This is a genomic window from Paenibacillus sp. OK003 (assembly GCF_900109515.1).
Lineage (GTDB): Bacteria > Bacillota > Bacilli > Paenibacillales > Paenibacillaceae > Paenibacillus > Paenibacillus marchantiae.
The window spans coordinates 115,343-230,685 of sequence record NZ_FOBD01000006.1; the positions used below are offsets into that span (position 1 = coordinate 115,343).

The following is a 115,343-nucleotide window of genomic DNA, read 5'->3' on the forward strand; positions in this document are numbered from 1 at the left end:
CAGTGCCGGATGCTCAGTGAAGAAAGGTACAAGACGCTGCTCCTCTGTGATCATGTTTGAAGCCGTATACCCAAGCACGATAGCTCCAACATAAATGATCCAAGGGAAATGGTTAATTAATTTGATAAATAACGTACTGCCCCACACGATAATAGGCACACTGATCAACAATCCGAGTATAACAAGTACCAAGTGCTGCTGTGCTGCACCAGCAACGGCGATGACGTTATCCAGTCCCATGGCAGCGTCTGCGATGACAATCGTTCGCACGGCTACCCAGAGAGAACTGCCGGCCTTGATATCTGAATGCTCTTCCCCTTGATCTGCCAACAACTTGTAAGCTATCCAGATCAGGAGTAATCCACCAACAAGGAGTAGCCATGGCACTTTAAGCAGCCAGAGCACAATCACGGTGGCTACAATGCGAATCAAAAGTGCGCCGCCTGTTCCGTAAAGAATCGCCCTTTTCTGCACAGAAGGGTGCAAATTTCGAGCCGCGAGACCAATCACGATGGCATTATCGCCAGCCAGGATTAGATCAATAAATACAACGTTCAACAACGCCAGCCAAAAAGCGGGGCTAAACAGCTCCATACGATGTCACTCCTTCTATATATCCAAACCTGAGAAAGCTTGTTCAACGTTTAAGAATAGCATGGACAACTTTGACATACAAGTTAGAGTGGGGGGATGAGAAGCATGGATACGCTGTGGCTGTTGACCGAAATATTAATGATTAATCTGGTTCTGAGTGGAGATAATGCGGTGGTTATTGCCCTCGCAAGCAAGGATTTGCCCGCGAGACAGCGCAAGCAGGCGGTCTGGTGGGGGGCTTTCGGCGCGGTTGTTTTGCGTTGTTTGTTAACCTTTGCAGCCGTACTGCTGTTGGGCATTCCTTTTATTCAGGCGGCTGGTGGTCTGCTGTTGCTCTGGATTGCCGTCAAGCTGCTGCTTCAGAATGAAGATGAAGTACATATTCGTAAAGCGTCCACGACCTGGAAAGCGATCCAAACGATTTTGATTGCTGACTTTGTCATGAGTCTGGATAACGTTCTCGCGATTGCTGCGCTGGCGGATGGGGACTTGGCGCTCACGGTCATCGGGATTGCCATAAGTATTCCGATTGTGGTGTGGGGCAGCGGATTAATTGTCGGTTTGTTGAAGCGGTTTCCGATTCTGGTATTTGCCGGTTCAGGTATTCTGGCCTTCACAGCAGGTGAGATGGTGATGAATGATCCGAAGCTGGGACAGTGGCTCGGTGGATTGGCAGCTGAGGCACATACACTGCTGCCTGTAGCTATGGCTTGTCTTGTAATTGCGATTGGAGGAGCGCACAAGTTTGTTCGTCGAAACGTGTAAGTTGATTTGAGCAAATGGAAATGTGAATTTTCTGGCGAACTGCCCGTAAAGGGCAGTTTTTTGCTGTATTTATTTGTTCAGAAGAAATGGGCGAACTTGAATAAGTCATAGACCGATCATTTTAGGGTAATACAGGATAATGGAGAGAGGCGAAGTACGACATAAAGTGTAGTTTTTTGCATACACATCGGCTACACTAGAAGAAGGCTGGGAACAGTCAGTCATCATGGTGTGCTTATAGTTTATCTTACGGGGTACATAGCCAAATGTTATTAAGAGGTGATTGTAGATGAGGATGAGAAATGAAAAAGCAATCGGAGTATTTATTTTTGTTGCAGGTTTAATCATTTTACTCGGCAAACTTGGTGTGTTTGGCTTTATTGGACGGCACTTCTGGCCTTTGCTCATCTTGCTGCCTGGTATTGCTCTTCATGCATTATATTATGCAAGGCTCACGCCATCATGGTCACTCGTTCCAGCAGGAATATTAACCGTCTATGGTCTGTTGTTCGGAATCACGAATACATGGGGCAGCGGATTGATGAGCAACCTGTGGCCTGCATTTTTGCTGGGGATTGCTGTTGGTTTGCTTGAATATGCACTGGCTGATCATCGAAGACCCGCAATGGTACTTCCGGTGGCATTGGGCGTTGGCATCCTTTCAATTATTTTATTCGGATTTACACTGCTTCACACCGGTATTATCTATGTGCTGGCGGTAATTTTGATTGTAGGCGGGATGTGGTTGCTGTTTGGCCGAGGACGCCAAGGGAGAGGCTGGTAACATTCCCAGTGGTCTTTCAAGCGAAATATCTTGATTTTTACCTATGATCAACTATAATATAAGGGATATAGGCATGCGTCGGGATATCACCGACGCTTATTTTGGGTGAGTAACCTGCGAATTTGCGGGAAGTTTAGTAGATAAGAATTGAAATTGGAAAGGATATGGATACAAACCATGCATTCAAGAGAACACATTCGCAATATTGCGATTATTGCCCACGTCGACCACGGGAAAACAACGCTCGTCGACAAGTTGCTCCAGCAATCCGGTACTTTCCGTGATCACGAAACGGTACAGGAGCGCGCAATGGACTCCAACGATTTGGAGCGTGAACGCGGTATTACGATTCTGGCCAAAAACACAGCTATTACCTATAAAGATTACTTGATTAACATTGTGGATACACCAGGACACGCCGACTTTGGTGGTGAAGTGGAACGTATCATGAAAATGGTTGACGGCGTTTTGCTCGTTGTTGATGCTTACGAAGGATGTATGCCGCAAACGAAATTCGTACTTCGTAAAGCTTTGGAGCACAACCTGACACCAATCGTTGTTGTAAACAAAATTGACCGTCCAGCGGCTCGTCCGACTGAGGTTATTGATGAAGTACTGGACCTGTTCATTGAACTGGGTGCCAACGATCAACAACTTGAATTCCCTGTTGTATATGCTTCCGCATTGAACGGAACATCCAGCATGGATAATGATCCTGCAAAACAGGATGACAACATGATGGCAATTTACAATACCATCGTTAGTCATATCCCACACCCTACCGAAAATGTTGAAGAACCACTTCAATTCCTCGTTACTTTGATGGACTACAATGAATACCTTGGCCGTATTGCCATTGGTCGTGTTAACCGCGGTGTGATCCGTCAAGGACAATCGGTAACGGTTATTATGCGTGATGGTAAGAGCAAAACTGCACGTATCGAGAAACTGTTCGGTTTCCAGGGTCTCAAACGTATTGAGACGGAAGAAGCAGGAGCAGGTGACATCGTTGCGATTGCAGGAATCAAGGACATCAACATTGGTGAAACCATCGCTGATCCGAACAACCCAGAAGCACTTCCAGTTTTGAAAATTGATGAGCCTACACTGCAAATGACGTTCCTTGTGAACAACAGTCCATTCGCAGGTCGTGAAGGTAAATGGGTAACTTCCCGTAAACTTCGTGAGCGTTTGTTCAAAGAATTGGAAACTGACGTATCCCTTCGTGTTGACGAAACGGATAGCCCGGATGCATTTGTCGTTTCTGGACGTGGTGAGCTTCACTTAGGTATCCTGATTGAAAATATGCGTCGTGAAGGATATGAGCTTCAAGTATCCAAACCGGAAGTTATCGTTAAAGAAGTTGACGGTAAGAAAATGGAACCTCTAGAGCGCTTGTTGATTGATATCCCTGAAGAAAGCATGGGTTCCGTAATGGAGAGCCTGGGCGCACGTAAAGCAGAGATGGTTAATATGGTCAACACAGGTAGTGGTCAAGTTCGTCTGGAGTTCCTGATTCCAGCACGTGGTTTGATCGGATATAGCACCAACTTCCTGACATTGACTCGTGGTTATGGTGTAATGAACCATGCATTTGACAGCTACGCTCCAGTAGTATCCGGTCAAGTAGGTGGACGTCACCAAGGCGTGCTGATCTCAACTGAAACTGGTACATCTACGTTCTATGGCATGATGGGCGTTGAGGATCGCGGTACGCTCTTCTTGGAGCCGGGTACTGAAATCTACGAAGGTATGATTGTTGGTGAACATACACGTGACAATGATATCGTTGTTAACATCTGCAAAGAAAAACAACTGACTAACGTTCGTTCTTCTGGTAAAGATGATACGGTTAAAATTAAAACTCCGATTATCTTCTCGTTGGAACAGGCGCTTGAATATCTGAATGAAGATGAATATTGTGAGATTACACCAAAATCTATTCGTCTCCGTAAGAAAATCCTGAACAAATCCGAGCGTGAGCGTGCAGAAAAACAACGCAAAATGGCTACAAAATAACACCTAACTACAACTAAAATAAATGATATAAGTTAACGTTTGATGGAACACATATACACCATCGACGTTGATTACAACCCGCTAAAGTAGTGGAGGATTCGGAATCGATTCTGTAGGAGCGAAGCGTTCGCCTGAAAGCTTTCTGAAAGAAAGCTACATCGGAAGCATACGCTTATCCCCGGATTTTACCATTGAGAAATGGATCAAAAAAATCTGGGGATAACAGCGACCGAAAGAACGATCCGAATCCGAAACGGTCACATGCAGAGTTTTGTAATTTATGTTGTTGGTGTGGTTCCATCAACCAGTTAACTTATATCTAGCATGAACACGAAAGGAGCTGGCTGTGCATGCAAGCATGGTTCGCATCAAACCCGATCGTAGCCTACATCGTCATCTTTGTATTGATTACTTACGTATATAACAAGGTGTTTCGGGTACGTCAGAAATTGCCACTTGGTAAGGAAATCGTTCTCTATATATTGATGGCGATGGGCACATTCATGCTTCTTGTTTTTCAAATCGACAAGTTGCCAATTATTCAATGTTTGCTGGTGGCTGTTGGTTTGATGCTGTTAGTGAGAGTGCGCTATTTTATTGAAGGTCGTCAAAAGAAAAAAGCGGAAGCTGCCGCTCGAAACTCATAAATTCTGTATAGTATAGACCATCCGTTTTCCTTAGGGAAAGCGGTTGTCTTATATATAGGCCAAAACAGATGTGATAAAGGTGTTGAAGATATGAACTCGAATTCGAACGGACTGCCTCCACGGAGACAGGCACCGACTCAATCCGGCGCTTCTGGATCGAAGAACGGCAAAGGCAAGCAACCAAAGAAGAAGAAAAAGATGCGAACCTTTGGCAGACTGATTTTAAGTTTATTGGTTATTGCAATTGTGGTAGGCTGCGGATATCTCTATTGGGTATACAATCAGGTAGCTGATACGGGCATTGACAAGCCAGTACCGGCTGGAATGTCAGCGAAAACCAAACCCATTACGATGTTGCTGCTAGGTACGGATAACCGTCCCGAAACAGGTACGTATCTCTCGGATGTGGTTATGGTAGCTTCTCTGAATCCGGAGACCAAGACGGCAACCATTGTATCTTTACCTCGAGATACCCGTATTCAGTTGGATGGTTATAAGGCGAATAAATTGAATTCTTATTATCCTAAGTTTAAAGCCCAAGAAAAAACCTCTGGCAAAAATGCAGAGGATCAAATGAAAGAAATGATGGGCAAATATCTGGATGTGGATATCAATTATACGACAGTACTGAATTTTCAAGCGTTCCGGGATGCGGTTAATGCTGTAGGTGGCGTGGATGTGACCGTGGATAAAAACATGTGTTACAAAGATACGGCCGATGGCACGGATATTAACCTGGTGGCTGGTGCACAGCATTTGGATGGCAAAGAAGCACTTGATTTTGTCCGTTATCGTAAATCGAACTGTAAGCCGAAGACAGATGAATCCAACGACTTTGACCGAAATAAACGTCAGAACCAGGTGTTGAATTCCATGTTGGACCAGTTGAAATCACTGGGAGGCATCACGAAGATTGGTAAAGTGATTGGTGCTGTTGACGACAACATGACAACAGATGTAGAATCGGAGCAAATGAAGAACTTTATTTCGACCTATTGGAATATTTCCAAAACGGATGTGCACTACACACCTGTAACCGGAGAGTGGAGAAGTCCATATGTATATATCAACGAAACTGAATTGGCTAATGCTAAACAGGCGTTGCAGGATACACTTTCAGGCAAAGTAACAGCATCTCCAACAGCCGAGTAACATTCATTCTTTTGGGATTGGAAGCACGTTTGATGGTATGCTATAATATCCTCAACAACAATTCAAGAATTGCATAAAGAAGATTAGGGGGCTGGTTGGATGTCCGAAGCCGTCACACAATTGACTGAATCTCTTTTACAGCAATTCAAGAACGAAACTTTTGTGCTCTTGAGCACCGTGGACATTGAATCTGGAGGTCCGACATCAACAGCAATCTCCTGGATTTATGCGGAGAATGCTTCTACTCTTCGTGTGGCGATTGATCATCGTTCACGTCTCGTGAACAATATGATCGAGAATCCGGCTATTACCGTCACCATTTTTGGAGAAGAGATGGTGTATGCGGTGAACGGACGTGCTTCCGTACGACAAAATCCGTTACAGGATGTTCCGTTTAATATGTGCTGTTTCGACATTTCCATCGAAGCGGTAAGGAATGCCCTTTTTTATGGAGCCCAGCTGTCTTCTGTGCCTCAATTTGTCAAAATATATGATCAGCGTGCTGCTGAGAAATTAGATGAGCAGGTTTTTACTGCAATGAAAAAAGCCTAGTGAGAGATCACTGGGCTTTTTGTTGTCTTTTGTCAGAAGAATGCAGCTGCTGCATTTGTTGTTCACGTCCTACATGTTCATCCGGATTTTGACGGACTTTGACATCTTTGGGGAGTTGGGGAATGATTCGGCCCACCATGTCAGCGAGTTCTGAAGCAAAACCGGATATGGGATGACCTTGACGAATATGCTCACCAATTTCCTTAATGCGTTCGGTGACATCAGCATCTGCGGTAACAATGGAATCCACACCTTCTGGATCTTTGCGAAGGGCTTCAGCCACTGAGTATTTAATTGTACCTACTCGTGCGCGTTCCAGTTCACCATCAACATCAATGCCAACTACGGCAGTATTGCCAAGAATGACACAGTTGGCATCTTTGACACCTTCCACTTGCTTGGCAAGTGTTTTGAGGTGGGTGACCCTTTTATCGTTTGGCATCCGAGCCGCCTTGGTGTTGTCCGTGACGTTTTTCTCATGAACCTCACCCGTATTTTCGGTCAGATGGTCTACAGCTGAAGGGTGCAACCGATCTTCTTGAGTATTGAGCATGTGAGATCCTTTACGTTGATCTTGCTGAGTTGTAACATTTCCTCCGTAACCTTTGGCATGCTGACCTTGCTGCTGCGAGGCATTACGTGTAGAACTGTTGCAGCCTGTAAGTATAAAGATCAGAAGCAGCGTGCAAACCCAATATTTCATAAATGTTCATCCTTTCCTGGAGTTTTTCAGAATGGTTGACAATTATTTTGTCCTAGTCGAATACATTTATGTATGGGAGCATGATTGTCCATGCCGCTGCTGAAAGATCACACTTATCCATGCCTTTAACGACGCCGCTTTGGAGGGGATTGAATGAAAAAGATTTTTGTATTGGATACGAACGTGCTGCTGCATGACCCCAATGCCATATTTGCCTTTGAGGAACATGAGGTAATCATTCCCGCGGTTGTATTGGAGGAGATCGACTCCAAAAAAAGAAATGCCGATGAAATTGGCCGTAATGCCCGAAATGTATCGAGACTTCTTGACGGGTTGCGTGAACTGGGACATCTGCACAGTGGCGTCCCTTTGGCTAATGGAGGCAATCTGAAAGTGGAATTGAATCACCGCAGTTTTGTGAAAGTACAGGAAATGTTTGGTGAAGTGTCCAACGATAATCGGATTTTGGCCGTCGCGCTGAATTATCAGATTGAGGAAAATGAGAAAGAGGTTGTCGAGCGACAGGTGGTTCTGGTCAGCAAGGATGTGCTTGTTCGTATCAAAGCGGATGTACTCGGTCTTTTCACACAGGATTACTTATCAGATCGCACGGCAGGTCTCAGTGAATTATATCCAGGCTACACTGCCCTCAAGGTTCATCCTTCGGTCATTGATGAGTTTTACACATATCGCTTTCTACCGATCAAACCGTTACAGTTGTCTTATTCGCTTTACCCGAATGAATTTGTAATTCTCAAGGATGAGATGGGAACCAATAAATCGGCTTTGCTCAAAGTAAACACAGAGGGAACGAAGCTGGAACCCCTTTTCCTGAGTAATGATAATGTATGGGGCATCAGTGCACGTAACGCGCAACAGCGTATGGCCCTAGAACTGCTTCTGAATGATGACATTCCACTTGTCACGATTACAGGAAAGGCGGGTACGGGGAAAACCTTATTGGCGCTTGCTGCGGGTTTGCTGAAAGTGGAGGATGATCATAAGTACAAAAAACTGCTGATCGCCCGTCCGGTTGTGCCGATGGGGAAAGATATCGGTTATCTCCCTGGAGAGAAAGAAGAGAAACTGAGACCATGGATGCAGCCGATTTATGATAACTTGGAATTTTTGTTTGATACCAAAAAAGCAGGCGACATTGATAAAATTTTGATGGGTCTTGGCAGTATTCAGGTTGAGGCACTCACGTATATTCGGGGTAGGTCTATACCAGGACAGTTTATTATTATCGATGAAGCGCAGAACCTGTCTCGACATGAAGTGAAGACCATTGTATCGAGGGTAGGCGAAGGCAGTAAAATTATTTTGATGGGTGACCCTGAGCAAATAGACCACCCTTATCTGGATTCAGCAAGTAATGGTTTGACGTATATTGTGGAGCGATTCAAGCAAGAGGGAATCAGCGGACACATTATGCTGGAAAAAGGAGAACGTTCCAAGTTGGCTCAGCTTGCAGCGGATTTATTGTAAGGTAACGGTATTTATTTCCCGGAAAATGTTTCTAGTGAACCGGCTCTTGGAGCCGGTTTTTTGCTGAAAAAATAAAAATCAGTTATTGCACAGAACTCGCTATGCTCGAAGTATGCAAAATATCGGAAAACTGTTTTTTGGCAGGATAGGACAAGAGCACTACTTATTTGTTACAATGAATGTTGCAGGAAAAAATTAGGGGCGAGGAGGAGGAGTTAATGAAGCGTGGACATCAGGTTGTTTTGTTCGCAGTACTGCTGCTTTCGTTAACGATTCTGTCTCCCAGCTTTGATTTTAGAGGTTCACAGCTTAATCAGGAACGAGACACGGAAAAAGATGCATTTCCCAACACGTCATCGCGCAGCGAGGACCAACATGCCCCGCTAGAGATTGTAGTCTCGATGACTGAGGCCGACTTTAAGTTGTTTAAAAGAATGGCTAATGAAGTAGCGACTTCTCAACATGTGGAAATCAGTCTTCGGAATTTGGAGCCGGATACATATAAGCGAGTGCTTGATAATAAATTTTCGGTAGGGGAGAGCGGCGATATTATTCTTCTGGATAGTGCGGAAGTTCAATATCATGCCAAAAAAGGACATCTGTATCCGTTAAACGGTACAACGCTGTCCAAGTCGTTAGGAGGAACGGTGGTTGGCTTGCGGGAAATGACAGAGTGGAATGGTTACCAATGGGGGATGCCGTTTGATCTTGACGCCTATGTACTCGCAGCTCGCTCCCCATTCCTGGACGAAGCCGGTTTGGCAGGTTTACCCGAAAATAAGGAGCAGTGGGTCAAACTTGTACAACAAGCAACGGAAGACGGAACGGATTTATTAAGTCTAAATTTGAATGATCTGCACGCTGTAAGTGCGTGGTTGAATCAGTTTGAGCCAGGCATGGCCCCCGACAAAATTAAGAAAGCGCAAACTTCTTCGCAAACGGAGGCGTACCATCATACCATACAGTTGCTGGATCTGATCCAGTCGCATATTACGGTCGAATCGATAAATCCGACGATTTCTGCTTCTGGTGAACAAACGGAGGCTCCTATGGTAGTAACGTTGCTGTCTCGTTTGTTGAGCGTAAATCAAGGTGTAGCAGGTAAACAGGATTCATCGGAGAAAATAGCTTTCAGTGCGCTGGAACCTCTAAGATCAAGAAGTCTTGTTATCGCAGCTGGCTCACTTGAGGCGGAAGAGGCCAGCCGCTGGATTGAAGGAATGACTACTTCTTCTGTGCAGTCGGAGTGGTACCAACAGGCTAACTATTTACCAGCAAAGCAACAGGAACTAGATCTTGAGTCACAGAAACTACTAACGAGATATGATACGACGGATGTAAAATCCTGGTTTCCAGCAGAATCTTCACAGGCTGTAATGACGGATGGCCTTATCCTAACTTCTGCCTTCCAAAAGAAGATTCAACAACTTCTCGCGGGAGAGATCACGGCTAATCAGTACGTCAAAAGCATTATCGCCTTGCAAAGCTCGTCAGAATGAAATGGCGAGCTTTACTTCAAGTATGCCTTCACTTGTGGATACCTCTGTGGCTTTGACAAACGACAGAATTTTCTGTGGGTAAAATCCGAGATCGAATTCTCGTTCCAGCATACGACGTGTGGTATCAGGCAGTTCTAACTGATTAAACACAAGTTTATCTACATGAAATCGAATTGAATTCTGCGGTTCATTTTCGACCGTATAATGGCCTTCAATGCTTAATTGCAACTGATCACGCTGCCCGGAAGCAGTGATTCGATCTTTGTCGAACTGAAATGCGAAGTCTTCAAAGATCGGATTCTGTGATCGAAGAAACGTATTCAGCTCATCTTGTCCAATTCGAATGGTGTACGATGTTCCGGTAGTGGAGATTCCTCCGTTTTGTTCTTGGATAAACTGTGGCAGGTTCTGCATAGCTGATGCCAAAGCTTTAAAATATCGCTTGACCTCGTATATGCCAATGTTTTCCCAATAGATGGTCAACTCATCCATCAATTTCTGCATGGCTGCAGCATCCCCGCTGGCAGCTACTTTTCCGTCCACTTCTTTCTGCAATGCAAGTACCCGTTCACGTTGATTTTGAAGATTGTTTTTGAGTTCAGACAGTTCTGCAGAGGTCTGATTAATCTGGGCAGACGTTTGCTGCATGGTGCGATATCGATCCTGATACTTGTCCAGTACAGCCTGATCCCTGCCAATAATAATCTGATAGTAATCGTATAGAATGAACAGGTCCTTAAAGGATCTTGCCCCCAGTACCGTCATCAGGAGACTATCACGCTCCCCGGTATAGTAGGATCTTACAACTGCACCCGCTCGGTCTTGCTGAGTATGTATCTGGTCTTCCTGTTCCTGAAGCTGAATGGATAACGTCTGACGCTGTTCGTCCAGCTGTTTTTGTTTGGCTGCAATACGTTCGATTTCATGATCGATTTCGACGATGGATAGGCTTTGTTGCAGTATTTCGCGTGTTTCCTCAGATGAAGGTTCTCCGTAGGCATAAGTCCAAGGTATCTGGATCAAAAATATAATACATACGATGAAGCCAGGAATGCCGTATCGACGTTTCACCTATCATTCTCCTTTCCATATCTACATATGATGCGAACAGGCTTATCTCTTCCAGACAATATATGAAATAGATACGTGAAATATCCGTAGTGGTTACATAACACAAAGAATAGTCATTTAATCTGAAAACGACAAAAAAGCAACCCGACATTAGCCGGATCGCTTTGATGCTGCTGGCGGATTAGAGCGGCAAATCCATTTGGAATACGGTCCAGTAGCTGAACCCTGTGAATGTTACGATCATATAACCCCAGAAGAGCAATATGTACGTACGTTCGGTAAATTTCAAATATCCCAAAATGACAAAAAACGCAGTCTGCAGGAAAAAAAGCAAAGCCATTTCGACCAGGTCTCCCGCAAAAGCCATCAGGCCAATCGCTAGCGTGAAGAACCCGAGTACCCGAAACATGCGCGCCACGGTAAGTCCTCCTCTCCTATGTACGATCATAGATTGTCTACACAACATTATACCGGGAAAGGAAAAAGGTGTAAACAAAATTGGATATGAAAGCGAATTCTTTTTTTGGCCTAAAAGAGTTAAAGTATGGTTTGTTTTGCATATGTAACGTATGAGTACTCATAAATGTGGAAATACATTTTAGTATGAAATCAATTCTATGAACTCTATGAGAGGCATAAGAATGAATGAAGCAGCTTTTATACCTAATTCACATACCGGGAAATCGGTTATGGGGACGGTTATTTTAGGATGTTGTTAGGAGGGTATTATAGCATGACTGCAGTGAGACAGGATGCTTGGAGTACAGAGGACGATTTGATTTTGGCTGAGGTTACGTTGCGTCATATTCGGGAAGGAAGTACACAACTGGCTGCTTTTGAAGAGGTTGGCGAAAAAATAGGCAGAACTTCTGCCGCTTGCGGTTTTCGCTGGAACAGCTGTGTACGTAAGAAGTATGAGTCTGCTATTAGCAATGCTAAGGCTCAACGACAAAAACGGAGTTATCTCCGCAAACAACCGGCTTTGCTTGGACCACAAGTAGCAGCTTTGTCCACCCTGGATACAGAAGAAAATCTGTACAAGGCGGATGGTATTTCGGAAGACTCTCTATCCATTGATGCAGTTATACGATTCTTGCGGCAATGGAAGGGAACTGTGCAGGAAAACGGTCGCCAGCTCAAGATGCTGGAGAAAGAGCTTCGTGAAAAAGAGGATGAACTTCATGAACTGCGTTGCGAGAATGATCGTCTTTCTAAGGAAGTGAATGAAGTTCAGACTGATTATCGTGTTGTAAACGACGATTACAAAGCACTGATTCAGATTATGGATCGTGCTCGCAGACTCGCATTTCTGACAGAAGAAGAAGAGGAACTCAAAACGAGATTCAAAATGGATGCCAACGGGAATCTGGAACGAATTGAATAAAAGCAAATTGTATCTGATGATCAGCATTAGATTAGGGCCCGTCACACCTCCGTTACATAACGGCGGGTATGATGGGTTTTTTGTTTACTGTTTTTGTTCTATTATAGATAAAAGCAACTATTGGAGCAGAGGTAGGGATGCAGCATGATCATTGACGTTGTAGGATCAGGGTCACTGGGTCTTTTGTATGGAGGTAAGCTTCAGGACGCAGGCAACAAGGTTCGATTTTGGACCAAAACGGCTGAACAGGCGAAGAAACTGAGTTTAAAAGGATTTAAGGTCATCGAACAGGAGAAAACCATCCAGATTACACCTGATCATATCCAGGTCAAGCCGATTACGGAGTTAACCGGAGTGTGGGAACACTCACCTGGAGATTGGCTACTATTAATGGTGAAACAGACAGCGATACATGATGTTATACGTGAAATTGGTTCATTGAAGACGCGAGTGCTCAACATCGCATGTTTCCAAAATGGGGTTGGGCATCTGGATCATGTGCAATCCAATATGCCCCATTCCAATATATACAGCGTCATAACCACAGAAGGGGCGAAACGTCAGCAAGATGGAGTCATCCGTGCAGGTATAGGAGAGACCTGGTTGGGCAAAAGTGCAGAAGTACGTATCTCATCTCTAACGCCAATGGATCAAAATGAACCCATTCGTTTACAGGGACTTTTGCAGCAGGCAGGATTTGGCTGTACAGTGTCGAATGAAATCGATAAGCTAATTTATAGGAAGTTGTTAATCAATGCTGTCATTAACCCGCTTACCGCGATATGGCGTATCCCTAACGGTGAGTTAATTACAAAGGAAGAGCGAATCATGTTTATGCGTCAGCTGTACGATGAGGCATTGGCGGTATACCAAGCAAGCGGAATACTTCTTGATGTGGATGTGTGGGAACAAATCCTCTCCGTCTGTCGTTCCACAGCCTCAAATACATCTTCCATGCTGTCGGATGTTCTGCATGGACAACAAACGGAGGTGCAATCCATTAACGGGCAAATCGTAAGCATGGCGTGTCGGTGTGGCCTGTCCGCTCCGATGCATGAAGTACTGCTTCATCTGATTGAAGGTATGCAACCGGAAGGAGTGAGTTAATGGGATTTTTTATTGTGCTGAGCATACTGCCGTTCTTTCCATTTTTTCTTGTGTATTGGATCATGTTTGGATGGAAAAAAGATAAGCGTGTGGCGCTGCGCTCCGCAATGGATGTAACAACCTTATTCCTTATATTCTCTGTATCGGCGTTATTCAACTTAACATTTGATTCGAATTTTGGATTTTATTTAACACTAATACTCATACTAATAGCGCTTGGATTCATCGGAGGTGCACAAAATCGGCTCAAAGGTAAGGTCGATAGGGGGAGAATGTTCCGGGCCGTTTGGCGCATGGCTTTTGTCATCATGAGTTTTGGGTATGTTTTGTTTACTATATTTGGATTATTTAGATACTTCATGAAACAGATGTGAGGATACATAACGCAAAAGGGCTAAAAAATGTGTCGATTTTGTCGAAAACTGAAAAAAACATTACTTTCTGAAAAAGTAATGTAGATTTTTTTGACCGGTGGTTGTATAATCTATAAACATATACCACATCAATTTAGGGGGAAAGTGTTAGATGAAAAGGAAAAGTCTATTAGTCCTTTTGACGCTGATTTTGGCGTTCGGTACCGTACTTGCAGCGTGCGGATCCAAAAACGAAGGCACAGGTAACACCGATACTGGTTCTGCAACCGAAGGAAATGGTCTTGCTAAAGATCAAGTCCTGAAAATTAACCTGTCAGCTGAACCTCCTACGTTAGACCCGGCTCAAGCAAAAGACAGCCAAACCAACACTGTACTGAAATTCTTGTATGAAGGTCTTGTGCGTATCGACGCTGATGGTAAAGAAGCTCCAGGCGTTGCTAAAGACTGGACAATCTCCGAAGATGGTTTGAAATATGTTTTCAACCTGAACCCGGACGCTAAATGGAGCAACGGTGATGCAATCACTGCCGAAGACTTTGTACGTTCTTGGGAACGCGCTTTGAAACCGGAAACAGCTTCTCCATATGCTTACCAATTGTACTACATCAAAGGTGCTGAGGGTTACAACCTGAGCAAAGACGAAACATATAAAGGTACTAAAATCACAGACTTCTCTCAAGTAGGTGTTAAAGCTACTGATGAGCACACGCTGGAAGTAACGTTGGAGAACCCAACACCTTACTTCTTGGGTCTGACAGCATTCTACACGTACTACCCAGTACACAAGTCTGCTGACACGAATGACAAATTCTTCACAGACTACAAAAACATGATCGTTAACGGACCATTTACAATGGATCAATACGCTAAAGGTCAAAAAATCGTCGTGAAGAAAAATGAAAGCTACCATGCAGCTTCTGACATTAAATTGTCTGAAATTAATATGTCCCTGACAAACAGCAGTGCTTCCGAACTGCAAGCTTACAAGTCTGGACAATTGGATTACACAGGCGCACCTAACGGTGAAATTCCTTCCGACCAAATTCCTTCTGTAAAAGCGGAATTGCCGGACGAGTTTAAAGCTACTGGTATTGCAAGTACGTACTACTACCAGTTCAACGTTAATGAAGCTCCATTTAACAACGTTAAAATCCGTAAAGCTTTTGCAATGGCTATCGAACGTCAATTGATTGTTGACAAAGTAACACAAGGTGGACAAATTCCAGCTTTCGGCTTTGTACCTCCAGGTATCCGCGGTGAAAACGGCGAATTCCGTGATGAGCACAAAGATGACTACTTCACTGAAAACGTAGAAGAAGCTAAAAAATTGCTTGCTGAAGGTATGAAAGAAGAAGGCTACACAACATTGCCAGCAGTAACATTGATCTATAACACTAGTGATGGTCACGCGAAAATCGCTCTTGCTGTTGCTGATATGTGGAAGAAAAACCTTGGTGTTGACGTGAAAACGGAAAACCAAGAGTGGGGCGTATTCCTTGAGAACCGTCAAAACCAAAACTTCCAAGTAGCACGTGCAGGCTGGTCTGCCGACTATAACGATCCGTACAACTTCTTGGAAATGTGGACAACAGGTAACACAAACAACGATGCTAAATTTAGCAACGAACAGTTTGACAAAGATGTTAAAGAAACTGTGAAATCGGCTGATCCTGCTACACGTATGGCTGCTTTTGCTGATGCAGAGAAAGTCCTGATTCAAGATGAAATGGCAGTAATGCCGATCTATTACTACACTAACGTATCTTTGACTAAGCCTTACCTGAAAGGCGTACAACTTGATTTCAGTGGAGCGATTGACTTCACTCGTGCATATCTGGAAGAGAAATAAGTTGTTCTGAAGTCTATATGATTACTTCGGGATATATATGTGGAATTCCATATATATCCCGATTTTTTTGTATGTGTACCGATTTTCCTTATAATTCTTGAAATTTCCGATAAATGGATTGGACATTATTCATGTCTAATTCTACAATCGATTTGTATACAAAATATTGTTTGTGGAGGTGTGCAAGGGTTGGTTAAGTACGTGCTGAAAAAACTGCTATTTATGCTGCTATCGCTTTTCATACTCGCATCAGCAACCTTCTTCCTGATGAAGGCCATTCCGGGTGACCCTTTTACATCCGAGAAAAAAGTATCACCTGAAATCCGGGCACTTTTGGAAGTGAAGTATGGTTTGGACAAACCGATGTATGAACAATACCTGAAGTATATGGGTGGAATCATTCAGGGTGATTTCGGGGTTTCTATGAAATACCTGAATCAAGATGTAACGGGTATGATCACTCAAACGTTTACAGCATCGCTGAAGCTGGGAATCTTTGCGATTATTATCTCAATTGTTGTGGGTGTCTTGTTGGGGCTTATTGCCGCAGTGTACCATCGCAAGTTGATTGATGATATTACGATGATTCTGGCTGTTATCGGGATTGCTGTACCGAGTTTCTTGCTCGCATCGCTGGTGCAATATGTTTTTGCATTCAAACTCGGCTGGTTTAACGTTATGGGCTTCGATGGCCCACTCGACTATGTGCTTCCGGTTGCCGCATTGTCGGCATCTCCAATTGCCTTTATTGCACGTTTGACGCGTTCAAGCATGTTGGAAGTGTTGCATGCAGACTACATCAAGACAGCCAAAGCCAAAGGTTTGAAATGGCCTGCTATCATGTTTAAACATGTTTTACGGAACGGTATTCTGCCAGTCGTTACTTATGTTGGTCCGATGACAGCAAATATTATCACAGGTTCCGTTGTTATTGAGCAAATCTTTAACATTGGTGGAATTGGTAAAGTATTCGTAGAGAGTATTACGAATCGTGATTATACGATGATCATGGGGATTACAATCTTCTATGGTATTCTCTTGATGCTTGCACGTTTCCTGACAGATATTGCTTACGTGTTGATTGATCCTAGAATTAAGCTAGAAAGCCGGAAGGGGGCATAACGTTGTCTGGCAAGAATAACAACAATAATGAAACGGCGAACACAGGCCTGGATAGTCAGGCAGCGTTGAAATCGCAAGAGAGTGTATCGCTATTCAAAGACGCTATGTACAGACTTGCAACCAACAAGGCCGCTATGATTAGTTTGGCTGTTCTAGTCCTTGTTGTCATTTTCTCTATGATTGGTCCAACTTCGTTGTTCTCAAGCTATAATTATTATTCCAATGATTTGTTGAATGCCAATGCTGCACCAAGTGCTGAACACTGGTTCGGAACAGATGAACTGGGTCGTGATGTATGGGTAAGAACCTGGGTAGGTGCACGTGTGTCTCTTACTGTAGGTTTGGCTGCTGCTTTGATTGACCTTGTCATCGGGGTGATTTATGGAGCCATTATGGGCTTCTACGGTGGACGTGTTGACGGCATCATGAACAAGTTCTCCGAGATCTTGTACTCCCTGCCATACATGCTCGTTGTTATCCTGTTGCTGGTTGTATTGGAGCCAAGTCTGACAACGATTATCATTGCACTCACCATTACAGGCTGGATCAGTATGTCCTGGATTGTGCGTGGTGAGATTATGCAACTCAAAAACAGAGACTTTATCCTTGCTGCTCGTTCCATGGGCGCAAGCACTGGACGTCAACTCTTCCGTCATTTGTTGCCAAATGCTGTCGGACCCATTCTCGTTACATTGACGTTGTCTATCCCAAATGCCATCTTTGCAGAAGCATTTTTGAGCTTCCTTGGTTTGGGTGTATCTGCACCTAAATCCTCTCTTGGATCTATGATCAATGATGCACTTACAGGCTGGACGCTGTATCCTTGGCGGATGTGGTTCCCTGCAGGTTTGATGGTTATGACAATGCTCGCATTTAACTTGCTTGGTGACGGTTTGCGCGACGCGCTTGATCCGAAATTACGTAAATAGAAATAGGAGGTGGGATTATGGAGCCGATTTTAACAGTCAAAGACCTGAGTGTGTCATTTACGACGCGTTCTGGTGAGTTTGACGCCGTTAAAAATGTGAGTTTTGAACTTGGCAAAGGAGAGACGCTGGGGATCGTAGGTGAATCCGGTAGTGGTAAGAGTGTTACTGCCCAAACCATCATGAAATTGATTCCCTCCCCGCCTTCGAAGGTCAAAAGCGGAGAAATTACTTTTCACGGGCAAGACCTGCTGAATAAGACAGATAAACAGATGGAAGCCATCCGTGGTAAAGATATCGGTATGATCTTCCAGGATCCAATGACTTCTTTGAATCCAACCATCAAAATTGGTAAGCAAATTACCGAGGTACTGCGCAAGCATCAGAATATGTCCAAAAAAGAAGCTGAAAAAAGCGCATTGGAAATGCTCGAACTTGTAGGCATCAAAAATGCGGAATCGCGTATGAACCATTATCCACACCAATTTTCCGGTGGTATGCGCCAGCGTGCTATGATTGCGATTGCCTTGGCATGTCGTCCATCCCTTCTGATTGCGGATGAGCCAACAACTGCACTCGACGTAACGATTCAGGCACAAATCTTGGATGTTATGAAAGAAATGCAGCAAAAGCTTGGAACTTCGATCATGCTTATCACGCATGACCTTGGCGTAGTCGCAGGAATGTGTGATCGTGTTGTCGTTATGAAGGAAGGCGAAGTTGTTGAAACAGGAACAACTGCTGAAATTTTCAGTAATCCTCAACATCCATACACGATTAAGTTGCTGAATGCTCTTCCTCGTCTGGACGAGCCTAAAAAAGAAAAACCTACTCCAGTTGGTATTATCAAAGGTGCCAACAAGCCGCTGGTTCAAGTGAAGAACCTGAAACAATACTTCAATTTGGGCAAAGGGAACATTCTCAAAGCGGTTAATGATGTTAGCTTTGATATTTTTGAAGGCGAAACACTTGGAGTTGTAGGGGAGTCTGGCTGTGGTAAATCCACAACTGGCCGTACAATTCTGCGCCTTTATGAGCCAACAGGCGGAAATGTTAACTTTAATGGAACGGATATCTACAAGCTGTCCCCGCGCAAAATGAAAGAAATGCGTAAAGATATGCAAATGATTTTCCAAGATCCTTATGCTTCCTTGAACCCACGTTTCAACGTTATGGATATCATCGGTGAATCCCTTGATATTCATGGTCTGGCGTCAACTCGAACAGAGCGGAAGAGACGTGTTGAAGAATTGCTTGATCTTGTAGGTTTGAATCCTAGCCATGCACTCCGTTATCCACATGAATTCTCAGGTGGTCAAAGACAACGGATCGGGATTGCCCGTGCATTGGCCGTAGACCCTAAATTCATCATCTGTGATGAGCCATTGTCAGCATTGGACGTGTCCATCCAGGCTCAGGTCGTTAATTTGCTTGAAGAACTTCAGCAACGCCTCGGCTTGACATACCTGTTCATTGCGCATGACTTGTCCATGGTTAAACATATCAGTGACCGTGTAGCTGTTATGTATATGGGTAAAGTGGTGGAGTTGGCAGAAAGTGAAGAACTTTATGCGAATCCGATTCATCCATACACCAAAACATTGCTGTCAGCGATCCCTGTACCTGATCCGGAAGTAGAGGCGAACAAACGTCGCATTTTGCTGCCGGAAGAACAAGCACTTAAGAATGGATCGGGTGGTCCTGCAAATGATCCATACAACCTGCAGAATGCTCAATTGATTGAGGTATCCAAAGGTCACTGGGTTGCAGAGCCTTACGTATAAAAAGTACAATTTTCATTTGGACTTATCCATGAATATCAAACCGCCGACTTTGTTCGGCGGTTTTTTATTTTTTGATGCACTTTCTTTTGACGAAAAGGGCTCTCATTCGGTACAATCAAGAAAGGCTCTTTGAAGCAGAATAGGAGGCAGACCTCATGAAAGGTATTACCGAGGCACTCCGCAGCGGAACGCGACTTGCAGAAGACTATGTCTGTTCAAGGGATGCTGCGCGTGGCCTTTACGAGTATGACATTCGCTGGGAATCGGGGCTTCATACGCGTGCCGAGTGGCTTGACCAATCGGAGAACACACGTATTCCTCGTCAACGTCTGGCAGAGTATCTACGTATATATAATAAACGTGTGAACGATCATGGTGCAGTCCATGAATCCATCACACGTCTCGCGGAACAAGATGCTTTGGTTGTTACGGGAGGGCAGCAAAGCGGCCTGCTTACAGGTCCGTTGTTTGTCATTTACAAAGCAGCAAGTGTAGTTGCAGCTGCGCGGGAAGCGGAGAACAGGCTACAGCGGCCGGTCGTTCCCGTTTTTTGGATTGCAGGTGAAGACCATGACTGGGATGAAGTCAACCACACATACTTGCCTGACGCCAGCGGGGACTTGACGAAAATCAAGTTACAAGGGCGGTTTGCTGGCAGGGATTCCGTGAGTAATGTTCATGTGGAAACGGAACAATGGATAACCGTGTTAGAGCAGGTGGAGCATCTGTTACCAGATACGGTGCACAAACCAGGGTTAATGAAGCTGGTTACAGAGATCCATCAGTCGAGTTCAAACCTGAGTGATGCGTTTGCACGGTTAATCTCAGCGTTGTTTGGCAGCAGTGGACTTATTCTGATGGATGCTGCAGATCCAGACTTGCGCAGACTTGAACAGCCTGTATTTGAACGCTTGATTCGTGAAAATGGGACATTACGCCAAGCTTATGCACAAGGTGCCTCCGTATTGGAACATGCGGGATATGCCATGCCTGCTGAAGTCGCTGAAGATGGGGCCAATCTGTTTTACATACATGAAGGAGCACGGTTGCTTCTGATGTTGAAAGACGGCTTGTACGGCGACCGTAAAGGTCTGGTTTCATTTACAGAAGAGCGACTGCTTCAGGAACTGGCTGAACATCCCGAGTGTTTTAGCAATAATGTATTGACTCGGCCATTAATGCAGGATTCCATTTTACCCGTAGCGGCTGTTATCTTGGGTCAAGGTGAGATCGCATATTGGGGATTGACGCGTGAAGCGTTTGGCCGGTTCGGGTTGCAGATGCCCATTTTGCTTCCACGTCTGTCCTTCACCATTATGGAAGATGTTCATCACAAACATATGAAGCAGTACGGTCTTTCTTTCCAGGACGTTCAATATCATATGGAAGAAAAGAAGGAACAATGGCTGGCACAGCAGGAGACCTTCCAGGTCGATGAACAGTTCGAGCGCGTTCAGCAAGAATTTGCCGATCTATATCGTCCATTGCTTGATCAGATTGCAGAGATCCATCCTGGACTCGACCGAATTGGAGATACCAATGTAGGCAAGATCAACGAACAGATTCAATATCTGCAAAAGCAAACCCACAAAGCCATCAAAGATAAACACAATGTGGGTCTAAGGCACTGGAACGGGATGCAAAACTCACTCTTTCCCATGAACAAACCGCAGGAACGAGTACATAACGTACTCTTTTATCTGAACCGTTATGGAACGGAGTGGATTGGACAACTGATTGAAAGTCAGAACGAATTCCGTGGACAACACCAAGTGATCACATTGTAGTGACCTTTTATAATAGAAGGAATAGATAATCGAGGAGGATGAGGAATGACTACCCCTGCATTGCAAAATAGTATCGTTAAGGATATGGGACTCGCTTCGGAAGGTCATCTGAAAATTGACTGGGTAGAAGCACATATGCCGGTGTTGAACCGCATTCGTCGCCAATTTGAACAGGATCTTCCGTTTAAAGGCTTGAAAGTAGCCATTTGCCTTCACCTTGAGGCCAAAACAGCTTACCTGGCAAAAGTCATACAAGCTGGTGGCGCAGAAGTGACGATTACACACAGCAACCCATTGTCAACGCAGGACGATGTTTGTGCTGCTCTGGTGGAAGACGGCGTTACGGTGTATGCCAAACATAATCCTGACCCTGTAGAGTTCAAGGAACTGCAACTCCGCGCACTTGAAGTAAAACCTGATCTGATTATTGATGATGGTGGAGATTTTGCCACTATAATTGCATCTGAACGTCCTGATCTCGCTGCCACGATTCGTGGCGGAGCAGAGGAAACGACAACGGGCATCATTCGTCTGAAAGCTTTGGCGAAAGAAGGACAATTGCGTTTCCCAATGGTTGCAGTCAATGACGCTTATTGCAAATACTTGTTTGATAACCGTTACGGTACAGGTCAGTCTGCATTCGATGGGATCATCCGTACAACTAATTTGGTCATTGCAGGAAAGAACGTAGTTGTAGCGGGTTACGGATGGTGTGGTAAAGGTGTGGCAATGCGTGCCAAAGGCCTCGGAGCAAATGTTATTGTAACGGAAATTGATCCTATTAAAGCCGTAGAAGCACATATGGACGGATTCCGTGTCATGACGATGGTGGAAGCTGCAAAATTGGGTGATTTCTTCATTGCTGTTACGGGAAATAAAGATGTGATCACTGGAGAGCATTACGACGTGATGAAGGATGGAGCAATCCTTAGCAACGCGGGTCACTTTGACGTGGAAGTAAACAAACCTGAACTGGCTAAACGTTCCGATTCGATTCGTACCGTACGCCGCAACATTGAAGAATATCGCTTCAAAGATGGCCGTAAGATGTATTTGCTGGCTGAAGGACGTCTCGTAAACCTGGGTGCAGCCGATGGACACCCTGCTGAGATTATGGATACAACGTTTGCATTGCAAGCGCTGGGTCTGCGTTATGTGAGCGAGAACTATGCGGAACTAGGTAAAACCGTTGTTAATGTACCTTATGATATTGACCAACAGGTTGCCAGCTACAAACTGGAAAGCTTGAATATTGCCATCGACTCCTTGTCGGCTGAGCAGGAAAAATATCTGGATAGCTGGAAATTCTAAAAGGCATCCATTAATTACAAGCTGATTAAGTGCTTCAAAGGGTTTAAAATGGTTTATTAATGATATGGCTCATATGCGGGTGTACGTGCGATTGCCCGTAAACGGGAAACGTCTTTGATCCTGAGTGACAGGATCAAAGACGTTTTTTTGCGGTTGTGAAATTAAAAAAAGTAAAGCCCGTAAGAAGGGTTTTGATTTTTTTGTGCGAATCTATTATGCTTAGGTGGTGGAAAGTGGGGCAAAGTGGGAGAAACGGGTGAGGAGTGAGTGGGCCAATGTTTATGGGGGAGTTCCAACATAGCATTGATGACAAGGGTCGGGTTATTATTCCGGCTAAATTCCGCGAATCTCTGGGACCGTCTTTCGTTGTCACACGGGGTTTGGACCAGTGTCTTTTCGTGTACCCCATGGAGGAGTGGGGGGTCATGGAACAGAAGCTCAAAGCACTGCCATTGATGAAATCCGATGCACGTGCGTTTACACGGTTTTTTTTCTCGGGTGCCACCGAATGTGAATTGGACAAACAGGGCAGGGTAAATTTGCCGGGCAATCTTAGAGAGTATGCCAAGCTGGACAAGGATTGCGTTGTTCTTGGCGTGTCGAACCGGGTGGAGATTTGGAGCAAAGGCATATGGGAGAGTTATTTCAATCAATCCGAAGAAGCATTCAACGACATTGCCGAAAAGCTGGTCGATTTTAATTTTGATCTATAAAGTCAGGAGGGGTGCAGGTTGTTTCACCACATAACCGTACTCAAAGAAGAGGCAACAGAGGGATTAAACATCAAGCAGGACGGTATATACGTGGACTGCACTTTAGGCGGTGGCGGACATAGCTCCGTGATTGCATCCAAGCTCGGTCCAGGGGGACGTCTGATCGCACTGGATCAGGATGATTGGGCTTTGGATAACGCGCGTGGAAAATTGGCTCCATATGGAGAGCGGATTACATTGGTGAAAACCAATTTCCGTGATCTCGAACAGGTACTGAAAGAACTGGATCTACCGATGAAAGATGGCGTGCCACAGGTAGATGGTATTTTGTACGATTTAGGGGTATCATCGCCGCAATTCGACGAAGGAGAACGTGGATTTAGCTACAATCACGATGCTCCGTTGGATATGCGTATGGATCAGGACGCATCCCTTACCGCCAAAGAGATTGTTAACGAATGGCCGGAAGAGGAGATTGCCCGCATTTTGTATCGCTATGGTGAAGAGAAATTCTCTAGACGAATTGCTCGTGTCATTGTTGAAAAAAGAAAGCAGTCCACCATTGAGACTACTGGCGAACTGGTGGAATTGATCAAAGAAGGGATTCCGGCGGCGGCTCGTCGTACCGGAGGACATCCTGCAAAACGCAGCTTCCAGGCATTGCGAATTGCGGTTAATGATGAGCTGGGCGCGTTCGAAGAAGCGTTACATCAGGCCGTTCGGTGCTTGGCACCAGGCGGACGTGTATCTGTTATTACTTTTCACTCACTTGAGGACCGAATTTGCAAACAGATTTTTAGCAGTTATCTGGAGAAATGTACATGCCCTCCCGATTTTCCGTTGTGTGTTTGCGGCGGTAAGGGTACCATGCGTTTAGTGAACAGAAAGCCGCTGATTCCAACGGAAACGGAACTGGCCGAAAACTCCCGTGCTCGTTCAGCGAAGCTGCGCGTAGCCGAGAAACTGTAAATCAAGAGCGGAGGAGGAGCCTTTGTATGGCATATACACGTGGTAATCTGGCAGTGAAAGAAAAAGCGTCCCAAGAACGTGTGACCCATCAGCGGTACAAGGAAACCACCAAAGTGGTGACCCGTCGTACCGGTCTTCCGGCACGTGAGAAATTTTTGTATCTGATTACTGTGGTTGCAGTCATTGTTGTGGGTGGTGTAATGATGTCGCGTTACGCTCACATCTATGAGCTGAATAAACAGGCACAGACGACGTTGTCTGATGTAAGAGAAGCAGAGAAAACGATTGCAGATCTGCAAGTGGAAAAAGAAAAACTGAACAATCTGGTCATCGAGAATGCTCGCAAACTTGGTTATGTTGAGGCTTCTGGTAAGGATGTTATTTTTGTGCCTCGCTCAACAAGTACAACGAACTCGACAGGTACTGAATCGTCCTCGGATACAGCAAATAAGTAGAACATTTTGGTTCAATCCATACAAAGTGCTGAAGCAAAAGAGGTGTACCGATGGTAAAAAGAATAAAGATGCGCACGCTGCTTATAGGGGGATGTATTACCCTCTTTTTTCTTGTATTAATAACCCGTATCTTTTTTATTCAGGTTGTTAATGGCGGTATTTGGCAGGAGCGAGCAGCGGGTTTGGTCGAACGTGAACAAACCATCAAGGCTAGTCGTGGGACAATCACAGACCGCAATGGTAACATCTTGGCGACGGATGCACCTGCTTACACGGTGTCTGTAAACCCAGAGATGATTAACAAGCTTGGAATTGAAGATGTGGTTATTGACAAATTATCTAGTTTATTGGGTAAAAGCGAAAGTGAAATGCGCGCACTAGTAACAGCGAAAAAGGAAGATGGGACATTCTTTCAACAACGTGAAGTGCGCAGTGAAGGGTATAAAATTAGCCCTGAACTGGCTGCTAAGGTAGACGAATTTCGCGAAAAACTGCAGGATGATTACAAGGCTAAAAACGCGATTGTCATGACACAGGAGTCGAAGCGATATTATCCGGAAGAAACGCTCGCCTCTCACCTGCTGGGATACATGAGCCGTGATGGCAAGGCTGTTAACGGACTTGAGGTCTCGTATGATGAACAGCTTACAGGTACAGATGGTTATCTGAACTATCAGAAGGACGCCAAAGGGTACAAGCTGCCTGACTCCCAGGACAACTATCTACCACCGCAGAATGGAAGCAATTTGAAGCTGACGATTGATGATACAATTCAGTACTACATCGAAGATGCAATGAAAGAAGCGGTAGCCCAGTACAATCCACTGAGCATGACTGTCATTGCAGCAGATCCTAACACGATGGAAATCTTAGGAATGGCCAATTGGCCAACCTTTAATCCTAATACGTATGGGGAAACGCCGGATCAGAAAAATTTTATTAATCATGCGATACAATCCATCTATGAACCAGGGTCTACTTTTAAAATTGTTACTTTGGCGGGTGCGGTTGAAGAGAAGCTGTTTGATCCGAATGCTACATTTGAATCCAAGCGGATCTATATTGGTGGCTATCCAATCAGTGATAACGGTCATGCCTATGGCCGAATTTCCTACTTGGAAGGTGTCAAACGTTCAAGTAACATTGCGTTTGTTAATTTGGGCTATAACATGCTTGGCGGTGAACGTTTGCGTCATTACATAGACCAGTTCGGTTTTGGTAAAAAGACGGGCATTGATCTGCCGAGTGAATCAGCTTCACCAATCAAGCCGCTGGTTTATAAATCGGAAATTGCCACAGCAGCATATGGCCATGGTCTTGTACAGGTAACGCCAATCCAGCAGGTAGCAGCCATTTCAGCCATTGCCAACGGCGGCAAACTCATGGAACCGCATCTGGTAAAGGAAATTATTAACCCGAATGACGGTACAACAGAAGTAATCAAGCCGAAGGTCGTTCGTCAGGTCATTTCCAAGGAGTCTTCCAAACTGGTGAGCGGGTATCTGGAACAGGTTGTAGCCGACCAAACGATTGGTACAGGGCGCAATGCGTATATAGAAGGATATCGTGTGGCAGGTAAAACGGGTACAGCAAGAAAAGTTGTGAACGGGACATACAGCAAATCCAAAGACGTCGTTTCGTTTATCGGATTTGCACCTGTAAATAATCCTAAAATCGCGATGCTGATTGTGATTGACCAGCCTGATGGTTCCAATATTGGCGGAGGTACTGCAGCTGCTCCGGTATTCAAGAAAATTGTGAGCCAGACTCTTCAGTACATGGGAGTTCCCAAAGATACAGTAAAGACCACTGACAAAAAGTCAAAAACAACGCCGATCGTTCAAGCTAAAGCTCCTGATCTGTCAGGTAAGACAGCTAAACAGGCTAGAAGCCAACTTTTGAACGCAGGCATTGCCTATGAGACGCTTGGTCAGGGTGAAAATGTCATTCGCCAATATCCTGTGGCGGGTGCAGCCATGAATCCTGGCCAAAGAATCTACCTGTTGACCGAAGAGAGCAGCAAGATGAAGATCCCTGATCTGTCTGGCGAATCTCTACGAGATGCACTTGAAGTGCTCTCCCTCATGAAAGTGGGCGTGACCGTTAAAGGTGAAGGATATGTGGTGAAGCAAACGGAGCAGGTGGCAGGCGAACAGAGAACGGTTGAGCTTGTGCTGCAGACGGCCAAAGCGGCAGTTACCGGTATAGCAGATGAAGCTCCCGAGTCTTCTGATCCAGCATTAGGGGACGAGCCTAACAATCAGGGAGCAGCTGATGGCACGGGGAACACCGAAGAAACGGGCAAAATGGATACTACAAATCCACCTTCAAATGAGACAAAATCGTCTGCCAACACATCGGACGAGGGTTCGCTTCCATAGAGATCACTGACAGCTTGTTCTAACCCCCGGTTGTCCTGAATATTCATGAATGGAACACAATCATGATTTTGGGACGAGTGGGGGGATCTTTTCGTGAAGGGATCAAGCGTAAATCTGCGGCGCAGGCTGTTATGGAGTTTAATGATTTTAGTTCTGTTATTCTCAGCCTTGGTGATGAGGCTTGCTTATGTACAGTTAGGGAAAGGACCGGAACTATCTGCGAAAGCGGAAGAGTCTTGGCGGCGGAATATTCCTTATTCAGCCAAACGGGGAGAGATCCTGGATCGAAATGGAACCTCTCTCGCCTACAATATAACCACACCAACCATTATGGCGATTCCTGCTCAGGTCAAGGAAGCGGAGACGACAGCAAGAGCACTGGCTCCTTTGCTGGGGATGACCGAAGAGAAAGTGCTGGCAACCATCAAGAAAAGAGAACTAATTGTACGACTACAACCCGGTGGCCGCAAAATTACGATGGAGAAAGCTCAGCACATCCGTGATTTGAAGCTTCCGGGTATCGTTGTTGCTGAGGATAATAAACGCTTTTATCCTTATGATGATCTGGCAGCTCATATTCTTGGTTTCACGGGCATTGATAATCAAGGCTTAACGGGTGTAGAGAAAAAGTATGATGATAAGCTGAACGGTTTGAATGGCAGTGTGTCCTACTTGTCCGATGCGGCCGGAAGGCTTATGCCGGGCTCATCTGAGAAGTATGTGGAACCGAAGGATGGTCTGAACCTGAAGCTGACTATTGATAAATCGATTCAGTCCATCATGGAACGCGAGCTGGATCAGGCTATGGTCAAGTTCCAGGCCAACTCGGCGCTTGCCATTGCAATGAACCCTAAGACGGGTGAAATCCTTGGCATGGCCAGTAGACCCGGATACGAACCAGCTGATTATCAGCAATATCCGGCCGATGTATACAACCGGAATTTACCGATCTGGATGACGTATGAACCTGGTTCAACGTTTAAAATTATTACGCTCGCAGCAGCACTTGAAGAGAAAAAAGTAAACCTGACGCAGGATCAGTTCTATGATCCCGGATTTGTTGAAGTTGGTGGCGCTCGCCTGCGTTGCTGGAAAAAGGGCGGCCATGGAAGTCAGACCTTCCTCCAAGTTGTGGAGAACTCCTGCAACCCTGGATTTGTTGCACTGGGTCAGAGGCTGGGCAAAGAATCATTATTCTCCTATATTAAAGACTTTGGATTCGGCACCAAAACAGGCATCGATCTAAGTGGTGAGGCCAGCGGAATTTTGTTTAAACTGTCACGGGTCGGACCTGTGGAGCTTGCGACCACTGCTTTTGGTCAAGGGGTATCCGTTACACCGATTCAGCAAGTAGCGGCTGTGTCAGCAGCTATTAATGGTGGTAAACTATACAAGCCATATGTTACAAAGGCTTGGGTTCATCCCAAAACGGGTGAAGTGATGGAAGAGGCCAAGCCGGAACTGGTTCGTCAAGTCATCTCGGAAGATACGTCCAAGCAAGTGCGTGAAGCACTAGAGAGTGTCGTTGCCAAGGGTACGGGACGTCCGGCGTTTATTGATGGTTACCGGGTTGGCGGCAAAACGGGTACAGCCCAGAAGGTAATCAATGGACGTTATTCTTCTACTGAGCATATTGTATCCTTTATCGGTTTTGCTCCGGCGGATGATCCGCAGATTGTTGTGTATACGGCGGTGGATAACCCGAAAGGGATTCAGTTCGGCGGCGTGGTTGCCGCACCGATCGTACAGAACATTCTGGAGGATGCGTTGCATTATATGAATGTTCCGGTTCGGAAGGATCAGGTAGCCAAAGAATACAAGTATGGAGAGACCAAAATCGTGACGGTTCCCGATCTGACAGGAGCAACGGTCGAAGACCTGTATGAAGATCTGAATATGAACTTTATGCTGGCCAAATCCGGCAGTGGGAAATATGTCATTAACCAGGCTCCAAAGCCAGGAGCACGGGTTGATCAGGGTTCTACCATACGCATCTATATGGGTGATGTTCTGAATGATATTCATGATCACACCAAGGAGGAAGGACAAGAGCCCTGATGGGGCTCTTGATCTCCACCGCAACAAAATGCACTGAGTTGCGTTTCATTAATTGGCTGTGTTGACGATATTAATGATTACAGAGAACTGTTGAAATTGAAGTAAACTTGGAAAAAGTGAGGTTATTCATGTGCTTTTAAAACAATTTTCATCAATGCTGACAACCGCCCGTATCATTGGCGAACCAAATACAGAATGTCAAAACCTACAGACAGATTCTCGCCAGGTACGACCGGGAGATCTGTTTATCTGTCTTCCAGGACATACCGTTGACGGACATGACTATGCTGAGAAGGCTGTAAATGCTGGAGCTGTTGCACTGGTTGTGGAACGAGAGCTGGATCTGCCTGTTCCGCAGCTGCTCGTAAAAGACAGCCGTTTCGCTATGGCAGTACTGGCTGATTCCTTTTTTGACTCACCAAGCCGCAAGATGAATATGATTGGTGTAACGGGAACCAACGGAAAAACAACGACTACTTATTTAATAGAAAAAATCATGAGTGACTTTGGTCAAAAAACAGGATTAATCGGGACCATTCAAATGCGCTATGACGGACGCACGTATCCGATGTCAGGTACTACACCGGAAGCACTTGATCTACAGCGCAGTCTGAATGACATGGTCCAAGCGGGCACGGACTGTTGTGTTATGGAAGTTTCCTCCCACGCTTTGGAGCAAGGTCGGGTGAAGGGAACGGAATTCCGTACGGCTGTATTTACCAATTTGACGCAGGATCATCTGGATTACCATCATTCCATGGAAGAATATCGCGGAGCCAAAGGGCTGTTTTTTGCACGGTTGGGTAACGGATATAACACAGATGCTTCCAAGCGCAAATTTGCAGTGATCAACGCAGATGATCCCGCTGCAGCCTATTTTATATCTGTAACGGCAGCTGAAGTCATTACATACGGCATGGAGAAAAATGCGGATGTACGCGCATCCCAAATTTCAATTACCTCGCAAGGTACTTCTTTCCATGTAGATACATTCAGAGGCAGCACCGATATTCGTTTACGCATGGTAGGAAAATTCAATGTGTACAACGCAATGGCTGCCATCGCAGCTGCTCTGGTTGAAGGCATTCCGCTGGAGGAGATCAAACGTAGCTTGGAGACGGTACCCGGCGTAGATGGACGTGTTGAGGCTGTTGACGAAGGGCAATCGTTTGCTGTCATTGTTGACTACGCTCATACTCCAGATGGCCTGGAGAACGTATTGCGGACGGTGAAGGAGTTTGCTGAAGGACGTGTAATCTGCGTATTTGGATGTGGTGGTGACCGAGATCGCACGAAGCGGCCCCTAATGGGCAAAATTGCAGCGAAGTATAGCGATATCGTATTTGTTACTTCCGATAATCCGCGGACAGAAGATCCCGATCTGATTCTCAAGGATATTGAACAAGGTTTGATTGAAGATGCCATTCAACCTGATCGTTATACGATGATTGTGGATCGGCGCCAGGCGATTCATGAAGCTATTGAAATGGCAAGCCCTGCCGATGTAGTATTGATTGCGGGTAAGGGGCATGAGACCTATCAAATTATCGGTACTACCAAGACGGACTTTGACGATCGGATCATAGCGAAAGAAGCGATAAGGGGCAAATCCAATTGATAAAAAGAACATTGGCACAATTGGCCGAGATGTGTGGAGGAACACTAACTGACGTTGCTGCTTATGGTGATGTTGTTGTCGAAGGTGTATTTACAGATTCGCGTAAGCCCGTGCAAGGCAGTCTCTTTATCCCGCTTGTTGGCGAAAGGTTTGACGGACATGAATTTGTGCAAACCTGTGTAGAGAAGGGCGCTGCCGGAGCATTATGGCAAAAGGATCATGGAGCTGCACCTCAAGGTGCTGTGATTATTGTGGAGGATACCCTGGTTGCATTGCAGGAGCTTGCGTCCTCCTATTTAAGAGAAAACAAGGCCTCCGTTGTAGGCATTACAGGCAGCAATGGAAAGACAACAACAAAGGACATTGTGGATGCTATTCTGTCTACCACGTTCAAAGTGCATAAGACCCAAGGCAACTTCAATAACCATATTGGTTTGCCGCTTACTGTACTTAGCATGGAACCGGACACTGAGATCGTAATTCTGGAGATGGGCATGAGCGGCCGAGGGGAGATTGAAGAATTATCTTTAATTGCCCAGCCGGATGTCGCGATCATCACGAATATTGGTGAATCCCATCTACTTCAACTGGGATCTCGATTGGAGATTGCTCGGGCAAAAGTTGAAATTGCTGCTGGCATGAAACCAGGTGGATTGCTGATCTACAACGGAGACGAACCGTTGATTGAGCAGGTTCTGGCAGAGCCGGCGACTAAGCTGCCTGAAGGACTTCAGCGGTATACATTTGGCTTGCAAACAGATAACGATGATTATCCTACCGGAATGATGAATGCACAGAGTGGGGTCGCGTTTACAACCAAGCAGTCTGGAGAGGGTGCTCTTACACTGCCATTATTGGGAACACATAATGTGGTCAACTCTCTTGCTGCATTAGCGGTTGCCCGTCATTTTGGAGTGGCTGCTGAACAGATTGCAGCAGGACTGTCACGTCTGAAATTAACCGGCATGCGCATCGAGATAATTCATGGTGTCAGTGGTTTGACCATGCTGAATGATGCGTACAACGCTAGTCCAACCTCCATGAAAGCCGCTGTGGACGTGCTGGAGGGCCTCAAGGGGTATCGGATCAAAGTAGCCGTGCTCGGTGATATGCTAGAACTGGGGCCTCAGGAGCATGAGCTCCATCGGGGAATCGGTGAATATATCACACCCGACAAAATGAATATGGTGCTGGCTTATGGCCCTTTATCTGCGAGTATCGCAGAAGGAGCAAGACAAAACATGCCAGCGGAAGCCGTACACACTTTTGAAAGCAAGGAAGAATTGACCCGATATCTACTGGAGAATCTCCATTCCAGAGATGTTGTCTTGTTTAAGGCCTCCCGCGGCATGAAGCTGGAGGAAGTGGTCGAAGCGCTAAAAATAGCTCCATTACAGAATAGAGTAGACTAGAGGGGTGAACCCATGGATTTTCAGGTATTACTGTTAACAATCGGTGTTTCATTTATTTTGGCGGTGATTGCTGCACCGCTCTTGATTCCGTTGCTGCGTCGAATGAAGTTCGGACAGCAGGTTCGGGAAGATGGGCCACAGAGCCATCTGAAAAAAAGCGGAACACCTACAATGGGCGGAGTAGTTATTTTACTCGCGTTTACATTGGCCTTTTTGAAATTTTCAGCGGTCAAAAATACGGACTTTTACGTCCTGCTGGTGGCTACACTGGGCTTCGGTCTGATCGGTTTTCTGGATGATTACATCAAGATTGTATTCAAACGTTCACTGGGGCTGACGGCTAAACAAAAGATGATTGGTCAGTTGTTCTTCAGTGCCGTGATGTGCTACTTGCTGATCCAAAATGGCCACAGCACAGCCATATCAATTCCAGGTACATCAGTATCCTTCGACTGGACGGGATGGTTTTACTATCCGTTTGTCGTATTCATGATGCTTGCCATCACAAATGCAGTTAACTTTACCGATGGTCTGGACGGCTTGCTGTCCGGCGTGAGCGCCATTGCATTTGGGGCATTTGCCATTGTGGCGATGCAGGCAACATCCATGCCAGCAGCAGTATGTGCGGCGGCGATGATTGGTGCGGTACTTGGATTCCTGGTATATAACGCACATCCGGCCAAGGTGTTTATGGGAGATACAGGCTCACTCGGCATTGGTGGTGCGATTGGTGCCGTCGCGATTGTGACGAAGACAGAACTTCTTTTTGTCATCATTGGCGGTATTTTCGTCATCGAAATCCTGTCTGTCATTATTCAAGTGGTATCATTCAAAACTCGTGGCAAACGCGTATTCAAAATGAGCCCGATTCATCATCATTTTGAACTGAGTGGCTGGTCGGAATGGCGAGTTGTCATTACTTTTTGGGCGTTAGGTGCCATTTTGGCCGCTCTTGGACTTTATCTCAACAAGGGGTTGTAAACAATGAATCATCCTGAATCATATCGTGGGCAACAAGTGGTCGTGCTTGGACTGGCCAAGAGCGGCGTGCAGGTCGCCAAAGTGCTGGATCGTGCCGGCGCAATCGTTACAGTTAATGATAAAAAAGAGAGAGAACAGTGTCCCGAAGCATCCGAATTGGAGGCTTTGGGAATTTCTGTTGTATGCGGGGGACATCCGGACGATCTGATTCATCCTGATGTGAAGCTTGTAGTCAAAAATCCGGGCATTCCTTATCAGGCGCCTCCTGTGCAACAGGCACTTGCCTTAGGCATAGAAGTGGTGACTGAGGTGGAGGTAGCTTACCATCTATGCGCTGCGCCTATGATCGGGATCACTGGCTCTAACGGGAAAACGACCACAACAACGTGGGTAGGCAACATGTTGGAGCTTGCCGGTTTGAAACCTATCGTTGCCGGTAATATTGGAACGCCTTTGTGTGAGGCGGCAGAGCAGGCTTCTGCGGATAACTGGATGGTGGTGGAGCTTAGCAGTTTCCAACTGAAAGGCACATCCGATTTCCGTCCGCGCATTGCCAGCTTGCTAAACGTGGCGGAGACTCATTTGGATTACCATGGGGATATGGATGATTATGTGGCTTCCAAAGCCAAATTGTTCTCCAACCAGCAACCGGATGATATAGCTATCCTGAACTGGGATGATCCGGTATGCCGTGGACTGGTTCCTTATATCAAAGCAAAACTGCTCCCATTCTCGCTGACAGAGAAGCTTGAAGCAGGGGTATATGCCGATCCTCCATACGTGGATGGGGAAGAGGATGATGTGAAGCGCCAGGTGATCTATGCAGACGGTGAGGGCAACCATCATGTCATTATTGATGTGGAAGACATCGGAATACCAGGACGATTTAATGTGGGAAATGCCTTGGCAGCAGTAGCTATTGCTGTATCCGCTGGAGCCGATCCATCTGTGCTTGCTGCCCCTCTAGCTGACTTCAAGGGGGTTGAACACCGTCTTGAGTATGTACTTGAACATAATGGAGCTAACTATTACAACAATTCCAAAGCGACTAACTCCAAAGCAACCGTAATGGCTTTGAACTCATTCAAGGAACCGGTTGTGCTCATTGCCGGCGGACTGGATCGTGGATCAGACATGATGGAATTGCTGCCATTGTTCCAGGAGCGGGTAAAAGCTGTGGTTGCTCTTGGAGAGACACGGGAGAAAATTGCCAAGGTCGCGGAACTGGCTGGATTAAAGCAAATTAAGGTCGTCGATAATGAGGAGGACGCTGCCCGGACGTTAACCGCTGCCGTGCAGGAAGCCTCACAGTTTGCAGCTCCAGGTGATGTGGTCTTGTTATCACCGGCGTGTGCAAGCTGGGACATGTTTGCTTCCTATGAAGAGCGGGGACGCATTTTTAAAGAGGCGGCGCATAACTTGTAAGTAGGGGGGTGGAAAAGCCCCTACTTCCATGCAAGGGGTGGCCTCCTGATGAAACAGACGCGACCGGCGCCGGATTTCTGGCTCCTAATTTGTATTCTGGCATTGCTTGCCATCGGCATTATTATGGTATACAGTGCGGGCTCGGTGCTTGCTTTTCATGACTACGGTGATTCATTTTACTTTGTCAAAAGACAGTTGCTGTTCGCCGGACTTGGACTTGCTGCCATGTTTGTTACGGCAAATGTGGACTACCGGGTCTGGAGAAAGTATGCCAAGCCTATATTGATTGCCTGTTTTATCATGCTGATTGCGGTGCTGATTCCTGGCATCGGAGTAGTTCGCGGAGGGGCACGAAGCTGGTTGGGCATTGGCTCATTCGGCATACAGCCCTCAGAATTCATGAAACTGGGTATGATCCTGTTTCTGGCTCACTGGTTAAGCAAAGAACCCGGCAAAATCAAAACGTTCACGACGGGGCTTCTGCCACCGCTCGGTTTGATCGGTTTGGCCTTTGGCATTATTATGCTTCAGCCCGATTTGGGGACAGGCACGGTTATGATGGGTGCTTCAATGCTCATTATTTTCACAGCAGGAGCACGGATGAAACATCTATCACTGCTTGCTCTCGGCGGTATAGCAGGGTTTGCCGGACTGATTGCGGCAGCTCCTTACAGATTGCAGCGAATAACGGCTTTTTTGGACCCGTGGTCTGATCCACTTGGTGCCGGATATCAGATTATTCAATCTTTATATGCGATCGGCCCTGGAGGACTTGCGGGCTTGGGGCTGGGTATGAGTCGACAAAAATACAGCTACGTACCCGAGCCACAAACAGATTTTATTTTTTCCATTTTGGCAGAAGAGCTAGGCTTCATTGGTGGAATGATTGTATTATTGCTGTTTCTGGTCCTGGTGTGGAGAGGGATGCGCGTAGCGATGACGGTACCGGATGCTTTTGGCAGCCTTCTGGCCGTAGGCATTGTGGGTATGGTGGCTGTGCAGGTCATTATCAACATTGGTGTCGTGATCGGGCTTATGCCGGTTACGGGGATTACACTCCCACTTATCAGCTATGGCGGTTCATCTCTGACCTTGATGTTGACAGCGTTAGGCATATTATTGAACTTATCCCGTTATGCGAGGTGAATGTACGATGCGAGTCGTTCTAAGCGGCGGCGGTACCGGTGGGCATATTTATCCGGCTGTTGCTATAGCAAGGCAATGTGAGGCGGAGAATCCCGACTCGACATTTTTATATATCGGTGGTACCCGTGGACTCGAAAGCAAACTGGTGCCACAAGAAAATATTCCGTTTCAATCGATTGACATTACAGGTTTTCGCCGGAAATTGTCCTTTGACAACGTGAAGACTGTGATGAGATTTCTGCAAGGTGTACGCAAAGCCAAGAAAATGCTCAAGGAATTCAAACCCGATGTTGTCATCGGTACGGGGGGCTATGTGTGTGGGCCTGTTGTGTATGCAGCAGCCAAACTTGGTATTCCAAGTGTTATTCATGAGCAGAATGCCATTCCCGGATTAACGAACAAGTTCCTTACCCGGTATGTAGATACGGTAGCTGTTAGTTTTGAAGGTTCGGAGAAAGCATTCTCTGGAGCCAAAAGGGTTGTGTATACTGGCAATCCAAGGGCTACAACGGTAGCCCAAGCTAGCCGCGATCGTGGGTTTGCGACACTGGGTGTACCCATGGACAGCCGAGTTGTTCTGGTGGTCGGTGGTAGCCGTGGTGCAAAAGCCATTAATAAAGCCATGGTGGATATGGCACCGATGCTGGCCAAGCTTGAAGATGTGCACGTGGTCTACGTGACAGGTGATTCTTATTTTGATGAAACGCGTGAAGCGATCCGCAGTTCTCTTGGAACGATGCCAAATCATCTGCATGTGCTGCCCTACGTGCACAACATGCCCGAGGTACTTGCATGCACGTCGCTGATCGTGAATCGTGCAGGGGCATCATTCCTTGCCGAGATTACATCTCTCGGTATTCCATCCATCCTGATTCCGTCACCTAACGTGACGAATAATCATCAGGAGGCAAATGCTCGTACACTTGAGGGTGGCGGTGCATCGCTTACGATGCTGGAGAAGGATCTGACAGGCCAGGCGTTATATAAAGCGATTGCTGGAATTATGAATGACGAAGCGGCGCGCAAAAGGATGGCACAAGCCTCCCGGAAACTGGGGAAACCTGATGCAGCCGAGGTGCTTGTGAGCGAGATTCGGCGTCTTGCTGTAGGGCGTTAAAGTGCGTTTTGGGCGATTGTCACACACACGGCGGGACTGACATAAGATACCCTATAAATCGTGACAATCGTTCCATGGCGCCGCAACACGGCCTGCAGCAACGAAAACTGCCGTGCTCATCGGTTTTGAAGTAAAGGAGGATGTTAATATGCAGCAGTGGATATCGTTACTATCCCAGAACAATGTCGGCAAAGTTCTTGAAAACGAGCCGCTAGCCAAATACACCACATGGAAGATCGGCGGTCCTGCAGATGCGCTGGTCATACCGGAAAACAAGGAGCAGATGGTCAATCTCATCCAATTGCTGCACAAGCATCAGATCCCATGGATGCAGCTTGGACGGGGTTCAAACATGCTGGTCGCTGACAAGGGAATACGCGGAGTTGTCGTGAAACCGGGAGAAGGCTTTGATTATGCCGAGTTTCACGAGGGCGGGGTAACCGCCGGAGCAGCACATTCCTTTGTTAAACTCAGCGTTGTTGCTGCAAAGAAAGAGTGGACCGGTTTGGAATTTGGCAGCGGCATCCCCGGAACGGTCGGCGGAGCCGTATATATGAACGCGGGTGCTCATGGATCGGATGTGTCACGGATATTTCAATCCGCTGAGATTGTACTGGAGACAGGGGAATTGGTACGTTACAGCAAGGAGGACATGGAATTTGCCTATCGCCACTCTGTTCTGCATGACCGGAGAGGCATCGTGCTGGAAGCTACATTTGCACTCCAGCAGGGAGAACGCAAAGTCATTTCGGAATCGATGGCGGCTTATAAAGACCGTAGACGCCGTACACAGCCACTGCAGATGGCGTGTGCTGGCAGCGTGTTCCGGAATCCACCTGGTGATCATGCCGCCCGCCTGATTGAAGCAGCGGGGTTAAAGGGTATGACACAGGGGGGTGCACAGGTATCCACCATGCATGCCAATTTCATTGTCAATACAGGCCAAGCAACAGCAGAGGACGTTATCACCCTAATGCAGCAGATTCAGAACACTATATCATCTCAAAACGGTATTAACCTGGTACCGGAAGTCTTCGTAGTGGGTGAACGGTAAACCCCGGAGGTGATACATTGGACAAATTGGTGATTGAAGGCGGGAAACCCCTCTCAGGATCCATACGCATCCATGGAGCAAAAAATGCCGCTTTACCGATCATGGCCGCAAGTTTGTTGGCAGACGGAGAAGTTACGCTGCATAACGTTCCACACTTGCTGGACATTGAAGTGATGCTGTATATCCTGGAACGACTTGGATGCACGTGTCGGCATGAACAGGGAACAGTGACGATTGATACGTCGTCCATCCGGTCATATGATGTGCCTGAGGATCTCATGAAGCAGATGCGTTCTTCCATTTTTTTGATGGGTCCATTGCTGGCTAAGTTTGGGCAAGTATCCGTGTACCAGCCAGGTGGCTGTGCCATTGGGGAACGTAAAATTGATCTTCACCTTCGGGGCCTGGAGGCGCTCGGAGCTTCGATTGAAGAACTGGATCAGCAGATCATATGCCGCGGGCGCAAGCTGGTGGGTACAGACATTCATCTGGACTTCCCAAGTGTAGGAGCCACAGAAAATATTATGATGGCTGCCGTTACGGCTGAAGGTACAACTACAATATTTAATGCAGCCAGAGAACCAGAAATACAGGATCTGCAACATTTTTTGAATGCAATGGGTGCACGAATTATCGGTGCTGGAACGGACACGATTACTATTAATGGTGTGGAGAAACTCAAGCCTTGCTCGTACGAAATTATACCTGATCGGATCGTTGCAGGAACGGTGATGATTGCAGCCGCAGCAACGAGAGGGAATGTAACGCTTACACACTGCAATCCGGCCCATCTTACTTCCCTTATACATGTGTTGAAGCGTACTGGTGTTCAAATCACAGTCTGCAATGATATAATGACGGTGAGCTGTATGAGCCGTCCCAAATCAGTAGACCGCATTGTGACTTCTCCGTATCCTTCATTTCCAACAGACCTGCAGTCGCAAATTATGGTGCTGCTCAGTCTGGCAGACGGTTTTAGTGTGATGAAGGAAACGGTATTCGAGGGTCGGTTCAAACATGTGGATGAGCTGAATGTCATGGGAGCCGATATTTCGGTAGACCTGAATGCAGCATTTATCCGTGGCGTTCCCCGTTTGTATGGGGCTACAGTGGAAGCAACCGATCTGCGTGCAGGTGCAGCACTAGTCATTGCTGGCCTTGCTGCCCAGGGAAAAACGGTTGTGGAGCAAGTGCATCATATTGATAGAGGGTACGATCGTATCGAGAAGCTCTTTCAGAGTCTTGGAGCTTCGGTTGAGCGACAGTCCCCCGTTTCGAAGCAGCTGGATTTTGCCAATTAACGTCCTTTGAGTCCCCTTCTTAAGGGAAGGGGGCCGGAGGCTTTGTGGAGCGCGACCTATGCCTAAAAGTCAAATTCCGGTTCTGAAGAAGAATCGGCCCAAACGAAACACAAGCCGTAAAATTGTTTTAATTCTCTTACTCCTTTTTATTGTATTACTTGCTGTACTTTTTTTTCGTTCTTCGATGAGTCGGATTTCGGCAATTGAGATTACGGGTAATGTATACACAACGACTTCAGAACTGCTGGAGAAAAGCGGTCTGAAGGAAGGCGAACAGTTTTTTGGGACAACCTCGGCTGAGGTGATTGAGCGACTGAAAACGATCAAGGCTATATCGACCGTAACTGTGGATAAACAATTCCCTGGGACTATTCTTATCAAGGTTCAGGAATATCCAACGGTTGCGTATGAACTTGGTTCTGACGGTACGCTAAAAGCCATACTGGCAAGCGGGACAAGCTTAACGGTTCCTGCCACCATTGGGGTAGCCGTAGAGAAACCGATTTTGACCCAGTGGAAGGCGGATGACCCGCTCAAGGCCAAGCTCAGTGAAGCGTTGGCCAAGATCCCGAATGAACTAACAACGGATATATCAGAGATTATTCCGAATCCTACACCATCATTCCCAGATCAGATTCGGATGTATACCAAGTCACAGTTTGAAGTGATTACAACCGTTTCTCTATTGTCCGATAAGGTAGAGTATCTCAACCAGGTCATTGAGACGGAACGGCCAGGGAAAATCACGATGCTGGAGGCCGACACGTACGTACCTTTCATTCCGGATAACCCGGAAGAAGATGCTGAACCAGGAGCAACTCCCTGATTTTCGCCTTTATTCGGTTGAGCTGTATTCAAAACCAGGCGGGATCGGGGTTTAGCCCCTTTTATCCAGTGAAAGTTGTTCTTTCTGAGACGAAGAAAAAATGATACACTTGAACTTATGGCACCTGAGTTGCCTCCTTCTTTTTTCTTCAAGGTTTTATGTCTCTCAACCAGATCTTGGCACCCAAAAAAATTGTAGAAAAAAGAGGGAAAGCCTAAAGTGTGTTGAATATGTTTTAAGAGTGTTTAAACCCGAACGTATTTTACTATTTGGAGTCAGGAGGTGCCACAGACTTGAGCAACAATGACATCATTGTTAGTTTGGACATCGGTACATCCAAAATTCGCGCTATTATTGGGGAAATGAATAATGGAACCTTTAATATTATTGGAGTTGGATCTGCCGACTCGGAGGGAATTCGCAAAGGTGTAATCGTAGATATCGATCAGACGGTGCAATCGATCCGCAATGCAGTGGATCATGCAGAACGTATGGTGGGTATTCAAATATCCGAAGTATATGTTGGAATCTCGGGAAATCATATCGGACTGATGAGCAGTCACGGCGTCGTGGCAGTGTCTAACGAGGATCGTGAAATCGGAGAAGAAGACATGGAGCGGGTGTTGAAAGCAGCCGAAGTGATTGCGGTTCCACCGGAACGGGAAATTATTGATGTTGTAGCCAAGCAGTACGTTGTTGATGGCTTGGAGGGCATACAGGACCCCCGCGGTATGATTGGTGTTCGTCTGGAAGTAGAGGCGACCATCATTACGGGTGCAAAAACCGCGATACATAATCTTTTGCGCTGCGTGGAAAAAGCGGGTCTCAAAGTAAGTGATTTGGTACTTATGTCACTTGGAGCAGGTCAGTTGGCATTGTCCAAGGATGAAAAAACGATGGGTTCCGTGCTTGTTGATATTGGAGCAGGGGCTACTACCATTGCCATCTTTGAAGAAGACAGTCTCGTTGCAACTTCAACGCTGCCTATCGGCGGGGAGTTCGTAACGAATGACATTGCCTATGGTCTGCGTACATTAACAGATCAAGCCGAAAAGGTGAAACTGAAATATGGCTGCGCATGGCTGGATGATGCTGCTGCGGATGTCATGTTCAAAGTAACACGGATCGGCAGCAACGTAGACAAGGAATTCTCTCAAGAGGATCTGGCGGCTATTATTGAACCGAGGGTTCAGGAAATATTCCAGATGATTTCTCAAGAAGTGAAGCGTCTTGGTTACAATGATCTTCCTGGAGGTTATATACTAACGGGAGGTACGGTCTCTATGCCGGGTGTTCTGCAGGTAGCTCAGCATGAGCTTGCTGCTTCGGTACGAGTTGCGGTGCCGGATTATATCGGTGTGCGTGACCCTGGCTTCACGAGCGGAGTCGGCATTTTGCACAGTGTAATCCGCAGTTTGCGTATTCGTCCCTCGATCAACAACGGCGGTGGAAATAACAACAACAATAATAACAAAAAACCGACCAACCGTCCTAAGCCGAATGCGGCCCAGGAATCGGAGCAAAAACCAGGTCTGTTCGAACGGCTGAAAAATATGTTCAGCGAATTTATATAACAGGTTGAATCCATTTCATACAATTCTTGAAGCCGTTTGAATGCGCTGGTTCTAAAATAAACGCTTTCGTTCGTCGATATATGAAATTGATTCGGTTCAATCAAAAATTGGACGGGCCATCCATGCACATTGAGGGGGAGATGGAATAATATGTTGGAATTTGATTTCGAGATGGAGAGCTTGGCTCAAATTAAAGTCATCGGTGTAGGCGGCGGCGGAAGCAATGCAGTCAACCGTATGATCGAAAACGGTGTACAAGGTGTAGAATTTATTACGGTAAATACGGACGCTCAGGCGTTGCACCTCGCGAAATCCGAGCATAAATTGCAAATCGGTGATAAATTAACCCGTGGTCTTGGCGCTGGCGCCAACCCGGATGTAGGTAAAAAAGCAGCGGAAGAATCCCGCGACTTGATCATGAACACCTTGAAAGGTGCAGACATGGTATTTGTTACAGCGGGTATGGGCGGCGGTACGGGTACAGGTGCGGCTCCGGTTATTGCCGAAATCGCCAAAGAGTGCGGCGCACTTACCGTGGGTGTTGTAACACGCCCGTTCACATTTGAAGGACGTAAACGTTCCAGCCATGCAGAGCAAGGTATTGAAGCTCTCAAGGAAAAAGTGGACACGCTGATCGTCATTCCAAATGATCGTTTGCTTGAGATTGTAGACAAAAAGACCCCAATGCTTGAAGCGTTTCGTCAAGCAGATAATGTATTGCGTCAAGCGGTACAAGGTATCTCTGACTTGATCGCTGTACCGGGTCTGATCAACCTTGACTTTGCAGACGTCAAAACGATCATGCACGAGCGTGGATCTGCGCTGATGGGTATCGGTGAATCGACTGGCGAGAACCGTGCAGCTGAAGCAGCTCGTAAAGCCATCATGAGTCCTTTGCTGGAAACGTCCATCGAAGGTGCACGTGGTGTCATCATGAACATTACGGGTGGCATTAACCTGTCCCTGTATGAAGTCAATGAAGCAGCTGAGATTGTTACTTCAGCTTCCGATCCGGAAGTGAACATGATCTTTGGTGCCATCATTGATGAGGATCTGAAAGAGGAGATCAAGGTTACAGTTATCGCGACCGGATTTGAGGACAAGCCTGCTTCGCCTCCACCTGGACGCAAACCTGCTCCAGCAAGTGAGCCTGCGGATAACCGTTCGCCGAACCTGCGTCCTTTCGGAAATCAGCCGAGCAATGATCAGCTGGATATTCCGACATTTTTGCGCAATCGTTCACGCAATAATAACAACGATTAATACTCCAATAGATTTCAATGAAGACCCGGTACTCCTGATAGGAGTAACCGGGTCTTTTTGTTTTTTATTATCCTATCACATCGTATTGAACAAATTCTGAACAACGGGTTTGAGCAATTCCGACAAAAAAAGTTGGAACGATCCCCCCATGATTAGACAGACTTTGAAAAGTGAGCTCCTTATACTTGTGAATATGCTCATGAATATCGGGATAACGTTATTTCGATATGTTGCGCGCAGGCAGGTGAAGAATGTGGTTGTATATGTGGATCTTATTTTTTTGACGAACCTGTGTATTGACGGTGCACTCATCGGACTGACGGCCTGGATGCGAAAAACGAAGCTGGTCTGGTGGAGATGGTTGCTGTCCGCGATCGTGGGTGCGCTGTACGTAGTCATGATGTTTGTACCGGAGTTTGATTTTATGTTCACCTTTTTGATCAAGTTTGGATTGTCTCTGGTGATGCTGAGTATTGCATTTGGGTTTAAGGGTCTTCAGGCATTTATGAGGACCTTGGGTACCTTCTATGTAATCAATTTTGTCGCCGCAGGGGGAATTCTGGGTGTGCACTACATGCTGCAAAGCTCTGGGGAATTGTTCAACGGCATTTGGTTTACGGCATCAGGTGGAATGTCTTTTGATTTGAAAATTGCCTTTTGGTTCACGTTTGTCGTCTTTTTTGCCGTGCTTTTTCTATTCAAAGCCGTGCAGAGCTCGAAACGAAAAACAGACCGAATGACAACGTACTTGGGTAAAGTGGAGGTTTTTATTGATGATGTGACTATTTCTTGTACAGGCCTTCTGGATACAGGAAATCAACTCACAGACCCTCTTTCACGTATGCCCGTCATGGTAATGGAGGTATCGTTATGGCAAGACATGCTGCCTGCTGCATGGAAGGGCAGGTTGAAGGATGAGGCGCCGGACAACCTTATCATGGAGCTCGATCAGGAGGATTTCCACTGGCAGGATCGTTTAAGGCTTGTACCCTATCGAGGCATTAACAAAGGAACTGCGTTTATGCTGGCGATGAAGCCAGACCGGGTGAAGGTAACGATGGATGAGATGTGTTATGAGACGACAAAGGTATTAATAGGGTTGGACGGGGGCGTACTGTCATCCGATGGAAAATACCAGGCCGTGATTCACCCTGAGCTTGTGCAAGACGCTGCTTCTGCGCAGTCTACGGCTATCTCTGCGGGAGCAACAGAAAAGCCGCTGAATGTGGTATAGGAGGAACGTACATGCTTGTAAAATGGAAACTGGTGGCGCAGCTGCAGTACTATCGTTTATTATTTCTGCTTGGTTTGAAAAGTGAAGAGATTTATTATATCGGAGGCAGTGAGGCGCTACCGCCCCCATTAACACGTGAAGAAGAAGAATTTTTGTTGCAAAAGTTGTCTTCAGGGGATTCCGCTATCCGTGCCATGCTGATTGAACGGAACCTGCGACTGGTGGTATACATCGCACGCAAATTCGAAAATACAGGTATCAATATCGAGGATTTGGTCTCCATCGGTGCGATCGGGTTGATTAAAGCCGTTAATACATTTGACCCGGAAAAGAAAATTAAACTGGCAACCTATGCTTCCCGTTGTATCGAAAATGAAATTTTGATGTACCTGAGACGTAACAGTAAAATTCGTACAGAAGTTTCTTTTGATGAACCACTCAATATTGATTGGGATGGAAATGAACTATTATTATCCGATGTACTCGGTACAGAGAACGATACAATCTATCGGAATATCGAAGAACAGGTAGACCGGAAGCTTTTGCATAAAGCATTGGAAAAATTAACCGAGCGTGAGCGAATGATTATGGAGCTTCGTTTTGGCTTGACGGATGGGGAGGAAAAGACACAAAAAGATGTCGCTGATCTGCTTGGAATCTCCCAATCCTATATCTCTCGTCTCGAAAAAAGAATCATTAAAAGACTCCGCAAGGAGTTCAACAAGATGGTCTGAACAGGAGCATTTTTCATAATGGGTATTAATGGCAAGGATGCCAAGTGCGAATAAAATAGCCTGCCCCGGAGATAATGTACATTAATGTTTCTCCTTGGGAGGTAAGTCACGATGACCCGAAATAAAGTCGAGATTTGTGGCGTGGACACCGCAAAATTGCCTGTCCTCACCAACATAGAAATGCGGGAATTGTTTCATTCCCTACAGCAACACCATGATCGCTCAGCAAGAGAGAAATTAGTGAATGGCAACCTGCGCCTGGTGCTCAGTGTCATTCAGCGCTTTAACAATCGGGGAGAGTTTGTCGATGATCTGTTCCAGGTTGGATGTATCGGCCTGATGAAAGCCATTGATAATTTTGATTTATCCCAGAATGTCAAATTTTCAACCTACGCGGTGCCGATGATTATCGGTGAAATCCGTCGATACCTGCGCGATAATAATCCCATTCGGGTATCTCGCTCCTTGCGGGACATTGCTTATAAAGCACTTCAGGTGCGTGACAGCCTGACGAATAAAAATTCCCGTGAACCGACGATATTCGAAATTTCTGAGGTACTGAATGTACCGAAGGAAGATGTGGTTTTTGCATTGGATGCCATTCAGGACCCGGTTTCGCTATTCGAACCGATCTATCATGATGGTGGAGATCCGATCTATGTGATGGATCAGATCAGTGATGACAAAAACAAGGATGTGTCCTGGATTGAGGAAATTGCATTGCGTGAAGCGATGCACCGTCTCGGTCAAAGGGAAAAAATGATTCTGTCCATGCGATTTTTCGAAGGGAAAACCCAGATGGAAGTGGCTGATGAAATTGGCATTTCCCAGGCGCAGGTATCCCGTCTGGAGAAATCAGCGATACAACAAATGCAGAAACATGTGAAGTCGTAACAAGGGGTTAGCGAGAAGGCGATCAAAGGAAGAAATATTCCTATGATCGTCTTTTTGCTTTTTGGATTTCGACATCAGAAGAATTATGAATCGTTCTTGAATCGTTCCATTGTGTTTCCTTCGAAAAAGAGGACATTTTTCGCGTATGAAACATATATTGTATAGAAGCGGAGAATGGGCAGAAGCGGATTAATCGGGGGGCGGGAACAAATGAAAGTGAACACAGGTGAACCGGTCGGTAGCGGGATGAAAATTTCAGATTTTCAAACCAAAGATGTGATTAACATTACGGATGGCAAACGTCTGGGTCAGATTAGCGATTTGGAGCTGGATCTGAAGCAGGGACGAATTGAAGCGATTGTTGTGCCAGGTTACAGCCGTTTTATGGGGCTATTCGGCGGGGGAACGGATCTAATCATCCCTTGGAGAAACATTGTGAAGATCGGTTCGGATGTCATTTTGGTTAAAATGGATGAAATAAAGGAAAATAACTATGATGAGCGTGACCGTGAAGCCCGCTTGTATGACGAGCAGAACGGCCGGGTGGACCGGGTGGAACGTATTGAACGGTTGAATCGGAACCAGCGTCGAACGATATAACCGAGACAGAACGGGGTTCATTTGGTACACTGGAAGTTGTGAGGTGAGAAGATGGAACCGTTTATTTTGGATAAGGAAATACGGTCGGGAAGCCAGAACTCAAATTGGGGTCCTGACCCGTTGTTATTATATGTGGAGCCGTGGAAATTGCAGTTTAAGCATATGAAAGCCGGTTTTACGACAAGGCAGGGTGGTGTTGGAAGCACACCTTACGCCAGTCTAAACTGTGCCTATCATGTGGGTGATGATCCGGCTAACGTGCTGAGTAATCGCAAACTTGTGGCTGAAAAGCTGGGTTTCCCTTTGGAATCCTGGACTTGTGGAGAACAGGTACATGGTAAACATGTCGCTGTAATCACTGCTGAAGAGCGGGGTAAAGGTTTGCTGGATCGACAGTCTGCATTACAGGATACGGATGGTTTGGTCACCAATGTGCCTGGTGTGCTGCTGACTTCCTTTTATGCAGATTGTGTACCCCTTTATTTCTATGACCCCGTACAACAAGCGGTGGGGCTTGCTCATGCCGGATGGAAAGGTACTGTTGCCGGTATAGCCGAATCGATGGTCGAAAAGATGGAGCAGGAATACGGAAGTCGCAGACAGGATATCCATGCTGCAATAGGTCCCTCCATTGGGGATTGCTGTTATGAAGTGGATGAAGCGGTTATGCAGCATGTACGGGTTTGGTTGGACCACTCCTCGGGTAATGATGAATACAAGAACTCTGCATCTAATCAAGTATATCGGCCTGCCACAAATGGCAAAACGATGTTAAACTTGAAAGAATGCAATCGACACATTATGATGAAAGCAGGAATATTGCCGGATCATATCGAATGTACAACTTGGTGTACAAGCTGCAATCCCGAGCTATTTTTCTCGTATCGTAAAGAAAATGGCATTACCGGGAGAATGGCGAGCTGGATTGGGCTGGAAGAGAGGTGACCCTCTGTGTCATTGGAGGAGCGTATACAACTGGTAAATCAGAAGATCGAAGCCGCGTGTCAGCGCAGTGGCCGTCAACGTGAAGATGTGAATGTGATTGCTGTCACGAAATACGTCTCACTTGAAACAACGGGAGCTGTGCTGGACCACGGTCTTGAGCATATTGGCGAAAACCGCTGGCAGGATGCACAAGCAAAATGGGAAGCATTCGGTCAGCAGGGAACCTGGCATTTTATCGGTCATTTACAGACGAATAAGGTGAAGGACGTCATCGGTAAATTCCGTTACATACATTCACTGGATCGTTTGTCCCTGGCCAAGGAGTTGGATAAAAAGGCGGCGTCTCTTGGCATCCAGGTGGAAACACTATTGCAGGTGAATATTTCGGGTGAAGAAAGCAAGTATGGCTTGCAGCCTGAACAGGCGAGTTCCTTTTTGCGTGAAATCAGTTCGTTCAACAACCTGAAGGTCATCGGCCTGATGACCATGGCACCCCATGAGGAAGATCCGGAGCTTACACGTCCCGTATTTCGCGGACTGCGTGAGCTTAGAGACCATTTGAATGGACAAGCTTTGACAGCGGAGCCATTGACCGAGTTGTCGATGGGCATGTCCAATGATTTTGAAGTGGCGATTGAAGAAGGGGCAACCTGGGTTCGGCTTGGATCGATTCTCGTAGGAAAAGAGGAGGGTTCGCAATGGGCGTAATGAATAAGTTTATGAATTTCCTCGGGCTTCAGGAAGAGGAAGAGATTGTGGAACGTGAGCGTATGGCGGCACAAGAGGAACATGATCCTGATCAGCAGGAAGCTGAAACCTCAAGTCTAGACAAACGTAGAAACCAAAGGGGTAATAATGTGGTGAGCATTCATTCCCAGAAAAATGTTAAAGTCGTCCTTTATGAACCGCGTTCTTATGACGAAGCACAAGAGATTGCTGACCATCTGCGCTCCCATCGTACAGTTGTAGTTAACCTGCAGCGGGTGCGTCAGGATCAAGCACTTCGCGTCATTGATTTCTTGAGTGGCACAGTGTATGCACTGGGAGGCGGTATTTCAAAAATTGGCGGCAACATTTTTCTCTGTACGCCAGATACGGTTGAAATTCAAGGATCAATTACGGAAATACTGGCTGACAGCGAGCAAGATTATAACAGAATGAGGTGAGCCACTTTTGTATCAGATTGAAAGCGTGTTGTACACGTTATACCAGATTTACTTTTACATGGTCATTGTCTACATATTGATGTCATGGCTTCCCAACGCACGGGAGAGCTTCATCGGTGAATGGCTAGGTAAGTTTGTAGAACCATATTTAAGACCTTTCCGCCGATTTATTCCGCCTTTGTTCGGTGTGTTGGATATTTCACCGATTGTGGCGTTGATCGTTCTTCAACTCGCGCTTAATGGGCTGATCTCCATCCTCCGATACTTTGTATATTAAGGTAGGGTGAACATAGATGAGCGGTGAAATTTACGAGCATTTTAGTCATGACGAGCGGGATTTTGTGGATAAAGCTTCAGACTGGGTTGAACGTGCAGGTAAGTATCATGACATGAAGCTAACTGACTTTCTTGATCCCAGACAGGCCTTTATTTTACAAACGCTTGTGAACCGTCGAGATGATGTACAGATTCGTCTGGATGGTGGTTATGAAACAGCTGAACGTAAGCGTGCGCTGATTGCACCGGATTATCGATATCTGGACGATGAAGATATGGGTATGCAGGTGATGAGCATTACGTCTGACGATCAGAAAATCAAAGAGCTGGAGCATGGGGACTATATGGGTGCCCTGCTCGGGCTTGGCATGAAACGTGGCAAGATCGGTGATATTCAAGTGCTGGAGGACGGGTGCCATACTGTGGTGGCGTCGGAAACCGGCGCTTTTTTATCGCTTCAACTGAATCAGGTGCACCGGGTACATGTGTTTACGGAGTTGTTGGCACTGGATCAGCTGAAATGGTCCGAGAGCAAACTGGAGACGATGGACATTACCGTGGCTTCCCTGCGTTTGGATGGCATCTGTGCAGATGTGTATCGGCTTAGCCGCAGTAAAGTTCTCGTTCCGATCAAGGCTGGCCGCTGTCGGGTGAATTGGAAAGTGGAGGAAGATCCGTCCAAAGCGCTAAAAGCGGGAGATGTGGTATCCATTCAAGGATTTGGTCGATTCAAGGTGATGGAACAGGATGGGTTGACCAAAAAGGGACGCTGCCGCGTAAAAATCGGCAAATTTGCCTAAGAGTGTTGCAGGAAAACCCGCTTTCTTGTCGAAATGTTTAAGGTAAAGGTGCAAAAAACATTCGGTGTTTCCGATATACATTAAAGTGCAAAGGTTGATAGGACCGCCAAAGGATCAGAGTCTGATCCTGCATTCCGTGTTAGTGCCAGGATTAGGCATCACATATACGGCCCCTTGGGTGGAACCCATATGCTGCAAACCTTCTCAGTCCGGGAAGGAACTTTTACAGGAGGTGGACAGCATGCCATTAACGCCGCTGGACATACACAACAAGGAATTTTCCCGACGTTTGCGCGGGTATGACGAGGATGAGGTCAATGAATTCCTGGATCAAGTCATCAAAGATTACGAAGGCGTCATTCGCGAAAACAAAGAGCTGAGCAATCAGTTGCTGTCCGTTCAGGAGAAGCTTGATCATTTTGCAACGATTGAAGAGACGCTGAGCAAAACGATCATCATTGCGCAGGAAGCTGCGGATGATGTGAAGAACAATGCGAAAAAAGAAGCACAGTTGATCGTGAAGGAAGCCGAGAAAAATGCGGACCGGATCGTAAACGAATCTTTGTCTAAATCACGCAAAATTGCTTTGGAAGTAGAAGAGCTGAAAAAGCAGGCGTCTATCTATCGTGCTCGTTTCCGTACACTTGTGGAAGCACAGCTTGAATTGTTGACTCAGGATGGTTGGGAAGCGCTGGAGAGCCGGGAGCAGGAAGTCCGTGACCGTGAGCGGGAAATGAAGGAAATTTATTAGTCTATCCGCCTGGTTGACTTTTGCCTGTAAAGAGGCTATAACTATATTCATAATGAATAGTGATTCCATGACGGGTTCAGTACGTTATGATCTCATCCCTCAGAGAGTTGGCGTTTGGTGCAAGCCAATGGATGAGTTATAGCCGAATATCTCCCCGGAGAAGTGACGCTGAAGCGGTGAAGGATTGGCCGTGTGTAAGCGAAACCGTGAGCCGAACGTTATATCGGCACCCTGCTGTAGTTAAGCGGGGCATAAGCGCTGTTGATGACAGAGCATACCCAATTTATATTGGATGTGGTTTGTGATGAACAGAATTAGGGTGGTAACGCGAGCACAACCTCGTCCCTTTCCAGGGATGAGGTTTTTTTGTGTCCAAAAAAAGTAGCGAACGTGCATGAGGCCCGAAGGTGCCTCAAGGAGAGAGCCAGCCTGCCGGAGGAGCGAAGCGTCCGGCACCGGGGTTTCGCCAAGGCGAACGCCCATGAGGCCCGAAGGTGCCTCAGGGAGAGAGCCAACCGCCGGAGGAGCGAAGTGTCCGGCACCGAGGTTTCGCCAAGGCGAACGCCCATGAGGCCCGAAGGTGCCTCAGGGAGAGAGCCAACCGCCGGAGGAGCGAAGTGTCCGGCACCGAGGTTTCGCCAAGGCGAACGCCCATGAGGCCCGAAGGTGCCTCAGGGAGAGAGCCAACCGCCGGAGGAGCGAAGTGTCCGGCACCGGGGTTTCGCCAAGGCGAACGCCCATGAGGCCCGAAGGTGCCTCAAGAAGAGAGCCAGCCGCCGGAAGAGCGAAGCGTCCGGCAACTCCCTTCTCGCGGTAAGGCCCTGCGGCGTTCCCGAAGGGGACAGCCGCATGAGGGCCGACTCCACCATACACACCCTCGCCAACGCCGCCGCAGTTCCCGCACAAGACAACCCTTTCCGGGTGTCCAGAGGGCGGAGCGCCTATGGGGTCCCCCTTGGTAAGGGGGATTTAGGGGGATTGAAACGCTTTTTGTGGACGGTCCACAACTATATCTCGAAAGGAAGATTATCATGCAACGAGTTGACGTCAAAGAGAAAGCACGTGCCAGAGAACTACGTGTGTTAAACAAATGGAAAACCGAGAATACATTCAAAAGATCCATCGAAAATCGGGAAGGCAAGCCGAATTTCGTATTTTACGAGGGACCGCCTACAGCCAACGGTAAACCGCATATCGGTCACGTACTGGGACGGGTAATCAAGGATTTCGTGGGACGTTATAACACGATGAAGGGTTACCGCGTCGTTCGTAAAGCAGGCTGGGATACACACGGTCTGCCTGTAGAACTGGGTGTTCAGAAAAAGCTGGGCATCTCCCACAAGTGGGAAATCGAAGATTATGGTGTGGAGAAATTCATTAACGAATGTAAAGCGAGCGTGTTCGAATACGAACAACAATGGCGCGATCTGACCGAAGGTATCGGCTACTGGACCGACATGAATAATCCGTATATCACACTCGACAACAATTACATCGAAAGTGTGTGGAACATTCTGGCGACGATTCATGAAAAAGGTCTGCTGTATCGCGGTCACCGCGTGAGTCCTTACTGTCCGTCTTGTCAGACTACACTTAGCTCCCATGAGGTAGCGCAAGGGTATAAAGACGTGAAAGACCTCAGTGCTACAGCCAAATTTAAGCTGAATGACAGCGGCGAATTCGTGCTTGCCTGGACGACGACCCCTTGGACATTGCCTTCACACGTTGCGCTTGCCGTGAACCCGGATATGGACTACTCCCGTGTTCGTCAGGACAACGAAGTGTACATCATGGCGACTAATCTTGTTGAGAAAGTCATGAAGGACGCCAAAGGTGAATATGAAGTCATCGGTGCCCTGAAAGGTTCTGACTTGGTTGGCAAGACGTATGATCCTCCGTTTAATTACGTACAGGCTGAGAAAGCAAACATCATCCTGGGTGCAGGTTTTGTAACCGATGCAAGTGGTACAGGGATTGTACACATGGCACCAGCACATGGTGAAGATGACTATCGTGTATGTCGTGAGCATGGCATCAGCTTTGTGAACATGGTGGACCTGGAAGGTAAGTTTGTGCCGCAGGTAACTGATTTTGCCGGACGTTTTGTTAAGGACTGCGATATTGATATCGTAAGATACTTGTCGGAAAAAGGACGTTTGTTCAGCAAAGAAAAATATGAGCACAGCTATCCGTTCTGCTGGCGTTGTGATACACCACTTCTGTACTATGCAATGGACAGCTGGTTTATCCAAACGACAGCAATCAAGGATCAGCTGATCGCCAATAACAGTGAAGTGGACTGGTACCCAGGCCACGTCCGTGATGGACGATTCGGGAAGTTCCTTGAAGATCTTGTGGACTGGAATATCAGCCGTGAGCGTTACTGGGGAACACCGTTGAACATCTGGGTATGTGAAGAGACAGGTGAACAATTCGCTCCGCATAGCATCGCTGAACTGCGTGCCCGTGCCATTGGCGACGTACCTGAGAATCTGGAGCTCCATAAGCCGTATGTAGATGACGTCAAAATCATGAGCTCTTGTGGCAAATATGAAATGAAACGTACACCGGAAGTGATCGATGTCTGGTTCGACAGCGGCTCCATGCCGTTTGCCCAGCAGCACTATCCATTTGAAAATAAAGAAATATTCGAACAGCAATATCCGGCAGACATGATCTGTGAAGGAATTGACCAGACACGTGGCTGGTTCTACAGCCTACTGGCCGTGTCTACACTTTTGACAGGCAAAGCGCCTTACAAAGCGGTTATGGCCACAGGCCACGTCCTTGATGAGAACGGACAGAAGATGTCCAAATCCAAAGGCAACGTTATCGATCCTTGGGAAGTTATCGAAGAATACGGTACAGATGCATTCCGCTGGGCTTTGCTGTCTGACAGCGCACCGTGGAACAGCAAACGTTTCTCCAAAGGCATCGTGGGCGAAGCGAAATCCAAAATGGTGGATACGCTGGTCAACACCCATGCATTCCTGACGCTGTATGCTACGATTGATGGATTTGACCCACAAGAGCATCCGTTCAAGTTGTCTTCACACAACCTGGACCGCTGGATTTTGTCAAGACTGAACAGTCTGATTCTCGTTGTAGAAAAAGCGTTGGCTGTTAATGACTATCTGAACTCTTCCAAAGCCATTGAAGTGTTTGTAGATGAGCTTAGTAACTGGTACATCCGTCGTTCCCGTGACCGTTTCTGGGGTAGCGGATTGACAGAGGACAAACTGGATGCTTACCGTACACTTACCGAGGTGCTGGTGACTACTGCCAAGCTCGTGGCTCCATTCACGCCAATGCTTGCAGAAGATATCTATCTGAACCTGACTACTGGTGAGAGTGTGCATATGGATGATTATCCGGTTGCCAATGAAACGCTGATTGACTTGAATCTGGAGCAGGATATGGAGACAGCACGCCGAATCGTTGAACTTGCTCGTAACGTTCGTAACGAAACAGGCATCAAGACACGTCAACCGTTGTCCGAACTGATCGTTTCCCTGGATAAAGGCTTCGATCTGGCAAGTTATGAAGAGATCATCAAGGATGAGATCAATGTCAAAACGATTCGTACCGAGCATGATGATGCCGATTTCGTTGATTTCACTTTGAAATTGAACCTGAAAGTGGCGGGTAAAAAATACGGTAAAAACGTAGGCTTCCTGCAGAATTTCTTCAAGGGAATGTCAGCAGATGAGACGCGTAAAGTGGTGACAGAAGATGTTCTGAACATCGTTTCTCCGGAAGGCGAAGAGCTGCAAGTGACGGGTGAAGAACTGTTGGTGGAGAAACAAGCCAAATCCGGTTTTGCCTCGGCATCCGGCTATAGTCTGACAGTAGCTCTCAATACGGAGATCACAGCAGAACTCGAACAGGAAGGCTGGGTTCGTGAAGTCATTCGTGCAGTTCAAGATACACGGAAGAAGCTGGATCTGCCGATTGAGAAAAGAGTACGTTTGACGCTGGATGTGGACGCTGCTTTACAAGAAGCGATAAAGGCTTTCGATCATGTACTGCGTGAGAATGTGCTCGTTACCGAAGTTACTTTCGGAACGAATGATTCGATGCAACGCATTGAAGCTGGAGGCAAAGCCATCGGTGTTTATATCGAGGGGTAACACAATAATTCTCACGTAAGGTGTTCCTTGAGGAAGGATTGCTTTGTCAGACTTTAACGAGGACAGAGTAACTCTATTTCAAATAGGACAGTATATAGAGACAGACATGCCAACGAGCCTCAGATGCAGGAGAACATTCCTGCGTCCTGGCTCGTTTGGTTTTTCAGCAAATGGGCAATGATTTCTATTGTGCAGACATTCTATATACATCAAAGGAACTGAGTAAATTATGAACGAACAGGATACCCAATCCCCATCTAATTCAGAATCCACCACGCATTCCAAGAATGCGGAGGACAAGATTGAAGAACTTCACAAGCTCACTAACCGGCTCGCGAATGAACTCGAACGTTCACGAATCGCACAGTATACGGAATTGTTGAACCGGCCGTGGAAGCTGATCGGACTTAATCTGTTGTCTGGCGCCGCAAGAGGCGTGGGAATCGCCATCGGTTTTACTTTTTTTGCAGCAACGATCATTTACGTGTTACAAGTGCTTGGTGCGCTTAATCTGCCCATCGTGGGTGATTACATCGCAGATATTGTACGGATTGTGCAACGACAACTGGAATTGAACACTTATTAGGTAACTATGAGCTTAATATGAGTCGTCTGACTCGACATCCGGTTCTAACAGACCATCACCTTCACGGTTCTCCAGATACTGGCGATATTGCCGATTACGTACGATGGACACGTCATGGCCGTAGATATCGGTTGCGACAAAGCTCTCATATGCCTCAACGCAGCCCTCCACTTCGTCAGTGGCTTCAATCGCCATAACATCATAACTGTCGATGTCGCGTCCCTCAGCCATAGCCGGAGTATTGGAGGTGCCCCAACTTTCAACAATCTGCCATGCATCTTCGCCGTCGAAGCCGTTCTGGTCGTCACGTTCATCCAGGCTTGTGCGGCCAAAGGCAGGAGCGAGGAATTCTTCCTCGACAGGACGATTTTCGGAGACAACGGTTTCCGGTTGATGTTTTTTGCAGTATTTGGTGTAAGGAACAGCTTGCATGCGTTCATAGGGGATAGGTTGCTGACACACGGCGCAAGTTCCATAATGACCTTCTTCGATGGAATGCAGGGCAGAATCGATGCGCTCCAGTTGAAATTCATCATGCTCCAGCAGAGAAATATCCTTTTCGCGCTCATACATCTCGGTAGCTACATCACCTGGATGGTTGTCAATCGGTGATAATTCACCTGTTTGAAGCTTCATGGAATCACCAAGACCATAATGTTCGTTTTGCTCCAGTCTATGTTCAATGTCACGCTTTTCGGTTATCAGTTGGGAACGTAACGATTGCAGTTGTTTAGCAGTGAAATGTGACATCATTTTCCCCTTTCTGTTCCGTATGGACTCCGGATTTTAACTCTGTTGTAGGATGTACCATTTCGTGCAGAATTACAGAAGGGAAATGTTATCGTTTTTGCCATCCGGGCTGGGGCTAACCGCGTCGTGGACGATTTCCAAACAGCTGTGCTACAATGAACAAGTCTGGCGTAAAGCCTGGTATCGTTTGGAAAAGACAAGAACGGAGTGACAAACAAACGTGGTGTATTATATCCTCGCTTTTATCGTATTTTTAGTCGATCAGGGAACGAAGTTCCTAATTGCAACCCGGATGGAACTTAGAGATGAAATTCCGGTGATTGGCAATTTCTTTGTCATCACATCACATCGTAACTCAGGTGCAGCTTTTGGTATTTTGCAGGATCAACGCTGGTTCTTTATTGTAGTTACACTGGTTGTCGTGGTGGCTTTGGTTTGGTATTTGCAAAAGGTAAAAGATACTCCGCACAAATTGCTGCCCGTGGCGCTTAGTTTGGTGCTTGGGGGAGCCATTGGTAACTTCCTGGATCGGGCTTTGACCGGAGAAGTGGTCGATTTTATCCAGCTTAATTTTGGTAGCTATACGTTTCCCATTTTCAACATAGCCGACTCGGCGATCTGTATCGGTGTGGTACTGATTATTGTAGAAACGTTGCTTGAAGGACGGCGCGAGAAAGCAGCCGCAAAGGTCGAAGGGAATGAACATCATGAGTAAAACGCAAAATGAAGAACAGAATAACGGAGATACGTCAACGCATGACGATGAACTCTTGAATGGCAATGATCGTATGGAATGGACGGTTGCCGCTGAACATAAAAAAGAACGAATTGACAAATATATTACAGAATCCATGGATAACGTATCGCGCTCCCAAGTTCAATTGTGGATCGGAGACGGATTCGTAACGGTGAACGGAGTTAAAGTCAAAGCTAACACCAAATTATCTGAAGGTGATCTGATAGAGCTTCTGATCCCTGAGCCGACGACTGTGGAGATTATTGCTGAAGATATTCCGCTTGAAGTGGTGTATGAAGATAGTGATTTGATCGTTATTAACAAACAGCGTGGCCTTGTTGTACATCCAGCACCAGGGCATACGTCAGGAACACTTGTTAATGCACTGATGTATCACTGTAAAGATCTCTCAGGCATTAACGGCGAGCTGCGTCCCGGTATTGTGCATCGGATTGATAAGGACACATCAGGTCTAATTATGGCTGCCAAAAATGATCGTGCTCACGCCTCGCTGGCTGCTCAGCTCAAAGAGCATAGTGTGAATAGACGATATATTGCACTCGTTCATGGGCATCTTAGCCATGATCAGGGTACGATTGATGCACCCATTGGTCGAGATACCAATGATCGCAAAATGTACACCGTTACAGAGCGTAACAGTAAACATGCGGTTACGCATTTCACCGTCACGGAGCGCATCAATGACTACACGTTGTTGGAACTGAAATTGGAGACAGGGCGTACCCACCAGATTCGTGTTCACATGAAGTTCATTGGTCATCCGCTTGTTGGAGATCCGACGTATGGTCGTAACAAAGGAATCAAAATGCAGGGACAAGCCCTGCATGCTGCGATTCTCGGTTTTGTACATCCAACGACCGGAGAATACCTTGAATTTACAGCTCCGCTTCCGCAGGATATGGAAGATGTTCTAGCCTCACTGCGTAGCCGCTGACAGCTCGAGAAAGTACAAATGTTCGGATAATTTGTCCATGGTTTTGAACGCGCAAATGCTTCATATTAAAGTGTAGAAATTTGCGTCAAATGAGGAGATGAACAAAATCATGAGTATCGATAAATATCAGGAAACGTACATTCAGACTAATTTTGCCGACCGTATTGGCGGCTCCAACTATGGTAAAGACACCAACATCTATAAATTCGAGAAAATCAAACGTGCCAAAGCTTCGGCTAAAAAAGATTTTCCCAATGTAGAATTGATTGACCTCGGCGTAGGTGAACCAGACGAGATGGCAGATGCAGGCATCGTAGCTGCATTGGCGGAGCAAGCCTCCAAACCTGAAAACCGTGGATACGCGGATAACGGTATTCCTGAATTCAAGGAAGCGGCAGCTGCTTACCTGAAAAATGTATTTAATGTTGAAGGTATCGATGCATCAACTGAAATTGTGCATTCCATCGGTTCCAAGCCAGCTTTGGCGATGATGCCTTCTTGCTTCATCAATCCAGGTGATGTAACGATTATGACGGTGCCAGGGTATCCGGTTATGGGTACACACACCAAATACCTGGGTGGTGAAGTGTTCAACATTCAATTGACCAAGGAGAACAACTTCCTGCCAGATCTGTCGGCTATTCCGGAAGATATCGCGAAACGTGCAAAGTTGCTCTATCTGAACTACCCGAATAACCCAACGGGCGCGAGTGCTACCGTGGAGTTCTTTACGGAAGTGGTTGAATGGGCGAAAAAATACAGCGTAGTCGTTGTACATGATGCTCCATACGCAGCATTGACTTATGACGGCAAAAAACCGTTCAGCTTCCTGTCTGTACCTGGTGCGAAGGATGTGGGCGTGGAATTACACTCCCTGTCCAAGTCCTACAACATGACAGGCTGGAGAATTGGTTTTGTTGCAGGTAACCCGCTTGTTGTCAAAGCATTCAGCGACGTGAAAGACAACAATGACTCTGGTCAGTTCATCGCGATCCAAAAGGCTGCTGCTTATGGATTGAACCACCCGGAAATCACGGAAAAAATCGCCGAGAAATATTCCCGTCGTCACGACCTGCTGGTAGCTGCACTGAACGAGCTGGGCTTCCAGGCTGAGAAACCTAAAGGTTCCTTCTTCCTTTATGTTGAAGCTCCAAAAGGTATTGTCGGAGGCCGCCGCTTTGAATCAGGCGAAGACTTCTCCCAGTTCCTGATCCGTGAGAAACTGATCTCTTCGGTGCCTTGGGATGATGCAGGTAACTTTGTTCGTTTCTCCGTTACCTTTGAAGCTAAAGGGGAAGAAGAAGAGAAACGTGTTATCGCTGAAATTAAACGCCGCCTGAGCGACGTGCAATTCGAATTTTAATTAATTCACATAATCATAATGATGTAAAGTAAAGAAAGAAGAGACCGGAAACGGTCTCTTTTTTTATGCAAAAAAATATAATTTCTCCCTGTAATACCTTTACAAAATTATACAAGCAACATATGATTAGATCTTTACGTTATTTATTTAAGTCAGAAGTTGCTTTTGAAGGGAGTTATGGAAATTGTTATCATCACGTACCAATACCGTGTCCACACCTGCTGCAGGGACAGGCAATACCGTTTCAGGCTTGCTTAAACTATTGAGACCAAAACAATGGACCAAAAATTTGCTGTTGTTTGCCGCGCTGCTTTTTTCTTTTGAGGAGATTCGGACGGAGACCATTCTATCGACTTTGCTAGGTTTTATTTTATTTAGCCTTGTTGCAGGCTGCGTTTATATTTTAAACGATTATGTAGATCGCGACAGAGATCGTCAGCATCCAGTGAAGATGTTCCGTCCCCTTGCTTCTGGACAGGTCAACCCGGCTCACGCCTTGTTGTTCGGAATTCTGTTATTAATTCTTTCCGTTGGGACAGCCTTCGTGATGAACCCATTATTCGGAGTATTATGTATTGTTTATTTCCTATTGAATGTGTCGTACTCATTTGTACTCAAACATCTCGTTATTTTGGATATGATGACCATTGCGGCCGGATTTGTGCTTCGTGCGATTGCAGGCGGTGTCCTGATCCATGTGCCATTTACGCCGTGGTTCCTCATCTGTACGATGCTGCTGTCCCTGTTTCTGGCTATCGGCAAACGGAGGAATGAACTCACCCTGCTTGAGGGAAATACCGGTTCACACCGTAAAGTATTGGATAACTACTCGATAACGTTATTGGATCAGTTCAATACCATTGTCACAACGGCGACCATTATTAGCTATTCGCTCTTTACGTTCACATCCGATCGTACCATTCATTTAATGTGGACGATTCCTTTGGTCATATACGGCATGTTCCGTTATCTGTATCTGATTCATATGAAGAACCAAGGTGGTTCCCCAGATCGAGTTCTATTTGAGGACAAGCCCATCTTGATCACGGTCATTTTGTATGTCATAAGTGTTATTTCGATTTTTGCTATTTTTGAATAAAAGTTTGAGTCTGGAAGGTAGAGGGGATCTGGGTGAAAAGCACGAAAATCGCCATCTTTGATATTGATAAAACGATTATACGCAGAGATTCCATGTTTCAGTTTGTACATTACGGCGTTCGCCGTTACCCATGGCAGGTATGGAGATTGCCTGTAATTGCATTTCATACCGCGCTGTTCAAGGCAGGTCTGATGACGGTTGAGCGTGTCAAACGTTCCTATTTCAAAAGCATTGAACGCATGTCCGAAAATGATCTGGAGCATTTTTTTGATACAAGATTGCGTACGGCCATTTTTGCGGAGGCAAGTGTAGAGATGCAGCACCGTAAGGAAGCAGGCTATCATGTATTGCTGGTGACCGCATCTCCGCATGCTTATATGAAATATTTTAAAAACTTTCCCTGGGTGGATCATGTCATTGGTACCGATCTGGTTCGTCACTCGAATGGCTATACCTGTAGGATTGATGGCAGCAATTGCAAAGGGGATGAGAAGGTTCGCCGAATTCAAGCCTATCTGGATGAGAAAAAGATGGTGATTGATTATGATCAATCCTGCTCCTACTCCGACTCCTTATCCGATCTTCCAGTGATGCAGTTGGTGAGTCAGCGATACTTTATTAACAAGCGCGTGCCAGAGATGGAGGCATTGTCGTGGGGGAAATAAAAGGGCGCCATACAGGCAAGCTGTTGATGCTGTTCTCCGCTTTTCTTACAGCGACGGGCCAACTGTTCTGGAAGTGGGGTTTGACCGAGTGGATCTATCTGGGCATCGGCTTTCTCTGTTATGGACTGGGTGCCATTTTGATGATCAAGGCGTTTGCTTTGGAAAAGCTGTCTGTGGCCTATCCTTTGATGTGTGCCAGCTATGTGTTTGCGCTGATCTATGGATACTTTTTGCTAGGAGAAGAAATTACGGTGCAGAAGCTGGCCGCTGTTGTGCTGCTTGGAATCGGGGTGACGTTGACCAGTGTTAATCGATAGCTGGATGATTGCTGTATTAATTGCAATGACCCTGTGTGGAGCGATGGGGGGAGCGGGTTTGAAAGCCTACGCCACCAGCCGCAAAAAGCTGCATGTTCTAATGGGGCTAGGATTCTATGGTACAGGTGCGCTGCTGAACATTGTATTGTTGAAATTTCTTCCCTTAACGGTTGTGCTGCCTGCCAATGCGCTAACGTATGTGTGGACGCTCATTATAGCACGGTTTGCCTTTAAGGAAGCAGTGGGTCCTTTGCGCTGGATCGGTGTCGCTTGTATTATGGGCGGGTTGTGTTTTTTGGTTTTCTAGAATAATGAAACTGGATGTGAACGCATGAAATTTTTGGACTACATATTGTATAATCGCAGAACCAATTGGACGGCATTTGGCCTGTTTGCGGGTTTTGCTCTTTTTTACGGTCTCATCAATGGACCTTACGTGACGTACATTGCGAATCACGCAGAGCTTCTTGGGTCATACACGCCATTTAATACGACGCAGTTTCCACTTAATTTATTTAACTTCGACCCTTCCATGTATTATGGGGACAACAGTTCTTCAGTGATTCATCCGTTAATTTCATTCCTGGCGGTTACGCTTGAAGCAGGGGCTCAACTGCTGGGCGGGAATTGGTTCTTTCTAGTCCTGCAATCACTCGTGAATGCAGGTTCGGTTGTGCTGGTATTTCTGTTTTTGAATCAAAAAGATAAACAAATCACCACACCGTTACTTTTCGCTTTATTGTTCGGTTTCAGCTCTTATCTGATGTTTACCGCGTTGATTCCGGATTCGTATCCGTATGTGCAGTTTGTTATCCTGTTCTCTGTGCTGTATATGCAATACACCCGTGAACGCAAAGATGTCCGTTACATCCCGAATGCGCTGCTGGCATCCATCAACTTCGGACTGACGTCAACCAACATTGTGCCATTTGCGGCCGCCATGTTTTTCAATTTGCGTACGTGGCGTAACAAGTCTGGTTGGAAAAAGTATATCGGGATTATGGCACTGGCCGTTGCCTTCATCGTAGTATTCACAGGAATCCAATACATCGCGTTTGGCGGTCGCAGTTGGGTCAGCAACTGGCTGCTTGGCATTCAAAATGGGGGAACAAGCTATGCCACTCCATTCCAGTTCGCAGCTCATTGGAAAGCGCTAAGCCTGCTAACGATTAATCCGATGCTGTCACCGAAAGTGCATTTGCTGGACCCGGGCATGGTCGCGTTTGTAACGGATCTGTCTCGTTCCAATCCGATTTATGTTCAGCTCACGGGTATTTTTATCCTGTTGCTTGCGCTCACTGGGTTTATCAAAGGCATCCGTGAACGGGAAGTGTGGACTCTTGTGCCATACATTCTGTTTGCCTTTTTACTTCATATCGTTGTTGGTTTCGGGCTGGCGGTATTTCAATACGATATGTACCTGTATGCAGGACACTATCTGTTTGCGTTTTTCCTCCTCGGTGGGGGCTTCGTCATCAGTCTTCGTCCGGGGATGGGAAAAAAAGTGCTAATAGGCTTGATCATGCTATGTATTCTCGTCACCGCAGGCAATAACATCTATCGTCATGTGGAAACATTAACAACCATCAAGCAGTCCTATGATCAGCTGGAACAGGAACGTACAGTGAACTAATCAGACATATTAATTATTCTATAATGAGACAAGGCCATTGGATTAACAGTCCAATGGCCTTGTCTTGTTTGGCATGATTTCATACGATTTAAGCAATAATTTTGGTCTTCTTGGCATTCTCGGCTGAACGCTTGGTGAGACTGCTGAGTGGACGTTTCAAAGCGAGAGCAACGATAAGACTCAGCGCGATGAACATGCACAACCACAGAATATCCTTAATGGCAGTCGACCACAGGATGCCCCCGACCGACTCACGCAGCAGACTGATCGCATACGTGAAAGGCATGAACGGATTCAATGCCTGGAAAAAGGGCGATGTCATGCTGATCGGAAACGTACCGCCGGAGCTGGAGAACTGGAACACCATGAAGATGATCGCGATCCCTTTTCCGATATTCCCAAAAACGGATAGCAGGGTGTACGTTATGGTAACAAATACGGCACTCACCAGCATGGCAAACAAGACAAACCACACTTTATCTGCGACATAGGTGCCGAGGATCAAAATATCTCCCAGGCTGACACAGACCGCTTGAAGCAATCCGATAGTCAGAAAAGTGGCCAGACGACCAAGATATAACTCGTATCCCCGGAACCTGCCTTCTGGATTCTCAGCTTCGGCTCGAAGCAGAGAAATCAGTAGCGTTGAGCCGACCCACAATGACAGCACGCCATAAAATGGTGACATGGCCGATCCGTAATTCGGAATCGGGTAAAGCTGCTGTTCCTTGATTTGCACCGGACTTGCAAGGAAAGCACTCTCTTCTTCAATGTCGCCGCGCAAAATCTTGGCGAGTTCGGCAAACTGGTTATTGCCTTCGACTTCCCTCAGTTTGTCGGCAGCCTTGCTGATGGCACTTTCCAATGCTGGCAGTTCATCACGTACTAGCGAGGCAACACGATGTACACCTTGTTCTACCTCCGGTAACTGGTTCTGCACAAAATCGGATGCCTTGCCTATTTGTTTCTCGGCATTGGGCAGATCGTTCCGAACAAAATTAGCCGCTTCATTCAGCTTGGTCCCCAGCTTGGGCAGATCGTTTCGAATTAATGAAGATGCGGTGTTCAAAGCTTGGATGAAGCCTTCACTTTTATTCGCGAGTGTCTCTGATATCTCATGGATCTTAGATTGTATTTGAGGCAGTTCGCTCTGGATTTTGGTCAATTCAATCTGCCCAAACGTAATCCCTTCTTTGGCTGATGCAAGAATATCCGCAATTCGATCCCTTGCTCCCTGTAATGTATCTGCTGAAGTGGAAAGGATAGACCTCAGCTTATCCGCACCAGCCGCAAGAGCCGGCGATATTTCGCTCTCGTAGGTGTTCATGATATTGCCAATGCCGCTGCTAATGTCCTTGGACAGAGCATTTAACTGGGCGATGACGTCTGCGGGCGGAGTTGTATTACGACGCAGAGCATCACTGATAATCCCTGTCAGGCGGATTTGCAGCTGAAGTTTATCTGAAATGGTGTTCAGCTGCGTAATTTTATTAGCAAGTGGATGGCTTGGAAGTAAGTTGTCGATTTTGCCCAGTAGTTCTGCCATGCTGTCGACGAGTCTTACTGCAATCCCCAAACGGGCAGCGATCCTGTCCAGATCTTCTGCTGTCGGCAGGTTATTAAGATCTGTATTCTGCAATTGCCCAAATACGTCTGATGCAGCGTTTGATATTTGCTGCACCAGCAGCAGGTTTTGCCGAATCACCGGGTCTATAGCCTGAAATGCTTCTTCACTGGAATCCACAAACTGATTCAAGCCTTGAGCCAGCTCAATCCCGTTACCAGCGATTAGGGATACTTTGTCCAGATCTTGCTCTGCCGCCGTTACGATAGAGAGGGCCTTGTCGGTTTTATCCAGGGCCGTTTGGATGACACCAGATACCTGACCAAAGTTTGCATCCACTTCCTGAATACGTTCTACGGCTTTTTGAATATCGGGAATTCGTCCCTGAATAGCCAACACCTCGGAAGCCGCATCATTAATTTGTGGCCAATACTCCTGCACCTTGAGCACATACTGTGCGGCTTCATTGATTTCGGGCAGTTTTTTTTCGATCTCGACGATCTTTTGAGCATCTTTTACGATATCAGGCATGGCTTTTTCCACTTCCAGTACCTTTTGACCTGCAGCCTGTATCGCCGGAAGATTTTTCTCCAGCGTGAAAATGCCATTCTCCATCTTGCGCAAGGTTGGAAGCTGGGCATTGATCTCAACTCCGGCTTCCTTCAATTTGGTTAGCACAGCCTGACTGACGGCCTCAGTGAAATTTTCATTAATTTGTGTTGTTATCGCAGATACACCGGAGCCTGTTATTTTTGGAGCAATGGCATTAACCTTCTCATTAACGGTATAGATTACCTCTGGGCGCTCCAGCTTCCCGTCAACGATGCCTGTTATTTTGGATGAAAAGTCCCCTGGAATGAGCAGGCTTGCATAATATTCTCCTGTTTGCACACCACGATCAGCCTCAGCCTGGCTTACAAAAGTCCATCCCAGCTTTTTGTTCTGTTTCAGGCTGGACACCAGTTCGTCTCCAATATTAACGTTAGTTCCTGCAACAGTCGCACCCTTGTCCTCGGTTGTTACCGCGATTTTGATCCCCTGGGTGTTACTGTACGGGTCCCATACGGATTTCACGTTGACCCAGTCATACACCCCGGGAAGTAAAATAATAGCCACAATTAGAAATATACCTGTGGGAACCTTCAGAATATGTAACCAGTCTGTTTTGTAAACTTGCCAAATGTGACGCATAACTTCCTCCTAAATGTAAATAAATGTAGGTCTTATCTTATTTCTATGTCGCGTATTTGTAAATCCTTATGTATATCGGCTTTATTAGAGCATCAAATGAATTGTTTCACGTTTATAAACTTTACCCATTTCACTGGGTACTAATGCAGAGCCTTCATGTATTTCGTGTTTCTGGACGTTGAACTCTAAAATTAGACTCTGTCCCAACGTTGATTATAGTCAAAGGGTTATTTTGGCTGTAAGATTCTCCACATTTGCCTATGGATAAATATGCAGAATTATTGTATAATTATGAGTAACGAATGAAATGTGATGTGTTTGGATGTTTTTCAGCCGAACTGCTGATTCTAAGGGGAATACAGTAGAGGAATTTCGCCTGTGATGTTGAGGTGTTGACAGAGGGTTGTCTTTCTGTCATAATTCATGAAGACAAACGGACATATTGAGTACAGAACCCTGTGAGGTCCTGCAATATGAACGACATGAATAGCACCTTTAAATCAGTCCCGTGAGACTGGCAAGGTAACGTGAACGATACATCGTTTTTTGCTGCGGCAAATCAAGCGATGCATCCCGAGAGTAAACTTTCTTCAGAGCGGTCTGAAGTTCGGAGACTCCTTGCCAATGAACACGGCAAGGAGTCTTTTTTGTTCTCCTCGTCACGGGGCCATGATCTGAAAGGTAAATCCTGAGGAGGCTGAACGCATGAGCACAGAGACACATGTCATTATGGATGAAACCGCGATCCGCCGCGCATTAACACGGATTGCCCATGAGATTTTGGAAAAAAACAAAGGTATTGAGGGCTGTGTACTGATCGGTATTCGAACACGGGGTGTATACCTCGCAGAACGGATCGCCGCCAAGATTGAAGAAATCGAAGGTACACCGATCCCTTGGGGAGAGCTCGATGTGACCCCTTATCGCGATGATCGCTTGGATGAGAACAAAGCGAATCGCAAGGAACTGTTGACGATGACACCTGAATCACTTTCAATTCATAACAAAAAAGTGATTTTGTTCGATGATGTGCTCTATACGGGACGGACGATTCGCGCAGCGATGGATGCCCTGATGGATTGTGGAAGACCACAGAACATTCAGCTGGCGGTTCTCGCAGATCGCGGACACCGGGAACTTCCGATTCGACCTGATTTTATCGGCAAAAATGTGCCGACTTCCAAATCAGAGGAAATCGAGGTTGCACTGATAGAAACGGACGGACAGGACGAAGTCAAGATCATTCAGAACCGGGGGGAACAGGCATGATGATTACACAACCAGCATTGAAGGACCGGAGCTTGCTTGGCCTTAAGGACCTTAGCCGCGATGAGATCGACTCCATTCTGAACAGAGCAGCACACTGGGAAGCGCAGAAGGAGAAACTGGTTCCTGTACTGGAATCCCACTTCGTAGCCAACATGTTCTTCGAGAACAGCACGCGTACTCGCTTCTCATTTGAGATGGCAGAAAAACGTCTGGGTGCACAAGTACTGAACTTCACGGCGGCTGCATCAAGCGTGGAGAAGGGTGAATCCATCTATGATACGGTACGCACACTGGAGTCCATGGGCATTGACGCAGGAGTGATCCGGTTGAAACCTTCGGGTGTTCTGCAACAACTGGCTCAGAAAGTGAATGTACCACTGGTGAATGCCGGAGACGGGAATAACGAGCACCCTACCCAGGCGCTGCTGGATCTCTACACAATGCGGAAGGCTTTCGGTGAGCTGAAAGGTTTGCGTGTGTCGATCATCGGAGACATCCTGCATAGCCGGGTAGCTCGCTCCAATCTGTGGGCACTGCAAAAGTTTGGTGCGGATGTGCACTTCTGCGCACCGCCAACGATGCAGGCACCGGAGCTCGCAGAACACGCGCCTTATGTAGGTCTGGAAGAAGCACTCGATGCGGATGTAGTCATGATGCTCCGAGTTCAACTGGAACGTCATAAACATGGCCTGATTACTTCGGCTGAGGATTATCGCGAACACTACGGATTGACGGAAGAACGGGCATCACGCCTGAAACCAAGCACAATCATTATGCACCCTGCTCCTGTGAACCGAAATGTCGAGGTAGATGACGCGGTAGTGGAGAGCGCAGCATCGCGGATCTTCCCGCAGATGGCAAACGGTGTTCCAATCCGCATGGCGGTCATGGAACGTGCGATGAAACTGTAACAGGGTCTGGCTGTGGGTCATAGGCTGACGGGACGGAAGTTCTTATAGAGCAATGTGAGGGTACACGATAAAGAAAATCATCCGGCATGCCTGGCAAGTCGGACAGAACCGAAGCGGAGGGCAATTATGCTACAGATTATAAAGAACGCGAACATCTTGAATCAACAAGGGGAACTTGAACGGAAAACAATCATTATAGATGAAGGGAAAATTCAAAAGATCGCTGGAGTGGAAGACGAAGCGGTACTGAAAGCAGAGCAATCAGCGTATAGCGTAACCGATGCTTCAGGTAAACTGGTCATTCCCGGTTTGATTGATATGCACGTGCATCTGCGTGAACCTGGATTCGAGCATAAAGAGACAATCGAGACGGGTGCGCGTTCGGCAGCACAAGGCGGTTTTACAACGATTGCATGTATGCCGAACACAAGACCAGTAACCGACAGCGTGGATGTCGTTAAGCTGGTTTTGGATAAAGCCAAAGAAGCCAACCTGGTAAAAGTACTGCCTTATGCAGCTATTACGAAGAACGAGCTTGGACGTGAACTTACGGATTTCGCCGCATTAAAAGAAGCGGGTGCGATTGGATTCACGGATGATGGCGTGGGTGTACAAAACGCTCAAATGATGAAGGATGCCATGAGTCTCGCAGCAAGTATGGATATGCCAGTCATCGCTCACTGCGAAGACGACTCATTGGTAGTCGGCGGATATGTGACAGAAGGCGAGTTTTCGAAGCGTCACGGTATCAAAGGTATCCCAAATGAATCCGAGGCCATCCACGTAGGCCGGGATATCCTGCTTGCAGAAGCAACGGGAGTTCACTACCATGTCTGCCACGTAAGTACGGAGCAGTCGGTTCGCCTTATTCGCCTGGCGAAGTCCATCGGTATTAAAGTAACTGCTGAGGTATGTCCGCACCATCTGGTATTGTCGGATGAAGATATTCCGGGCATGGATGCCAACTGGAAAATGAACCCGCCCCTTCGCTCACCACGCGACGTGCAAGCTTGTATCGAAGGTTTGCTGGACGGAACGCTGGACATGATCGTTACGGATCACGCGCCGCATAGCGAAGAAGAGAAAGCAAAAGGTATGGAGCTGGCACCGTTCGGTATCGTTGGATTCGAGACGGCTTTCCCGCTGTTGTACACGAAGTTTGTGGAAACAGGGCTTTGGAGCCTGGACTTCCTCGTGAAACGCATGACATCTGATCCGGCAAGGGTATTCCGACTGGATACTGGCAAGCTGGAAGAGGGAGCACCAGCGGATATCACGATGATTGACCTGAACGAGGAAAAAGCGGTTGATCCTTTAACGTTCGCAACCAAAGGAAGAAACACACCATTCACAGGCTGGAAGCTAAAAGGATGGCCGGTACAGACATGGGTGGACGGCAAAAGCGTGTGGAATAACACGGTACAACAGTAAATCAGTAACTTATTAGATCAATAAATCAATAAGCTTTTCCTCTTTAATTCTTTTAAAACAACAAGGCTTTATAACTCTAAATCTACAACCTATACACCAATAACATCTTTACAACTAACTCAAGGCAGACCATGCCGAGAGTCAAACATACGAAACAAAGAAAAGTTGAATAATGCTTTTGAACATGGACACCAACGTAACTGTGGAGTGGGCAGAAAGAACCCGAAGAAGCAAAGCGTTCGCCTTTATCACCGGATTACTCCATTTGAAGAATGGGATCAAAGTAATCCGGAGATAACAGCGATCAAAGGGTTTTCTGCCCACGGAGCCGCACCAAACGTAACGTCCCCCATGTTCAACTCAAAGTATTCAACGTTGATAAACACAGAGGAGTGAAATGGGATGCAGGCACAGGCAAGATTATTGTTGGAAGACGGCACACTGTTCACCGGGAAAGCATTCGGTGCTGAAGGTGAAACAACAGGTGAGGTCGTTTTTAATACGGGAATTACAGGCTATCAAGAGGTGCTTTCGGATCCTTCTTATTGCGGTCAAATCGTAACCATGACGTACCCACTGATTGGTAACTACGGCATTACGCGTGACGACTTCGAGTCGATTCGTCCATTCGTACATGGTTTTGTGGTACGTCGTCATGAGCCGACACCAAGTAACTGGCGTGCAGAATACAGCGTAGACGATTTGCTTAAAGAGTATGGCATCGTAGGAATCAGCGAGATTGATACACGGATGCTGACTCGCCGGATTCGTCACCACGGCACAATGAAAGGAATTCTCACAACAGGATCGAAACCTGTGGAAGAGTTGCTGGAGATGATGGGAGACACCAGCATCGCTGAGCTGCGTAACCAGGTTCCTATGACTTCTACTCAACATGTATACAACAGCCCGGGAACGGCTGAACGCATTGTATTGGTTGACTACGGTGCAAAAACAGGGATTTTGCGTGAACTCAGCAAACGTAACTGTGACGTTGTCGTAGTTCCGCATGATGTAACAGCGGACGAAATCCGCCGCATGAACCCGGATGGCATCCAGCTGTCCAACGGCCCTGGGGACCCGAAAGACGTTCCTCACGCGGTTAAAATGATCAGTGAACTGCTCGGCGAATATCCGATCTTCGGAATCTGCCTGGGGCACCAACTGTTCGCACTTGCGGCAGGAGCCGATACAGAGAAACTCAAGTTTGGACACCGCGGCGGAAACCACCCGGTTAAAGAACTGGAGAGCGGACGTTGCTTCATCACATCCCAGAACCACGGTTACACCGTAAACGAAGAATCCGTGAAAAATACGGAGCTTGAAGTGACACATATCAACAATAATGATAAGACCATTGAAGGTCTGAAACATAAAACATTCCCGGCGTTTTCCGTTCAGTATCACCCGGAAGCAGCGCCAGGACCATATGATAACAGCTATCTGTTTGACCGCTTCATCGAGATGATTCGGGAGCACAAGATTACTCACCCGCAACAGCCGCGTCAAGCCGTATTGGCAGCCGCAGTGAAAGGAGCACAATAACATGCCGATTAACAAAGATCTCAAAAAAATCCTGGTGATTGGTTCAGGTCCAATCGTCATCGGTCAAGCGGCCGAGTTCGACTATGCCGGTACACAAGCATGCCAGGCACTGAAAGAAGAAGGCGTGGAAGTTGTACTCATCAACAGCAACCCGGCTACGATTATGACGGATACCAACATGGCTGATAAAGTGTACATTGAACCGATTACACTGGATTTTGTAACGCAAATCATTCGTCAGGAACGTCCAGACGGTTTGCTGCCAACCCTTGGCGGTCAAACGGGTCTGAACATGGCTGTGGAACTGGCACGTGCTGGCGTCCTTGAGCGTGAGAATGTCAAACTACTCGGAACACAGCTCACATCCATTGAGAAAGCGGAAGATCGTGATTTGTTCCGTGATCTGATGCGTGAACTGGAACAGCCTGTACCCGAGAGTGTAATCGTAACAACACTTGAGGAATCACTTGATTTTGCGAATGAGATTGGTTATCCAATCATCGTCCGTCCAGCCTACACGCTTGGTGGAACAGGCGGCGGAATCTGTGCGAACGAAGAAGAACTGCGCGAAACCGTAGCAGCAGGAATTCGTTACAGCCCGATCGGGCAATGTCTGGTGGAGAAAAGCATTGCTGGCATGAAAGAAGTCGAGTATGAGGTTATGCGTGACAAGAACGATAACTGTATCGTAGTCTGCAACATGGAAAACTTTGACCCGGTAGGTGTTCATACAGGTGACAGTATCGTTGTGGCGCCAAGCCAGACGCTGTCTGACCGTGAATATCAAATGCTGCGCTCAGCTTCCCTGAAAATCATCCGTGCCCTCAACATCGAAGGTGGATGTAACGTACAGTTTGCGCTTGATCCGCACAGCTTCCAATACTATGTTATCGAAGTTAACCCACGGGTAAGCCGTTCTTCGGCACTAGCTTCCAAAGCAACGGGCTATCCAATTGCTAAGATGGCTGCCAAAATTGCCATGGGTTACACACTGGACGAAATCGTGAATCCGGTAACGGGCCAAACATATGCATGCTTTGAGCCAACACTGGACTATATCGTGAGCAAAATCCCACGCTGGCCGTTTGACAAGTTTATCTCAGCGAACCGCAAACTGGGTACACAGATGAAAGCGACAGGCGAAGTTATGGCGATTGGCCGTACATTCGAAGAGTCAATTCATAAAGCTGTTCGTTCCCTGGAAATCGGCGTACACCGTCTGTATCTGAAAGATGCCGAAACCCTGGATGAAGCAACGCTGAACGAGCGTCTGGTCAAAGCCGACGATGAGCGTATCTTCCTGATCGCTGAAGCATTCCGCAGAGGGTATACATTGCAACAGCTTCAAGATCTGACGAAGATTGACTGGTGGTTCCTGGATAAACTCGAAGGGCTGATCAGCTTCGAAGATCGCATTCGTGAGGAATCCGAATTGTCCTCCGAAACCTTGTATCAAGCGAAGCGTCTTGGCTTCACAGACCGTGCCATTGCTGAGCTGCGGGCTGAAGGTCAACCAGGAGGTACGCTGACGAAAGAAGCTGAAATCAGAGCACGTCGTGAAGAGGAAAACCTTCGCCCAGTCTACAAAATGGTAGATACATGTGCAGCTGAGTTTGAAGCAACAACGCCATATTACTACTCTACTTACGAAACTGAGAATGAAGTCATTCCTTCAGATAAGAAAAAAGTAGTTGTACTGGGTTCCGGTCCAATCCGGATCGGTCAAGGGATTGAGTTTGACTACTCCACAGTACACGCGGTATGGGCTCTACAAAAAGCAGGCTATGAAGCAGTTATCATCAATAACAACCCGGAGACGGTGTCTACGGACTTTAATACATCGGATCGCTTGTACTTTGAACCCCTGTTCTTCGAAGATGTAATGAACGTTATCGAACAGGAACAGCCTGTAGGTGTTATCGTACAGTTTGGTGGTCAAACAGCAATCAACCTGGCAGCACCACTGCGTGCCGCTGGTGTAACGATTCTCGGAACAGATCTGGAAAACATTGATGAGGCAGAGGATCGCAAGAAGTTCGAGCGTTTGCTCTCTCGTCTGGAAATTGCACAACCCAAAGGCAAAACAGTCATTTCGGTAGATGATGCGGTTGAAACGGCTCAAAGTCTGGGCTACCCTGTCTTGGTTCGTCCTTCCTATGTACTTGGCGGTCGTGCGATGGAGATTGTATACTCCGATGCAGAATTGCTGACATATATGGAGCAGGCGGTTAAAATCAATCCGGAGCATCCGGTCCTGATCGACCGTTACATGATGGGTAAAGAGGTTGAAGTTGACGCAATCTGTGATGGTGAAACGGTATTGATTCCGGGTATCATGGAGCATATCGAGCGCGCAGGGGTTCACTCCGGCGACTCCATTGCGGTTTATCCGCCACAGCACCTGTCCCAGGATCTCAAAGAGAAAATTGTAGAGATTACAATCAAGATTGCAAAAGAACTGAAAACAATCGGTTTGGTTAACATCCAGTTTGTTATCCATGAGGGTCAAGTGTACATCATTGAGGTGAACCCGCGTTCATCCCGTACAGTTCCTTTCCTGAGCAAAGTAACCAACATTCCGATGGCGAACCTGGCAACACAAGCCATTCTGGGCGTGAAGCTGAAAGACCTCGGTTATGTTGATGGTTTGTGGCCAGAGTCGGATCATGTGTCCGTAAAAGTTCCGGTCTTCTCCTTCGCGAAGCTGCGTCGTGTGGAACCAACACTTGGACCTGAGATGAAATCCACAGGTGAGGTTATGGGGCGTGACCCGAATTACGCTAAAGCGTTGTTCAAAGGTCTTATCGGTGCAGGCATGAAGATCCCGGCCACCGGAGCAATCGTGGTAACGGTAGCCGACAAAGACAAAGAGGAAGCTGTTCCACTGCTTGAAGGCTTCTATAGACTGGGATACAAAATCATGGCTACCGGAGGCACGGCAGCTGCGCTTGAAGCAGCGAACATTCCTGTGACGACGGTGAACAAATTAAGTGAAGGTTCGCCGAACATTCTCGATATGATTCGCAGCGGCGAAGCAAACTTTGTGTTCAACACGCTGACCAAAGGCAAAACACCGCAGCGTGATGGATTCCGTATTCGTCGTGAGGCGGTAGAGAACGGCATTGTATGTATGACTTCACTGGATACGATCCGTGCCCTGTTGATCATGCTGCAAACGATCAACTTCTCCTCTGAGGCTATGCCAGCTCTTGTAAAATAAATAAGACGATTTGTCACTGATCAAGGACATCAGTCAGCCTTCGGGCTGGCGGGATGTCCTTTATATCGGGCAAAAACGGAAAAATCACGCTTTTGGAAGGAGCGCTGGAATATGAATCACCCGAATTTCAACGAAATGGCTGGCCGTCTGATGGTGGCACTCGATTATCCTGGAGCCGAGCAAGCACAGGAATTGGTACAAGCCCTCGAAGGTATTCCCTGTTATCTGAAGGTGGGCATGCAGCTCTTTTACGCCGCTGGCCCGGAGTTCATTCGTGAGCTGAAGTCGAAGGGGTACTCGGTATTCCTTGATGTGAAGATGCATGATATTCCAAACACGGTCCGTGGGGGTGCTGAAAGCATAACCCGTCTGGGAGTGGATATGTTCAATGTGCATGCAGCTGGAGGTACAAGCATGATGCGTGCCGCCCGTGAAGGTGCAGAGGCGGCTCTGGCTGCTGATCCTTCTCTTCGCAGACCTGAGATTATTGCGGTTACCCAGCTGACCAGTACCAGCCAGGAAACGATGAATACCGAGATCGGCATCCAGGGCAGCGTTGAGGCAGCAGTAGTCCGTTATGCAGGACTGGCCCATGAGGCAGGTCTCGATGGCGTCGTTGCTTCCCCGCTGGAAGTACCGGCGATCCGCGCAGCCTGTGGCAGTGATTTTCACACGGTCACACCAGGCATTCGTCCAGCGGGAAGTGGTCTCGGAGACCAGACTCGTGTCCTGACGCCGGGTGAAGCCATTGCCAGAGGCAGCCATTATATTGTTGTGGGCAGACCAATTACAGGCGCTCCCAATCCACGTGAAGCGGCAGAAACCATTTTGAAGGAGATGTTGAACGCATGATCGAACTTACTGAGATTCCTAACCATATTGCTTCCCAACTGTTGAAAATAAAAGCGGTGGCGCTGCGTCCGCAGCAGCCATTTACCTGGACATCCGGCATCAAATCACCAATCTATTGTGATAACCGTCTAACGATGTCTTATCCTGAGATTCGTAACGACATCGCTGAAGCCTTTGCTGCGATCATTCGTGATCAATACCCCGATGCAGAGGTCATCGCAGGTACAGCAACCGCGGGTATCCCGCATGCTGCCTGGGTGGCGCAAAAGCTGAATCTGCCGATGGCATACATTCGTGATAAAGCCAAAGGACATGGCAAAGAGAACCTGATTGAAGGACTGATCACTGAGGGGCAGAAGGTTGTTGTCATTGAAGACCTGATCTCGACAGGTGGCAGTTCAATCAAAGCCGCTGAAGCAGTACGTGTAGCCGGGGCGACTCCACTGGCTGTACTGGCGATTTTCAGCTATCAGCTGGACAAAGGCATTAAGGCTTTTGAAGAAGCGGGAATTCCGCTGCAAACTCTGTCCAATTACACAGCTCTGATGGATGTGGCTTTGGCTGAGGGTACAATCCAGGAGAGTGATTTTGAACTGCTCAAATCCTGGCGTGAAGATCCTTCTTCATTTGGTAAATAATATCATTCACACTCGACTGAACAGTTTGATTGTGAACGGTATCAAAATTGTAATGATTGCCGCCATAGAGGCAAATTCAGCGAATATTCAAGAGGCATCCCGCTCGTTGGGGTGCTTTTTTCGTTTGTTCAACAAAATATTAACTTTTTCACGGGAACGTTGTAAAAAGCTTGTAACTTTTAGTTGTGATCCGTCGTTTATAATGCAGGGTAGTATGGAATAGATTTCTATTTTTAGTGTCTTGATGAAATGAATGGGATATGAAGAAAGGATGAGCGTGATTGCTGGCATGAAGAAGTTATTTTCCAAAATCAGACCTGCCAAGAGCCAGTCAGGCCAGGACAGTGCAGTCGGACACGCGGAGCAGCAGGAACCAGTCGGGCAGGAGGAATCGGCATACATAAGTGAACCACAGAACCCATCCATCGACTCGCACGACATAACCAGTGAAACAAGCCAGGAGGAGGTTGCGGTTGCAGCAGCTGAACCTGAAGTGAAGTCCAAGCCCTCCAAGAAGGAGCTATTGCCTCCATACGACGGACCTGTGCTGGAGGTTCGCAATGTTCATCGCAGTTTCCAGACGGGTAGCCGTATTATTCATGTGCTCAAAGGCATTGATATGGAAGTGAACCCGCAGCAGCTGGTGATGTTGAAAGGGCGATCAGGCTCAGGGAAAACGACGCTGCTCAATATGTTGGGTGGGCTGGATCAGCCATCCAGTGGAGACATTCTGTTCTCCGGCCAGCCTCTTCAGGATTGGGGAGACCGGCGGCGAACCGCATTGCGGCGCAGGGAAATCGGTTTTATTTTTCAGGCGTATGCGCTGATGCCCTTGTTGTCTGCTTGGGAAAATGTAGAGCTGTCGCTGCGCATGGCGGACGTGCCGCGTTCGGAATGGAAGGACCGGGTAGGTCATTGTCTGGATCTGGTTGGACTAACCAAACGGGTCAAGCACCGTCCATTTGAGATGTCCGGGGGAGAGCAGCAGCGGGTGGCCATCGCCAAGGCGATCGCCCACAGACCGAGATTATTGCTCGCGGATGAGCCGACAGCTGAACTCGATTCCAAAATGGGAGCACAGGTTATGGCTGTATTTCGCAATATTATTGAAGTTGAACAAGTAACGATCTGTATGACTACACACGATCCTACGATTTTGGAGGTTGCGGACCATGTTTATGAAATGGCGGACGGCAGATTTATCAAGTAAAGGGGCCGCTCCGAAGAGGGGGAAACGCGCAGCGCTTATTGTGCTTAGTGCGATAGTGGCTGCAACGATGTCCGGCTGCTCTTTGCTGCCGGCTGAAACAGAGGAAGAAGTACTTCCGCCAATTACACCGCCAACGATCTCCAAGAAGCCGGAATATGAAGTTCGGACTGAGACGCTGGAGAAGAAAGTAAGCGGAAGCGGCAAGATGATGAGTCAGCGGGAAGAAAAGGTGTATTTTACGCTGGACGGTATGCATATCAAAGAGTTGAATGTAAAACCAGGGGATAAAGTGAAAAAAGGTCAACTTCTCGCTGTTCTTGATGTAGAGAGCGTAGAGAAGGAAATTCGGGCCAAAAACCTGCAGATTCGCAAATCGGAAGTGCAAATGAAGGAAACGCTTCGCAAACGGGATGAGATGGACCCGGTGGAGTTTGAAGAGTCCACGATTGCCTTTGAAGAGCTTCGTCAGGAACTCGCCGATCTGGAGGATCAGTTGGGTAAAGCCACTTTGACCGCTCCATTCGGTGGAACAATCATTGCTGTGCAGGTGGAGAAGGGCGCGGCTGTCAAAGCTTATGACCCGATTGCGACCATAGCAGATACATCCAACCTGGTTGTCGCAGCTACGTTTGCCAAGGAAGATCTGGAAAAGTTCTCGGCTGGCATGAAGGCCGATGTGGACATTAATGGCGCAGGCAAAGTGGCTGGCAAAGTTAAAGTGATGCCTGTAGCCCAAGCGTCGGGAAGTGGAAGTGGAAGTGGTAACGGCGGAGGTTCGGGAGAAGGCGGAACGCCTCCAGCAAAAGAAAGCCTGGATCAATATGTGATCGTCTCGCTGGCCAAAATGCCCAAAGGGGTTGAACGCGGTACACCTCTAACGGTATCGATTGTCACGCAGCGGACAGAGAACGCAATTGTCATTCCTGTATCCGCTCTGCGCTCCATCGGTTCAAGAACGTACGTGCAAGTGGTGGAGAGTGATGGAAGCAAGCGTGAAGTGGACGTAGAAGTCGGGCAGCAGACATCCACGGATGTGGAGATTCTGAAAGGTCTGACCGTTGGACAGAAAGTAGTGGGCCGCTAATGGGGCTGCCATTGCTTCGACTGTTGTTCCGCAAAATGTGGAACACTCGCTGGATGACGTTCAGCACACTGATCGGACTGATTGTGGCGGTAGCGTTCACCGTTAGTATTCCGATGTATGCCGATGGTGCGCTGAAGCGGGTCGTGGCCCAGACGCTGCAGGATAACAGTGAGGGACTGCCAGCCGGCTCGTTGCTCATGAGTTACCAGGCACCTGGTGGTGTGAAGACAGACACACGTGGCCTGGAAGAGGTGGATCGATATATTCGCGAGGATGTGCCCCGTGACATTGGTTTTCCTTTTCATACGTATGTGAACTCCCGTTCCATCCGCAGCACGGAAGTGAATCCTGAAGACCCGACCAAAGTGGATGCCAGCCGGGTTCGCAGCATGAGTCTGGGTACGATGACAGGCCTGGATGCACAGGTTAATTATTCTGCGGGAGTGAAGCCGGGCAACCAGGTCAAGGATGATACGATTGAAGCGGTCATGCTGGAAGAGGGCATGTATCGTAACGATCTGCATATCGGAGATGTTCTGGAGTATCCGATTTACAGCGGTCTCGATATTACGTTGCGTGTGAAGATTATAGGTTCTTTCAAAGCCGATGATCCTAGCAGCCCGTACTGGGTACAGGGATTTGACGGTATGATGAACGGACTATATGTGGATGAATCGGTATTTAATAATGTTTTGTTAAAGGAAAAAGGGATCCCTCTTCAGAATTCACGTTGGTATTATACGTTTGATCTGAAAGAGATTCAAACGAGCCAGCTCTCTGGACTGACCTCTGTGCTGGAAAGGCTGGATATCGACCTGTATCAGCGGTTGAAGGATACGAAAGTGGACATCACCTTCGGGGATCTGCTGAAACAATTCCGCAGTCAGAGTCTGCAATTGCAGACCATGCTGTTCACATTGGCAGCACCGATGATTGCGATGGTCTTTTATTTTATTGCCATGAATGCCAGACAGTCGTTACAGAAGCAGGAAAGTGACATCGCGGTCCTTCGCAGTCGGGGAGCTTCTGCCCGGCAGATCTTCTCTCTTTATCTGCTTGAAGGTATATTCCTGGGAGCGATTGCGCTTGTCATCGGCCCGTTTCTTGGATGGTTTATGGCGAAAAGCATCGGTTCAGCGAGCGGATTCCTATCGTTCGTGGATCGGAAATCCATTCCGATTGGCATATCGAAAGAAGCCATCCTGCTTGGCCTTATCGCCGTGTTGGTGGCAATCATAGCTTCGCTCATTCCGGCAATAACCTATGCGCGAGCGACGATTGTATCGGCTAAGCGTCGTCAGGCACGTACGGACCGTGCGCCGGTATGGCAGCGCTGGTTCTTGGATATTGCGTTGCTGGGGCTCGCCGGATATGGATACTACTTGTTCTATGAACGGCAAATGTTGACGTTCCAGACTGGAATGACGACAGATCAGCTTCAGGTACAGCCGTTTCTGTTCTTTGTACCGGCACTCGCCATCTTTGCCCTGGGACTGTTCTTCTTACGGCTGTTCCCGTGGATTTTGAAGCTCATTCAGCTGATCGGGCGCAAGTTTCTCCCGGTTCCACTGTATCTGACACTGACACAGCTTTCGCGTTCATCGTCTTCTTATTATCCTTTGATGATCCTGCTTGTATTAACTCTCGGACTCGGTGTGTATAACTCGGCAGCGGCTCGTACGATTGATCTGAACTCGACCGAGCGCACGTTATACCGCTATGGTTCGGATGTTATTATGCAGACGGTATGGGAAGGCACACCTGAGGTTAAGCCAACGGGTTCCGGACAAAACGGAGGTTCAGGCGGTGGACAGGGTGGAGGAAACGGTGGCGGTGGTTCTGGAGGTGGCGGTAACGGCGGTGGAGGTGGCTCAGGTGGGGGCGGTGGTACTTCACAACCCACGAAGATGATCTATTCCGAGCCACCTTTTGAAGTGTTCCGCAGCTTGAATGGTGTCGAACATGCAGCGAGAGTGCTGCAAACGAAAGGCAACATTATTGTCTCTGGCAAATCAGGTGGACAGGGAATGCTGGTGGGGATCGACAATGTTGATTTTGCCCAAGTGGCGTGGTTCCGCAACGATCTGTTCCCGGCACATCCTTATAAGTACCTTGACTTGCTTGGAAAATATGAAGGGGCCGTATTGATCTCTTCCAAATTTGCAGACAAATTCAAGCTCAAAACCGGAGACCTCGTCTCTATTGGTGTGCAGGGCCAGGCGATTGAATTTGTGGTCTTTGGCATTATCCCTTACTGGCCTGCCCAGTACCCGGATCAGATGCCGTTTTTCATCGCCAATCTGGATTACATCTATGATCAGGTGCCTCTGATTCCATATGAGGTCTGGCTGAAGATGGAGCCGGATGCCAAAGTTGCTCCTTTGATGGAGAAGCTTGCAGCAGAAGGCATTGAGTTATCGTCTGTACGCGATGTGCGTACAGAGCTGGTATCCCAGGGCAAACATCCGTCAAGAGGCGGGGTGTTCGGCATACTGAGTCTCGGATTCCTTGTGTCGGTCATTATTTCCCTGATCGGATACATTTTGTACTGGTTCTTTAATCTATCTGGGCGTGTAGTACAGTTTGGTGTCCTGCGGGCGATGGGGTTATCCCGGGCACAATTGAGCGGTATGCTGCTGCTGGAGCAGGTGTTCACGGCGGGTCTGTCCATCATTCTTGGTATTGGCATTGGTCAGGTATCCAGTCGTCTGTTCCTGCCCTTCCTGCAAACGACAGATAATGTATCCGCACAGGTACCTCCGTTCCGAATTGTATTTGAAGAGAAAGATATGCTGCAACTGTACGGCGTGACCGTGGTCATGCTGATCATTGGAGCAACGATGCTGCTGTGGCAAATCCGCAGACTGCGGGTTCACCAGGCAGTCAAAATGGGAGAGGAGAGGTAAACGTGATCCAATGCGAAGGACTTGTCAAAATTTTTAAATCCAGCGATGTGGAAGTCGTTGCCCTTCAAGGTCTCAATCTGACTGTCAATCAAGGTGAAATGATGGCTATTATCGGTAACAGTGGCAGTGGTAAATCCACATTGCTCAACATTCTGGGCGGACTTGATCGTCCAACAGCCGGTACTGCCGTTGTCGGGGATTGGGATTTGCTGAAAATGACAGACGCCCAATTGGTCGAGTACAAACGTCATACCGTAGGGTTCATTTGGCAAAATAACGGCCGCAACCTGCTGCCATACCTCACAGCACTGGAAAACGTGGAAACGCCCATGATTTTGGGAGGCAAGCGTGATCGCGCCTATGCCATGCAGCTGCTGGAGTGGGTTGGACTGAAGGATCGGATGCACAACAAGCTGCATCAATTGTCCGGTGGGGAGCAGCAGCGGGTGGCGATTGCCATCTCGTTATCGAATCGCCCCAAGCTGCTGCTTGCCGATGAGCCGACAGGCTCGGTGGACTCGGAGACTTGTGATACCATCATGGGCATTTTCCGCAAAATGAACAAGGAGCTCGGGGTCACGATTGTGATTGTTACTCATGATCTAACCCTTGCTGGCAAGGTGGACCGGATCGTCGCGATTCGGGACGGCTTGACCAGTACCGAGTTTGTGAAACGTAATCCGAATCTGGATGACGAGCATGGCTTGTCAGAGGCGGGAGCCCCGGATATTCATGAAGCTTTTGTCATTATTGACCGGGCGGGACGACTTCAGGTGCCCAAGGAGTATCTGGAGGCGCTGTCCATTGATAATCGTGCGACATTGGAATTTGACGGTGAACGTATTGTCATTACACCGCCAAGATAATTTTAGAGGGGGAATTGGGAGATGAAGAACAGGTTTTGGGGAAAACGGGTGCTGGCCGTGCTGGCTACAGCCAGTCTGGCATTGCCGCTGCTTGCGGGTTGTACAGCGAGTGAGTCCAAGGATAACGAGCAGCGTGTACTGCGTGTAGCGACGTTATGGGGGGGCCAGGATGACAGCTATTTCCGTCAGCAGTTTACCGATGCTTTTGAATTGACACATTCAAATATAACGATTGAAATTGTGCCTGCGGTAGATCAGGGCAGTATGTATGGTTATGGGAACCAGGAAGAGCAACAGGAAATGCCTGATACTATGGAAAGCTTGAAAAAGATTATGACGGGAGATAACCCGGTAGACGTCATCGTGGCGGATACGGCGACAATCAAGTCGTTAATTCAGGAAAATATGGTGAAACAACTTGATCCGCTGATGCAGGAAGACAAGTTTGATACTTCGGATATTGTGCCAAGTGTTCTCGAAGGAATCAAGGATTTGGGAGATCAGAGCATCTACGCTTTGACGCCAACGTTCTCCTCTTCCGCTTTGTTCTATAACAAGGGCATGTTTGAGAAAGCAGGCGTGGAACCTCCAACCGACAATATGACTTGGGACGATATTTTCAACTTGGGTACTCGTCTTACCAAGGGTGAAGGCAAAGATCATGTGTTTGGTTTCTCTTTCAGTACCTATCAAGGTGGTTCTCCATACTATTCAATGCAGCAATATTATAATTCTCTACAGTTGAAAGTTTTTGATGACAAAGCAGAGAAAATGACCGTAGATTCTCCACAATGGGAGAAAGTATGGAGCACGATAAGCAAGCTTGCCCTGGATAAAGTCATCCCTAAAGGAGATGAACCGCAGGATCAGGATGACAGTGGACGTTATAATCCGCTTCAGAATGATATGTTCCTGAGTGGCAAGACAGCCATGGTGATTGGAGATTACAGCTATATTAATCAACTGATCGATGCCAATAAAAATGCGGATAAAATGAAAGACTTTACGAAAGTCGACTGGGAAGTTGTCACACCTCCGGTTCATCCAGAGGCTCCCGAAATTGGAGGCAATATTTATCTGAGCAATCTCATGGCCATTAATAGTTCAGCTCAGAACCCGGATGATGCATGGGAATTGATCAAGTATATGAACAGTGAAGACTGGGCAAAAATCAAAGCACGCAGCAGTTATGAGATGGTTTCACGGAAAAGCTTTATTAAACCGAAGGATGGTTTGGATTACAATATCCAGGCGTTCTACACACTGAAACCTGTACCTCCAACCAATACGAATCTGGATAAAATGTATCGAAAAATGCCGAACCTGTGGCAAGTAAGTGATAAGGGTATGGAATACTTCAATCAAGTTCTTGAGAACAAAAAGACACCAAAAGAAGCGCTTGGTGAATGGGCAGCCAAAGGAAACGAGATGCTTGAAAAATTGAAGAAGGACCCTAAAGCCACGTTTCAATAAGGTTAGATGATTTTGTGAAAAAATTATAGATGTAGCCGCTGGAGATTTATATCTTCGGCGGCTATTTTTATGAAATTGGGGTATTCTACAAAAACAGGGATAAATGATGATTCCAAGGAAGGACGAGTGGAATGCACTGGGTATATTTCAGCAAATTGTATGCAACCAAATTTCAGGCAGGGTGTCTTGCAAAACGGATGGAGCAGGATGGATGGATTTACGGTCATAACGAGCCAGCAGAAGTGGAAGTATATCGTTCAAAAAAAGGGCGGTATGGCGTACGTTTTATTCCCTAAACATTACCCCTTGACTTATGGAGTAGGTATGGTGTATATTAATTAAGTCGCTGTTTTAATATTTCTTACTGACGCGGGGTGGAGCAGCCCGGTAGCTCGTCGGGCTCATAACCCGAAGGCCGCAGGTTCAAATCCTGCCCCCGCAATTTAGTTTTACTGGATGATTCACAGCCATCATCTGAACGTTATACGTTTTTGTTCAGGGCCCTTAGCTCAGTTGGTTAGAGCGGTCGGCTCATAACCGATTGGTCACAGGTTCGAGTCCTGTAGGGCCCATTCTCTCAAACCCCTTGCGAAGCAAGGGGTTTTTTCTATCTTCATGAAAAAATAGGATTATATTATTTATAATAATTCCAGTGATTTCTAATAATATGTTATCATAGAAGCGCCCTTGCCAACAGTTCGTTATAGATTGAGCATAAATGAATTATCGAACATTGCCTGCCTTGAGAAAGGTAGTTTTTTTTCTTTTAGAGGAAGAGTACAGCACTTCATTTGATCAGTCGTTGTTTATGATATAATGCGTTAGAGATTAAGGGAACGGTTTATGAGAGCGTGAAATTGAAAGTCCGAAAGGGCGATGAAATTATGAATGGAAAGCAGGTTTTCAACCAATGATGCAAAACGAAGGACAACGATTCCGCTTCAGTGAAGCTCCGGTATGGGACTGGCAGCGGGCATACTATGAACAGAAAGGGCTGCACGCTTGGACAGAAAATCAGGTTCCGCAATATATTACGAGTAACCCCATGATCGCAACAGCGTATGCCGAGATGATATTTGGTTTTCTTCAAGATCTCGCGAGCAAAGGAAAGACGACCGAGGCAGTGACCATTCTGGAACTTGGAGCGGGCGTGGGTCGTTTGGCGCACCAAATTCTGCTCAAACTGACAGAGTTGAAAGATTTTGCAGGCGTGGAGCTGCCTGCTTTTCGATATGTAATGACCGATCTGGTTGAAAATAATGTATTGGGCTGGAGAGCGCATCCTTCCATGCAATCCTTTATTGACCAAGGAATACTGGATTTTGCACGTTTTGACGCGATACAGGATACCGAGTTGAATCTGGTGGTGGCGAATACAGTTATTCGACCAGGCGATCTGAAACAACCCTTGCTGTTGATTGCCAATTACTTTTTTGACAGCATTCCACAGGAGTTAATTTATATCGGTGAAGGTGAGATATATGAATGTGACGTACTCGTCCAATCTCTAGAACCTTCTCTTCATTCCGAACCTGCCGAGTTGCTGGAGAACATGACACTGAGTTATGAATACCGCCGTGCACCTGAGTACAGTGCAGAGAACTATCCGTATAAGGAACTTATCGCACTGTACAAAGAAGAGTTGGAGGATTCGCATATTTTGTTCCCGGCAATTGGCCTGTCTTGTCTGGAGAGATTGAACAAGTTGTCAGAGTCAGGATATGTGTTGATTACTGCGGATAAAGGGGACCATCGACTGGACAACTGGAAGTTTGCCGAGCCGCCTGAATTCGTGCTTCATGGGAGTTTTTCTTTAACGGCAAATTATCATGCCATTCAATATGTATTGGAACAGCAAGGAGCCCACACCCGTTTCACAACACATCATTATAAAGATCTGAACGTTGGATGTATGTTGATGGTGGACGAACCACTGGGGTACATAAACACGCGACTGGCGTATCACCGATTTGTTGAACGTTTTGGACCTGATGATTTCTTTAGTATGAAAGAATGGATGGATCATCAGGTAGAGCGGATGGAACTGAAGCAGATTTTACCGTTCTGGCGTCTGGGCGGATATGATGCGGAGTTTTTGATTCATAGCGCCAACCGGATTTCGAACCTTCTGCCGGATGCAAGCGATGAGGAAATGCTTGATATTCAGTCTGGAATTCACATCATGTGGTCTTCATATTATGTAATGGAGCGGCGAGGAGAGGTGGCGTTTCTTGCAGGTCAGCTGTTATATGGGATGTATATGTATGAGGACGCCAAGCGGTTTCTGGAACTGTCGTTAGACGCTGATTCGAGAAAACAAAATTCAGATGTATTGTACGACTTGGCTGTGTGCTGTTACGAACTTGAACTGGAAGAGGAAACACTGGTTTACACGCGAAAAGTACTGGCATTGGAACCTGAGCATGAAGAAGCAATGGATTTGCTGAAAAGCTTCGAATAAGATTGAAACTTACTTCTCTTCATCGTATTATTAAGATGATCACACAAAAAATTCCTGTACAGGGAAGAGGAGATGAGGACATGAAGAAGGTTCTGACCATGTTGCTTTATCCATTTGCGGCAGTTGTGGGAGCATTGGGTGCAAATTCAGCTGCGACTGGTGATATGGTACTTTTTGCGAAAGATATAGCTACAGATCGAGGTTATGACGGGCAGGAGATTTATGATAGAATCGAACACAGAAATTCATAATTACATATCATTTAAACTGTAAAAGTAATTGTTAGGCGGAGCGATTTGCCAAAGACAATTACTCTTGAAGTGAAGTGCGATGAGCAGGAATCCTGCCTGTACAACCTTTAAGCCGGTTTCGTACCTGATTCAGGTGTGAACCGGCTTTTATTCATGAATGGGGGATAAACGTTGAAGATTATTATTGGACAGCCCAAGCTGGAACAACAATTGCTGCAGCTTCAAGCCGAATTGAAGCAACATCCGGAAGCAGATGTGTTGTTCTTTCCAGAAGGCTATCTAAATCAGAATGTGGAAGAGGCTAGCCGTTTGGCGGCTGCATATGGAACGATGATTGTATCAGGTCATCGCAGGTTAGATGAACGTCCCAAGGACCATTCAATCATCATTAACAAGGCTGGGGAGACTGTATTGGAAAAAGCGAAGTATACAGCTGCTGAGGTCGTTAAGGAACAGGATTGGACCATAAGCACCTTGTTATGTGACGAGCTGGTGCTGCAAGGTTTTCGCAATGAGAATATTGGTAGAGTGGATATGATCATGCATTCCATTGGTGTGGGGATGTTCAGTGAAGAGCAGTATACAGAGTGGATTGAAGAAGCACGGCAGATGGCGATACAACATCAATGCATCGTTATGGGCACCAGCCATGCGGATGGCTCGTATCGTGACAGTGAAATTTCAATTCCAATCGCCTATTGTATTGCCTCGGACGGGCAAGTGGTCTTGGCGTCCAGAAACGATACGCGTACTCGTTTGATTGTCCTGGAAAAGCGAAATACAGCCGACCTCTGTCTTGGAGTACCGGGCAATGATGTGAACATTCGAGTCGTTCCTTTGGCATAATTCAACTGACAGGAATGCACAATGATTGGGCCGGTTAGCTTGCCGTATAGCCCGGTCATTCATGTTAGAATCGACATATGTTATGGCATACCTTGAATTCAAAGGAGGCCAATCAAATGAGTGAAGTTGGATACGGTTGTGGCGGCAATGTTGGTGGATTTGGCGGATGGACTTCCACAAGCGCAATTCTCGTACTCTTCATCTTGCTTGTAATCATCACTAAATCTTTCTGGCTGTAAGCCCTACAGAACAAGGTGAGACCTGGTTACGTGTATGCTCCGCTGATACTTCAGCGGGGCTTTTCTGCTTTTTCTACGAAAGAATGATATGATGAAAGAGATTTGACAACCGAAAACAATGTGCTTAAAATCACATAAGAGACTAATAATAGAGATTGAAGGGATAGCAATGCCGTTTATTCGTTTTAAAGGATTCACAGGACCCCAACTGGAGGAAGTTGTGCCCCGCATCACGGAGCAATTTGCGTTGATTACCAATATTCCGCAGGAGAGAATGAAGGCAGAACGTCATGATGTACAAGCTCTTACTCCTTCTCCGGCTTCAGTAGAGATCCTGATGTTCCAACGTGATCAGGAGATTCATAATCGGATTGCTTCCTCAATGCAGGCTATTTTGGAAGAAGCGGATTTGCCTGATGTGCATATTTTTTTCAATATACTGTCACCAGCGCTGTATTATAAACAAGGCAAGCCGTTGACAGATTACCGATTGGATTAAGAATAAAATGGATGCTCCGATGATGTTCGGAAGCAGCGGAGACGAGCAGATGTGTGCTCGTCTTTTTTGATTTTATCCTTTGATTCGATTTAATCGGAAAGAGCAAAGGGAGGATACAATGAATAAGGCACCGCCAATCAAATACACCAGCCGAACCCCCATTTGATCAGCAATCAGACCGAAGATTACCGTAGATATGCTCATGGCAGCTGAGAGAACAATCCCATGCGCTGCGTATACCTTGGACAGGGATTCGACGGGCACGCTGCTCTGAAAAGCCGTTTGCTGAGCAATATCGCGGATCTGATAAGCGGGACCCATAAGCAAACACAATACCAGAGCAAGCCAAGGAAGGCTGTTTAAACCGTAAGCAATGGTCAGCAAGCTGAAGAGAAGAGAACCTATGGCCATACTGGAGATCAAGTGCTTCTGGATGTGAGTGGTCAGGGCGATAGCCAGAATTCCCCCAAGAATGGTGCCAGCAGAATAGCTAGAGTTAATCAGTCCCCACCAACCTTCTTCTTGGCCCAAAGCTTCTTTCACAAAAGCAAGCGTGATAGCGCCGATCCAGATCGAGCCAGCAAGACCTTCAACCAGATCCATGAACGTGATCAGTCGCAAAGAGCGATTTTTCCAAAGAATAATCCAACCTTCCCTTAATACATCCCATCTGGATGTGGATTTGTCGACTTTCTCCTCAATCTCGCGGGTAAGTGAACTGATCGTAATCATCAGAATCAGGACAGCCCAGGATAAGCTTGTAGCTGCCCAGAATGTTGGTGAAGCACCCCATTGCATAACGATGAATCCTGTCATTGCATATCCAATGATTGTCACGGTCTGAGTAGAGAATGAGAGAAAACTATTCGCCTTCACCAGATCTTCTCCTTGAACCAATTGAGGAGTTAACGTGTTTAACAATGGAGATTCCCATCCGTCCAGAAACGAGAGGGTCGCTATTCCCACCATCAGAAGAGGAATGTGAGCAGTAAGATCGGTAAATGCGATGGCGATCCCGGTAATCATCAATGTTTTGGCTAAAGGAATGCTAACAATCAGCCTGGAGAATGCGAAACGGTTCACAAGCAATGGTGCAGTAAACCCTGCGACGATACGCGCTGACATTTGAATGAATGGAAACAGCGCAGCATAAAGGACAGACCCGGTCTGACCGTAAATAAACGTCGTGATAACCATAATATATATAACATTAATGAGAGAAAGCAGCGTTTTGGCAGCCCAATATGGATAAAATGCGATGTTCATGCTAAGGTGTCCTTTCCACAACGATAATTATATATTACGGGTATCGTTGCAAACGCACCACAAACAAAGTTGTCATTTTCCCGTCATTGAAGCGGCAAAAAAGCAGCTGTCCCAAGGAACAGCTGTCTTTCTGGTTTCTATTATTCAAGCCACAACGAGCGAAAAAGCGATAAGCAGCATCAACAGACTGGTCATTCTGGTCATCGCCATATAAGGTCTGCTGGGCTCAGCCTCTCCCCGGGAAATCCAGCCATAACGCAAGTACCAGCCAAATTTCGGGAAGCACAGATTGATGATACAAAGTGTCATGAATATAAAAAAGAGGGTTCTCATACCCGATCTTCCTTCCTCATTTTACATGACCGGCTCAACATTAACGCTTACGTCTGGAGAAGAAGAAAACAAGCAAAATAATAATAATGACGATTAATAAAAATTTCATGAGTGATCCTCCTGATGACATGATAAGTTTTTGTAAATGTATTTATCAGATATTACCCAAGGAACACATGACTTGAATAACTATGTTACAATTAATTATATTGTTTTTATATAATCACATACCATCGGGTTATCGATAGCTTCATTAGGAGTATGAATACAACAAAGTTTGGTGAGATGAAGGAGGAAGCATGACTAAATACAATCAACTCGTTATACAATGGGAATTTATTATCTCTAAGATTAAATCTTCCGTGACCGTAGTCGATGCTACCTTGCCTGATTTTCCGCTAATGTATGTAAATGAATATTTTACTCAATTAACCGGATATAGTGCCGAAGAGTCGATTGGACAGAATTGTCGTTTCCTGCAAGGGCCGGATACAGACCCGGAAACCGTACAACATATTCGCGAAGCATTGAAGAAGAAGCAGTCAATTAAGACAGAGATTCTGAACTATACGAAGCATGGACAGAAGTTCTGGAATGAACTGAATATTGATCCGATTTTCGATGATTCAGGGGAATGTCTGTTTTTTGTAGGGATTCAATACGATATATCAGAACGGAAATATACAGAGCATCAACTGCGAATGGCGGCGTCACTCGCTGAAATGAACAGCAGGGGACAGCTGGAGTTCATTGGGAAGCTGAACCATGAACTTCGCACCCCGCTGAACGGGATTATGGGCATGATCGAACTTGTCGGCATGGGGGACAACAGTGAGGAGCAGAAAGAGTATCTGGAGCTTGCGCGCCAGTCAGGGGAAGCTCTTCTGAACATTATCAACAATAGTCTGGATATGGCGAAGATCGGCAGAGGGAAAATGAAAGTGGAACAAATCGAATTTCAGCCGTTGAAGCTGATTCAACAGATTATTAAAACGCATGAACCTGCGGCACAGACTAAACGAATTCGCTTGCTCTGTCATGCGGATCTGGCCATTCCTGATGTACTCACGGGTGATCCTCTGCGTCTCCGACAAGTGCTGGATAACCTGCTCAGTAACGCCATTAAATTTACGGAACAAGGTGAAGTGCGATTACAGATAGATGTTGAGGAGCAGCGAGGGGATATCGTTATCCTGGTATTCACTGTTCATGATACGGGAATCGGCATTCCGGATAATAAAATTAATCAATTGTTTGAAGTATTCACGCAGACGGACGTCTCCCACGCACGCAAATTTGGCGGCAGCGGACTTGGACTCACGATCTGCAAAGAGCTGCTCGAATTGATGAATGGTCAAATTTCGGTGGAGAGTATCGAGGGAAAAGGAACGAGGTTTGAGGTTACCTTGCCTTTACTTCGACAACAGGCGATTCCTAACGTGGGGTAGGCTATACAAAGCAGCCGAGTATTTTGGCTGTTTTTTTTATGTTTTTTTATATTGTTTAGCGAACTGGCGTTCTGGTATAATGCAAGTGTTGAATGGGGGAGAAACAGCATGAGCAAAAGACGCAGAAGCAGAAAGAGCAAGGGCAAGCAACGATTTAAAAAGCAGATATTGACGCTGGTGGCCATGTTAATGGTAGCTCTCTATGCATGGATTGGAGGAGAAGGGTCTCTGGATATACCGTCCCCATTCGGGGGGAGCAAAGGGAGCGTAGATCATACCATCACATTCCCGGCAGAGCGCTATCCTGAGACGGCCAATCATATCAAGACGGCCATTAAGGCAGGGCATTCGGATGTATGCACCATTGATCGCAGTGGAGCTGAGGGTAATCGGGATTTGTCACTCAAAGGTGTTCCGGTCAAAAAGGGGAAAGATCGGGATGAATGGCCCATGGCGATGTGTGCGGAAGGCGGAGCGGGTGCAGATATCCAATATATTAGTCCCAAAGATAATCGTGGCGCAGGCTCATGGGTGGGAAACCAGCTAAGTACATATCCGGATGGAACACGAGTAAAGTTTGTGGTGAAATAACGACAGGCTGTGAATGGAAAAGTAATGATACAGAAATGCCTTGGGCTTTGAAAGAGTGTAGCGTGGAGTAAAAGGCAAAGATAAAACCAGACGTCGATGCGTCTGGTTTTATTTTATGAAGGGCGAAATAAACACGTCTAGTTCACGTATACATACATGAAGTACTTGTACCCTGTTTACAGATCAGCCGTACACAACTGCATTCCAGTTAAATGATGAGAGCGAATAGTTAACAAACGAGTGACTTGTTCCACTTCGTCGAATGGAATCCACAGGCTTCCGTGGACTGTTCGTAAGGAAAGGATGGAAGCATCCGCTGTACGTTCCGGAAATCCAGCTACCGTTTGACCACTTGTGTTACGGACGATGATTTGTTGTTTGCGCCGAATGGCAATTTCTACCTCTTTTTTCATATGTCATTGCTCCTGGTTATGGAATAGTAATTCGATATGTCAATAATTTCAATGGTTAATTTGTCTTCTTTATCTAGTCTATCAGAACTAGGTATAGATTTCCAGATCATAAATTATATTTTACATAGGTGTAAGGACTTATTACATATGATCCGTTTTTGAAGAAGCAACCAGGGTTATATAAGGGTAAAAGGAGGGGGACGTATAATGACACAATTGCTGATCGGACTTGTACGCACGGAGAATGAAGCCATTATCATGTTAAATAAATTGAAAAAGGAAGGCATAGCAGATCAATATTTGGGTGCGGTAGCCAAAGAACAGGTTAATCTTGAAGTGGTAAGTGAGAAGACTGGTTTGCCTATGCCTCTGAAGGGCGCAGGAACAGATGGTGCTTTAGGCGTGCTTAAAGGGGTACTTGCTGGTCTCGGCAAACGGATGGATCAGACGATGTCCATCGGAAAAGCGGTACGCAAACTCGCAGGCAACGAGATTGGAAGTGAGACGGATGATCTGGTGCTTACCTTGACAGAAGCCGGGGTCTCCGAAGAAGATGCTAATTACTATGAAGACTGGATGTTGCAGGGACATATCCTGGTGGTTGTGGAATGCAGCGAGGAAGAGGCGGCACGAATTGCACCTATTCTACTTTTTTAGTTTAATTTAAGCCTGATTTTAGGTTTCTTTAATGTTGGCGAGGTATTCTTATTTCACACCTCCCTTAATATAGATGGTTTATAGGAAGTTCGGGACCGCAACTCGAACTTCCTAGGCACTGCTCGCTCACGCTGGCAGTGCCTGTTTCATTTTTTTTGGATAATTTTATATTAAGGTATTGCAAAGTTATAAATTCCATGGTAAGATATTTCTTGTCGCCAAGAAATACATACCCATGCCGGGGTGGCGGAATTGGCAGACGCACAGGACTTAAAATCCTGCGGTAGGTGACTACCGTACCGGTTCGATCCCGGTCCTCGGCATCCATGATTTATAAGGTTTTCTCGAAAGGAGAGAACCAAGAGAAGATCGCATGACTCTCATGAACTATTGAGGGTAATGCGATCTTTTTTTTATTGAAAGATCAGAATCAGAATACCGCTCATTCAGATTGGCAGTTTTTTTTCCTCATGTAAGAACGTAGCCCAAAAAGCCTGCACAATTGCAGGCTTCTTTAAATTAGGAAACATATATGGGGAGCCCCGGAAACCAGAGGATACTTTGTTAGACTCCAACTTTATTGACTCCGCTGCACAACGGACTGGACAGCCCGCTGCCAGCCCGTGTAATAATTTTCCCGGGTGGCTTCATCCAGCTTAGGTTCATATGTCTCGTACAATATTAGATGGGGTGCAAGTTGCTCCGGATCGGACCAGACCCCTGTACAGAGGCCACCGAGATACACTGAGCCCATGGCCGACAGCTCGGCACAGGTAGAACGGGCCACTACGCTACCCAGAAGATCGGCCTGGAATTGCATGAGCCAGGCATTGGAGGAGGCCCCGCCGTCGGTCCGCAGACCGAGCAGTGGAATACCGGACTGCCGCTCAACGAATTCAACCGCGTCTCTGACTTGATAGGCAATGCTCTCCAGGGCAGCCCGGATTATGTGGGCTTTGGTGGTTCCTCGGCTCATACCAGTAATTGCTGCCCTGGCAAATGGGTCCCAATAAGGCGCACCCATGCCAACAAAAGCGGGGACAAGATAAACGCCGTCGTTTTCGGGCACGCTTTCAACCAGTTCTTGCATTTCCGCAAAGGTAGAGAAAAGCCCTAAACTATCCTGCATCCATTTGATGCTGTCTCCAGTGGACCGAATAACGGCTTCCAGCGCATACGTAATCTTTCCTCCGGCTCCCCAGGCGATCGTGGTTACAAGACCGTCACCGCCATCAATGGGTTGGTCCCCTACATTCATCAATACAGAGGTGCCCGTACCAAAGGTTGCCTTGGCGCTTCCAGGCTTAAAGCAGAGATGCCCATACAACGCGCCCTGGGAATCCCCGATCACCCCTGTGATCGGCACCCTTTCCTCAAAAAGGCTGCTGTCTACCGTATATCCGAATATGACATCGGATGGCTTAACCTCGGGCAGCAGGGAAGAAGGGACCGCGAACATCAAGGCCAGCTCTTCGTCCCATTCCAAGGTGTGAATATTGAACAGCGAGGTGCGGCTGGCGTTCGTGTAGTCGGTAGCATGTGTACTGCCGCCGGTCAGCTTCCAGATTAGCCAGCTGTCCATGGTTCCTGCCAGCAGCTTGCCTTCGGCGAGCAGTTCCGCAGCTCCTTTTGCATGCCTAATCATCCAACCCCATTTGGCTGCGGAGAAATATGGGTCGAGCATAAGTCCTGTTTTGGCGCGGATGGTTTCTTCGTGACCCGCTTGCTTCAGCCCCGAGCATAGGTCCGCAGTACGCTGGCATTGCCAGACAATGGCATTATATATCGGCTGGCCTGTAGTCTTATCCCACATCAGTGCAGTTTCGCGCTGGTTGGTAAGGGTCATTGCGGCCAGTTCTGCCGGATGGATGCCGGTTTGCTCCAGTACGCTGCGAGCCACCTTTATGACATTGTCATAAATTTCGAGCGGATCATGCTCTACCCAGCCGGGCTGGGGGAAGTACTGTTTATGCGCCATTCCGCATCTAGCGATGACTGTTCCTTCAGCGTTTACGAGAAGTGCTTTGGTGCCTGAAGTGCTCTGATCAATGGCCAATATATATTTCTGATTGTGGTCCATATGCTTCGCCCTTTACTTGTTGATCAATTCGAGCGCAACCTGTTTGATATTGTCGCTCGTAAGTCCATAATAGTGGAATACCTCCGCTGTTTTGCCGGCAATAGCGGGTTCATCCGGGATGCCAAGCACCTTCATCGGAACGGGATGATGCTGTACGACAACCTCAGCTACAGCAGCGCCAAGGCCGCCGAATATGCTGTGCTCCTCGACCGTAATAATGTGTCCGGTCTCCCTTGCCGCAGCAATGATGGCCTTTTCATCCAAAGGTTTAATCGTATGCATGTTGATGACCCGTGCGGATACGCCGTTTTCGGCAAGCGCCTTGGCGGCATCGAGGGCAACACGTACGGTTTCACCGGTGGCAATGATCGTAACATCGGAACCTTCCTGTACAATGACAGCCTTACCTATCTCAAACGGATAATCTTCGGATTCGTATACATCCTCGACGGGGTTGCGTCCGATCCGGACATATACACCGCCGTCATATTTAACCAGCGCTTCGGTCAGCTTCTTCGTTTCGTGGCGGTCGGCGGGAAGCACAATAGCCAGTCCAGGAATGGCACGGGCTACCGCGATATCCTGTACAGAGTGATGGGACATGCCGAGCGCACCGTAGCTTACGCCGCCACTAATCCCGATTAGCTTCACATTGGTCCTCGAATAAGCGACGTCAACCTTGATCTGTTCAATGCTGCGCATGCTCAGGAAGCAGGCAGGTGAAGTGACAAATGGTTTCTTGCCGCTGTGGGCCAATCCCGCGGACATGCCAACAATATTCTGTTCTGCAATACCAACCTCAACGAATTGTTCCGGAAATGCATTGGCGAATGGAGCCATTGCAGCGGAACCGCGTGAATCACTGGCGAGTACCATAATGTCCCGGTCGTCTTTGGCCAATTCCAGCAGTGTGTCGCAGATGACTTGGCGGTTAGGAATCTTGTTCATAGTGATTACACCTGCCCTTTCTGTATCAATTCCTCAATGGACGCGTTCAATTCGGCCAGTGCCAGTGCCAGTTCTTCATCGTTCGGCACATGGTGGTGCCAGGCAGGAACATTCTCGGCGAAGGATACGCCCTGGCCTTTGGTTGTATTGGCCAAAATCAGCGTTGGTTGGCCGGGTACTTCAGGCGCAGCTCGGAATGCCTGTAGCAGTTCTTTCATATCGTTGCCGTTGATGGAAACAACGTTCCAGCCAAAGGCCGCCCATTTCTCATCAAGTGGTTCCAGGCCCATGACCTCTTCGGTAGTTCCGCTGATTTGAAGCTGGTTGCGGTCGATAATGCCGACCAGATTATCCAGTTTATAATGGGCGCCTGCCATAGCGGCTTCCCAATTGGAGCCTTCGGCCTGCTCGCCGTCTCCCATTAGACAGAACACACGGTAAGAGCGGCCGTCCCGCTTGGCCGCAAGGGCCATTCCGACGGAAATGGGCAAACCATGGCCCAGGGCGCCAGTGTTCATCTCGATGCCGGGAACCTTGTTGTTCGGGTGGCCGATGAGTCGGGTACCGAACTGGCTATAGGTCTCCAGTTCTTCTCTGGGAAAGAATCCGCGGTCAGCTAGAACACACCATAGTGATTCTACCGAATGGCCTTTGCTGGCAATGAAGCGGTCGCGATCTTCCCATTTCGAATGAGACGGATCAATATTCATAATGTCATAATATAAGGCCGTTAGAATGTCTGTGTTACTCAAAGATCCCCCTGTATGACCTGTTTTGGCGCGGTGAATAATAGTCAGCAGATCCATCCGGATTTGTGCGGCTTTTACTTTCAGTTCGTAAATTTCCATAATGTCCTCCTCTGATAGATGCCATTGAACTTGGCCTTGAGCGAGTAGCTCTATTCTTTACACGTGCAGACCTGACTGTTTAGTGCGTGCAAGATCAGAGCCTCTAAGCCAGCTTTGTATTTCCTTTTCCGTAGGGTCTACGGGGTCCGGCGTCAGGCCGGGGATATAATTGCAGGCCTCATAGATGGCCGGAATAACATTGGCATGGATGCCTACGGAGTGATGAACATAAGGACCTTTGACGAGCTTTTCTTCCCACAGTGGCCAATCGTTCACTTCCACCCATACATAGGAACCGCGAGTATAAGGGCCTTGTATGCCACGGGCCTTGCCCAGGAACATGGAGTATTCGCCGTTGTCACCGTCAAACCGGGCAATGGTCATGCTGCCACCGCGGATTTCGCCTTCATGGGTTCCGGGAGCATGGTCGTCAAAGAGAAAGTGCTTGCGCAGCTTTGGTTTCTGCTCCACAGAGAGCGAGACAGGGAAATTTCCGCAGTGGAACAGCAGTTCTCCGTTGTCATTTTCCGGATGACGGACGGTAATGTCGGCAAAAAAGGTTGGTCGTTCATTCATTGCGGCCGCTTGTACCATAATGGACGTAATGGCTCCATGGATGTCCGTTTCACAAGTGACCGGAATTTGTTCATCGGTCAGGATCGCATTGGCCAGACATGGCATGATTGACATGGCCTCCTGCAGCGAAGACCAGCATTGGATAGCGATAGCGGTGCTTCCCGTCTCATGGGCGAAAGACTTCATAGCAACTTTTAAAGCGGCGATTCGCCTGATGTCGTCTTCGGTCACTTCGCTGTAGTCGAGCTTTTCTTTAATGTAATCCATCGTATCAAGTAGTTCGGCGCTGCTGCTGGCCGCAATTTTTCGAGTTCGGAGCTGAATATCGACAAGGGTAATCGGATGGATCTCAATGCCAAAGCGTTCAAGCAGTTCGCCCTCATTGCACATCATCGTCCAAAACGAAGCGGGACGTGGACCGATCTGGAGAATACGCAGGCTCTTGAACTGACGTACAACATTGGCTGCCGCGATAAAGTTGGTGAAGCCTCGCTCGAATACGGGATCATTCACCCAGCTGTTGGTTACATAAGTGAAGGGAACGTTGAATCTGCGCAGCACTTTGCCTGTGGCGAAAATACCGCATTGAGTATCGCGAAGGCGCATACCGTCCGCAAGCGGAGCTTCATCCCGTGGCCCCCAGAGCAGAACAGGCTTGCCAAGCGCTTTGCCAACACGAGCTACGGTGTCTTCGGTGCCGAAGTTACAGTGTGGAAAAAATACGGCATCGACTTCTTCCTCTCTGAACCTCTTGGCTATCATGTCGGCATTAATATGGTCGTCGTACAGCAACCCTTCCTCGTTAAGGCCTTCCAGATCCACGATATCAATATCCATTCCAAAGCTCTCAATTTGCTTGCGAATTTCTACTTTGTACTTAAATGCATCCTCAGCGCTGAATGTAAAACGTCGTGTTGGGGCATAGCCCAACTTTAATTTCTTCATCATCATTTCTCCTCGGTATGGAATATTTCAGTCTGGTTGAAATGAAAATAATAACTAAACAAGGTGGATTTAGTTTAGCGTTTTCGGCTTGAATAAATGTATTTTCTATCTACGACGTCATGTTAACATCGGTTTTAAGTAGTGTCAATGAATAATTTAGTTTTTTTTAGTTGTTTTTACTGAACAAAAGACTAAACTTAATGACCTTAATTTAGCTAAACATTGCACGGAATTCAGATTCGGTGTAAACTTCACGTATCACATGGTTGTGTTGTTACCTTATTAAGAAATGGAGAATCAAGGCATGAAGATGGAAGATATCGCTAAACTGGCTAATGTATCCAAAGCAGCCGTTTCGTTGGCCTTCAGTGGCAAGCCGGGTATCGGTCCGGATACGCGAGAACGCATTCTCCAAGTAGCCTATGAAGCGGGATACAGCCCCAAGAACAGGGAAGTAGCGACTACAAAAGTAGATAAATCGCTGCTTTTTCTTGTATGTACTAATTCGGGAATTGTCCTTGAAGAATATTACCAGCAGCCATTTTTCAAAGAATTGATTCATTTTATTGAAGAACGCTGTCGTCAGAAAGGATATTCCCTAATTTTCTCAACGGTAGATGTAGAATATTTTCAGAGGGATATCCAGGTAGTCGCCGATGAGAAGCGCAGCGTCGGAACCATTGTGCTGGGCACCAATTTGACTCGTGAACAAATCAGGAACATTCATGCCAAACTGCCTAATCTGGTTGTGCTTGATACCTGCTTTGAGACGTTGCCGGTACAATTCATTCAAATTAATAATGTAATGGGTGCCTATCAGGCCGGAGCTTATTTGTGCAACATAGGGCACACCTCGATCGGTTATATCGCTTCCAATGTGCGAATTCATAATTTTGAGGAACGTAAACGTGGTTTTATGGCGGCCCTTTCGGAGCGAGGGCTGAGGGTGCCTGAGACAGCACATTTCTCCGTAGCCCCAACTATTCTTACTTCTCAGGATGATCTGAAACGGCAGTTGACTACCTATCTGGAGAACGGGCACCGTATGCCTACGGCATGGTTCTGCGAATGTGACTATATAGCAATCAGTGCCATGAAAACGATGAATGAGCTGGGCATCCGTGTGCCGCAGGATACTTCAGTCATTGGCTTTGATAATATTAATGAATCGTTGGTTGTGACTCCCGAGTTGACGACTATTCACGTGGATAAAGAAAGAATGGCCAGTCTGGCGGTTGACTTGCTGACTGACGCATTGTCGCAGGGGACAAGCAAAATTATAGTGGACACCATTTTCGTGGAACGGAATTCCTGCGCCACTCCTGCTGATCCTGAACCTGCGGGACAAATGCCGGACAGCCCCGGGCAGGACTAATATAAGAACAGGGGGAGCTTGAATGAATTCACGCATGGTTTCGATTTTACAGCATCTGCTTGCTGCGGACATCCCTGTCAAGAGCGAGCATCTGGCAAAATTGATTCAGGTTACTTCACGCACCGTACGCAGTGACATCAGAGAGCTGGATGAGTTCCTGGCCAAGCATGGAGCATCGGTTCAACCTGTTCGTTCAAAAGGGTATGAACTGAAGATTACAGACGACAGCAGCTTTCGTATGCTTCTGCAGCAATTGTATTTGAACAATGAACCGGAAAATTCGGGATCACCTGAGTACCGACAGCTTTATTTAATCAGGCGCCTTCTGCTTGCCGTAGCCTATTTGAAGCTTGAAGAGCTGGCAGATGAGCTCTATGTCAGCAAGTCCACGGTTCAGAACGATTTCAAGGAGGTCAAGAAGAAGCTGCTTGCCTACGGAATTGGCATCGATAAACGTCCGAACTATGGCATTAAGCTGAGGGGTGATGAAGTCCGGTTGCGTTTATGCATATCTGAATTCGTCGTGAACCGCTTGGATGAAGAGTGCGCTGGAGGAATACATGATACGCTGCGTATTGTCTCTCCTCACGAAATGACATTGATACGCAGCATTATTCTGGAACAGATTCAGAAGCTTGGCGTGAGCCTGTCGGATGTCGCTTTCAGCAATCTGTCCATTCATATTGCGATCGCCTGCAAGCGAATTCGTGACGGTAACCAGGTAGCGATGCTCCTGGATGAAAAGGAAGAATTCAGGGCTGCTGAGGAATTTCAGGCGGCTGAGCAGATTGTAGCGTTGATTGAACGAGAGCTGGACTTATCATTTCCTGAAGATGAGGTTGCCTATATAGCCATGCATCTGGCCGGGAACAAGTGGTTTGCAGGGGTAACCTGGGAAGAGGTAGAAGATGGCGGTCCCGAGAAACTGCTGGATCGCGGGATTTATGAGCTAGGGAAAGAAATCCTTGCTGAAATTGATAAGGACCTTAACCTGAGAATCAGCAGGGATCAAGAGCTTTTGATGGGCATTTGCCTCCATTTAAAGCCAGCACTGAACCGTGTACGATACGGGATGAGTATTCGTAACCCGATGCTGGAGCATGTGAAGAGTAACTATCCCCTTGCTTTTCAGGCAGGGGTCATCGGAGCTAAGTTGATTGAGAGTAAGCTCAATATTTTGATTCCCGAAACGGAAATGGGATATCTGGCTATTCATATCGGTGCGGCCATGGAAAGACAGCAGATGGATACTAGGCCGAAACGTTGCTTGGTCGTATGTACCTCGGGTGTAGGCAGTGCGCGTCTGCTATATTACAAGCTAAGAAGCAAGTTCGGCGAGAGACTGGAGGTTGTGGGAACGACCGAGCTTTACAAGCTGCATCAGATCTCTTTGCATAACATTGATTTTGTGGTAAGTACAGTCCCTATCCCACAGCCGTTGTCTGTTCCTGTGGTTGTTGTGCAGACACTCCTGGGCGGTGGGGATATGCATAACATTGAGGATTTGCTTAATGGGGAGAAGGAGTATTCCTTCCGCTACATTATGGAAGAACTTGTGTTTCTGAGACAGCGCTTTACCTCGAAGGAAGAGATTATTACTTTTATTGGGAACAAAATGTATGAACTCGGGTTGATTCGCTCTTCCGAAGGTTTCATCGGTCTGGTTATGGAGCGAGAAAATGCTGCGCCGACAGCCTATGGAAATTTGGTGGCCATTCCTCATCCAATCATTCCGCAAAGCAACCGCACGGTATGGGCGATATGCACACTTGAGTCTCCGATCGACTGGTCGGGCCGGCCGGTACAATTTGTCTGTCTCCTGAGTATTGACAAGAGCGGCGAAGAGCCTCAGGTGAAAATGTATCAACATCTGATGGGGCTGGTTGACGATTCCGAGATTATTCAGCAAATGCTGGAATGCAAAACGTATGGGGAGTTTGCCCAAATGATTGTCAGACATAAACTGTATTGATTGTCCAAGGCTCTGTATGGCGTTTGACCGGATTTTCGGCCAGACGGCGGTATGGAGTCTTATTCATTTTCCGAGAAATAGGGTATGGCATTCTCTGCTGTTGGCGTTAAGTGCGTGCGGATATAAGTATTTCCGCTTGTAGTGGAAAAGGATTGCGTTTAGATGTGAGTTGTAATCGTATACACTGATCTTGCAAGACAAAGAAATGGAATGTAAGAGGTGGATGCAATGGATGAGTATCAGGAAATTATTATGGGGATTATAACCAATGCAGGGTTCGCCAAGAGCAAGGCTATGGAGGCCATTGCCCTTGCCCAGAAAGGCCATTCTGAGCAGGCAGCAGCATGTCTGGAGGAATGTAAGAAGGAACTGGTCGGTGCGCATAAATCGCAAACACGGCTGATTCAGCAGGAAGCGGGAGGAGCCACACATGAAGTGACACTGTTGATGGTACATGCCCAGGATCATTTGATGTCAGCCATTACAACAAAGGATTTGGCGGGGCATATTGTGGAGCTATATGACAGATTGAACCGCTATGAAGCGGCAGTTGGACATAATACTACAATCAGGGAGGACTAAGAATGAAACAAATTACTCTGGTATGCGCAGCAGGAATGTCAACAAGTATGCTGGTACAGAAAATGCAGAAGGCAGCCCAAGTCCAAAATATTGAGGTGGAGATCAGAGCCACCTCCGAGAGTTCTTTCAAAGAGTACGCGGACAAGACGGATGTGCTGCTGATCGGGCCGCAGGTTGGCTATCTCGAAGGTGATTTTAAAAGCAAATATGAACCTAAAGGAATTAAAGTAAGCGTAATCAACCGAATGGATTATGGCATGATGAATGGGGAGAAAGTGCTTGCCGATGCTTTAAGCCTGTAATCATCGGTTCATCAAATGGAAGCGTTTTCTAAATGGCATTTATCGATGAAATTCTAAAGCAGGAGATGAACGGATATGGCAAATGAACAAAAGCTATCCCACAAGCTGCAAAGATTCGCAGGTAAAATTCAGCAAAATCGCTATATGAGCGCTATTTCGAACGGTCTGATGTCAACACTCCCTTTTCTGATTGTCGGGGCGTTCTCAACGTTGTTCTCCGCACTTTCCTGGCAGCCTTATCAGAACTTTATTGCGTCGGTAAAGGGAATTATTGGTTTGGCTTCAACCATGACTACGGGGATTATCGCCCTCTATGCCGTATTCTTCATTGCGTACAGACTGGCGCAGTCCTTCGACAAGGACCCATTGGTTCCCGCAGCGACTGCGCTGCTCTCCTTCCTAATCCTTACGCCGGTAGAGACTTTCGACAAGGTCCGGGCATTGCCGCTGCAATGGCTTGGTGCTCAGGGATTGTTTGTAGCCATGTTTGTAGGTTTGGTCGCCGCGAGATTGTATATATGGATTGTTGACCGCAACTGGACCATTAAAATGCCTAAGGGAGTTCCACCTACGGTCGTCAAAACCTTTTCGGGCCTTATTCCAGCCATGTTGGTCGCCGTCCTTTTCGTTGTCATATCCGGATTGTTCATGCAAACCTCTTTTGTTACAGTCCATCAATTTATATATACCTATCTGCAAGTGCCGCTGGAAGGGCTGGGCGGATCACTGGGGGCTCTGATTATTGCGCTGATCATCATGCAGGCACTCTGGATGTTCGGGATTCATGGAGCCATTGTCACTTTGGCTATCGTTAAGCCCATCTGGATGAGTCTGGATCTTGCGAACCTTGAGGCATTTCAGGCCGGTGCCCCGTTGCCAAATATTATTGGACTGGCGTTCTGGTACATCTATGCCAATTATGCACCAATGCTCGGATTCGCACTGTTGCTGGTCTTTCTCGCTAAGAGCAAGCAACTGCGTACGATTGGGAAACTTGGCCTGCCGGGGACGTTCTTCTCGATACATGAGCCCCTGATCTTCGGCATACCGGTCGTTCTAAATCCGCTTTTGGCGGTTCCGTTTATCGCTTCACCTATCGTTTGCGCAGTGCTGGGCTATTTTGCCACCACGATCGGCTTGCTGCCAGCACCTATTGGAATTTATCCTGCATTCGGAACGCCGATATTTGCTTTGGGATTCATTGAGGGCAGTTGGAGGCTTGCTGCTGCACAGCTTGTGCTCATTCCGGTTTGTATGCTGATCTATTATCCATTCTTTAGAATACTCGACAGACAGGCGCTGGAGAGGGAATCTGAAGCAACGGAGAATGCAGAACAGGAAGGGACATCCGGAATCAATGCAGGTGCAGTCACCTCATAAACGGACAATACACTTGTAAAACGGCGTTTACAGCGCCGTTTTCTGTTATTACTCAAGAGATAGGAGAGGTTGTAATGATCAAGCTTGAGATAGCGGAGAATAAACGTCATTTCATCAGCGGAGGGGCTCCGTTTTTCTATCTGGCCGATACAGTCTGGAGTGCATTTACTAATATCTCGATGGAGGAATGGAACTATTATCTGGACTACAGGAAAAGCCAGGGCTTTAATGTCCTGCAGATTAACCTGTTGCGGCAGTGGGATGCCAGCGGCAGTGATCTGAATCAGGAGCCATTTGCCCTGTGTGAAGACGGCACTTTTGATTTTTATTCGCTAAATGAGGAGTATTTCGAAAGAGCCGAGCAAATGTTGAAAATAGCGGTGGACAAAGGTTTTGTACCTGCTCTAGTCCTGCTCTGGTGTAATTATATTCCTGATACCTGGGCGTCCAGAATCCGGGAGGATAAGAAGATGCCGCTGGATGCTGTCGAGCCGTACGTGCGTTATGCAGCGAACCGCTTCTCCAAATACGATCCAATCTATATCGTGAGTGGGGACACCGACTTTCCGTCTGAACGGGCGAATGAATACTACCGGACCGCACTTCATGCTGTGAAAAAGTATAGCCCGGAGTGCTTGACCACCTTGCATATTCAAGGACGACTTGCGGAAGTGCCAGCCGAATTCATTAACGATGGTGATCTGGATTTCTATATGTACCAGTCTGGGCACAATTCGCAGTTTCAATCTACGGCTTACACCTTAGCTATGGATTTTAATAGCAAGCCGGTAACACGGCCTGTGTTAAACTCGGAGCCTTGCTACGAAATGATGGGGTACAGCCGCCAGGGTTATGGCCGGTTCAGTCGTGCCGATGTGCGTAAGGCTGCCTGGCAAAGTCTTTTATCCGGGGCAACTGCCGGTGTAGCTTACGGTGCACACGGAATCTGGAGTTGGCACAAGAAAGGCAGACGATTCGGAGTTACCGGAGAAGGGTTTGACAGCCCCTATGATTGGCAGACTGCTCTAAAATTTGAAGGGGCGTGGGATTACGGCTTTGCCAAATGGCTGTTTCAGATGTATGGGCTTATCGACTTGCAGCCATGGGACATTGTGCTTAAGAACACGGAAGAGATCCGGGCAGCGGCAACCACCAACTTGTCCAAGGTCGCCATTTATGTGCCTGTCAATACCGTGCTGAGGTTGGATGCGGATCTTGGTGAATATGAGTTTACAATTATTGACCTTGAACACCGCAGATTCGCGGCCGCTGTCATCACTGTTCAAGAGAAAACGACAGTTATAGATATGCATGATTTCGAAAGTGATGTTTTTGTAATTGGTGTGAGAAAATAATATGAGGTGATCTGGAATGGGGTTAGGTCCTAACTTTCTGTGGGGCGGCGCAACCGCGGCGAATCAAAGTGAAGGCGGATATAATTTAGGAAACCGTGGTTTAGCCAATGTTGATTTATTGCCTATAGGCAAAGATCGAGCAGGAGTAATGGCCGGAAAAATAAAAATGCTTGAATTGGATGATAAGCACTTTTATCCGGCTCATGAAGCAATTGATATGTATCATCAGTATATGGCTGACATCAAATTATTTGCTGAAATGGGCTTCAAAACGTATCGCATGTCGATATCATGGACTCGAATTTTTCCCAATGGGGATGATGAGCAGCCGAACGATGAAGGTTTAACCTTTTATGAAAATATATTTTGGGAGTTACGAAAGCACAATATTGAGCCATTGGTAACGTTAGCACATTTTGATGTACCCGTCACTCTTATTCAACAATACGGGTCATGGCGTAATCGTAAAATGATTGTTTTTTTTGAGAACTATTGTCGTACCGTATTCGATCATTACAAAGGGATGGTAAAATATTGGCTGACCTTTAATGAAGTGAATATGATATTGCATGCACCATTTTTGGGTGCGGGCTTATGTTTTGAAGCAGATGAAAATGAAGATCAGGTTAAATATCAAGCCATGCATCATCAATTAATGGCCAGTGCGATTGCAACCAAAATAGCGCATGAAGTAGATCCGGAGAACAGGATTGGCTGTATGCTGGCAGGAGGAAATAACTATCCATATTCTTGTCGTCCGGAGGATTATGCAAAAGCAGTCGAAAAGGATCGGGAAAATTATTTGTTCATTGACATTCAATCCCGGGGTGCTTATCCGAGTTATGCATTAAAAAAATTCGAACGAGAACATATTCATATTGTAATGGAACAGGGCGACCAAGAACTGTTAAAACAACATACAGTTGATTTTATTTCATTTTCCTACTACTCTTCCCGAGTTGTTGCTACCGATCCATCTGTTGCTCATGAAACGGCTGGAAATATATTTAAATCTATTAAAAATCCTTATTTGAAGTCTTCCGAATGGGGCTGGCAGATTGATCCCTTAGGATTGAGGTCAGCGCTGAGTATTTTATATGACCGTTATCAGAAACCATTATTCATTGTGGAAAACGGACTTGGTGCGGTGGATACGCCAGATGAAAATGGCTATGTGGAAGATGATTATCGAATCGAATATTTGCGTGAGCATATTAAGGCATTTAAAGCAGCAGTCCTGGAAGATGGCGTTGAGTTGATAGGGTATACCACTTGGGGATGCATTGATCTGGTGAGTGCGACCAAGGGCGAAATGAGCAAGCGTTATGGATTTATTTACGTTGAACGTGATGATGAAGGTAAGGGTACTCTGAAACGTAGTAAGAAAAAATCATTTTATTGGTATCAAAAAGTTATCCAAAGCAACGGTGATGATTTAGATTAAATCGGATTCAAAACCAAGCCCTTTTAATTAAGAGGGAAAACCCGAGGCCGATCTTCAAAAAAAGCGGGATGAAGTGCTTAGCACAACAGAGAGTGACATTATAGGTTTTGCGGAACTGGTATCCGCCACAGCTCTAATGGAACAGCAGCAACGTTGTGTTATCGGTAATGAAAATAAGATTGAGGACCATAAGTAATTATTTGACGAAACCCTTGATTTGATCAAGAACTCATCGAAGGATGCCTCAAAGTCGAAGTGTGAAGTAATAAATGTATGAATACCAAAGGGAGCTTTTATGAGCTGTAATAGCTTATAAAAGCTCCCTTTTCTTGTTATACAGGGTTATTTCCAATTAATCCAATCTGATCAATTAGCTTATGTTGAAGGTTTAGGCCTCTTATCGGAGGAATATCTTAATTGTTCCTGATAAGCGTAAAAACAACCGGCAGAACCATAGTCAATCCCGCAAGTATCGCAGTGCCTGCTGCGCCCCTGTAATTCTTTTGTTTCCAGAGTGTTGGAGCCAGACTTCCAATATAGATGCCTGCCCACAAGGAAAGAATACCCAATATAAAGAGTTTTGCAATTACAGCCGTCATTTTTTCATCTCATCTCCTTCAACGGCAGGACCGACCTGATCTCCATGCCTTTTCATGCGGAAACGAATATCCAAATGGTATTTCGTTTCTTTGATATGTTCTCTCCACTTATAGGCGTACCACTCCTGAAGTGTGGGGAAAGTGGCCCGGAGGCGGTTCCCAATATGAACACAATCCACATTCCATGTATAGAGTGTTTTATCCAGAAGTTCTGAGGCCATGGATGTCAACTGTTCTTGAACAGAATTTTCTAATAACTTCATATTTTCGGGCGACGTGTAATCCACTTTTGACATGGAACCTATCAATTCTCCAACCATATGGGGAGACAAGGAGACATTAATTTGGTCGTCTGTGTGCGTTAAGGTAAGCGGATTTTTTTTCAGCGCATCCATACTGATGGTCAGATTGTACTTGGGATCAACCGGATCATGAAATTCCATGACGGTTTCTTCAAACTCCCCACGCAGAATGTTGAGCGTTTTGGTTTCCAGTGCGGTAAGGTAACCGACCAGTTTTTGCCCCCTGTATACTGCACTTCCAAAGAAATCGATGGGGGTCTCTCCCTTTCTGGGAAGATTACCTGCATAGGTATTACTCGTGATGGGTGGCTCTTCTTTTGAGCTTAAAGATGACTCTTCCTTGTCCCAACTCAGGGAACCTTTCTCCACATCAGGACGTGCTGCTGACAGAATCGTTGTGCCTCCGGTCCCCGGTTGTTCAATGTCCAGAATAAAATCGTGAAAACGGGATCTCTTGGGCGTGATGGCTCCCGTATTGTGGGGGTCCATCTCAAGCTCAAACCACAGATCAATATCATCCTCCATTACAGGTTTAATATTTTGGATGTATCTATCTGCCCGACCTTTTGTCGTTATCACATTGACCGTTCGACGGAATTCCGAATTTCGTACAACCTCACCGATGACCGGCATAATGCCCTCACGGGCAACGCCATCCCCCAGAATGAATGCCTTGGAATGAATGAGGGTCAGCCTTCGGGCTACATAGCTTTGACTTGTAAGCATGGCGGAAGAAAGGCTCGCACCTTCTTGAGAAAAAACATTCACTATACTCTTGGATTCTGACTTGCTCTCGCTATTCATGCTGCTGTTTGACTTGGGCATGGCGACGGCAAAGGTATAGATATAATCGTTCTGTGGTCCAGGATCTACGCCTACAGCCATGATGAATGCCATGTTTTCCGGGTCTAGCCGATCCCAGCACCCCGTCAGCAGTGGAAAAATGAAGATAAGGAGGAGGGAACATTTGCTGATGGGCTGGAATCGTGTCATGTTGTGCGCCTCCTCATTTTCATTTTAATCATGCCGACAAACCATGTAAGCATGGGCAGGCCAATGGAGATGATTGACCCGTAAGTGCGCAGAAATTTCCCGTCCCAGGCGACGGCTTTCATTTCACTGGTGGGTAGTAAGGCAAAGGCATACACCAGGAGAGACAGCGGGAAAATTAATGGCTTGACTTTGGTTAATTTCAAAACCTGGGACATTGTCGCAGCAGCGCAATATAATCCGATGGCCAGCTTGATCACGGCGCTGATTAGCCATGCGATAAGGAACAGACTCTCCAGCCGCTGAATCCATCGGCCAAAAATAATTAAACGGCTCACTTCATACATGGGAACGTTAAGCCGGATGGCTGATGGATACGGGAAAACAAACATATACACGATGGTAGTGCCAAATAGCATGAGAGATGAAATCAGAATGCACCACCATGCGGCACGACCCCATTCCTGCTTTTTCCGCAATCTGGGCAGAAGGAAACCGAACACGAGCATTTCCGAAAACAAGGAGCTTTTGATGATCCCGTACTTCAATACATCTTTTGGACCTGTTCCCCAAAAGGGAGATAGCGCATTGATTTCCGAATGGGTCATTAATCCACCCATGAGTACAATGATGACGCTCCCTACGATCAGGAAGATGGCGATCCAGCATAGGCGTCCAATAGCCTCTATGCCGGAATGGGCCATAAAGGAAATGGAGATCAGGAGCGAGATTTGAATAATGTTAATCGGTGTCCGCGGCAAAATATCGGAAGTGAGCAGTTCCGAGAATTCACGCAAAACCAGGAAGGTAATCATGAAGAAGAAGCAAAAGTAGATGATATTCAGTAATGTACCTATTAGCGAGCCCCATATTTCCTCCGTCGCTGCCATCAGAGTAGAACCTTCAGTGGCATTTTGCAGTACTCCCCGGATTGCCCACCATGTCAGCGGACACAGAACTGCTGCGATGAGAACAATGATCCATGCTGCCGTCCCGCCGAGTTCTGCAAGAGATCTTTGAAATGGCAAAAAGATCTTGGTGATGATGAAAATGATCCCGATCGATGCCGCTTCATAAACACCGATATAATTCTTTTTCACGAGGGGCCTCTTTCTTCTCCGGACGGAGAGGATGGAGTTATATCGTGTGTTTCCTCCATTTTTTGTTTCTTTTGCGGGCGTAGCGAAGCGGGTCTACGAGTCTGGTGATGCCATGGGTTACGGAGAAGTGAATTGTCTCCCGGATGTTTAGGTGTAATTGGAGCCAAACTGGGCACTCCGAATCGGTTGGTGGCAATCCAGTCCGTCCACAAAATCATCGACAGCAGCAGAATACCGATCAAGCCCATAAACGAAGCACAGGCCAAATAAACAAACCGGAGGATTCGGGTCGCGAATTGCATGTTATAGTTGGGAATCGTATAGGAGGCAAGCGCTGTGGCCGCCGTGATAATAACCATGATTGGACTAACGATGTTAGCTTGTACAGCAGCCTGTCCCATAATCAACGCCCCTACGATACCAATAGTCGGACCGATCACACTTGGAATGCGTACACCGGCCTCCCGAATCAGCTCGAACATCGCTTCCAGAAGAAATGCTTCGGCGGCAACGGGCAGGGGGATGGATTCCCGCGTACTCGCAATCGCGAGCACAAGTGTAGTCGGTATCATCTCTTGATGAAAATTCGCAATGGCAACAAATAGGGCGGGCAAATACAACGAAAGGAAAAAGCCAACCACCCGGATTATCCGAAGAAAAGAACTGTATTGCCAGCGGAGATTACTGTCTTCGGCCGTTTGCAGAAACAAGGGGAACTGACTGGGCACGATTAGCGCAAAAGGAGAGTTATCCACCAGAATGCATACATAGCCATCCACAATTTGACTCGTAGCGCGGTCGGGTCTTTCTGTGCTTAACATCGCGGGATATATCGAATTGGGTCTATCTTCAATCAATTGCTCCAACATTCCGCTGTCGCCTATGTAATCCATCTTGATGTTGGCGATGCGTCTGCGCACTTCATTGACAAGAGCTCTATTAGCGATGGATTTCAGGTAAACGATCGAAATTGAAGTCCGAGAGATCGTACCGACGACACCGGATTCAACCATCAGATCTGACGTTTGCAGACGTCTTCTGATTAATGACAGATTGGTTTGTATATTTTCCGTGAATCCAACTTGGGAACCAAGGATCACATTTTCCGTTTTGGGATTTTCCAGACTTCGTTCATTCCCGTCTTTAACGTCCACGATTACCGCTTCCTCTAGTCCGTTCACCATGACGACAGCGGACCCCTTTAGAATGGCTTGCACGATAAGTTCAAGAGAAGAGGTCGCATTTTGCTTGCAGTTCGTCAGAATTTCGTTCTTCAGCGTTTCGATCTTCAGTGGCGGGTCCATGGATACATTTGCTGTCAACAAGGGATGAATAATGGTTTCGTAGAGCAGCCGTCCATCCACCTGACTATCCATAAAGATGACCATACCCTGATTGTCTTGAGAGCCTATCGTAACAGGGTGGAAAATTAAACCACTACTCTTAGGATAAGAAAACTGTTTGCTCAGCCAATCCATATTTTCTTTCATAACCAAAGACAGCAATGGAGATTGCTTCTCGCTAGTCCACGGTTGGGCTTGGGGCATTTCCACACGCTCATCCTTCGAGGAGGACGGACTCGTTTCTCCTTTGTTTTCAGTATTCCAGTGTCCAAGGGAGAAGGGTTGATCAGGGGGAGGGCCCTCCGACAAGTCAGCGATCAAATATTTTTTGAATTTTTTCCAGCTACTCATCTGTCTCATCTCCTGGGAAAAGCGAGTCAGCGCTCGCAGAATCATTGTTGTATTGGTAATTGTAGTGTCTCTTCCCAATTTCATATTTATGCGGCGTATAGGGTTAGAACTTGTATCTCGCGCCCGTTGAAAGGATAAATAACAACATTTCTCATTTTAATGAAAATCTTTTATGTGCCAGCGATTATTTTATGGTGAAGATCATAATACATATCAGATGACACCTGTGGTGCTGCCCGTTAGGAAGACATGCAACGATGGTGTATAATATCCATAGGCATATATTACCTTTACTTTTGAACTTGAAGAACGCAAGGTTGCATACCAAACTAAACAATTTATGGACGGAGGACTCGACCCATGTTGAAACAGCTTAAGCCCTATAAGGTGCTGCAGGAACGCAGAATCGAAGAGTTGCAGTCAGATGCGTATCTCCTGGAACATCAGAAATCCGGAGCCAAAATTGTACTCTTATCCAATCAGGATGATAATAAAGTGTTCAGTATCGGTTTCCGTACTCCTCCGGAAGACAATACAGGTGTAGCTCATATTCTGGAACATTCCGTACTGTGTGGCTCCAAGAAATTTCCGGCCAAGGATTCCTTTGTTGAATTGCTGAAGGGTTCTCTTAATACATTTCTGAACGCGATGACTTATCCCGATAAAACGATCTATCCGATTGCAAGCCGGAATGATCATGACTTCCATAACCTGATGGACATTTATCTGGATGCGGTACTCCATACAAATATTTATGATAATGAAAAAATATTTCTGCAGGAGGGTTGGAATTACAACCTGACCTCAGCTGAAGATGAGTTAACCTATAACGGCGTTGTATATAACGAGATGAAGGGTGCATTTTCTTCACCGGAACGGATTGTACGTAGAGAAGTTTTGAATTCACTTTTCCCGGATACTACTTATTCCTGTGAATCAGGCGGATTTCCCGATGCCATTCCCGATCTGACTTATCAAGGCTTGCTGGATTTCCACTCCAGATACTATCATCCGTCCAACAGCTTCATTTATTTGTATGGCGATATGGACATGGAAGAAAAATTGCAGTGGTTAGATGAGAACTATCTGAATGAATATGATCGGATTGAGATTGATTCTGCAGTAAAGCTCCAGCCTGCATTCGGAGAAAGAGTGGACGCAGTTAAGACATATTCTGCCGGGAGTACCGAATCCGAAGTGGATAACAGCTTCTTGACCTATAATGCGGTCATTGGAACAAGTCTGGACAAGGAATTGAACATCTCGTTTCAAATTTTGCTGTACGCACTGCTTAACGCTCCGGGAGCGGTTCTGAAGCAGGCTCTGCTGGATAAGGGCATTGCAAAGGATGTCTATGGCACGTATGATGACAGCCTGTATCAGCCCGTGTTCACCGTTGGATTGAAGAAGAGCAATCTGGCGAGCAAAGAAGATTTTCTGGGGACGGTAAAAGAGGTGCTAGAGCGTGTTGTGAAAGAAGGCTTTGATCCAAAAGCGCTGCTCGCAGGTATCAATTCCTATGAGTTCAACCACCGTGAAGCGGATTATGGAAGAATGCCCAAAGGATTAATCTACGGTTTCTCTTCATTGCAAAGCTGGCTGTATGATGTCGATGCTCCATTTACTCATTTGGAAGCGAATGACGTATTCGCCGAGCTCAGAACGAAGATGACCGAGGGTTACTTTGAGAAGTTGATTGATACGTATTTACTGAAAAATACACATACTTCTTTCGTTGCTGTCACGCCGGATAAAGGATTGAACGCACGCAAAGAGGAAGCGCTGAAAGCACATCTGAAATCCGTTCAGGCGGGACTGAGTCAAGAAGAGATTCAGCAACTCATTCAGAGAACCGAGGCTCTCGCCGAGTACCAGAATGCACCTTCAACCAAGGAGCAACAACAGGTGATTCCGACGTTGTCGATAGAGGATATTGAACCGAAAGCATCGACGCTGTATCAGACGGTAAATCAGGTCGAAGGTACAACGGTACTGCACCATAACATCTATACGAATGGGATCGGTTATCTGAGACTGTTGTTCGATATTAAGGAAGTCCCACGGCGTTTGCTGCCGTATGTTGGATTGCTGAAAAGTGTGCTCGGTTACGTCGACACTCAAAATTTCTCATTTAATGAATTGTCGAATGAGATTCACATTCATTCCGGGGGCATTCATAGTAGCATTGGTACGTATGCAAACGCGCATGAGCACCGTGATTTCAAGGCTACGTATGAATTCAACGCCAAAGTGCTGTATGACAAACTTGGATTTGCTTTTGACATGATCAAGGAAATTGTGTTTACGTCCAAATTTGATGATTCGAAGCGTTTGTACGAAATTATTGCTCAGTTGAAAGGCAACTTGCAGCGCAATCTGATCAGCGGAGGGCATTCAGCGGGAATTGGCCGTTCGACCTCTAAACACTCGGCTGTTGCAGACTTCAGGGAAGCGGTTAGCGGCATCGCCTTTTACCAGTGGCTTGAGGAACTTCAGGAGAACTTTGATACAAGAAAAGAAGAACTGTCGACCAGCCTTCAATCATTGACTGGCTTTATTTTCAGACCGGAAAACCTGCTGGTGAGCTACACTGCGGATGATCAGGGGTACGTGGGCTTGGAGAAACAGGTATCCGATTTGAAAGCGAAGCTGTTCACCCAAGACGTTGCCAAAGAAAAAGAAGCATTTACACCTGTGCATCACAACGAAGGATTCAGATCTCCATCTGAAGTCCAATATGTCGTTCAAACAGGTAATTTTATCGATAAAGGGTATTCATACACTGGCTCGCTCCGTGTCTTGCAGGGGATTCTTTCTCTGGATTACTTATGGAACAATATCAGGGCCAAAGGCGGAGCATACGGCTGCATGTCAGGCTTCAGACGTAACGGAGATAGCTATGTAGCATCGTACCGCGACCCGAATCTCGAAAAAACATACAAAGTTTATGAAGAGATGCCGCAATACCTGAAGGATTTCAAAGCAGATAAACGGGAAATGACAAGATATATCATTGGCGCCATCCAGGACCTCGATACACCAAGGACCCCTTATGGCGAAGGATCATTCTCTCTGGAATGTTATCTGTCTAATGTCACCGAAGCCGATCTTCAGAAAGAACGGGATGAAGTGCTAAGCACAACAGAAAGTGACATTATAGGTTTTGCGGAAGTGGTATCCGCCATATTGGAACAGCAGCAACGCTGTGTTATCGGTAATGAAAACAAGATTGAGGACCAGAAGCAATTATTTGACGAAACCCTTGATTTGATCAAGAACTAATCGAATAATGCATCAAAGTCGAAGTGTGAATTAATAAACATCTGATCACCAAGGGCGCTTTTATGAGCTGTAATAGCTTATAACTGCCGCCTTTTTCTTGTTATACAGGGGGGTTCTCATCCAATCCATTCTGATGATATCAGCTTCTGTTGAGGTTTAGGTGACGGCGAGCATATTATAGATCTTTAACGTGCGCAGATCTTCCTTAGACATTTTCAGCTCGTTATATAACTCCTGATTTTCAGGCAAGGGCGTTCGAGAGAATAGCATTTTCAAAGCGATGGGCATAAAGGGACGGAAGGAAACGCCTGCCATCAACCCCCACTTTTTCTCGGATTCCTGAAAAGATGCCAAAATGTTAATATACAGGTTCTCCAGCGGTGTGGCCTGATTTTTCAGAATCAGCGTGGTGAGTGTGTCGTAATGCTCGGTGTGCCCCCAATACATATTTTCGCATTCCTGATAATTTTCAAAATTCTTGACGTTCATATACATCACGGTTCGATAACGATTCGCGTCCGACTGTGCCATCATGTCAATGACACAACGAATGAGGCTGTTGTTGCGCCCGTCATAAAAATACGAATAAAACCGTGTGGAATTTTTGAAAAAGCTGGACGGTACCGTATTCATAAGAGGAGAGGCTTGCTTGGGTTCAATATACAGCAGCTGCTCCACCTGAATGTTCAATGAATCAGCAATTTGATGCAGCGTGACTACATCAAGGGTAATATCTCCGCTCTCATATTTGGACAGAGTGGCTTTGCTTTTGTGAATCTGATCCGCCAGCTGCTGGACCGTTAACCCTTTCCATTTGCGAAAATTACGGATTTTCTTGCCCACTTCTTTGTTGATGGTGTTCATATCGGATCTCCTTCTGCTAAGTTTCTTAAGAATATGAGAAAAGGTGAAACCTCTCGTTAAAATCAATCTATACGAAAAATATAACACGTTTTTCATGAAAATACCTATTCAGAAGAAACATTAAGATGGATTTGTTTCTTCTGAATAGATTCAATTGCGTTTGATGTAACTTCTAAGCCATGAAATAATGTGTCTAACAGAACCTCATCCCAGGATGGAGAACAGAGAGAAAGAGGCGCAGAAGGCTATGAAGTATGATTTTGATGAGATTATTGATCGCACAGGAACCAATGCCATGAATACGGACGGTTTCCGTCAATATATTTTTAACGCAACGGAAGATATGAAATTTCCCTTTAAGGATGAAGAATTTATTCGCATGTGGATTGCAGATATGGAGTTTGCCACCCCTCCCGAAATACGGGAAGCAGTCAAGGAGCGCCTGGACAGGAAGATTATGGGGTACTCTCAGGTGTTCGATCCGGCATACTATGAAGCTGTCTCCAACTGGATGAACAGATACTACGACTGGTCCTTTCCCAAGGAGCATCTGGAGACATCACATGGGATCATTCCTGCTCTATATGAACTAGTTGAATATATTTGCAAGCCGAATGAGAAGGTGCTGATTGTGACACCCTCCTATGGTTATTTCAAATCGGCTGCGGAGCATAATCATCTTGAACTGGTTTGCTC

The 115,343-nt window shown here is 46.7% G+C and carries 102 protein-coding genes, 3 tRNA genes and 1 other annotated feature (2 of these 106 running past the window's edge); of the genes, 87 read left to right on the forward strand and 18 right to left on the reverse strand.

Annotation, left to right across the window (positions count from 1 at the left end; translation table 11 throughout):
- On the reverse strand, positions 1-594 hold the 5' portion of the coding sequence (locus BMW94_RS10740) for a TerC family protein (RefSeq protein WP_090998152.1). It extends 108 nt beyond the left edge of the window; only the first 594 of its 702 coding nucleotides appear in the window; it begins with the start codon at positions 592-594; its stop codon lies beyond the left edge, outside the window.
- A gap of 105 nt (positions 595-699) precedes the next feature.
- Between BMW94_RS10740 and BMW94_RS10745 the strand changes: the two genes are divergently transcribed.
- The 6 genes from BMW94_RS10745 to BMW94_RS10770 all read left to right on the forward strand — a co-directional run bounded on the left by BMW94_RS10745 (position 700) and on the right by BMW94_RS10770 (position 6,513).
- The gene (locus tag BMW94_RS10745; RefSeq protein ID WP_063567009.1) at positions 700-1,359 is read left to right on the forward strand and encodes a TerC family protein; all 660 of its coding nucleotides are present in this window, start codon (positions 700-702) and stop codon (positions 1,357-1,359) included.
- 289 nt (positions 1,360-1,648) lie between these two features.
- A complete protein-coding gene (locus tag BMW94_RS10750) occupies positions 1,649-2,143 on the forward strand; it encodes a hypothetical protein (RefSeq protein ID WP_090998155.1) in 495 nt (164 codons plus the stop codon).
- A 177-nt stretch (positions 2,144-2,320) separates the two neighbouring features.
- Complete coding sequence (gene typA / locus BMW94_RS10755) at positions 2,321-4,162, forward strand: translational GTPase TypA (RefSeq protein WP_063567007.1); 1,842 nt, start codon at positions 2,321-2,323, stop codon at positions 4,160-4,162.
- A 350-nt stretch (positions 4,163-4,512) separates the two neighbouring features.
- The gene (locus BMW94_RS10760) at positions 4,513-4,809 is read left to right on the forward strand and encodes a YlaH-like family protein (RefSeq protein ID WP_053781242.1); all 297 of its coding nucleotides are present in this window, start codon (positions 4,513-4,515) and stop codon (positions 4,807-4,809) included.
- A 90-nt stretch (positions 4,810-4,899) separates the two neighbouring features.
- Positions 4,900-5,961: an LCP family protein gene (locus BMW94_RS10765; RefSeq protein WP_090998158.1), complete on the forward strand. Its 1,062-nt coding sequence runs from the start codon at positions 4,900-4,902 to the stop codon at positions 5,959-5,961.
- A gap of 99 nt (positions 5,962-6,060) precedes the next feature.
- On the forward strand, positions 6,061-6,513 hold the full coding sequence (locus tag BMW94_RS10770) for a pyridoxamine 5'-phosphate oxidase family protein (RefSeq protein ID WP_063567005.1): 453 nt from the start codon (positions 6,061-6,063) through the stop codon (positions 6,511-6,513).
- Between the two features lie 7 nt (positions 6,514-6,520).
- Here the strand turns inward: BMW94_RS10770 and BMW94_RS10775 are convergent, their stop codons facing one another.
- Positions 6,521-7,216, reverse strand: coding sequence for a YhcN/YlaJ family sporulation lipoprotein (locus tag BMW94_RS10775; protein WP_090998160.1), 696 nt, complete (start codon positions 7,214-7,216; stop codon positions 6,521-6,523).
- Between the two features lie 153 nt (positions 7,217-7,369).
- Here BMW94_RS10775 and BMW94_RS10780 point away from each other — a divergent pair, with 153 nt between their 5' ends.
- Positions 7,370-8,704 (forward strand): PhoH family protein, encoded by a 1,335-nt coding sequence (locus tag BMW94_RS10780; RefSeq protein WP_024628438.1) that lies wholly within the window; start codon positions 7,370-7,372, stop codon positions 8,702-8,704.
- Positions 8,705-8,922: 218 nt separating this feature from the next.
- Positions 8,923-10,203 (forward strand): extracellular solute-binding protein, encoded by a 1,281-nt coding sequence (locus BMW94_RS10785; RefSeq protein WP_090998163.1) that lies wholly within the window; start codon positions 8,923-8,925, stop codon positions 10,201-10,203.
- Here BMW94_RS10785 and BMW94_RS10790 read toward each other — a convergent pair.
- Together BMW94_RS10790 and BMW94_RS10795 are read right to left on the reverse strand one after the other, a co-directional pair.
- A complete protein-coding gene (locus BMW94_RS10790) occupies positions 10,195-11,274 on the reverse strand; it encodes a coiled-coil domain-containing protein (RefSeq protein ID WP_090998164.1) in 1,080 nt (359 codons plus the stop codon). The genes BMW94_RS10785 and BMW94_RS10790 overlap by 9 nt on opposite strands.
- Positions 11,275-11,455: 181 nt before the next feature.
- A complete protein-coding gene (locus BMW94_RS10795) occupies positions 11,456-11,692 on the reverse strand; it encodes a DUF2626 domain-containing protein (protein ID WP_053781237.1) in 237 nt (78 codons plus the stop codon).
- A 315-nt stretch (positions 11,693-12,007) separates the two neighbouring features.
- Here BMW94_RS10795 and BMW94_RS10800 point away from each other — a divergent pair, with 315 nt between their 5' ends.
- The 37 genes from BMW94_RS10800 to BMW94_RS10980 all read left to right on the forward strand — a co-directional run bounded on the left by BMW94_RS10800 (position 12,008) and on the right by BMW94_RS10980 (position 55,327).
- Positions 12,008-12,658 carry an RsfA family transcriptional regulator gene (locus BMW94_RS10800; RefSeq protein WP_063567002.1) on the forward strand — a complete coding sequence of 217 codons (651 nt, stop codon included), beginning with the start codon at positions 12,008-12,010 and terminating at the stop codon, positions 12,656-12,658.
- A gap of 144 nt (positions 12,659-12,802) precedes the next feature.
- On the forward strand, positions 12,803-13,765 hold the full coding sequence (locus BMW94_RS10805; protein WP_090998167.1) for a ketopantoate reductase family protein: 963 nt from the start codon (positions 12,803-12,805) through the stop codon (positions 13,763-13,765).
- Positions 13,765-14,139: a DUF3397 domain-containing protein gene (locus BMW94_RS10810; RefSeq protein ID WP_090998170.1), complete on the forward strand. Its 375-nt coding sequence runs from the start codon at positions 13,765-13,767 to the stop codon at positions 14,137-14,139. The genes BMW94_RS10805 and BMW94_RS10810 overlap by 1 nt, the downstream gene beginning before the upstream one ends.
- 151 nt (positions 14,140-14,290) lie before the next feature.
- Complete coding sequence (locus BMW94_RS10815) at positions 14,291-15,988, forward strand: peptide ABC transporter substrate-binding protein (RefSeq protein WP_090998173.1); 1,698 nt, start codon at positions 14,291-14,293, stop codon at positions 15,986-15,988.
- A 189-nt stretch (positions 15,989-16,177) separates the two neighbouring features.
- A complete protein-coding gene (locus BMW94_RS10820) occupies positions 16,178-17,110 on the forward strand; it encodes an ABC transporter permease (protein WP_076288118.1) in 933 nt (310 codons plus the stop codon).
- Positions 17,111-17,112: 2 nt separating this feature from the next.
- Positions 17,113-18,039 carry an ABC transporter permease gene (locus BMW94_RS10825; RefSeq protein ID WP_079696194.1) on the forward strand — a complete coding sequence of 309 codons (927 nt, stop codon included), beginning with the start codon at positions 17,113-17,115 and terminating at the stop codon, positions 18,037-18,039.
- 17 nt (positions 18,040-18,056) lie between these two features.
- The gene (locus BMW94_RS10830; RefSeq protein WP_090998176.1) at positions 18,057-19,820 is read left to right on the forward strand and encodes an ABC transporter ATP-binding protein; all 1,764 of its coding nucleotides are present in this window, start codon (positions 18,057-18,059) and stop codon (positions 19,818-19,820) included.
- Positions 19,821-19,975: 155 nt separating this feature from the next.
- On the forward strand, positions 19,976-21,607 hold the full coding sequence (gene bshC / locus BMW94_RS10835) for a bacillithiol biosynthesis cysteine-adding enzyme BshC (protein ID WP_090998180.1): 1,632 nt from the start codon (positions 19,976-19,978) through the stop codon (positions 21,605-21,607).
- A 45-nt stretch (positions 21,608-21,652) separates the two neighbouring features.
- Positions 21,653-22,918 carry an adenosylhomocysteinase gene (locus tag BMW94_RS10840; RefSeq protein WP_090998183.1) on the forward strand — a complete coding sequence of 422 codons (1,266 nt, stop codon included), beginning with the start codon at positions 21,653-21,655 and terminating at the stop codon, positions 22,916-22,918.
- 275 nt (positions 22,919-23,193) lie between these two features.
- Positions 23,194-23,631 carry a division/cell wall cluster transcriptional repressor MraZ gene (mraZ, locus tag BMW94_RS10845; RefSeq protein WP_017687291.1) on the forward strand — a complete coding sequence of 146 codons (438 nt, stop codon included), beginning with the start codon at positions 23,194-23,196 and terminating at the stop codon, positions 23,629-23,631.
- An 18-nt stretch (positions 23,632-23,649) separates the two neighbouring features.
- Positions 23,650-24,600 carry a 16S rRNA (cytosine(1402)-N(4))-methyltransferase RsmH gene (rsmH, locus tag BMW94_RS10850; RefSeq protein ID WP_090998186.1) on the forward strand — a complete coding sequence of 317 codons (951 nt, stop codon included), beginning with the start codon at positions 23,650-23,652 and terminating at the stop codon, positions 24,598-24,600.
- Between the two features lie 26 nt (positions 24,601-24,626).
- A complete protein-coding gene (locus BMW94_RS10855) occupies positions 24,627-25,055 on the forward strand; it encodes a hypothetical protein (RefSeq protein ID WP_090998188.1) in 429 nt (142 codons plus the stop codon).
- A 50-nt stretch (positions 25,056-25,105) separates the two neighbouring features.
- The gene (locus BMW94_RS10860) at positions 25,106-27,436 is read left to right on the forward strand and encodes a penicillin-binding transpeptidase domain-containing protein (RefSeq protein ID WP_090998191.1); all 2,331 of its coding nucleotides are present in this window, start codon (positions 25,106-25,108) and stop codon (positions 27,434-27,436) included.
- 93 nt (positions 27,437-27,529) lie between these two features.
- Complete coding sequence (locus tag BMW94_RS10865) at positions 27,530-29,494, forward strand: stage V sporulation protein D (protein WP_090998194.1); 1,965 nt, start codon at positions 27,530-27,532, stop codon at positions 29,492-29,494.
- 130 nt (positions 29,495-29,624) lie between these two features.
- Complete coding sequence (locus tag BMW94_RS10870) at positions 29,625-31,112, forward strand: UDP-N-acetylmuramoyl-L-alanyl-D-glutamate--2,6-diaminopimelate ligase (RefSeq protein ID WP_090998197.1); 1,488 nt, start codon at positions 29,625-29,627, stop codon at positions 31,110-31,112.
- Complete coding sequence (gene murF, locus BMW94_RS10875; RefSeq protein WP_090998489.1) at positions 31,112-32,524, forward strand: UDP-N-acetylmuramoyl-tripeptide--D-alanyl-D-alanine ligase; 1,413 nt, start codon at positions 31,112-31,114, stop codon at positions 32,522-32,524. Before BMW94_RS10870 ends, murF begins: the two co-directional genes overlap by 1 nt.
- A 12-nt stretch (positions 32,525-32,536) precedes the next feature.
- Positions 32,537-33,505, forward strand: a complete 969-nt coding sequence (gene mraY, locus BMW94_RS10880) for a phospho-N-acetylmuramoyl-pentapeptide-transferase (protein WP_090998200.1) — start codon at positions 32,537-32,539, stop codon at positions 33,503-33,505.
- A gap of 3 nt (positions 33,506-33,508) precedes the next feature.
- A complete protein-coding gene (murD, locus tag BMW94_RS10885; protein WP_090998203.1) occupies positions 33,509-34,930 on the forward strand; it encodes a UDP-N-acetylmuramoyl-L-alanine--D-glutamate ligase in 1,422 nt (473 codons plus the stop codon).
- Positions 34,931-34,978: 48 nt separating this feature from the next.
- Complete coding sequence (spoVE, locus tag BMW94_RS10890) at positions 34,979-36,076, forward strand: stage V sporulation protein E (RefSeq protein WP_090998206.1); 1,098 nt, start codon at positions 34,979-34,981, stop codon at positions 36,074-36,076.
- 7 nt (positions 36,077-36,083) lie between these two features.
- Positions 36,084-37,193, forward strand: a complete 1,110-nt coding sequence (gene murG / locus BMW94_RS10895) for an undecaprenyldiphospho-muramoylpentapeptide beta-N-acetylglucosaminyltransferase (RefSeq protein ID WP_090998210.1) — start codon at positions 36,084-36,086, stop codon at positions 37,191-37,193.
- Positions 37,194-37,341: 148 nt separating this feature from the next.
- A complete protein-coding gene (murB, locus tag BMW94_RS10900) occupies positions 37,342-38,247 on the forward strand; it encodes a UDP-N-acetylmuramate dehydrogenase (protein WP_090998213.1) in 906 nt (301 codons plus the stop codon).
- Between the two features lie 17 nt (positions 38,248-38,264).
- On the forward strand, positions 38,265-39,548 hold the full coding sequence (gene murA / locus BMW94_RS10905; RefSeq protein WP_053781219.1) for a UDP-N-acetylglucosamine 1-carboxyvinyltransferase: 1,284 nt from the start codon (positions 38,265-38,267) through the stop codon (positions 39,546-39,548).
- A 58-nt stretch (positions 39,549-39,606) separates the two neighbouring features.
- Complete coding sequence (locus tag BMW94_RS10910; RefSeq protein WP_090998216.1) at positions 39,607-40,374, forward strand: cell division protein FtsQ/DivIB; 768 nt, start codon at positions 39,607-39,609, stop codon at positions 40,372-40,374.
- 293 nt (positions 40,375-40,667) lie between these two features.
- Entirely contained in the window at positions 40,668-41,948 is a 1,281-nt protein-coding gene (gene ftsA, locus BMW94_RS10915; protein ID WP_090998219.1) for a cell division protein FtsA, read from the forward strand.
- Positions 41,949-42,098: 150 nt separating this feature from the next.
- Entirely contained in the window at positions 42,099-43,211 is a 1,113-nt protein-coding gene (gene ftsZ, locus BMW94_RS10920) for a cell division protein FtsZ (protein ID WP_063566980.1), read from the forward strand.
- A 253-nt stretch (positions 43,212-43,464) separates the two neighbouring features.
- Positions 43,465-44,445 carry a sigma-E processing peptidase SpoIIGA gene (gene spoIIGA / locus BMW94_RS10925; RefSeq protein ID WP_063567038.1) on the forward strand — a complete coding sequence of 327 codons (981 nt, stop codon included), beginning with the start codon at positions 43,465-43,467 and terminating at the stop codon, positions 44,443-44,445.
- 11 nt (positions 44,446-44,456) lie between these two features.
- Entirely contained in the window at positions 44,457-45,179 is a 723-nt protein-coding gene (gene sigE / locus BMW94_RS10930; RefSeq protein WP_017687308.1) for an RNA polymerase sporulation sigma factor SigE, read from the forward strand.
- A gap of 111 nt (positions 45,180-45,290) precedes the next feature.
- A complete protein-coding gene (gene sigG, locus BMW94_RS10935) occupies positions 45,291-46,073 on the forward strand; it encodes an RNA polymerase sporulation sigma factor SigG (RefSeq protein WP_063566979.1) in 783 nt (260 codons plus the stop codon).
- A 246-nt stretch (positions 46,074-46,319) separates the two neighbouring features.
- A complete protein-coding gene (locus tag BMW94_RS10940) occupies positions 46,320-46,673 on the forward strand; it encodes a YlmC/YmxH family sporulation protein (RefSeq protein ID WP_090998490.1) in 354 nt (117 codons plus the stop codon).
- 51 nt (positions 46,674-46,724) lie between these two features.
- Positions 46,725-47,618: a peptidoglycan editing factor PgeF gene (gene pgeF, locus BMW94_RS10945; protein WP_072734482.1), complete on the forward strand. Its 894-nt coding sequence runs from the start codon at positions 46,725-46,727 to the stop codon at positions 47,616-47,618.
- Positions 47,619-47,624: 6 nt separating this feature from the next.
- The gene (locus tag BMW94_RS10950; protein ID WP_072734481.1) at positions 47,625-48,326 is read left to right on the forward strand and encodes a YggS family pyridoxal phosphate-dependent enzyme; all 702 of its coding nucleotides are present in this window, start codon (positions 47,625-47,627) and stop codon (positions 48,324-48,326) included.
- Positions 48,317-48,784 (forward strand): cell division protein SepF, encoded by a 468-nt coding sequence (locus BMW94_RS10955; RefSeq protein WP_063566976.1) that lies wholly within the window; start codon positions 48,317-48,319, stop codon positions 48,782-48,784. The genes BMW94_RS10950 and BMW94_RS10955 overlap by 10 nt, the downstream gene beginning before the upstream one ends.
- Positions 48,785-48,800: 16 nt before the next feature.
- Positions 48,801-49,061 (forward strand): YggT family protein, encoded by a 261-nt coding sequence (locus BMW94_RS10960; RefSeq protein WP_090810047.1) that lies wholly within the window; start codon positions 48,801-48,803, stop codon positions 49,059-49,061.
- 16 nt (positions 49,062-49,077) lie between these two features.
- The gene (locus BMW94_RS10965; RefSeq protein ID WP_063566975.1) at positions 49,078-49,860 is read left to right on the forward strand and encodes a YlmH family RNA-binding protein; all 783 of its coding nucleotides are present in this window, start codon (positions 49,078-49,080) and stop codon (positions 49,858-49,860) included.
- Positions 49,861-50,101: 241 nt separating this feature from the next.
- Positions 50,102-50,611, forward strand: a complete 510-nt coding sequence (locus tag BMW94_RS10970) for a DivIVA domain-containing protein (protein ID WP_063566974.1) — start codon at positions 50,102-50,104, stop codon at positions 50,609-50,611.
- 58 nt (positions 50,612-50,669) lie between these two features.
- Positions 50,670-50,961, forward strand: a binding site (T-box leader).
- A 681-nt stretch (positions 50,962-51,642) separates the two neighbouring features.
- Entirely contained in the window at positions 51,643-54,741 is a 3,099-nt protein-coding gene (gene ileS, locus BMW94_RS10975) for an isoleucine--tRNA ligase (protein ID WP_090998221.1), read from the forward strand.
- Positions 54,742-54,970: 229 nt separating this feature from the next.
- Complete coding sequence (locus BMW94_RS10980) at positions 54,971-55,327, forward strand: DUF5665 domain-containing protein (protein WP_063567857.1); 357 nt, start codon at positions 54,971-54,973, stop codon at positions 55,325-55,327.
- A 12-nt stretch (positions 55,328-55,339) separates the two neighbouring features.
- Here BMW94_RS10980 and BMW94_RS10985 read toward each other — a convergent pair whose 3' ends face one another.
- Positions 55,340-56,077 (reverse strand): TraR/DksA C4-type zinc finger protein, encoded by a 738-nt coding sequence (locus tag BMW94_RS10985; RefSeq protein ID WP_063567858.1) that lies wholly within the window; start codon positions 56,075-56,077, stop codon positions 55,340-55,342.
- A gap of 64 nt (positions 56,078-56,141) precedes the next feature.
- Between BMW94_RS10985 and BMW94_RS30445 the strand changes: the two genes are divergently transcribed.
- From BMW94_RS30445 to BMW94_RS11025, 9 genes are all read left to right on the forward strand, one after another.
- On the forward strand, positions 56,142-56,288 hold the full coding sequence (locus BMW94_RS30445; protein ID WP_157258414.1) for a hypothetical protein: 147 nt from the start codon (positions 56,142-56,144) through the stop codon (positions 56,286-56,288).
- A 9-nt stretch (positions 56,289-56,297) separates the two neighbouring features.
- Positions 56,298-56,792, forward strand: coding sequence for a signal peptidase II (gene lspA, locus BMW94_RS10990; protein WP_024628399.1), 495 nt, complete (start codon positions 56,298-56,300; stop codon positions 56,790-56,792).
- Positions 56,785-57,768 carry an RluA family pseudouridine synthase gene (locus tag BMW94_RS10995; RefSeq protein ID WP_090809957.1) on the forward strand — a complete coding sequence of 328 codons (984 nt, stop codon included), beginning with the start codon at positions 56,785-56,787 and terminating at the stop codon, positions 57,766-57,768. Before lspA ends, BMW94_RS10995 begins: the two co-directional genes overlap by 8 nt.
- A 109-nt stretch (positions 57,769-57,877) precedes the next feature.
- Positions 57,878-59,131 (forward strand): LL-diaminopimelate aminotransferase, encoded by a 1,254-nt coding sequence (locus BMW94_RS11000; RefSeq protein WP_063567860.1) that lies wholly within the window; start codon positions 57,878-57,880, stop codon positions 59,129-59,131.
- 208 nt (positions 59,132-59,339) lie between these two features.
- Complete coding sequence (locus BMW94_RS11005; RefSeq protein ID WP_063567884.1) at positions 59,340-60,230, forward strand: decaprenyl-phosphate phosphoribosyltransferase; 891 nt, start codon at positions 59,340-59,342, stop codon at positions 60,228-60,230.
- A 32-nt stretch (positions 60,231-60,262) separates the two neighbouring features.
- Positions 60,263-60,895, forward strand: coding sequence for an HAD-IB family hydrolase (locus BMW94_RS11010; protein WP_090998224.1), 633 nt, complete (start codon positions 60,263-60,265; stop codon positions 60,893-60,895).
- 26 nt (positions 60,896-60,921) lie between these two features.
- Entirely contained in the window at positions 60,922-61,212 is a 291-nt protein-coding gene (locus tag BMW94_RS11015) for an EamA family transporter (RefSeq protein ID WP_090998493.1), read from the forward strand.
- Entirely contained in the window at positions 61,199-61,519 is a 321-nt protein-coding gene (locus tag BMW94_RS11020; protein ID WP_254790208.1) for a DMT family transporter, read from the forward strand. Before BMW94_RS11015 ends, BMW94_RS11020 begins: the two co-directional genes overlap by 14 nt.
- A gap of 24 nt (positions 61,520-61,543) precedes the next feature.
- Positions 61,544-62,845: a DUF6080 domain-containing protein gene (locus BMW94_RS11025; protein WP_090998231.1), complete on the forward strand. Its 1,302-nt coding sequence runs from the start codon at positions 61,544-61,546 to the stop codon at positions 62,843-62,845.
- 88 nt (positions 62,846-62,933) lie between these two features.
- Here BMW94_RS11025 and BMW94_RS11030 read toward each other — a convergent pair whose 3' ends face one another.
- The gene (locus BMW94_RS11030) at positions 62,934-65,600 is read right to left on the reverse strand and encodes a YhgE/Pip domain-containing protein (RefSeq protein ID WP_090998234.1); all 2,667 of its coding nucleotides are present in this window, start codon (positions 65,598-65,600) and stop codon (positions 62,934-62,936) included.
- Positions 65,601-66,305: 705 nt separating this feature from the next.
- On the opposite strand from BMW94_RS11030, the gene pyrR reads away from it, so the two are divergent.
- The 20 genes from pyrR to BMW94_RS11120 all read left to right on the forward strand — a co-directional run bounded on the left by pyrR (position 66,306) and on the right by BMW94_RS11120 (position 87,301).
- On the forward strand, positions 66,306-66,869 hold the full coding sequence (pyrR, locus tag BMW94_RS11035) for a bifunctional pyr operon transcriptional regulator/uracil phosphoribosyltransferase PyrR (protein ID WP_053784191.1): 564 nt from the start codon (positions 66,306-66,308) through the stop codon (positions 66,867-66,869).
- Positions 66,869-67,780 carry an aspartate carbamoyltransferase catalytic subunit gene (locus BMW94_RS11040; protein ID WP_090998494.1) on the forward strand — a complete coding sequence of 304 codons (912 nt, stop codon included), beginning with the start codon at positions 66,869-66,871 and terminating at the stop codon, positions 67,778-67,780. The genes pyrR and BMW94_RS11040 overlap by 1 nt, the downstream gene beginning before the upstream one ends.
- 126 nt (positions 67,781-67,906) lie before the next feature.
- Entirely contained in the window at positions 67,907-69,211 is a 1,305-nt protein-coding gene (locus BMW94_RS11045; RefSeq protein ID WP_090998238.1) for a dihydroorotase, read from the forward strand.
- A 402-nt stretch (positions 69,212-69,613) separates the two neighbouring features.
- A complete protein-coding gene (gene carA / locus BMW94_RS11050; RefSeq protein WP_053784194.1) occupies positions 69,614-70,756 on the forward strand; it encodes a glutamine-hydrolyzing carbamoyl-phosphate synthase small subunit in 1,143 nt (380 codons plus the stop codon).
- Position 70,757: 1 nt separating this feature from the next.
- Entirely contained in the window at positions 70,758-73,976 is a 3,219-nt protein-coding gene (gene carB / locus BMW94_RS11055; RefSeq protein ID WP_090998241.1) for a carbamoyl-phosphate synthase large subunit, read from the forward strand.
- 111 nt (positions 73,977-74,087) lie between these two features.
- Positions 74,088-74,828, forward strand: coding sequence for an orotidine-5'-phosphate decarboxylase (gene pyrF / locus BMW94_RS11060; protein WP_090998245.1), 741 nt, complete (start codon positions 74,088-74,090; stop codon positions 74,826-74,828).
- Entirely contained in the window at positions 74,825-75,466 is a 642-nt protein-coding gene (gene pyrE, locus BMW94_RS11065) for an orotate phosphoribosyltransferase (protein WP_062326374.1), read from the forward strand. Before pyrF ends, pyrE begins: the two co-directional genes overlap by 4 nt.
- Positions 75,467-75,737: 271 nt before the next feature.
- On the forward strand, positions 75,738-76,676 hold the full coding sequence (locus tag BMW94_RS11070; RefSeq protein WP_254790209.1) for an ABC transporter ATP-binding protein: 939 nt from the start codon (positions 75,738-75,740) through the stop codon (positions 76,674-76,676).
- Positions 76,639-77,760 (forward strand): efflux RND transporter periplasmic adaptor subunit, encoded by a 1,122-nt coding sequence (locus tag BMW94_RS11075; RefSeq protein ID WP_090998248.1) that lies wholly within the window; start codon positions 76,639-76,641, stop codon positions 77,758-77,760. The genes BMW94_RS11070 and BMW94_RS11075 overlap by 38 nt, the downstream gene beginning before the upstream one ends.
- Positions 77,760-80,666, forward strand: coding sequence for an ABC transporter permease (locus tag BMW94_RS11080; protein WP_090998251.1), 2,907 nt, complete (start codon positions 77,760-77,762; stop codon positions 80,664-80,666). Before BMW94_RS11075 ends, BMW94_RS11080 begins: the two co-directional genes overlap by 1 nt.
- A 2-nt stretch (positions 80,667-80,668) precedes the next feature.
- Positions 80,669-81,532, forward strand: coding sequence for an ABC transporter ATP-binding protein (locus BMW94_RS11085; protein WP_063567873.1), 864 nt, complete (start codon positions 80,669-80,671; stop codon positions 81,530-81,532).
- A gap of 21 nt (positions 81,533-81,553) precedes the next feature.
- Positions 81,554-83,005, forward strand: coding sequence for an ABC transporter substrate-binding protein (locus BMW94_RS11090; RefSeq protein WP_090998254.1), 1,452 nt, complete (start codon positions 81,554-81,556; stop codon positions 83,003-83,005).
- 131 nt (positions 83,006-83,136) lie between these two features.
- On the forward strand, positions 83,137-83,301 hold the full coding sequence (locus BMW94_RS30450; RefSeq protein ID WP_167666091.1) for a hypothetical protein: 165 nt from the start codon (positions 83,137-83,139) through the stop codon (positions 83,299-83,301).
- Between the two features lie 72 nt (positions 83,302-83,373).
- Positions 83,374-83,447 (forward strand) — tRNA-Met (locus tag BMW94_RS11095).
- A gap of 56 nt (positions 83,448-83,503) precedes the next feature.
- Positions 83,504-83,577 (forward strand) — tRNA-Ile (locus BMW94_RS11100).
- 338 nt (positions 83,578-83,915) lie between these two features.
- The gene (locus BMW94_RS11105; protein ID WP_090998257.1) at positions 83,916-85,466 is read left to right on the forward strand and encodes a hypothetical protein; all 1,551 of its coding nucleotides are present in this window, start codon (positions 83,916-83,918) and stop codon (positions 85,464-85,466) included.
- An 80-nt stretch (positions 85,467-85,546) separates the two neighbouring features.
- Entirely contained in the window at positions 85,547-85,717 is a 171-nt protein-coding gene (locus BMW94_RS30455) for a hypothetical protein (protein ID WP_175480651.1), read from the forward strand.
- 171 nt (positions 85,718-85,888) lie between these two features.
- Positions 85,889-86,563 carry a hypothetical protein gene (locus tag BMW94_RS11110; RefSeq protein ID WP_175480652.1) on the forward strand — a complete coding sequence of 225 codons (675 nt, stop codon included), beginning with the start codon at positions 85,889-85,891 and terminating at the stop codon, positions 86,561-86,563.
- Between the two features lie 116 nt (positions 86,564-86,679).
- Positions 86,680-86,802: a sporulation protein YjcZ gene (locus tag BMW94_RS11115; RefSeq protein ID WP_079696179.1), complete on the forward strand. Its 123-nt coding sequence runs from the start codon at positions 86,680-86,682 to the stop codon at positions 86,800-86,802.
- 169 nt (positions 86,803-86,971) lie between these two features.
- Entirely contained in the window at positions 86,972-87,301 is a 330-nt protein-coding gene (locus BMW94_RS11120; RefSeq protein WP_090998260.1) for a DUF1904 family protein, read from the forward strand.
- Positions 87,302-87,373: 72 nt separating this feature from the next.
- Here BMW94_RS11120 and BMW94_RS11125 read toward each other — a convergent pair whose 3' ends face one another.
- Both BMW94_RS11125 and BMW94_RS30460 read right to left on the reverse strand, forming a co-directional pair.
- Positions 87,374-88,567: an MFS transporter gene (locus tag BMW94_RS11125; protein ID WP_090998263.1), complete on the reverse strand. Its 1,194-nt coding sequence runs from the start codon at positions 88,565-88,567 to the stop codon at positions 87,374-87,376.
- 144 nt (positions 88,568-88,711) lie between these two features.
- Positions 88,712-88,900 carry a DUF6199 family natural product biosynthesis protein gene (locus BMW94_RS30460; protein ID WP_090901397.1) on the reverse strand — a complete coding sequence of 63 codons (189 nt, stop codon included), beginning with the start codon at positions 88,898-88,900 and terminating at the stop codon, positions 88,712-88,714.
- Positions 88,901-89,199: 299 nt separating this feature from the next.
- Here BMW94_RS30460 and BMW94_RS11135 point away from each other — a divergent pair, with 299 nt between their 5' ends.
- Together BMW94_RS11135 and BMW94_RS11140 are read left to right on the forward strand one after the other, a co-directional pair.
- Positions 89,200-90,348, forward strand: coding sequence for a sensor histidine kinase (locus BMW94_RS11135; RefSeq protein ID WP_090998266.1), 1,149 nt, complete (start codon positions 89,200-89,202; stop codon positions 90,346-90,348).
- Between the two features lie 108 nt (positions 90,349-90,456).
- A complete protein-coding gene (locus tag BMW94_RS11140; protein ID WP_090998269.1) occupies positions 90,457-90,939 on the forward strand; it encodes a NucA/NucB deoxyribonuclease domain-containing protein in 483 nt (160 codons plus the stop codon).
- Between the two features lie 176 nt (positions 90,940-91,115).
- Here the strand turns inward: BMW94_RS11140 and BMW94_RS11145 are convergent, their stop codons facing one another.
- Positions 91,116-91,352 (reverse strand): hypothetical protein, encoded by a 237-nt coding sequence (locus BMW94_RS11145; protein WP_090998272.1) that lies wholly within the window; start codon positions 91,350-91,352, stop codon positions 91,116-91,118.
- Positions 91,353-91,559: 207 nt separating this feature from the next.
- On the opposite strand from BMW94_RS11145, the gene BMW94_RS11150 reads away from it, so the two are divergent.
- Both BMW94_RS11150 and BMW94_RS11155 read left to right on the forward strand, forming a co-directional pair.
- Positions 91,560-92,009 (forward strand): general stress protein, encoded by a 450-nt coding sequence (locus BMW94_RS11150; RefSeq protein ID WP_090998275.1) that lies wholly within the window; start codon positions 91,560-91,562, stop codon positions 92,007-92,009.
- 237 nt (positions 92,010-92,246) lie between these two features.
- A tRNA-Leu gene (locus BMW94_RS11155) sits at positions 92,247-92,332 on the forward strand.
- A gap of 254 nt (positions 92,333-92,586) precedes the next feature.
- Here the strand turns inward: BMW94_RS11155 and glpK are convergent.
- The 4 genes from glpK to BMW94_RS11175 are packed head-to-tail and all read right to left on the reverse strand — an operon-like array spanning position 92,587 to position 97,406.
- A complete protein-coding gene (glpK, locus tag BMW94_RS11160; RefSeq protein ID WP_090998278.1) occupies positions 92,587-94,089 on the reverse strand; it encodes a glycerol kinase GlpK in 1,503 nt (500 codons plus the stop codon).
- A gap of 12 nt (positions 94,090-94,101) precedes the next feature.
- On the reverse strand, positions 94,102-95,037 hold the full coding sequence (locus BMW94_RS11165; RefSeq protein WP_090998282.1) for a transketolase family protein: 936 nt from the start codon (positions 95,035-95,037) through the stop codon (positions 94,102-94,104).
- Positions 95,038-95,042: 5 nt separating this feature from the next.
- Entirely contained in the window at positions 95,043-95,885 is an 843-nt protein-coding gene (locus BMW94_RS11170) for a transketolase (RefSeq protein WP_090998286.1), read from the reverse strand.
- 57 nt (positions 95,886-95,942) lie between these two features.
- Positions 95,943-97,406, reverse strand: a complete 1,464-nt coding sequence (locus tag BMW94_RS11175; RefSeq protein ID WP_090998289.1) for an L-fucose/L-arabinose isomerase family protein — start codon at positions 97,404-97,406, stop codon at positions 95,943-95,945.
- A gap of 304 nt (positions 97,407-97,710) precedes the next feature.
- Here BMW94_RS11175 and BMW94_RS11180 point away from each other — a divergent pair, with 304 nt between their 5' ends.
- The 7 genes from BMW94_RS11180 to BMW94_RS11210 all read left to right on the forward strand — a co-directional run bounded on the left by BMW94_RS11180 (position 97,711) and on the right by BMW94_RS11210 (position 105,816).
- Positions 97,711-98,781 (forward strand): LacI family DNA-binding transcriptional regulator, encoded by a 1,071-nt coding sequence (locus tag BMW94_RS11180; protein ID WP_090998291.1) that lies wholly within the window; start codon positions 97,711-97,713, stop codon positions 98,779-98,781.
- 22 nt (positions 98,782-98,803) lie between these two features.
- A complete protein-coding gene (locus tag BMW94_RS11185) occupies positions 98,804-100,753 on the forward strand; it encodes a BglG family transcription antiterminator (RefSeq protein WP_090998294.1) in 1,950 nt (649 codons plus the stop codon).
- A gap of 228 nt (positions 100,754-100,981) precedes the next feature.
- The gene (locus BMW94_RS11190; RefSeq protein WP_090998297.1) at positions 100,982-101,335 is read left to right on the forward strand and encodes a PTS sugar transporter subunit IIA; all 354 of its coding nucleotides are present in this window, start codon (positions 100,982-100,984) and stop codon (positions 101,333-101,335) included.
- Between the two features lie 2 nt (positions 101,336-101,337).
- Entirely contained in the window at positions 101,338-101,637 is a 300-nt protein-coding gene (locus BMW94_RS11195; protein ID WP_090998300.1) for a PTS sugar transporter subunit IIB, read from the forward strand.
- A gap of 75 nt (positions 101,638-101,712) precedes the next feature.
- On the forward strand, positions 101,713-103,017 hold the full coding sequence (locus tag BMW94_RS11200; RefSeq protein ID WP_090998303.1) for a PTS sugar transporter subunit IIC: 1,305 nt from the start codon (positions 101,713-101,715) through the stop codon (positions 103,015-103,017).
- Between the two features lie 74 nt (positions 103,018-103,091).
- The gene (locus BMW94_RS11205) at positions 103,092-104,372 is read left to right on the forward strand and encodes a glycoside hydrolase family 140 protein (protein ID WP_090998307.1); all 1,281 of its coding nucleotides are present in this window, start codon (positions 103,092-103,094) and stop codon (positions 104,370-104,372) included.
- 16 nt (positions 104,373-104,388) lie between these two features.
- Positions 104,389-105,816, forward strand: a complete 1,428-nt coding sequence (locus BMW94_RS11210; RefSeq protein WP_090998310.1) for a 6-phospho-beta-glucosidase — start codon at positions 104,389-104,391, stop codon at positions 105,814-105,816.
- Positions 105,817-106,229: 413 nt separating this feature from the next.
- On the opposite strand, the gene BMW94_RS11215 is transcribed toward BMW94_RS11210, so the two are convergent.
- The 4 genes from BMW94_RS11215 to BMW94_RS11230 are packed head-to-tail and all read right to left on the reverse strand — an operon-like array spanning position 106,230 to position 110,501.
- Positions 106,230-106,415, reverse strand: coding sequence for a hypothetical protein (locus tag BMW94_RS11215; protein WP_090998312.1), 186 nt, complete (start codon positions 106,413-106,415; stop codon positions 106,230-106,232).
- Entirely contained in the window at positions 106,412-107,710 is a 1,299-nt protein-coding gene (locus BMW94_RS11220) for a Ger(x)C family spore germination protein (RefSeq protein WP_090998315.1), read from the reverse strand. Before BMW94_RS11220 ends, BMW94_RS11215 begins: the two co-directional genes overlap by 4 nt.
- Positions 107,707-108,807 (reverse strand): GerAB/ArcD/ProY family transporter, encoded by a 1,101-nt coding sequence (locus BMW94_RS11225; RefSeq protein ID WP_175480653.1) that lies wholly within the window; start codon positions 108,805-108,807, stop codon positions 107,707-107,709. The genes BMW94_RS11220 and BMW94_RS11225 overlap by 4 nt, the downstream gene beginning before the upstream one ends.
- Entirely contained in the window at positions 108,804-110,501 is a 1,698-nt protein-coding gene (locus tag BMW94_RS11230) for a spore germination protein (RefSeq protein WP_175480654.1), read from the reverse strand. The genes BMW94_RS11225 and BMW94_RS11230 overlap by 4 nt, the downstream gene beginning before the upstream one ends.
- A gap of 360 nt (positions 110,502-110,861) precedes the next feature.
- Here BMW94_RS11230 and BMW94_RS11235 point away from each other — a divergent pair, with 360 nt between their 5' ends.
- A complete protein-coding gene (locus tag BMW94_RS11235) occupies positions 110,862-113,783 on the forward strand; it encodes an insulinase family protein (protein WP_090998323.1) in 2,922 nt (973 codons plus the stop codon).
- 156 nt (positions 113,784-113,939) lie between these two features.
- On the opposite strand, the gene BMW94_RS11240 is transcribed toward BMW94_RS11235, so the two are convergent.
- Positions 113,940-114,647 carry a helix-turn-helix domain-containing protein gene (locus tag BMW94_RS11240; RefSeq protein WP_072735384.1) on the reverse strand — a complete coding sequence of 236 codons (708 nt, stop codon included), beginning with the start codon at positions 114,645-114,647 and terminating at the stop codon, positions 113,940-113,942.
- Positions 114,648-114,894: 247 nt separating this feature from the next.
- Here BMW94_RS11240 and BMW94_RS11245 point away from each other — a divergent pair, with 247 nt between their 5' ends.
- Positions 114,895-115,343, forward strand: the start of a protein-coding gene (locus tag BMW94_RS11245) for a MalY/PatB family protein (RefSeq protein WP_090998326.1). The gene runs 772 nt beyond the window's last position; 449 of the gene's 1,221 nt are visible here — the first part of the coding sequence; the start codon lies at positions 114,895-114,897; the stop codon falls past the right edge of the window.

What these genes read in the sequence shown, in the direction of transcription:
- BMW94_RS10745 (WP_063567009.1), top strand. Translation starts at nt 700, where the DNA reads ATGGATACGCTGTGGCTGTTGACCGAAATATTAATGATTAATCTGGTT.
- BMW94_RS10750 (WP_090998155.1), top strand. Translation starts at nt 1,649, where the DNA reads ATGAGGATGAGAAATGAAAAAGCAATCGGAGTATTTATTTTTGTTGCA.
- typA (WP_063567007.1), top strand. Translation starts at nt 2,321, where the DNA reads ATGCATTCAAGAGAACACATTCGCAATATTGCGATTATTGCCCACGTC.
- BMW94_RS10760 (WP_053781242.1), top strand. Translation starts at nt 4,513, where the DNA reads ATGCAAGCATGGTTCGCATCAAACCCGATCGTAGCCTACATCGTCATC.
- BMW94_RS10765 (WP_090998158.1), top strand. Translation starts at nt 4,900, where the DNA reads ATGAACTCGAATTCGAACGGACTGCCTCCACGGAGACAGGCACCGACT.
- BMW94_RS10770 (WP_063567005.1), top strand. Translation starts at nt 6,061, where the DNA reads ATGTCCGAAGCCGTCACACAATTGACTGAATCTCTTTTACAGCAATTC.
- BMW94_RS10775 (WP_090998160.1), bottom strand. Translation starts at nt 7,216, where the DNA reads ATGAAATATTGGGTTTGCACGCTGCTTCTGATCTTTATACTTACAGGC.
- BMW94_RS10780 (WP_024628438.1), top strand. Translation starts at nt 7,370, where the DNA reads ATGAAAAAGATTTTTGTATTGGATACGAACGTGCTGCTGCATGACCCC.
- BMW94_RS10785 (WP_090998163.1), top strand. Translation starts at nt 8,923, where the DNA reads ATGAAGCGTGGACATCAGGTTGTTTTGTTCGCAGTACTGCTGCTTTCG.
- BMW94_RS10800 (WP_063567002.1), top strand. Translation starts at nt 12,008, where the DNA reads ATGACTGCAGTGAGACAGGATGCTTGGAGTACAGAGGACGATTTGATT.
- BMW94_RS10805 (WP_090998167.1), top strand. Translation starts at nt 12,803, where the DNA reads ATGATCATTGACGTTGTAGGATCAGGGTCACTGGGTCTTTTGTATGGA.
- BMW94_RS10810 (WP_090998170.1), top strand. Translation starts at nt 13,765, where the DNA reads ATGGGATTTTTTATTGTGCTGAGCATACTGCCGTTCTTTCCATTTTTT.
- BMW94_RS10815 (WP_090998173.1), top strand. Translation starts at nt 14,291, where the DNA reads ATGAAAAGGAAAAGTCTATTAGTCCTTTTGACGCTGATTTTGGCGTTC.
- BMW94_RS10830 (WP_090998176.1), top strand. Translation starts at nt 18,057, where the DNA reads ATGGAGCCGATTTTAACAGTCAAAGACCTGAGTGTGTCATTTACGACG.
- bshC (WP_090998180.1), top strand. Translation starts at nt 19,976, where the DNA reads ATGAAAGGTATTACCGAGGCACTCCGCAGCGGAACGCGACTTGCAGAA.
- BMW94_RS10840 (WP_090998183.1), top strand. Translation starts at nt 21,653, where the DNA reads ATGACTACCCCTGCATTGCAAAATAGTATCGTTAAGGATATGGGACTC.
- mraZ (WP_017687291.1), top strand. Translation starts at nt 23,194, where the DNA reads ATGTTTATGGGGGAGTTCCAACATAGCATTGATGACAAGGGTCGGGTT.
- BMW94_RS10855 (WP_090998188.1), top strand. Translation starts at nt 24,627, where the DNA reads ATGGCATATACACGTGGTAATCTGGCAGTGAAAGAAAAAGCGTCCCAA.
- BMW94_RS10860 (WP_090998191.1), top strand. Translation starts at nt 25,106, where the DNA reads ATGGTAAAAAGAATAAAGATGCGCACGCTGCTTATAGGGGGATGTATT.
- mraY (WP_090998200.1), top strand. Translation starts at nt 32,537, where the DNA reads ATGGATTTTCAGGTATTACTGTTAACAATCGGTGTTTCATTTATTTTG.
- murD (WP_090998203.1), top strand. Translation starts at nt 33,509, where the DNA reads ATGAATCATCCTGAATCATATCGTGGGCAACAAGTGGTCGTGCTTGGA.
- spoVE (WP_090998206.1), top strand. Translation starts at nt 34,979, where the DNA reads ATGAAACAGACGCGACCGGCGCCGGATTTCTGGCTCCTAATTTGTATT.
- murG (WP_090998210.1), top strand. Translation starts at nt 36,084, where the DNA reads ATGCGAGTCGTTCTAAGCGGCGGCGGTACCGGTGGGCATATTTATCCG.
- murB (WP_090998213.1), top strand. Translation starts at nt 37,342, where the DNA reads ATGCAGCAGTGGATATCGTTACTATCCCAGAACAATGTCGGCAAAGTT.
- BMW94_RS10910 (WP_090998216.1), top strand. Translation starts at nt 39,607, where the DNA reads ATGCCTAAAAGTCAAATTCCGGTTCTGAAGAAGAATCGGCCCAAACGA.
- ftsZ (WP_063566980.1), top strand. Translation starts at nt 42,099, where the DNA reads ATGTTGGAATTTGATTTCGAGATGGAGAGCTTGGCTCAAATTAAAGTC.
- sigE (WP_017687308.1), top strand. Translation starts at nt 44,457, where the DNA reads ATGCTTGTAAAATGGAAACTGGTGGCGCAGCTGCAGTACTATCGTTTA.
- sigG (WP_063566979.1), top strand. Translation starts at nt 45,291, where the DNA reads ATGACCCGAAATAAAGTCGAGATTTGTGGCGTGGACACCGCAAAATTG.
- BMW94_RS10940 (WP_090998490.1), top strand. Translation starts at nt 46,320, where the DNA reads ATGAAAATTTCAGATTTTCAAACCAAAGATGTGATTAACATTACGGAT.
- pgeF (WP_072734482.1), top strand. Translation starts at nt 46,725, where the DNA reads ATGGAACCGTTTATTTTGGATAAGGAAATACGGTCGGGAAGCCAGAAC.
- BMW94_RS10955 (WP_063566976.1), top strand. Translation starts at nt 48,317, where the DNA reads ATGGGCGTAATGAATAAGTTTATGAATTTCCTCGGGCTTCAGGAAGAG.
- BMW94_RS10965 (WP_063566975.1), top strand. Translation starts at nt 49,078, where the DNA reads ATGAGCGGTGAAATTTACGAGCATTTTAGTCATGACGAGCGGGATTTT.
- BMW94_RS10970 (WP_063566974.1), top strand. Translation starts at nt 50,102, where the DNA reads ATGCCATTAACGCCGCTGGACATACACAACAAGGAATTTTCCCGACGT.
- ileS (WP_090998221.1), top strand. Translation starts at nt 51,643, where the DNA reads ATGCAACGAGTTGACGTCAAAGAGAAAGCACGTGCCAGAGAACTACGT.
- BMW94_RS10980 (WP_063567857.1), top strand. Translation starts at nt 54,971, where the DNA reads ATGAACGAACAGGATACCCAATCCCCATCTAATTCAGAATCCACCACG.
- BMW94_RS10985 (WP_063567858.1), bottom strand. Translation starts at nt 56,077, where the DNA reads ATGTCACATTTCACTGCTAAACAACTGCAATCGTTACGTTCCCAACTG.
- BMW94_RS10995 (WP_090809957.1), top strand. Translation starts at nt 56,785, where the DNA reads ATGAGTAAAACGCAAAATGAAGAACAGAATAACGGAGATACGTCAACG.
- BMW94_RS11000 (WP_063567860.1), top strand. Translation starts at nt 57,878, where the DNA reads ATGAGTATCGATAAATATCAGGAAACGTACATTCAGACTAATTTTGCC.
- BMW94_RS11015 (WP_090998493.1), top strand. Translation starts at nt 60,922, where the DNA reads ATGCTGTTCTCCGCTTTTCTTACAGCGACGGGCCAACTGTTCTGGAAG.
- BMW94_RS11025 (WP_090998231.1), top strand. Translation starts at nt 61,544, where the DNA reads ATGAAATTTTTGGACTACATATTGTATAATCGCAGAACCAATTGGACG.
- BMW94_RS11030 (WP_090998234.1), bottom strand. Translation starts at nt 65,600, where the DNA reads ATGCGTCACATTTGGCAAGTTTACAAAACAGACTGGTTACATATTCTG.
- pyrR (WP_053784191.1), top strand. Translation starts at nt 66,306, where the DNA reads ATGAGCACAGAGACACATGTCATTATGGATGAAACCGCGATCCGCCGC.
- BMW94_RS11040 (WP_090998494.1), top strand. Translation starts at nt 66,869, where the DNA reads ATGATTACACAACCAGCATTGAAGGACCGGAGCTTGCTTGGCCTTAAG.
- BMW94_RS11045 (WP_090998238.1), top strand. Translation starts at nt 67,907, where the DNA reads ATGCTACAGATTATAAAGAACGCGAACATCTTGAATCAACAAGGGGAA.
- carA (WP_053784194.1), top strand. Translation starts at nt 69,614, where the DNA reads ATGCAGGCACAGGCAAGATTATTGTTGGAAGACGGCACACTGTTCACC.
- carB (WP_090998241.1), top strand. Translation starts at nt 70,758, where the DNA reads ATGCCGATTAACAAAGATCTCAAAAAAATCCTGGTGATTGGTTCAGGT.
- pyrF (WP_090998245.1), top strand. Translation starts at nt 74,088, where the DNA reads ATGAATCACCCGAATTTCAACGAAATGGCTGGCCGTCTGATGGTGGCA.
- pyrE (WP_062326374.1), top strand. Translation starts at nt 74,825, where the DNA reads ATGATCGAACTTACTGAGATTCCTAACCATATTGCTTCCCAACTGTTG.
- BMW94_RS11070 (WP_254790209.1), top strand. Translation starts at nt 75,738, where the DNA reads ATGAGCGTGATTGCTGGCATGAAGAAGTTATTTTCCAAAATCAGACCT.
- BMW94_RS11075 (WP_090998248.1), top strand. Translation starts at nt 76,639, where the DNA reads ATGTTTATGAAATGGCGGACGGCAGATTTATCAAGTAAAGGGGCCGCT.
- BMW94_RS11080 (WP_090998251.1), top strand. Translation starts at nt 77,760, where the DNA reads ATGGGGCTGCCATTGCTTCGACTGTTGTTCCGCAAAATGTGGAACACT.
- BMW94_RS11090 (WP_090998254.1), top strand. Translation starts at nt 81,554, where the DNA reads ATGAAGAACAGGTTTTGGGGAAAACGGGTGCTGGCCGTGCTGGCTACA.
- BMW94_RS30450 (WP_167666091.1), top strand. Translation starts at nt 83,137, where the DNA reads ATGCACTGGGTATATTTCAGCAAATTGTATGCAACCAAATTTCAGGCA.
- BMW94_RS11105 (WP_090998257.1), top strand. Translation starts at nt 83,916, where the DNA reads ATGATGCAAAACGAAGGACAACGATTCCGCTTCAGTGAAGCTCCGGTA.
- BMW94_RS30455 (WP_175480651.1), top strand. Translation starts at nt 85,547, where the DNA reads ATGAAGAAGGTTCTGACCATGTTGCTTTATCCATTTGCGGCAGTTGTG.
- BMW94_RS11115 (WP_079696179.1), top strand. Translation starts at nt 86,680, where the DNA reads ATGAGTGAAGTTGGATACGGTTGTGGCGGCAATGTTGGTGGATTTGGC.
- BMW94_RS11120 (WP_090998260.1), top strand. Translation starts at nt 86,972, where the DNA reads ATGCCGTTTATTCGTTTTAAAGGATTCACAGGACCCCAACTGGAGGAA.
- BMW94_RS11125 (WP_090998263.1), bottom strand. Translation starts at nt 88,567, where the DNA reads ATGAACATCGCATTTTATCCATATTGGGCTGCCAAAACGCTGCTTTCT.
- BMW94_RS30460 (WP_090901397.1), bottom strand. Translation starts at nt 88,900, where the DNA reads ATGAGAACCCTCTTTTTTATATTCATGACACTTTGTATCATCAATCTG.
- BMW94_RS11135 (WP_090998266.1), top strand. Translation starts at nt 89,200, where the DNA reads ATGACTAAATACAATCAACTCGTTATACAATGGGAATTTATTATCTCT.
- BMW94_RS11140 (WP_090998269.1), top strand. Translation starts at nt 90,457, where the DNA reads ATGAGCAAAAGACGCAGAAGCAGAAAGAGCAAGGGCAAGCAACGATTT.
- BMW94_RS11145 (WP_090998272.1), bottom strand. Translation starts at nt 91,352, where the DNA reads ATGAAAAAAGAGGTAGAAATTGCCATTCGGCGCAAACAACAAATCATC.
- BMW94_RS11150 (WP_090998275.1), top strand. Translation starts at nt 91,560, where the DNA reads ATGACACAATTGCTGATCGGACTTGTACGCACGGAGAATGAAGCCATT.
- glpK (WP_090998278.1), bottom strand. Translation starts at nt 94,089, where the DNA reads ATGGACCACAATCAGAAATATATATTGGCCATTGATCAGAGCACTTCA.
- BMW94_RS11165 (WP_090998282.1), bottom strand. Translation starts at nt 95,037, where the DNA reads ATGAACAAGATTCCTAACCGCCAAGTCATCTGCGACACACTGCTGGAA.
- BMW94_RS11170 (WP_090998286.1), bottom strand. Translation starts at nt 95,885, where the DNA reads ATGGAAATTTACGAACTGAAAGTAAAAGCCGCACAAATCCGGATGGAT.
- BMW94_RS11175 (WP_090998289.1), bottom strand. Translation starts at nt 97,406, where the DNA reads ATGAAGAAATTAAAGTTGGGCTATGCCCCAACACGACGTTTTACATTC.
- BMW94_RS11180 (WP_090998291.1), top strand. Translation starts at nt 97,711, where the DNA reads ATGAAGATGGAAGATATCGCTAAACTGGCTAATGTATCCAAAGCAGCC.
- BMW94_RS11185 (WP_090998294.1), top strand. Translation starts at nt 98,804, where the DNA reads ATGAATTCACGCATGGTTTCGATTTTACAGCATCTGCTTGCTGCGGAC.
- BMW94_RS11190 (WP_090998297.1), top strand. Translation starts at nt 100,982, where the DNA reads ATGGATGAGTATCAGGAAATTATTATGGGGATTATAACCAATGCAGGG.
- BMW94_RS11195 (WP_090998300.1), top strand. Translation starts at nt 101,338, where the DNA reads ATGAAACAAATTACTCTGGTATGCGCAGCAGGAATGTCAACAAGTATG.
- BMW94_RS11200 (WP_090998303.1), top strand. Translation starts at nt 101,713, where the DNA reads ATGGCAAATGAACAAAAGCTATCCCACAAGCTGCAAAGATTCGCAGGT.
- BMW94_RS11205 (WP_090998307.1), top strand. Translation starts at nt 103,092, where the DNA reads ATGATCAAGCTTGAGATAGCGGAGAATAAACGTCATTTCATCAGCGGA.
- BMW94_RS11210 (WP_090998310.1), top strand. Translation starts at nt 104,389, where the DNA reads ATGGGGTTAGGTCCTAACTTTCTGTGGGGCGGCGCAACCGCGGCGAAT.
- BMW94_RS11215 (WP_090998312.1), bottom strand. Translation starts at nt 106,415, where the DNA reads ATGACGGCTGTAATTGCAAAACTCTTTATATTGGGTATTCTTTCCTTG.
- BMW94_RS11220 (WP_090998315.1), bottom strand. Translation starts at nt 107,710, where the DNA reads ATGACACGATTCCAGCCCATCAGCAAATGTTCCCTCCTCCTTATCTTC.
- BMW94_RS11230 (WP_175480654.1), bottom strand. Translation starts at nt 110,501, where the DNA reads ATGAGTAGCTGGAAAAAATTCAAAAAATATTTGATCGCTGACTTGTCG.
- BMW94_RS11235 (WP_090998323.1), top strand. Translation starts at nt 110,862, where the DNA reads ATGTTGAAACAGCTTAAGCCCTATAAGGTGCTGCAGGAACGCAGAATC.
- BMW94_RS11240 (WP_072735384.1), bottom strand. Translation starts at nt 114,647, where the DNA reads ATGAACACCATCAACAAAGAAGTGGGCAAGAAAATCCGTAATTTTCGC.